Here is a 112,817-nt window from a genome sequence, read left to right on the forward strand (position 1 = left end):
TGGCCGGGTCGCCGATCACGTATGGGAGTGCATGGGGTCAGGTATTCTCGGCGTTCGTCCTCAGGACGCGGACCGGACGTGCAGTCGGGTACCTGCCTGCAAAGCGGCGACAACGCCCGATTTAATGACCGAACGCCTCGTCGGCGCGGCGGAGTTGGACGCCAATGAGATCGAGATCGGGGAGTCGTTCCGCGGTGTTCGACGGGGTGGCGGGGGGCGCGGCACGGGTTGGGGCGACGTCCGGGTCAGGTGAGGTTCCGTTTGAGGATCTTGCCGGCGGCGTTGCGGGGGAAGGCGTCCACAAAGACAACCGAGCGCGGCACTTTGAAGTTCGCGAGATGCTCCTCGCAGTAGGCGATCACCGAGGCCTCGTCGAGGCTCGATCCGTTGTGCACGGTGAGATAGGCTCGCCCCACCTCGCCCAGTCGCTCGTCGGGCACCCCGATCACCGCCGATTCGGTGACGCCGTCCAGCCGGGCCAGGGTCTGCTCGATCTCCGCCGGATAGACGTTGAAGCCGCCGCAGATGTACATGTCCTTGAGGCGGTCGGTGATCTTGAGGTTGCCGCGCTCGTCGATGGTGCCGATGTCCCCGGTGTGCAGCCAGCCGTCGTCATCGATGGCCTCCTTGGTGGCCACCGGGTCGTCGAGGTACCCGCGCATCACCATCTTTCCGCGGGCGAGCACCTCGCCCTGCTCGGACAACGTGAATTCCATTCCCGCGAAGGCGCGGCCACAGGTGTTGGCGACCGTTTCGTCGTCATCGTCGGGGGTGCAGGTGGACACGAAGCCGCTGCACTCGGTGAGGCCGTATGCGGTGATCACGGTGTCGACGCCGAGGTCGCTCTGCAGGCGCTCGACGAGGACTACCGGCACGATCGCCGCCCCGGTCACCACGAGCCGCAGCGATGACAGATCCACGTCAGCGCGGGTCGGGTCGTCGAGGATGGTCTGGAAGATCGTCGGGGCGCCGGGGAACACCGTCGCACGTTGGGTTGCCACGAGTTTCATCGCCTCGGTCGGTGAGTAGACGGCGAGGGGAAGCATTGTGGTGCCGAAGAGCACGCAGGGCAGAATTCCGGCCTTGTAGCCGAAGGTGTGGAAGTACGGGTTGACCATCAGATAGCGGTCATCGGGGGTCAGTCGTCCGTTCGCGCCCCACGCGTAGGCGCCCGCCAGTGTCTGTTGATGCTCGGCGAGAACACCTTTGGACTTCCCGGTGGTCCCGGAGGTGAACAGGATGTCGGAGATGTCCTCGGGCGCGACACGATCCGCTCGACGTTCGGCCTCGGCGAGGGCCTCGTCGGTGCTGCGGTCGAGGAAGTCGTCCCACGCCACGGCTCCCTCGGGTAGCGGGGACGACGCGTCGAGCATTACGCCCACAACGAGGTCGGGCATCACGGCGCGGTGTCCGCGCATCAGTTCGGTCAGATGGTCGTTGCCGAGGAACTCGCCGGACGCAAATACCGCCCGGGCGTCGGATCGTTCGATGATATCCATCGCCTCGCCGCCCGTGTAGCGGGTGTTCAGCGGCACCAGCGTCGCGCCCGCATAGTGCACGCCGAGCGCGGCGACGGGCCAGTGGTAGCTATTGGGTGCCCAGACGGCGACGCGGTCGCCGGGACGGACGCCCGATGTGATGAGCGCGCCCGCGAAATTGCGGACGGCGTCGGCGAACTGCGACCACGTCAGTTCCACGTGCGGAGTGTCCGATGATGGCCATTGATCGTCGACGATGGCGGCGCGGTCTGGCCAGGTCTGTGCAGCTCGGCGCAGGGCAGCAGGGGTCGTCCGGATCGCCTCCATGTGCCCAACCTAGCACTTGCTTGGTGCGCTAAGCTAGCCGTCATGACCTCGATCAACCTGGCCGACCGGACGGTGGACCTCGGTGAATGGGCGCGGTCGGTTCCCGATGCCGCCGAACAGTTCGCGGTGGCCGTCCGCGACTGGCTCGAGAAGAATCTCGTCGGCGATTTCGTGCATGTGAAGGGACGTGGTGGCCCCGGTAGCGAGCACGAGTTCTTCGACGACCGGCTCGCGTGGGACCGGCACCTATCAGCGGCCGGGTGGACCTGCCTCGGCTGGCCGACGCGGTACGGCGGACGAGGTGCGACGTTCGAACAGCGCATCATCTTCCATCAGGAGTACGCCCGCGCGAACGCTCCGGCGCGGGTCAATCATCTCGGCGAGGAACTCCTCGGGCCGACCTTGATCGAATTCGGCACCGAGGAGCAGAAGCGGCGATTCCTGCCGGGCATCGTCGACGTCACCGAGTTGTGGGCGCAGGGCTACTCCGAACCCGGGGCCGGCTCCGACCTCGCGGCCGTGTCCACCAGTGCGCAGCTCGACGACAGCGGCAAACACTGGGCAATCAACGGCCAGAAGGTGTGGACCTCGCTGGCTCATGTCGCGCAATGGTGTTTCGTCATCGCCCGCACGGAGAGCGGATCGCAGAGGCACCAGGGGCTGAGTTTCCTGTTGGTACCGCTGGACCAACCCGGTATCACCGTCCGGCCGATCCAGCAGTTCACCGGGACGTCGGAGTTCAACGAGGTGTTCTTCGACGACGCGGTGACCGACGCCGACCTGATCGTCGGTGCACCCGGCGACGGGTGGAAGGTCGCGATGGGGCTCCTTCAATTCGAGCGGGGAGTGTCCACCCTCGGCCAGCAGGTGGGTTTCGAGCGGGAGTGGCAGGAGTTGGCGGAGCTCGCCCGGCGCAACGGTGCGGCCGACAATCCGGAGATCGCCTCGCGGCTGACCCGCGCATGGATCGGGCTCACGGTGATGCGCGCCAATGCGCAGCGCACCCTGGCCGGCGACATCGTCTCCGGAACGGGAGCCGCATCGGTGTCGAAACTATTGTGGGCCAACTGGCATCGTGACCTCGGCGAGCTCGCGATGGCGATCGTCGGGGCACCGTCGTTACTCGGCCCGACGCACACGGTGGAGGGCGCCGAGAACGACATCACCAACCCGAACCACGTCGAACTCGACGAGTGGCAACGACTGTTCCTCTTCACCCGCGCCGATACGATCTACGGCGGCTCGAACGAGGTGCAGCGCAACATCATTGCCGAGCGTGTGCTCGGCCTACCTCGGGAGGCACGATCGTGACAGAAACCGCCGTCGACGCAACCGTGGCCCGATCGCCGCTGGCCACGCCGCCGGCCGAGACGCCCGGCCATGGCCTGTTGCTCGGCCGCAAGGTCGTCGTCACGGCCGCCGCCGGAACCGGCATCGGTTTCGCCACCGCCCGCCGTGCGCTGATGGAGGGCGCCGACGTGGTGATAAGCGACTGGCACGAACGGCGCCTTGATGAGGCCCGCGACAAGCTCGCGGCGGAGTTCACCGGTCAGACGGTCGGCCGGAACGTGTGCAACGTGCAGCAGTCTGCCGAGGTCGACGCGCTGATCGACTCGGCGGCAGACGAACTCGGCCGGATCGACGTCCTGGTCAATAATGCGGGCCTGGGAGGTGAGACGCCGGTGGCCGACATGACCGACGAGGAATGGGGCCGTGTCGTCGACATCACCCTCAACGGCACCTTCCGTGCCACCCGGGCCGCGCTGCGCTACTTCCGTGGTGTCGAGCACGGGGGAGTGATCGTGAACAACGCGTCCGTGCTCGGCTGGCGGGCTCAACGCGGGCAGGCGCATTACGCGGCTGCCAAAGCCGGGGTGATGGCGCTGACGCGCTGTTCGGCTGTGGAGGCCGCGGATTTCGGAGTTCGCATCAACGCCGTTGCGCCGTCGATCGCCAAACATCCGTTCCTCGCAAAGGTCACCCGCGACGAGCTCCTCGATGAGCTCGCATCGCGGGAGGCCTACGGCCGAGCCGCCGAAGTCTGGGAGGTCGCGGCCACCATCGCGATGCTCGCCAGCGACTACACCACCTATCTCACCGGCGAGGTCGTCTCGATCTCCAGCCAGCGTGCCTGACAACAGAATCGGAGCCCACGTGATGTCCACACCTCAGGCCTACATCATCGACGCCATCCGCACCCCGGTCGGAAAGCGCAACGGATCGCTTGCCAAGACCCACCCTGCCGACCTCGGTGCCCACGTCCTCTCGGCGCTGGTCGCGCGCACCGGCATCGACCCGAATGTCGTCGACGACGTGGTGTTCGGCTGCGTCGACGCCATCGGCCCGCAGGCCGGCAACATCGCCCGTACCGCGTGGCTGGCTGCCGGACTGCCACTGGCCATCCCCGGCACCACCGTCGATCGCCAGTGCGGGTCCTCCCAGCAGGCCATCCACTTCGCCGCGCAGGGGGTGATGAGCGGGACGCAGGACGTCGTCGTCGCGGGGGGTGTGCAGAACATGAGCGCCATCCCGATCTCGCAGGCAATGATCGCGGGACAGGAGTTCGGGTTCACCACTCCCACTGCGGAATCCGCCGGGTGGCGAGAACGGTTCGGCGACACCCCGATCTCGCAGTTCAACGGCGCGGACATGATGGCCACCAAGTGGGATATCACGCGCGAGGACATGGAGCGCTGGGCGCTGCAATCGCACGAGAGGGCCCGGACCGCGATCGCGGCCGGACGCTTCGAGAACGAGAACGTTCCGCTGGGCGACTGCCTGGTCGACGAATGTCCGCGTGAGACTTCGATGGCTAAGATGGCCGGGCTGTCGCCGCTGGCCGAGGGCTCGCGGCTCACCGCAGCGGTGTCGTCGCAGATCTCCGACGGCGCGTCGGCCACGTTGGTCGTCTCGGAGAAGGCGCTCAAGGAGTACGGCCTCACCCCGCGCGCCCGCATCCACCACATGTCGGTACGCGGCGACGATCCGGTGATGATGCTCTCCGCGCCGATCCCCGCGACGGCGTACGCGCTGGAGAAGGCAGGTCTGTCGATCGACGACATCGACGTTGTGGAGATCAACGAGGCGTTCGCGTCTGTCGTGCTGGCATGGCTGAAGGAGACCGGCGCGGACCCCGCGAAGGTCAACCGGAACGGCGGTGCGATCGCGTTGGGCCACCCGCTCGGCGCCACCGGGGCCAAGCTCTTCGCGACCCTACTCAACGAACTCGAACGCACCGGAGGCCGCTATGGCCTGCAGACCATGTGCGAGGGCGGCGGCACCTCCAACGTCACCATCATCGAAAGGCTCAGGTAAGGGCCGACCACCGGCAGCCAACATCGCCAACGCGCCCAGCACGAGGGCCGGGAGAAGCCAAAATCCTGCGCACTGACCTTCAAAGCCCGGCACGAATCCGGGCCGGCGATCAGGTATCTGACCACGGGTGTGGCCAGAACTACGTGATCTGACGCATACTGGGCTGTGAAGCGTGGGGGGTGTCGCTTGATGTCTCTCACAAACAGGCACTACGCGGAGGGACTCCATGACCAAGCCGGCAGAGATGAAGACATCGGCGGCGGCCGAGAACGTGTCGTCGGAAGAACACACGATGACCGAACTGCTGGAGATCCAGCGCGCGGCGTATCTGCGTGACGGAATCCCGGACGCGAGGACGCGGATCGACCGGATCACCCGGCTCTCGGCGCTCCTGCTCGACAACGCGGAGGAGATCTCGGAGGCGCACGAGGCCGACTTCGGGCACCGTCCGCGCGAGCTGACCATCGCCGCCGACGTCGTGGGCTGCATGCTCGACCTCACCCACCAGCGTCGCCACGTGAAGGAGTGGATGAAGGAGGAGAACGTCGCCCGACTGCAGGGGATCGGCGGCTTCAAGCAGCGTCTGCGCCACGACCCACTCGGCGTCGTGGGCATCATGGGTCCCTGGAACTTCCCGCTCCAGTTGACCTTCGTCCCGGCCGGTTCTGCTTTCGCTGCAGGCAACCGCGTGCTGCTCCGCCCGTCGTCGATTACCGCGCAGACCGCCGCCGTGATCGCCAAGCATGCGCCGAGCTACTTCTCGATCGAGGAATTCGCGGTCATCACCAGCGCGCACGGCTCTGGGTCGGACTTCGCGAAGCTGAAGGTCGACCACATGTTCTTCACCGGTTCGCCTGAGGTGGGTGCGTCGGTGGCGACCGAGGCCGCCAAGAACCTCATCCCGGTCACCTTGGAACTCGGCGGGAAGAACCCCGCGGTCGTCGATGTGGACGCCGACATCGACAAGGCTGCGAAGTTCCTCGCGGACGCGCGCATGGTCAACGGCGGTCAGGTCTGCCTGTGCCCCGACTACGTGTTCGTACCGGAGGCGAAGGTCGGCGAGTTCACCGAGAAGGTGATCGCCCGGTGGAAGGACAAGTTCCCGACGATCCGCTCCAACCGTGAGTACACCTCGACGATCAACGAGAAGAACTTCAACCGCATCGTCGGACTGATCGAGGACGCCGAGCAGCTCGGTGCGACCAAGCATCAGGTCATCCCCGTCGGTGAGTCGCTGCCGGATGCCGAGCTCCGCAAGATCCCGCCGACAGTACTCACCGGGGTCAAGGCCGGGATGAAGATCGAGGAGGACGAGGTCTTCGGTCCGGTGCTCACCGTGTACCCGTACCGGGAGCTCTCCGAGGTGATCAGCCACATCAGTAGCCATCCGCACCCGCTGACGATGTATTGGTCCGGCGATGACAACAAGCGCCTCGCCGAACTCGCCGACCGCACCAACAGCGGGTCCATCAACGCGAACGACTTCGCCACCAACCTGTTCAGCGGCGGGCTGCCGTTCGGTGGTGTCGGCAAGAGCGGTATGGGCAGCTATCACGGCAAGTTCGGTTTCGAGACTTTCAGTCACGCCCGCGCGGTGACGGTGTCGAAACTGCCGCTGTCGGTCGCCGAGATGATGTCCCCGCCGTTCACCGATCAGGATCGGAAGATGACCAACGGTCAGCTGAAGATGTGGAGCTGGCTGAATCGGCGGGCGGCCAAGAAGGTGAAGAAGTAAAGCCCACGAGTCACTGAGACCACCCGCCTGGCCGGGCTTGCTCACCAGCAGGCCCGGCCAAGCGCTTGCTAGGGTGGTTCAATGGCACCACGCGGCACCGTTTCTGGCTCCACCAGGCGTGACGAGCTCCTTGCGACCGCGGGCAAGATGTTCGCCGAACAGGGGCTGCGCTCGACGACGGTCCGTGACATCGCCGACGCCGCCGGCATCCTCTCCGGGAGTTTGTACCACCATTTCGACTCCAAGGAGTCGATGGTCGACGAGATCCTGCGCGGATTCCTTGACGGCCTGTTCGACCGGTACCGTGCCATCGCCGCGTCGGGTCTCTCGGCGACCGACACATTACGGCAACTCGTGGTCGCGTCCTTCGAGTCGATCGATGCCCAGCGCAACGCCGTCGCGATCTATCAGGACGAGGCCAAACGCCTTGCCGCACAAGATCGCTTTTCCTACATCGGCGAGCTCAACACGGAGTTCCGCGAGCTGTGGCGCGCCGTGCTCCAGCGCGGCGTCGACGACGGTGAGTTCCGTATCGACCTCGACGTCGAGCTCGCCTACCGTTTCCTGCGTGACACCGTGTGGGTGGCGGTCCGGTGGTATCGCCCGGGTGGGGCGCTGTCGGCCGATGACATCGCCGACCAATACCTGTCGATCGTGCTCAACGGCATCCTGCCGCGCTAGCCGTCGATCGTGCGCACCCCAACGTCCATCGCGCACGCCTCAACGTCGATCGTGCGCGCCCCAGCGTCGATCGTGCGCGCCTCAACGTCGATCGTGCGCGCCCCAGCGTCGATCGTGCGCGCCTCAACGTCGATCGTGCGCGCCCCAGCGTCGATCGTGCGCGCCTCAACGTCGATCGTGCGCGCCCCAGCGTCGATCGTGCGCACCTCGGCGCGGCCGTGCACGGTCGACGGAATTTCGTGCACGGTCGACGGGGTTGTCGCGTGTCGACCGTGCGGCCTCGGAGCTTCGGTCGTCCGCACCCGCCGGTTGATAGTGTGACCTGGGTTACGAGCATCGGAGGTTAGGTCATGGCGGAGGGTTTCACCCCGGAGACAACCGCGGCGGTCGCGACGGCGCGCCAACAGACGCTCGGCGATCTGCTGCGCCGCACCGCACTGCGTGTCCCGGGCAAGGCGGCGGTCATCAACGGTGACACGACGTTGACCTTCTCCGAGTTCGACACGGCGGTGAACCAGTGCGCGAACGCCCTCACGGCGCGTGGCCTGGTCAAGGGAGATCGTCTCGCCCTGGTCAGCCACAACTGCTGGCAGTTCGCGACCGTGCACTATGCGACCGCGCGTCTCGGTGTCGTCCTGGTTCCGGTGAACTTCGGGCTGGGAGCCGAGGAGATCGCATTTATCCTCGACCATTCCGGCTCGCGGATGGTGGTGGCCGAGGATGCACTGGTCCCGACGGTGGCCAAGGCCATGGAATTGTCCGGGCTCGCCGACGCGACCCGCGGCTACATCGCGATGGGCGCAACCGCGCCGGCCGAGGGCTGGGAGAACGTCGACGACTGGATCTCCGGGGATGCCACCGCGCCTGCGGTCGCGGTAGCCGACGACGACCCGCTGCGGCTGATGTACACCTCGGGTACCGAGTCGAGGCCGAAGGGTGTCCTATTGTCTTCGAAATCGTTGATCAGCCAATATGTTTCATGCGTCATCGACGGTGGGATGGCTGGTGACGACGTCGAGATCCATTCGCTGCCGCTCTACCATTGCGCACAGCTGGACTGCTTCCTGTCGGTGGACGTCTACCTCGGTGCAACCAGTATTATCCTGCCGGCCCCGGATCCGGCGTCGATCCTCGAGACCATCGAGTCGCGAAAGGTGACCAAGCTGTTCTGCCCACCGACCGTGTGGATCTCGCTGCTGCGGCATCCCGATTTCGATCACCGCGACCTGTCGTCATTGCGCAAGGGCTACTACGGCGCATCGGCGATGCCGGTCGAGGTACTGCGCGAACTGTCGCAAAGACTTCCCGACGTGAGTCTGTGGAACTTCTACGGACAGACCGAGATGTCCCCGTTGGCAACGATTCTGCTTCCTCATGAACAGCTCGAGCGCGCCGGGTCGGCCGGCCGGGCGGCACTCAACGTCGAAACGAGGGTCGTCGACGACGAGGACAACCCGGTCCCGACCGGTGAAGTCGGCGAGATCGTCCATCGCAGCCCGCATGCCTGCCTCGGCTACTACAACGACGAGGAGAAAACCGCCGCGGCCTTCCGCAACGGGTGGTTCCACTCCGGTGACCTCGGCATCATCGACGCCGACGGCTACCTCTCGGTCGTGGACCGGAAGAAGGACATGATCAAGACCGGCGGCGAGAACGTCGCATCCCGCGAGGTCGAGGAAGCCATCTATCTGCTCGACGGGGTGGCCGAGGTCGCGGTCTTCGGTGTGCCGCACCCGAAGTGGATCGAAGCGGTCACCGCGGTCATCGTGCCGAAGGAAGGTGTGACACTCACCGAGGAGCAGGTCGACGAGCACCTGGCGGGTGTCCTCGCCGGCTACAAGCGGCCGAAGTATGTCGTGTTCGCCGACGCGCTGCCGAAGAACCCGAGCGGCAAGATCCTGAAGAAGGACCTGCGGGTTCGTCACGCTGATATCGCCGGTTGAGTGGCTGGTCCTGGCTGTGGTCGCGGTGTGAGAGGCGTTCGGCGACGATAGTTGTCGCCGGGCATCGCTGGCACCGCGGCTGTAGCAGGTCGGGTGTGCGGCTGAGACCAGCGGGGGTGGGGTGGTTACTCGACCAGCGAGGGTGGCGGGGCGGGGCAGGTCATCCGAGTGAGCTGAGAACTTTCAGCCGCATATGCGCTTGCATCATGATCGACTGGATCAGCTCGTCGCAACTCGGTAGATCGTCGATCACGCCCACAACCTGACCCGACGCCAACACACCGGCCGCGGTGTTGCCCTCGACGAGTCCGGCGCGTAGCAGCATCGGTGTGTTGCCGGCCATGATGACCTGCTCCCAGGTCCGCTCGCCCGAGCGGCGCATGGTGCGGCCGTCGCGCAGCATCGTCGTCCACTTCATGCCCGTCAGCTGCTTGAACTCGTTGGCGTTCCGCGCCGCGGCGTAGAGCGACTTGATCCGGCTCCCGCTCTCCAGCGCTTCCACGAGCGGGGTGCGTAGTACCCGGTGCGGCACGCCGTCGACCTTGCGCGACACCACGGTGTCGCCAAGCCCGCGCGCGAGGTACTCCTGCTTGACCGCGTCCGGCACCGCACTGTCCGACGTCAAGAGGAACCGCGTGCCCATCGCGATACCCTCCGCGCCGTAGGCCAACGCGGCCACCAGCCCGCGGCCGTCGAAGAATCCGCCGGCTGCGACGACCGGCATCTCGACCCCCTTTTGTGCCAACGCGTCCAGTACCGACGGCAACAGCAGCGTCGTCGCAACCGGCCCGGTGTGGCCGCCGCCCTCACCACCCTGCACGATCACCGCGTCGGCACCCCACGACGCCACCTTGACCGCATGCTTGGCGGCACCGATCGACGGAATCACGACCACGCCGTGGTCCTTCAGCTTGGCGATCAGATCCTGCTTGGGTGCGAGCGCGAACGACGCGATCTTGACGTGTTCTCGGATGATGAGATCGATCCGCTCGGCGGCGTCGGTGGCGTCGGCGCGGATGTTCACCCCGAAGGGTTTGTCGGTCAATGATTTCGTCTTCGCGATCGCCGCCTCGAGCTCGCCGAAGGTCATCGTCGCCGACGCCAGGATGCCCAGACCGCCCGCATTCGACGTGGCCGAGGTCAGCGACGGCCCGGACACCCAGCCCATCCCGGTCTGCACGATCGGGTACTCGACGCCGACGAGTTCGGTGAACCGGGTGGTCATCCCGGCGGCGCGCGCGGTTGAGGTCATTTCACTTCTCGATTCCGGACACCCTTGGGATCGAGGAGATCTCGGATGAGCGTGAGTTCCTCGGCGGTCGGCATGCGGGTCGACGGGGCAGTGCTTAGTTCGGCGATCTCGAATCCGGTGTTGTCGGCGACCTCCTCGGCGCTGACGCCCGGATGCAGCGACCGCGCCCGCATCGTGTGGTCCGGGCCGTCGAAATCGAAGACGCCGAGATTGGTGACGACACGGTGGATGTGGTGATACCGGAACGCCGGATTGTCCGGGTCGACCCGGTCGTAACCCACCCCGCACACGATGTCGACCTCGTCGGTGAACACCCGCGGCGAGTGGCGGGCGACCCAGTAGCTTGTCGGGTGATTGAGGGTGTTGCCCGGCGCGCCACGTGAACCGAACATCTGACGCGTCGGCTGCTGCAGTGGCCCGAACGCCGACAGGTTCTGATTGCCGAACCGGTCGATCTGGTTGGCGCCCATGACCACATGGCGTCGGCCGGACGCCACCACGTCGAACACCTTCCGGAACGGCATCCATCCTTCGATCGGGCCCGACTTCCCGATGGCGGGGGTATCGGCCAAGATCAGTGCCTCGCCGTCGGTGATGAGCAGATCGGGTTCGGTGGTGAGTCGGGCAAGACGGGCGCCCAACAAGGGTATGGGCGCCATCGGCGAGGCCATGATCTCGCCTGCACCGGAGAAGATCTCGGCGCAGGCGACGACGCAGATCTCGGCGCGGGTGGTTTCTACAGGCTCAACCATCGGGGAAGAAGGCTCAACCATCGGGGAAGGTGACATCCCGGCTGTGGTGTTCACTGCTGATCCTCCTGTGCGCCTTGCCATTCGGTCACCGCGCGTTGATAGTCGGCCTCGTCGACCTCGAGGAACCGCTTCGAGAACGCCGCCCATTGCTCAGGGGTCTTGGCGGACTCGACGTAGAACCGCTGGAATCTCTCATCCCTGCCGTACTCGCCCGCAAACGTGAAGTGTGCTCCGTTCGGCGTGTGCACGACCCGCTCCACGTTCATGCGGTTCAGCAGCAGTCGTTGCGTCGGAACGCTTTTCACCAGTACCTCGGTGGAGACCAGTTGATCGGTCTCGAGGTAGCGACGATCGGCGGCGGCGCAGTACAGGTCGTCCATGTACGGGTCGACACCGGTGTAGGCGGCGTTGCCGCGCGAGTCGGCGAGATCGAGGTGGACGAAGGCGGCGTCGAGTCGCAACGCGGGCATGGCGATCAGTGTCTCTGCGCGACCGTCGAAGTCCGGATAAGGGGAGGTGACCGTCTTCAGCTCACCCTCCCAGAAGGTCGGCACGTCGGAGCCGAGGCCCGCGCGGATCGGGAGGAACGGGAGCCGTGCGGCGGCGGCCTCGAGTCCGCACTTCACCATGCCCTCGTCCATCTCGCGGGCCTCGATGGAACCGGAGGTACGCGCCGCCGCGAACCACGGGTCATAGAACGGCGCGGAGTCCAAGGACACGAAACCGTAGTAGGCGCGGCGCACCTTGCCTGCGGCGCACAGTAATCCGATGTCGGGCCCGCCGTAGGTGACGACGGTCAGATCGGTGACGTCGGAGCGGGCCAGGGCGCGCACGAGCGCCATCGGTTTGCGGCGTGAACCCCAGCCGCCGATGCCGATCGTCATTCCGTCGCGCAACTCACCGATGACGTCGTCGAGGGTGCTGGTCTTGTCGGTGGGTGCCGGTGTCATCAGGCATGGCCTCCATTGGCGTTCAACGCCTGACCCGTGGTTGATTGGGCCCGCTCGCTGCGCTCCCGGCGCCCGGCGGCGACGAAGGCGTCCCGATGCTCATCGGCGACTCCGGCAAGATTCAGCTCGAACGTGTAGCCCTGCTCGAGGCGGTAACTGCTCTTCACGTCGACCGGGTCGATGTGGTTGATGGCCTCCTTCGCCGCCCGGATGACCCGGGTGTCCTTGGCCGCGATCTTCTCGGCGACCTCCATCGCCGCGTCGAGGAGTTGCTCGCGCGGCACCACGCGGTACACCGACCCGAAGTGTTCGAGTTGCTGGGCGGTGACATTCTGCGCCGTGTAGTAGAGGGTGCGCATCAGGTGCTGCGGCACGAGCCGGGCCAGATGGGTGGCCGCGCCCAGAGCGCCACGGTCGACCTCGGGGAGACCGAACACCGCGTCATCGGAGGCGACGATGACGTCCGCATTGCCGACCAGCCCGATGCCGCCGCCGACGCAGAAGCCGTTGACCGCCACGATGACCGGTACCGCGCAGTCGTAGACCGCTGCGAACGCCGCCGCGCATCCGTGATTGGCGCCGATCAGGGCGTCGAAACCGTCGGTCGACTGCATCTCCTTGATGTCGACGCCCGCATTGAATCCGCGGCCCTCGGCTCGGAGGATCACCACATGTGTGGCCGGGTCGTCGCCGGCCGCGGTGATCGCATCGGCCAACTCGAACCATGCCGCCGACGGCAGGGCGTTGACCGGGGGATAGTCCACCGTCACCGTCACGATGCCGGTCGCGGCACCGCTGTCGGTGCGTGTCGTGGTGATCGGCACACCCGCTCCTTTCGAAGGATTGCAGACCGACCAAGCAAGTGCTTGGTTGTTTGGTAGGGTAGCACTCATGAACGCGCAGTCACAGGCGGCGGAGCGCCCCATGGGTTCACCCGCGGACGCCGAGCGCTCCATCGACCTGGGCCTCGAGAAGGCGGTCGTTCTGGTGACAGGCGGCACGAAGGGCGTCGGGGCCGGCATCGCGCGCGTGTTGGCCGAACTCGGTGCGGTACCGGTTGTCTGTGGCCGCAACCGGGTAGCGGACCTGGATTGCGAGTTCGTGTCGTGCGACGTTCGCGACGCCGATGCGGTCGACGCGATGGTCGCAGGCGTCGTCGAGACGCACGGACGTCTCGACGGCGTGGTCAACAACGCGGGTGGATCACCGTTCGCACTCGCCGCCGACGCCTCACCGCGCTTCGCGTCGAAGATCGTTGAGCTGAACCTGCTGGCGCCGCTCACGGTCGCCCGCGCCGCGCACGCGGTGATGCGCCATCAGGACGGTGGTGGCGCGATCGTCAACGTGTCCAGTGTGAGTGGGCATCGGCCCTCGCCCGGCACGTCGGCCTACGGCGCCGCCAAAGCGGGGCTTGACAACGCGATCACGTCGCTGGCCATCGAATGGGCGCCCCGGGTGCGGATCAACTCCGTGGTGTGCGGGTCGGTCCTCACCGAACGGGCGCACCTGCATTTCGGCGACGATGCGGGCGTGGCCGCGGTGGGAGCGACGATCCCCATGGGTCGGCTCGCGATGCCGGAGGATGTCGGTAACGCCGTCGCCTTCCTGCTCAGTCCACTCGCCGGATACATCACCGGCTCGACGCTGACCGTGCACGGCGGGGGCGAGAAGCCTGCCTTCCTGGCCGCGGCCACCGCGGGCAACCCGATGTGAGCGCCGACCGTACGAAACGCTTCGATGAAGGGAAAGGTCTTGACGGACAAGCTGAATGAGGGTCGGGTGGCGATCGTGACCGGTGCAGGACGGGGCATCGGACGCGCTCACGCGCTGGCCTTCGCCGCAGACGGCGCGCGGGTCGTGGTCAACGACTTCGACGCCGACTCCGCTCACGCGGTCGTGGCGGAGATCGTCGCCGCCGGCGGTGAGGCCGTCGCCGCGGTGGGAGACGTCGCCGACTGGGCGGGCGGGGCCGCACTGGTCGACGACGCCATCGCGCGATTCGGTCGCCTCGACATCCTGGTCAACAACGCCGGTTTCGTCCGGGACCGGATGCTGGTCGCGATGTCCGAGGACGAATGGGACGCCGTGGTGCGGGTGCATCTCAAGGGACATTTCGTGACGCTGCACCATGCCGCCGCCCACTGGCGCGCCGAGTCGAAGGCCGGTCGAACGCCGAGTGCCCGGATCATCAACACGACGTCGGGCGCCGGGCTGTTCGGATCCGTCGGGCAGGGGAATTACGTCGCCGCCAAGGCGGGTATCGCGGCATTGACCATCCAGGCCGCCGCCGAACTCGGCGGTTACGGGGTGAGGGTGAACGCGATCGCGCCGTCGGCGCGTACCCAGATGACGATGGGTGCGGGAGAGGCGATGGCCGCGCAGATGGCCGCGCCGACGGACGGGTCGTTCGACGTGATGGACCCGGCCAACATCTCACCGCTCGTGGTCTGGCTCGGTTCGCCGGAGTCGTCGGCGGTGACCGGGCGGGTCTTCGAGGTCGAGGGCGGGCGCATCACCGTCGTCGACGGGTGGCAGCGCAGCGCCGAGCACGACATCGGATCACGTTGGACGCCCGGCGAATTGGGCCCCGTCGTCGAGGAGATGCTGGCCAAGGCGCCGCACCCGGTACCGGTCTACGGCGCGCGGGCGCAGTGAACCCGAACGTTGATCCCCAGCGCGCCGCCGAGCGGGTCGCGGCCGCGAAGGCCTACGTCGATGCGCTGGTCAGCCACGACCCGTCCGGTGTTGCGCTGCACCCGGATTGCACGCGGGTCGAGCTGGGCGTCAAGACCGGCCGCAACGGCGCGCATGTCGCCCGCACTCTGGCCCGCGGGCCGCAGTTCCGGCTGATCCATCGGATCAGCGACTTCACCGCAGACGTCGACGGCCACATGGTCTCGACCCGTTACTGGGTCCACGTGCGCCCGAAACGGCTGGGCCTCGCGGCGCACGTCGTCGAGTCCTTCGTGGTCGATGAGGACAACCGGATCCGCGCGATCGTCGCGCGATTCGGGCTGCCCCGTCGCAGGGCCTGAGCGGGTCGCGGACGGCCGCCGCGAACCGGACAAGACGGGCGCGTTGCCTACGTCACATTTGGACTATGTGCACTATTTGGTCGTGTACGATCAATTCTCATGACGGGTTATACTGCGGCGATGACATCGCCCGACGGACAGGTAGTGGACTCCGGGGAATCACGTCCCCACGGGTGGCAGTACGTGAAGTACGCCTACGGCGCGAAGCTTCCTGCGTCCATGAACGCATGGGTGGAGAACGATCTCGCCGGCCCCGGCGCGGCGACCCGGATGGTGGCGCGCTGGGCGGTGCCCTGCATGGTCCTGCTCGTCCCGATGCTGTTCGTACCGGCGGACTGGTTCGTGCGGTTCAATATGACGCTGCCGATCCTCATTCAGTACGTCTTCTTCTCGGTGGTGCTCAACCGCGTCTACCGGCGCCATCGCCTCAGCCAGCACGGCCTCGATCCCGAGCTGGCCAACCGCCTGCAGAAGGAGAAGGACGCCGACCTGCACGAGGAGTACCTGCGCAAGTACCGGGGCCGCCCGCACGCATGACGTGCTCCGTGTTCCCGGGCGAGCGGAAATCCGTCGCGCCGCCCGAGGGCAACCCATGACAAATGCCCGCGCGAACCTCGGTTCGCGCGGGCATCGTCTGTTTCAGGGCCCGGGTTGGGTCGGCGCGACCCTCCGATCAGGAGCTGGGTGCCCGGACCACCATCGGGACGCCGGGGAACAAGGCCGCCATCTCCGAGCGCGACTTCCGCAGGCAGGCCGTGCCGTATCCCTTCTTGCGATGCTCCGGGTGAATCCAGATTCGAACGTCCACCTCACCGTTGGTGAGTTCGCCGAAGACCAGTCCGACCTTCTCATCGCCCTCGACACCGACCAGCCACACCGCATCCTCGTTCTCGACGCGTTCGGTGCCCTTGGCGATCTCCTCGCTCACCTCACCCGCCGGCGTGCCCGACCCGTCGCCGGCCACCTTGAGCTCCTCGGTGCGCACCGTGAAGATATCCGCGTCCTCGGTGGGGGAGAAGACCCGCAGTTCGAGGGTGTCGCCGCTGCTGGCGGGGCGTTCGGCGAGCGTGAACGTGAGCGCGTTGTTCAGGTCCTCGAGCTCGGCCAGGTTCTTGCGCCGCTCGTCCTTGGTCAGCTGATAGAAGGACATGCCCAGGATCGCCTCGGCGCCCAGGGTCGACTTGTCGAGCAGTGTGGCGATCGCCGAGACCGCCTCCTCGCGGTTCTCGGCGTCGACGATGGCGTCGAGCACCTCGTGGCGACGTTCGAAGGCGGTCAGGAGGGCGTCGGTGATGTCGCGGCGGGTGGTCGCAAGATCCAGATCGGTCATGATGTGGATCCTAGTTCAGTGTCGCCGCGTATGCCGTGGCGGACGCAACCCGGAATTCCATCAAATAGAACATGTTCGTCTGCCAAGTTCGCCCTGATGATTCAGGGTAAGTGCATGTCAAGACTATTTTGTGATGGATCGTCTACCGCAAATCTGTAACACGTCCTAGTGTGGTGTGCATGACTGACGGACGTGACGCGACCTCGGAGTTCGACCATCTGCGCGGCGGCACCCATCTCGGTGACCTTCTGGTGGCGGCGTTGCGCAGGCACGCCGCACGTAGAGTGCTCGTCCTCGGCGACACCGAGCTCACCGGGCGCGAGATGGCCGACGCGATCAGCCGCTATCAGCAGGCGTTCGAGGCGCTCGGCGCCGGTACCGGCTCGACCGTCGGGTTGCTGGCGCTCAACCGGCCCGAGGTCTTGCTGGTCATCGGTGCCGGACAGACCCAGGGCTGGCGCCGGACGGCGCTGCATCCGCTCGGTTCGCTCGACGACCACGCCTACGTCCTCGCCGACGCGGGTGTCACCACCCTCGTGATCGATCCGATCCCGATGTTCGTCGAGCGTGCCGTCGCCCTCGTCGAACGCGTGGACAGCCTCAAACAGGTGCTGACCCTCGGCCCTGTCCCCCAGGCGCTCGCCGCGGTCGGCCGCGACGTCATCGCCGAGGCGCAGAACTTCCCGCCGAAGCCGCTCGTCGCCGCCGAACTCCCACCCGACCACATCGTCTCGATCACCTACACCGGCGGCACCACCGGCAAGCCGAAGGGCGTCATCGGCACCGCGCGGGCGATGTCGACGATGACCCAGATCCAGCTATCGGAGTGGGAATGGCCGGACAATCCCCGTTTCCTGATGTGCACGCCGCTCTCCCACGCCGGTGCGGCCTTCTTCGTGCCGACCCTGATCAAGGGTGGGTCGATGGTCGTGCTGGCGAGGTTCGATCCCGCGGAGGTGCTGCGGACCATCGAACAACAGCGGATCACCGCGACGATGCTGGTGCCGTCGATGCTGTATGCGCTACTCGACCACCCGGACTCACAGACCCGCGACCTGTCGTCGTTGGAGACGGTGTATTACGGTGCGTCCCCGATCAATCCGGTCCGGCTTGCCGAGGCCGTCGAGCGGTTCGGGCCGATCTTCGCACAGTATTACGGCCAGTCCGAGGCGCCGATGGTGATCAGCTATCTCGGCAAGAACGATCATCCGAAACCGGGCGAGGATCCCCGTCGGCTCAGCAGTTGCGGTCGGCCGTCGGCCTTTCTGCGGACCGCATTGCTCGGGCCCGACGACAAGCCGGTGGCCCCAGGTGAACCGGGCGAGATCTGTGTCGCGGGACCGCTTCTGGCGGGCGGCTATTGGGGGTTACCCGAGCAGACCGCGGAGACCTTCCGCGATGGCTGGCTGCGCACCGGCGACGTCGCCCGCGAGGACGCCGACGGTTTCTGGTACATCGTCGACCGCACCAAGGACATGATCGTCACCGGCGGCTTCAACGTCTTCCCCCGCGAGGTGGAAGACGTTGTCGCCGAACATCCCTCGGTGGGTCAGGTAGGCGTGATCGGGGTGCCCGACGACAAATGGGGGGAGGCGGTCACCGCCGTCGTCGTGCTGCGCGCCGACGCCGACGGCAGCGACGCGAGCCGCGAGCGCATCACCGGCGAGATCCAGCAGGCGGTCAAGGACCGCAAGGGAGCGGTGCAGGCGCCCAAGCGGGTGATCTTCGCCGGAGCGCTGCCGCTCACCGCACTGGGCAAGCCTGACAAGAAGGCGCTGCGCGCGCAGTTCTGGGAGACCGCCGGGCGTGGCGTCGGCTGATCATCTGGCTGATCATCCCGAATAGGACACCCGTAACTCCTTGACGCCGTGCAGCCACCCCGACCGGACCCGACGTGGTTCGGCCAGCTTCGCCATGTCGGGGACGAGGTCGGCCAGCGTGTTGAACATCAGGTTCACCTCGAGCCGCGCGAGATTGGCGCCGATGCAGAAGTGAGCGCCGTTGCCGCCGAAGCTCAGATGCGGGTTCGGGTCGCGGGTGATGTCGAAGGTGAACGGGTCGTCGAAGACCGTCTCGTCGTAATTGGCCGAGCTGTAGAACAATCCGACCCGCTGCCCGGTGGTGATCGCCACCCCGCCGACCTCGGTGTCGGTCATCGCGGTGCGCTGGAAGCAGTGCACCGGTGTTGCCCAGCGGATGATCTCGTCGACGGCCGTCACCGGCCGGTCCCGCCGGAAGAGCTCCCACTGTGCGGGATGGTCGAGAAAAGCGTTGACGCCGTGCGTGATCGCGTTGCGGGTCGTCTCGTTGCCGGCGATGACGAGCAGCATGACGAAGAAGCCGAACTCGATGTCGCTCAGCGCGTGCCCGTCGATGTCGGCCTGCACCAGCGTGGTGACGAGGTCGTCGCGGGGATGGGCGCGTCGGTCGTCGGCCATGTCGAACGCGTAGGCGAGTAACTCGACATTCGCGGTGAAAGGGTCGTATTTGATGTCGGGGTCCTCGCCGTTGGTCATGGCGTCGGCGAGGTCGCACAGGTAACCGCGGTCGGCCGCCGGGACGCCGAGGAGATCGAGGATCGCGCGCAGCGGCAGATGGATCGCGACGTCCTCGACGAAGTTGCCGGCGCCCTTCTCGGCCGCCGCGGCCACGATCTCGCGGGCCTCGGCTGCCAGCCGCTCCTCGAGTGAGGACACGGCCCGCGGGGTGAACATGCGCGAGACGATCTTGCGCATCCGGGTGTGTTCCGGCGGATCCATGTTCAGCAGGAACGCCCGCGACCCCTCGATCTGCTCCCGGGACGCGTACTCCGGGAACCGCATCAGCGCGCCCTTCTCGCGGTTGGACCACGTGGTGGTGTCCTTGGAGATCGCCCGGATGTCGGCGTGCCGGCTGATCACCCAGAACCCCTCGTCATCGAAGAATGCCGGGCCGATGGACTGCGGATTCCACCAGACCGGTGCCGTCGCGCGTCGTTCCGCGAACTCCGCCAGTGGCAGCCCGCGTTCGAGCAGATCCGGGTCGGTGAAGTCGATGTCGTCGGTGCGCCGGGTGGTCGAAGTGGTCATGGCGTCCTCGCGATCCCGTGTGTGGTTGCTCACACGACCATACACCTGTCGATGATATGTATCGTCTACGTCGCGTTCTCGGCTTGCCACCGCCATCGGTGGTCATCAATATAGATGTATGTCAATTCAGACCGATGTCGATATTTCCGGGACCGCGGCCGGGCTGAAGGCCCTCGGTGACCCCGTGCGTCTGCGGTTGCTGCAGGAGCTTGCAGGTCGCCCGGGCGGCGAGTCGTGCGTGTGCGACCTGCTGGAACTGTTCGATCTCTCCCAACCGACGATCTCCCATCACCTGAAGGTGCTGCGGGGGGCCGGGCTCGTGGTCTCCGAGCGTCGCGGCACCTGGATGTACTACCGGGTGGTCACCGATGCCGTGCGGCAACTCTCCGATGCCCTTCGTGCCATGGCGGTGGTGTCGGGTTCTGTGGAGGAATGCCGATGAGCCAGACACATGAAGTGGTCGTCGGCCGCCTCTCCACCCTTGATCGATTCTTGCCGCTGTGGATCGGCGCGGCGATGGCCGTGGGGCTGCTGTGGGGTCGGCTTGTCCCGGGCACCGGGGAGGCGTTGAGCGCGGTCGAGGTGGACGGGATCTCGTTGCCGATCGCGGTCGGCCTGCTGGTGATGATGTACCCGGTGCTGGCCAAGGTCCGCTACGACCGGCTCGACACCGTCGTCGGCGACCGTCGACTCCTGGTGGGTTCGCTCGTCCTGAACTGGCTGATCGGCCCGGCGCTGATGTTCACGCTGGCCTGGCTCATGCTGCCGGACCTGCCGGAATACCGCACCGGGCTCATCGTCGTCGGCCTGGCCCGCTGTATCGCGATGGTCATCATCTGGAACGACCTGGCCTGCGGTGACCGGGAGGCCGCCGCGGTGCTGGTGGCGATCAACTCGATCTTCCAGGTCGTGATGTTCGCGGTGATGGGCTGGTTCTACCTCTCGGTGCTGCCGGGCTGGCTCGGTCTGGAGACGACGGGCATCGAGTCCTCGCCCTGGGAGATCGCCAAGTCGGTGCTGATCTTCCTCGGTATCCCGCTCGCCGCCGGGTTCTTGACCCGCCGGTTCGGCGAACGGTTCAAGGGCCGCACCTGGTACGAGGAGAAACTGCTGCCGAAGCTGGGGCCCTGGGCGCTCTACGGGTTGCTCTTCACCATCGTGGTCCTCTTCGCGCTGCAGGGTGACCAGATCACCTCGCACCCCTGGGACGTCGTGCGGATCGCGGCGCCGCTGCTGGTCTATTTCGCGGTGATGTGGGGTGCCGGCTACCTCTACGGTGCGGTGGCGCGCCTCGGCTATGCGCGCACGACCACCATGGCGTTCACCGCCGCCGGCAACAACTTCGAGCTGGCGATCGCCGTCGCCATCGGCACCTGGGGTGTCACCTCGGGGCAGGCGCTGGCCGGGGTCGTCGGCCCCCTGATCGAGGTCCCTGTCCTGGTCGGGTTGGTGTATGTGTCGCTCGCCCTGCGCGGGCGCGGGCCGTTCAGAGACGACGAGCGGCCGTTGGAGGACGAACAGGTGAGGGCGTCGTCGTGACCGATCGTCCGTCGGTGGTGTTCGTCTGCGTGTCCAACCGGGGCAAGTCGGTGATGGCCGAAGGCCTGATGAGAAGGGTCGCGGGCGACCGGTTTGACGTGTCCTCGGCGGGCACCGAGGCGAAGGTCGGCGGCAGTGTGAACGAGCTGTCGGCCGAGGTGCTCGCCGAGCTCGGTGTCGACATCACCGGCCACGCCCCGCGTCAACTGACCGGCGAGATCGCGGCGGCGGCCGATCTGGTCGTCGTCGTCGGGACCGCGGCGCGGGTTGATCCGCCGCCCGGTGTGGCGGTCGAGGTCTGGGACACCGACGAACCGTCGCTACGCGGGATCGACGGGATCGAACGGATGCGGATCATCCGCGACGACATCGCCGAGCGCGTCGGCGAGTTGGCCGAACGGCTGAGCGTCCGGTCCTGAGTCCGGGCCGACGTACCGCACGGCGTTCCGCGGAACGCCGTGCGGTACTCACGGGCCAGGATCACCCGCTCGCCGACTCAGCAGCACGCCTCGGCGGTGGGCGTGCCGGCATTGGCGGCGGCCGTGCCGCCACAGCACACCGAACCGTTCGTCGGCTCATCGTCGACGAGAAGCGAAGGGCTGGTACCGAACTCCTCGGTATCGGCGAGCACGGTGTAGACCTCCCAGCGTTCGGAGTTCGGGCCGGTCACCCACACCTTGTCCTGCGTGGCGAAGCAACACGTGGTGTTGATCTCCTCCTGAGTGAGCAGACCGCGCTCGGTGAGTCGACCGATCTCGCCGTGGACCTGCTCGCTGGATTCCACCTCCACCCCGAGGTGATTGATGGACCCGCCCTTGCCGGGATTCTCGATCAGCACGAGCTTCAACGGGGGCTCGGCGACCGCGAAGTTCGCATACCCCGGCTTCCGCTTCGCGGGTTCGGCATTGAACAACGCCGAATAGAACTCGACCGCCGCATCCAGATCATCGACGTTCAATGCCAGCTGCACACGTGACATGCCGACCACCTCCACTTGTGAGACATATATCGAATTAGGGACAAGGCAAGAATGCCACCTTTTCGACATATGTCAAGACTCTGGCGTACTCTGTGTACATGCCGAAAGCGTTGCCCGTCCTCGATGTGAGTGCCCCGATCTGCTGCTCGCCGGTGTCGGCGGCGCCGATGACCGATGATGAGGCGCTCGAAGTGGCGTTGCGGCTCAAGGCCTTGGCTGATCCGGTTCGGATCCGGTTGCTGTCGATCCTGATGACCAGCGGTGACGGCGCGTTGTGCACCGGTGACCTCGCGCCGGCGGTGGGGCTGTCGGAGGCCACGGTGTCCCATCACCTCACCCAGCTCCGCAAGGCGGGGATGGTGGAGTCGGTTCGGCAAGGGATGAACGTGCACCACAGCGTGCGCACCGAGTCGCTCGAGGCGCTGCGTCGCGTGCTCGCCGTCGACTGCTGCTGACAACGCACCACGCCGACGCCACCTGCGCACGATGTGGGAAATGATCAGCGGGACCAGCTCTCGGCCGGGATGCGGCGCTTGACGCCGATTGAAATGCGCATCGACAATCTGATATGGCGTTTTACGGCAGTCAGTACGATCCCGCGGCTCCGCGCAGCGTGTACCAGTCGATCGCCGACGATACCACCGAGATCTATCTGACGGAGCAAACCGTCGTCTTCCTGACCACGGGCTTCGACCGGATGGCCGAACGGGAGTTCTGCGTGGCATGCCCTGCCGAGCTGTTGTGCGCTGCGGCCGAGGGCGAGTTGAACAGGTTGGCCCCGAACACCTGCCGCGACGTGGCGCCGTCGCGTCGACGGCTCGCAGTGCAAACGCTGAATGGCATGAGCATCTCGACCGTCGATCGCCCGGAAGGCGAGGACATCTGCTTCGGCAGGGTGGTAAACGCCATCGAACGCGAGTATCTCTTCGAAGCTGCGAGTACGCCGAACGTCACCGACCCGCTCGATCCAGCGACCCGTCGGCTATTCTGGCTGGCCGACCGGGTTCGCGCGTTCACCCGGGACGTCGCCGGTCGGCTGGCAAGCGGACAGCATCTCTAGACGGGATCGGGTGAATATGCTGGGCGGCAAGCGGTTTCAGCCGACCGGACACCCGGAGTACCGCACCGGGAGATCCTTCACCCCGTTGAGCCAGCCGGACCGCACGCGGCGCATCTCGCCGACGCGGCCGATGTCGGGCAGGTTGTCGGCGATCGCGTTGAAGACGAGGTTCAGCTCGAGGCGGGCCAGGTTGGCGCCGATGCAGAAGTGGGCGCCGTTGCCGCCGAACGCGAGGTGTGGGTTGGGGTCACGGGCGATGTCGAACGCGAAGGGGTCGTTGAACACGTCCTCGTCGTAGTTCGCCGAGCTGTAGAACAGGCCGACGCGTTGCCCCGCGGCGACGTCGAACCCGCCGACCCGGGTATCGGCGAGCGCGGTTCGCTGGAATGCGTGCACCGGCGTGGCCCAGCGCAGGACCTCGTCGACGGCCGTGGCGGGCCGTTCCCGACGATAGAGCTCCCATTGCTGCGGGTGATCGAAGAAGGCGTTCATGCCGTGACTCGTCGCGTTGCGGGTGGTCTCGTTGCCGGCCGTGATGAGCAGGATCACGAAGAACCCGAATTCCGCCTCGTCGAGGGCATCGCCGTCGAGGTCGGCCTGCACGAGGGTGGTCACGATGTCGTCGGTGGGAGTGCGGCGGCGTTCCTCGGCCATCGCGTAGGCGTAGCCGAGCAGTTCGGCATTGGCGGTCGTCGGATCGATCGTCTGATCGGGATCGTCGCTGTTGATGATCGCGTCGACGAGTTCGTGAATCCGGGGTCGGTCGGGGTTCGGAACGCCGATCAGATCCATGATCGCCTGCAGCGGAAGGTGAATCGCGATGTCGTCGACGAAGTTGCCGTCGTCCTTCTCGGCGGCGGCCAGCACGATCTCCCGGGCCGATGAGGCAAGGCGTTCCTCCATGGAGGCCACCGCCCGCGGGGTGAACAGGCGCGAGACGATCTTGCGCAGGCGGGTGTGGGTGGGTGGATCGTGGTTGATCAGCAGCGCCTTGGTGAACTCGATCTGGTCGGGCGTGACGTAGTCGGGGAGGCGGATGATCGCCCCGTTCGCATTGGTCGACCACAGCTGGTGGTTCTTGGAGATCTCCCGGACGTGCGCGTGCTTCGAGATGACCCAGAACCCGCCGTCGGTGAAGCCCGACGTGCCCTCCGGCTGCGCGTTCCACCACACCGGTGCGGTCCGCCGGAGCTGCGCGAACTCCTCGATCGGCATCCCGCGCTCGATGAGGTCGGGGTCGGTGAAGTCGAGTCCGGGTCGCAGCGGGCAGGCACTCGTGGTCGTGGTCATGGGGTCCTCGCAGTCACGCCGTTGTGCTTCAGGTCACCACACCATACATGAATTGATCAGGTGTATGGTCTTTACACGCCCTGGGAATGTCACTCATCGTCCTGGTCACGATTGGCCCCTCGATCTCGGGTGGATCGGACATCGGCACTAGGCTCAACAGGTATGCGGACCCATGGTTGGGGCGGCAATGTGCCGGTCGACGACGAGGAGGCAGTACGCCGAATCCTCGATGCGACGCGCGAGGCCATCGACCGGCAGGGTCCGAGCGTGAGTCTGGCCGATGTGGCGCGCGCCCTCGGAGTCACCCGGCAGACGATCTACCGATACTTCCGCGGGACCGACGAATTGCTCTCGGCGACCGCCCACGATGCGACGGACGACTTCCTCGACCGGGTCATGCAACGACTGCGCGGCATCTCCGAACCCGATCGCGCCACCGTCGAAGCGGTGTTGGCGGTCCTCGACGAACTCGGCAACGACCGCTACGTCGGCCTGTTGCTCGCCGAGGAACGTCTGAGTCTTCCCGCGGTCGGCGACGTGACGTCGGAGATGGCCCACCGACTGGCGGGGACGATGGTGGAACGACTCGACGTCGATTGGGCGGGGCGGGGATTCAGTGAGGCCGACCTCGACGACGTGATCGACATCGTGCTGCGGACCGTGCAGTCCCTCGTGCTCGATCCGGGTACACCGCGACGGTCCGAGGAAGAACTCCGACGGTTCGTCGACCGGTGGATGGGTGCCGCCGTGCGTTCGATGTCGAGCGGGTCGGTCAGCGCGGCTCGCAGATGACCACCGGGATCGTCCGATCCGTCCAGGCCGCGTAGGTGTCGAAGTCGGCGTAGATGTCGACGAGTTGCGGCCACAGCTCGACGCGTTCGGCGGCCGACGCCGTGCGCGCGATCAGCTCGTGCACATCGCGTCCGACCTCGACGATGACCTCCGGGTTGGCAACGAGGTTCAGATACCAGGCCGGGTTCGTCGGCAACCCGCCCTGGGAGGCGACCAGTACGAAGGCGTCGTCCGTGCGCAGGTAGATCAACGGGGCCGTGCGGGCCTCACCGCTTCTGCGGCCGATGGTGGTCAGCAGACAGACCGGCGCCGGGTTTCGGAAGCCGGCTCCGACCCGCCAGCGGTTGCCGAGCCGGCCGCCGGTAGCCCGGTAGAGCCGGGTGTTCAGGCGCGATCCGACCTTGATCAGCGACGCCACCACCGCCGAGTCGAGTCCCTTCGGTCGCGTGTCGGGGTCCAGCAGCGGCATCAGATGCGCTCGATGATCGTGCCGGTGGACAGTGCGCCACCGGCGCACATGGTGATCAGTGCGGTCTGGGCGTCGGAGCGTTCGAGTTCGTGCAACGCGGTGGTGATCAGGCGGGAGCCGGTGCTGCCGACCGGGTGGCCGAGTGCGATCGCGCCGCCGTTGACGTTCACGATCTCCATGTCGGCGTCGTGCACCTGCGCCCAGCTCAACACCACCGACGCGAAGGCCTCGTTGATCTCGACGAGATCGATGTCCGACATCGTCATCCCGGACCGGGACAGGACACGCTCGGTCGCCTGCACCGGGCCGTCGAGGTGATAGTACGGTTCGGCGCCGACGAGTGCCTGCGCTCGGATCCGCGCGCGGGGCGTCAATCCCAGTGCGCGTGCCTTGGTCTCGTCCATGATGAGTACGGCCGCCGCGCCGTCGGAGATCTGCGAAGACGTCCCCGCCGTGTGGATGCCGCCATCGAGGACCGGCTTCAGGCCGGCCAGTGACTCGCGGGTGGTGTCACGCAACCCCTGATCGCGGGTGACGTCGATGATGTTGCCGGTGAGTTCACCGTCGCGCGTGCGTTCCGGGGCCTTGAGTGTCAGGATCTCGCGGTCGAAGCGACTTTCCGCCCAGGCCTGCTTGGCCAGCCGCTGACTGCGTTCCCCGAGCCAGTCGGTGTCGTCGCGACTGATCCCGCGTCGTCGGGCGATGCGTTCGGCGGCCTCGAACTGGTTCGGCATGTCGATCTGCCAAGAATCTGCGTGATACGGCCCGGCCTCGGTGCCGACGTTGGCGCCGAGCGGCACTGTCGACATCATCTCCACGCCGCATGCGACTCCGATGTCGATCGTGTCGGTCGCGATCAGTCCGGCGATGAGGTGATTGGCCTGCTGCGCCGAGCCGCATTGGCAGTCGATGGTGGTGGCGCCGGTCTGGTCAGGAAGCCCGGCCAACAGCCAGGACCTGCGGGTGATGTTGCCCGCCTGGGCGCCGGCCTGGGTGACGCAACCGCCGATCGCCTGTTCGACGAGCGCCGGATCGATGCCCGCCGTCTCGACGAGTCCGCGCTGGGTGATGCCGAGCAGCTCCTCGGGATGCAGTCCCGACAGCCAGCCGCCCCGCTTGCCGATCGGCGTTCGCACTGCCTCGACGATCACCGGCACACCCATACCCAGCTCCTTGCTCGACCCGTTCACCCGTCACCATCAAACTAGAACAAGTTCGCATGTGCGTCCACGTGGGGGTCGCCCGGTCTCTGCATGTCGGGGCGGGTATCCCGGAGTTCGACTAGAACAAGTTCTCATTCTGATCGGTCATCCGGGTAGCAGTGTGCTCTAATGAGACTGGAACAGGTTCTAATCTCACAGCGAGGTGGTGTGACGTGGCCCAGACCAAGGGTGCGACAACCAATGCAGCGGGGGGCGCTGCGGCCAGATGTCCGTTCATGGACCAGGAAGGGTGGGACTTCACCAGTCCGGACCTGCTCGAGCGGGGTATCCCGGTCAACGAGTTCGCCCAGCTCCGCAAGACCGCGCCGGTCTGGTGGAATGCGCAGCTTCCCGGGAAGGGGGGTGGCTTCCACGACGGGGGGTACTGGGTCATCTCCAAGCATGCCCACATCCGGGAGGTCTCGAAGAACAACGACGACTGGGCGACCGCTCCCAACGGGGTCATCATGCGGTTCGACGACGACATGTCACCCGAACAGCTCGACGTCACCAAGGCACTGCTGATCAACCACGATCCGCCGGACCACACGCGTCTGCGCAAGCTGGTGTCCAAGGCATTCACTCCGCGAGCGGTGCACTCGCTGGAGGAAAAACTCGACAATGCGGCCCGCACCATCGTCGGCAAGGCCGCGGAGAAGGGGACCGGCGACTTCGTGCACGACGTCGCCGTCGATCTTCCGCTGCTGGCGATCGCCGATCTGCTGGGCGTTCCCGAGGTCGACCGGGAGAAGCTGTTCAACTGGTCGAATTCGATGATGAACTACGACGATCCGGAGTTCACCGCCGATCCGGAGATGGCCTCCGCGGAGATCCTCGGCTACGGCTACAACATGGCCGAGGATCGTCGGAAGTGTCCCGTCGACGACATCGTCTCGACCCTGGTGAACGCGGACATCGAGGGGCAGGCGCTCGACGAGACCGAGTTCGGGTTCTTCTTCATCCTGCTGACGGTCGCCGGCAACGAGACGACACGCAACGCGATCAGCCACGGCATGAACGCGTTCCTCGAGAACCCCGACCAATGGGAACTCTTCAAGGCCGAGCGGCCCGCGACCGCCGTCGACGAGATCGTCCGGTGGGCCACGCCGGTCAATTGTTTTCAGCGCACCGCCAAACGTGACACCCAGGTCGGCGGGGTCGACATCGCCGAGGGCCAGCGTGTCGGGCTGTTCTACGGGTCGGCGAACTACGACGAGGACGTCTTCGACGACCCGTTCCGGTTCAACATCATGCGAGATCCCAACCCGCACGTCGGATTCGGTGGTAACGGCGCACACTTCTGCGTCGGTGCGAACCTCGCCCGCATGGAGATCAACCTGATGTTCAACGCGCTGGCCGACATCGTGCCCGACATCGCGCGTCTGGAGACCCCGCGTCGTCTCCGGCATGGCTGGATCAACGGCGTCAAAGAACTCCGGGTCGACTACGGGACGAAATGACCACGCAGGGAACGAGCCTGGATGACTCCACGCCGGCGTACCTGAACATCGACCGGGAGAATCATCCCGCGGTGGTCGCCGGACGGCGATCGCGCGAGTTCGTGGCATCCCGCGACAAGCAGGCGTGGGTCGACAACTTCGCCGTCGAGGGGTCGGTGGAGGACCCGGTCGGTCCGTCCATGTTCGATCCCGAGGGCAGGGGATTCCACGGGCACGCGCAGATCGCCGACTTCTGGGACAAGTCCATCGCGACGACCGAGCGGATCGAGTTCGTCTTCGACGACGAGATCATCTGCGGCAACGAGGTCGCCTACGTCGGCACCATCGTCACCCACATCGCGGGATACATCTCCGAGGCGCACGGTGTGTTCACCTACCGCGCCGACGCCGACGGGAAACTCGTTGCACTGCGAGCATTCTGGGAGGTCGAGAAGACGATCAACTCGGCCCGCCCCGCCTGAGCTCTCGGTTCGCGCCGACGGCACCCGGTTTTCCGCCGACGGCACCCGGTTCTTCGCCGACGGCACCCAGCTTTTCGCCGACGGCACCCGGTTCTTCGTCGACGGCACCCAGCTTTTCGCCGACGGCACCGGCGTTTCCGCCGACAGCACCACCCGGTCGTCGGTCCTCACGCCGTGGGGATGCGCGGCAGGTTGCTGAGATTGTTCGCGGTGGAGTCGTCGCCGACCGTGCGCAGATATCGGCGGCCGCGGCTGCTGTGCGCGACCACGATGGGGACTTCCTTCCCGGTCGTGGTCACCGAGGGATCGAGTTCCAGCGTGATCCGGTCCTTCAGGATCAGGTGTGCGGCATCGGCGATGGTCAGTTTCCACAGCCGGCCGTCGTCGGTGAAACCGCCAACCTGTTGGGACACGTAATCCGGGTCGCCGGCGGGCCGACGGCGGTCGGGCTCGAAGAACGAGACCTTGAGCCGCCTGGCGAGAGGCGCCAGGAATACGCGCAGGAAGCCGTCCTGCAGCAGCACTGTGGTGGGTGAATAGCCCTCGAGTGGCAGGGCGTCGCCACCCGGTTTCGACTTGTCGTCCACGAACTTGTCGAGCCCGTCGCTCACCTTCGCATCGATGACGAAGTCGTCCAGCGCCGCCAGTGCGAGGACGCTCACCGGGTAGCCGATCAAGAACGCCGAGATCAGCGCTCCCTCCAAGGTGAACGCAATGCTGGCCGATGCGGCCGCGGCGATGGCGAACCCGACGACGCCGAGAGCAATCCCGATCGCGATGCCCAGCAGCACCCCGAGTGGTGTGATGTGGCTATCCGATCGTTTGAACGGTTCGCCGAAAAGCTGTGGTTTCACCCCGATCTCGGTCGGCAGCGCATTCTTCTCCTCGGCGATCTCCTTCTGTTCCTCCTCGATCGCGTCGGTGTCGCCGCCGGCGCATTTCTCTGCACTCAGCTCGCGCAATCGCGCGTTCATCTCGGCGAGCGTGCGCGGCGGTTGCAGGTCCGGGGGCAGTTCGCCGTCCAGTGGGTCGCGGGGGACCTCGCCGCGATCGAGGTCGAATACCAGACCGAATTCGATGAACCATCCGTAGAGCGTTCCGTCCCCTTCGGCGTGTCCGTGGATGTTCAGCACTTCATGATCGAGGTCGGCATTGAACTCGATGACGGCGCTGAACTGGTCGAGGGTGCCGTCCTCACCGTTTACGTCGATGGTCACCGGGTGCGCCAGTAGACATCCGGCGTCGGGGTCGAAATCGGATTCGTCCAGACACAGCGAGGAGATCTGCGACGCGCGGATCGAACGCAGGAGGGCGAACCCGGCGCGCATGAACCCGACCGTCTCGTCGGTGCTCAGTGCCAGCACGGACGGTGGAAGGGGTTCGGGCAGTACGGGAATGGTCTGGATCTGTACCTGCATCGATTCCTCGGCGGTCGAGGAGGCCTGACGCGTGAACAGCCGGACCGCCCCGTCGATCTGCATCGGGTCACCCGACGATCCGGTGGGATCGACCGGGGTCGGTGTGGGGAGCAACGATGCCGCAGAGGTTCCGTTGTCGCCGAGCGTTGCCAGTTTTGCCACGACACCTTTGGCGAGTTCGCCGGCGACCGTGTCGATCGGATCGATGCCGGCGGTTCGCAGCAACGTTCCGACGACGGAATTGTTGATGCAGTTCTGTTCGGACCGGGTCAGCTCCCAGACGACGTGCGGCTCCATCCCGGTCAGCTCCACACGGCCACCGGGCTGTTGCGCCACGTCGGGACCAAACATCTCAGACGCGCCGGGACCCGCCGGATCGGCATCGAGCGTCGGACCCGATTGCTGGGCGAAGTCGATGACCACGTTCTGATGCGGGCGGTTGTCGATGGTCGTATCGACGCGCTCGATGGAGTCATGAATGACCAGACGACCGAAGAGCGGGATCTCGTTGAAACGGATTTGCCTTCCGTTGCAGGCGGTCGGTGCTCCCGACGGCACCGGCAGTCCCAGCACCTTCGTGACCACCAGTACCGAATCCGGCAGACCGAGCTCGGCAGGGTGGTCACCGAGCCGCAGATCGAACGCGAGATGCCGCTCGAGATCCGTGGTGGTGCTGCCGTCGCGGGCTCGCCACCGTCGCCCGCTGTCGTCGATGTGGAACCACACCCGTGACACCGCGACGTGCAGGCGTGCCTCTCCTTCGATCACCGCCAGCGCTTCGAAGGGCTGCGGTGGGATCGACTGCGGTGGCAGTCGACCGATGAACATCTCCTCGACGACCGTGCGGTGGAGTTCGATCACAGTATCCGGGTTCTCCATCAGTGCTCCAACCTGCCTTGGTCGGGTCGATGTCGGGGACCCGTCGTCGGGGTGGGACGGAACTCGACGTTCGCCGACGTGATGTCCGCGAACTGCCCTCCCTCAGCGCCGATGTCGGGCAGTCGCGCGCGTACGTGTTGCAGAGCGTCGACGAGCTCGTCGATCGGCCCGGACAGGAGACCCGCCTGCCGCATCTCGGCGATCGCTCCGACGGGATCTGCGACCATCCGCGCGGCGTTCTCGGGTTTCTCGGGGAGCCAACGTTCCGCCGCGGCGGCGGCGTCGATCAGTTGACTGATCGCCGCGTCCGACCACTCCGTGTCGAGGCCGAGACGCGTCATCACATGTCTGACGTCGGTCGCACGGGGGATCCGTCCGGGCGGCGCGATCAGAAGACGCGCTGCCGGGCTGTGAGGGTCATACTCGTTGCTCATCGCGACAGCTTCCGCACATGCCTACGTATTCAAAGTGTAGGCGCTCGACGCAGGTGAAAGAACCGTCGAATCGGTGCCGACGCGGGCTGGGCCGGGGCTCGGCCTTGGGCTGTGGGCGGGGAAGCGGATGCCGTCGGTGGAGTTCTGGGTGCTGTCGGCGGGGAAACGGGTGCTGTCGGCGGGGGACGGGTGGTTAGTGGGCGGGTTTGCCCGCGCCGACGAGCCACATCGAGAAGTATTGCGATCCACCGCCGTAGGCGTGGCCGAGGGCTTTGCGTGCGCCGTCGACCTGATGGTCACCGGCCTTGCCCATCACCTGGATGGCGGCCTCGGCGAAGCGGATCATCCCGGATGCGCCGATCGGGTTCGACGACAACACCCCGCCCGACGGGTTCACCGGCAGGCGTCCCCCGATCTCCGTCTCGCCGGCCTCGGTCAGCTTCCAGCCGTCGCCCTCGCCGACGAAGCCCAGGTTCTCCAGCCACATCGGCTCGAACCAGGAGAACGGCACGTAGATCTCCGCGACGTCGATCTCGTCGAGCGGGTTGCTGATGCCGCCTGCCTTCCAGAGCGCGACTGCCGCATCACGCCCCGCCTGCGGGCTGACCACGTTGCGGTGGGCGAAGGCGAGCGGTTCGGTGCGCATCGCGGTCGCGTGAATCCAGGCGACCGGGTCGCCGGCCGCGACGGCATCGTCGGCGGCCCGTTCGTCGCCGATCACCACCGCGCACGCACCGTCCGACGACGGGCACGTCTCGTCGTAACGGATGGGGTCCCACAGCATCTGGGAACTCATCACCTTCTCGACGGTCTGCTCCGGCTGATGCAGATGAGCCAGGGGATTCATCGCGCCGTTGCGGCGATCCTTGGCCGCCACCATCGCACCGATGTGGTCGGGAGCGTCCGACTTACGGATGTAGGAACGCACGTGCGGGGCGAAGAATCCACCCGCCCCCGCGCCCACCGGCTTGGTGAACGGCACCGGAATCGACAACGCCCACATGGCATTCGACTCGGACTGCTTCTCCCAGGCGACGGCGAGCACGCGGCGGTGGACACCGGCGAACACCAGCGACGCCGCGACGTTGGCGGTCGATCCGCCGACCGACCCGGCGGTGTGCACCCGGATGAGGCGTTTGCCGACCGCGCCGATGGCCTCGGCCATCGCCAGCTCCGGCATCATCGAACCCTCGAACAGGTCGGGGGCCTTGCCGATGACGATCGCGTCGATGTCGTCGATGCCAACCTTCCCGTCGGTGAGTGCGCGGTCCATCGCCTCACGGCACAGGCCCGCCATCGTCACGTCGTGGCGTTTGGCGACGTAATGCGTTTGTCCGGTGCCCAGCACCGCCGCTCGGTGGTTGTGTGCCATCAGTTCTGGTCTCCCTGCGCGTTCTCGTCGGCGCTCAGCGTGACCACCATGTTCTGCTGTAGGAGTGGTCCACTTGTCGCATGTGCCACGGCGGTGGTCGCTCTGCCCGTGAGGATCTCGTGCGCCGCATAGCCGATTCGCTGTAGTCCGGCGGAGAACAGCGAGTTCCCGGCCAGCGTTCCACCGGACGGGTTGATGCGCACCGACGCGGGCAGCCGGAGAGCGTTGCGCACGATCAGTTCCTGGTGGGTGAACGGCGCGCCGAGCTCGGCGACGTCGACGACGCGGCTGCGGTCTCCGAAGGCGGTGTCGGCGGCCAGCGCGGTCGATGGCGACACGGTGAGGTCGCGGGCACCGAAGTTCGGGCTGTCGATGCGGTGGTCCCAGCCGGTCACGAACGCCGGGTTGGCGACCAGCTCGCGTGCGCGCCGTTCGCCGGCGATGACGACGGCCGCAGCGGCGTCGGTGTAGGGCGCGATATCGTGGGCGCGAAGCGGATCCGCGACATAATCGGCGGCCAGCAGGTCATCGACCGACGCTCCGGTGGTCCGTGCCGCGACCGCGGCCATGTCCGCCTCGGTCCACGTTCCGGCGTCGAGGCCGGCGCGGGCCTGCAGGGCGGCCAGCGAGCGGGCGTGCGGCCATAGCGGTGCGACGGTGTAGGGATCGGTCTGCATCGCCAGGGTGAGGTCGATGTCGCCGGCAGTCGGCTTGCCGAACCCATAGGCCAGTGCGAGATCGACTTCGCCGGTGGCGATCTTCACCCACGCCTCATACAGTGCCCACGCCCCGTCCATCTCGACGTGCGATTCGTTGATGGGTGGCATCGCGCCGATCGAGTCGATCGCCGAGATGAACGAGAATGCGCGTCCGGCAAGGTAGTCCGACGATCCGCTGCACCAGAATTCGATATCGGTGCGGGAGATGCCGAGGTCGGCGTAGAGCTTGTCGAAACACGGGATCAACATCTCGACACCGTTGGTGGTGCCGTGGGTCCCGACGACATTCGGGCTGTGCGCGAACCCGACGATCGCGATCCGGGGGAGGGTCACGGGTACTCCTTGGGTGAAGGGGACGGAGGTCAGAGATGATCTCGATAGGCCTCGTAGTCGGCGTCGGGTTCGCCGGTCGGGGCGAAGTGGCTGATGTTGCCTATCGAGTGATCCCACTTTTCCTCGGGGAGCCAGACGGCCTTGACCCGCATACCCATTCGGACCTCGTCGGCTGCGCAGTCGAGGATGAGGTGCAGGAATCCGATGTCGGATCCGTCGAGCAGCACGTAGGCGGCCACATAGGGCGGCTCGATCTGCTGGCCGCGGAACGGCACGTTGACGATGCAGAACGTGGTCACGATCCCGGTGTCGGGCAGCTCCACCCGTTCGACGGCCGGTGCCCCGTCGGCCGGGCTGACCTTGCGCGGCGGGAAGTAGACGCGGCCGGCGTCGACGCCGGTTCGCATGCGTGAACCGTAGAGTTTCCCCACCTTGAGGCCTTCGAGGTACCAGGACTCCTCTTCGGTGGCGGCATGGGTGATCTTGGTGGTGATCGGTGTGGTGATCACGACGAGCTCGTCGTCGGGGTTCTCGGCCTCGTTGGCGGGTACCGCCTCGGGGACCTCGCCCGGCGAGAAGTAGGCGATGTCGTCGATGCGGCCGGTGCGGGCGGGCCGCCAGACCGCATGCACGCGCAGGCCGGTCGCGATGTCGGCGGGCGAATCCACCCGCACCACATGCAGCATCGCGGTGTCGGCCCCGTCGAGTCGGATCAACGCCCACGCGAACGGGACGTCGAGTGGTTGCGGCGCAGCCGGTTCCGGTTGCCAGGACCAGGTGACCACGGTCCCGGTCGCGGCGACATCGACGATGTCGGTGGTCGGTGCGCCGCCGACCGGGTCGAACTCCACGGGAGGTACCGACACGGTGCCGTCACCGCCCTTCGACCCGACGATGCGCCCGTCACGCAGGGCGAGCGCGAACTGGCTGCCGACCGGGCCCACCGACCGCGTGTAGTCGAACGAGTTCCGCAGCGGCGCGGACAGGATTGGGGACTCCGGGTCGGGGACGGCGGCGACGGGACTGGCGGCGGCCGGCCGGGGCGCAGTTGTGCTCGTGCTCACGACTTCGAGTAGAACACGTTCTAGTATTGGGGCACAAGGTGCCTGTCACGGACCCCGCGACCGGCGCGCGGGCGTCGATCGCGGAGGGGTGTTCGTGAAGTTCGGTTTGCAGCTCGGCTACTGGGGTGCGGGCCCCATCGAGAATGCGGCGGAGCTCGTCGCGGCCGCTGAGGAGGCCGGATTCGACGCGGTGTTCACCGCCGAATCGTGGGGCTCGGACGTCTATACGCCATTGGCGTGGTGGGGCGCGGCCACCCGGCGGATCACGTTGGGCACCGCGGTGGCGCAACTGTCGGCCCGTCCGCCGACGGCGCTGGCGATGGCCGCGCTGACCCTCGACCACCTGTCGGCGGGACGGCACATCATCGGCCTCGGGGTGTCGGGCCCGCAGGTCGTCGAGGGCTGGTACGGGCAACCGTTCGCCCAGCCCCTGGCGCGCACCCGCGAGTACGTCCGGCTGGTGCGGGATGTCCTCGCCCGCGAGTCGCCGGTGACCAGCCCCGGCCCGCATTACCCGCTGCCGTATCCGGCCGGGGCTCCCGGCTCTACCGGATTGGGTCGCCCGCTCAAGCCGATCACCCACCCGCTCCGCGCCGACATCCCGATCTGGCTCGGTGCCGAGGGCCCGAAAAACGTTGCGCAGACCGCGGAGATCGCCGACGGCTGGCTGGCCATCTTCTACAGCCTGCGGCTGGCCGACCGGTACGAGGAGTGGCTCGCCGAGGGATTCGCCCGCCCCGCTGCGCGCCGCAGCCGCGACGACTTCGAGGTGGCAGCCACCGTCCAGGTGGTGATCACCGGTGACATCGCCACCGCTGTGGACCGCTACCGGCCGTCGACGGCGCTGTACGTGGGCGCAATGGGTGCCGAGGAGAAGAACTTTCACGCCGATCTGTACCGCCGTATGGGTTACGCCGAGGCGGTCGACGAGATCGGTGCGTTGTTCCGGGAAGGTCGCAAGGCCGAGGCGATCGCGGCCGTGCCCGACGAGATGGTCCGCGAGACCATGATTGCCGGTCCGCCCGATGAGGTGCGTGCGCAGATCAAACAATGGGAGGCGGCCGGGGTCACGATGCTGATGGTGACCGCGCGCGATGTCGCGACTATCCGCCGACTCGCGACGCTGGTGTGACCTCGCTGTGGTGGCGGCGCGTCAGAGCGAGTTCGAATCCCCTGGGCACCATGGTGAGTCGCTCGTCGACGCTCAGATCGTAGTCGGGGTCGGCGGTCAGATCATAGCGGTGCAGGAGCGCGGCGAGCACCAGCACGGCCTCGTGGAGGGCGAATTGCCGTCCGATGCAGGCTCGGGCACCGGTGCCGAACGGCTTGTAGCTGTGCGCCGGACGCTTCCTCACATTGGCGGGCAGGAAGCGGTCCGGGTCGTAGACCTCGGGGTTGTCCCACACCGCCGGATCGCGGTGGACGAGACCCAGCATGATCACCGCCCAGTCCTGCGGCCGCATCCGGTAGCGGCCACCGAGCGTGGTGTCGGCCCGCGGGCCGCGCGCGAACGCCGGCACCGTCGGCCAGATGCGCAGCGCCTCGTCGAGGGCGCGCCGGATGTACCGGAACTTCGCCACCTGCTCGAAGGTCGGCATCGCCGCCGGGTCCGTGCCGAGGATCTCGTCGGCCTCGCGGCGGGCCCGCGCCAGGCACTCCGGATTTCGGGACAGGTAGTAGAGCGTGAACGACAAGGCGCCCGAGGTGGTTTCGTGGCCGGCGACGAGGAAGGTGAGGATCTGCCGGCGGATGTTCTCCGGGGACAGGCGTTGCCCGGTCTCCGGGTGTGCCACACCGAGCATGATGCCGAGCAGGTCGCTGCGGTCGTCGGTCCCGGCGCGTTCGGCGATCAGCTCGTCGAGCACGCCGTCGACGTAGGCCTGTGCGGATGCGTTGCGGCGGTCGAGGAATCGACCCACGAGCCGACCGCCCGGCGCCGTCAACAACGCGCCCTTGCGTCGGCTGGTCTGCAACGCCCGGATCATCGCGCCGACGAACGGATGCGTTTGGGCGGTGCGGAAGGACCCGAAGTCGTGGCTGAACGCGGTGCGACTGAGCGTCTCCATGGTCAGCTTCGTCATATCCCGGGACACGTCGACGGGTCCGCCGCGGCGATCCCAGTAGTCGAAGAGTTCGCCGGCCGTGCCGAGCATCGTCGGGTGATACGAACGCATCGCCGGCTTCGTGAATGCCGGTGCCAGGAGTTCATGTGCCAGTTGCCAGTTCGGCTCGTCGTTGTACGCGGTGAACAGGCCGTCGCCGGCATAGTGGCGCAGCGCGACGATGGCCGGCGGCAGGGCCTTGCAGAACCGGCTCTCGTCACACAGCTCGGCGGTGAGTTCGGCCGATGCGACGAAGACGAACTTCTGCCGAAAGATCTGCGACTCGAAGATCGGCCCGAGCGCGGCACCCCAGCCGAGCACGCTGAGAATCGGGCTGCGCGGATCCACGGCCCGCAGATCGCCGATGAACCGCCTGCGTCCCTCGTGGTGGGGAAAGGACTGACCCGACCAATCGTTCCTCAGTGGTCTGCGCACACCTGCGACCTTGCGCCGCCCGTCCGCGGCTGTCAAACGCCGGGGTCCGCGGTCAGTTCGCCGACGAGCGCGGCCAGCGTGTCGTCGGCCATCGGGAACGCCTGGTACAGACCGACCTCGTCGGCCACCCCGGCGGTCCGCGCGCGGATCTTCTGCGCCACCTCGGTGGGGGTACCGCGGGCGACGAAGGTGTCGAGTACGTCGTCGTCGATCAGCGTGCCCATCTCCGCCCAGCGTCCAAGTTTGGACAACCGGTTCAGCTCGGTCTGCAGATCGCCCCACCCGTGCAGCTCGAGCACCGGCCGATACGCGGGCGTGGAGCCGTAGAAGGAGAGCAGCCGGCGGGCCGCGTCGTCGGCGATCGTGCGTTCGGGGTCGTCGAGCCCGGTGGCCACGATCACCTCCGGGATGACGGCGAAGTCCTCCCGCGCGCGACCCGCATCGGCGAGACCGGCGTCCACCCGGGGCAGCATCGCCTCCCGCACAAACCGGTCGGTGGTGAACGGCATGACCAGCAGGCCGTCCGCCGACGACGCGACCGCCCGGGTCAGGCGCGGGCCGAGCGCGCCGACGAGGATCGGTGGCGGCCCGAACGGATTCGGTCCCGGCGAGAAGGTCGGGGTCATCAGGCGGTGGGTGAAGAACTCGCCCCGGAAATCCAGGCGGGTACCGTTCTGCCAGCAGTCGAAGATCGCGTGCAGCGCGGCCACGTACTCGGTCATCCGGCGGACCGGATGGTCGAACTCGGCGCCGAACCGCTTCTCGATCTGCGTGCGGATCTGGGTGCCCAACCCGAGCCGGAAACGGCCACCGCTGAGCAGTTGCAGGTCATGGGCCTGATGCGCCACGTGAATCGGATTGCGCGGGAAGGCGATAGCGACGTTGGTCATCAGGTCGAGTCCGTCGACCGCCGACGCCAAGGTGAGCGGGGTGAAGACATCGTGCGGGCCCTCGAAGGTGAACACCCCGCCGACGCCCCGCTCGTACAGGCTGCGGGCGCGGACTGCGGCGTCCTGCGGCCCGAACAGTGCCGTCCAGACCTTCATCGTCCCCCTTCGTGACGGGATGTCGATGTCACTGACCGGTGAACCTCGGGGTCTGCTTCTCCGCGAACGCCTTCGGGCCCACCTTGGCATCTTTGCTCTTGAACACCGCGATGCCGAGTTTCGACTCCACCTCGAAGGCGTCGAGTTCGTGCATACCCTCGGTGTCGCGCATCGTCTTCAGGATCGCCTGCACCGCGAGCGGCCCGTTGGCGGCGATGGTGTCGGCGATCTCGAGGGCCTTGTCGAGGGCCGAACCATCGGGCACCACGTAACCGATCAGTCCGTACTCCTTCGCCTCGGCAGCGGTGATGTGCCGCCCGGTCAGCAGCAGGTCGGCCGCGACGGTGTACGGGATCTGCCGCGGCAGCCGAACGGCGCTGCCGCCCAACGGGAACAGGCCCCAGCGGGCCTCGGCCACCCCGAACTTGGCGCTCTCGGAGGCGACGCGGATGTCGGTGCCCTGCAGGATCTCGGTGCCGCCCGCGATCGCCGGGCCCTCGACCGCGGCGATCAGCGGCTTGGTCAGGCGGCGGCCCTTGAGCAGGGCCGGAAGGCTCGCCGGATTCCACGTCCCCTGATCGACCGTGTCGCCCGGGGAGTTCTTGTTCATCGCCTTGAGGTCCATCCCCGCGCAGAAGGCGCCGCCGGCGCCGGTGAGCACGGCCACGCGGATGTCGGGATCGTCGTCGACCCGGTCCCAGGCCTCGACCATGATGGCCATCATCTCCGCCGACAGCGCGTTACGTGCCTCGGGGCGGTTCATGGTGATGATGAGGACGTGGCCGCGTTGCTCGACGAGGCAATCCGGGGACCGGTCGGTGTCAGGGCCGGAACCGGCAATTGTGGTCATCGTCGTCCCTCGCGAAATCGTGCGTGATTGCTCCTTGCCCAAAACGATAACACGTTCTAATTTTGATGCCATGGCCTATACGATTGCCGACCTGATCGAGCATGCCGTCGATCTCGTGCCCGACCGCGTCGCCCTCGAATCCGAGGGGGTGTCGCGGACCTACGCCGAACTCGAGGCGCGGTCCAACGCGCTTGCTCACACGTTGCGTGAACTCGGTGTGCGGCCGGGGGATCGGGTGGGGTTGTACAGCCGGAACACCGTCGAGGCCGTCGAGGCGATGGTTGCGATCTTCAAGGCGCGGGCGGTGATGGTCAACGTCAACTACCGGTATGTGGAGCACGAGCTCGAACACATCTTTGCCGACTCGGAGATGTCGGTGCTGATCCACGAACGGCGGTACACCGATCGGGTGTGCCACACGTTGCCGAAGGCGCCGTCGATCAGGCATCGGATTGTCATCGAGGATGGGTCGGACGCGGACCCCGACTGCGGGGATCAAGCCGGTGCCATTCGCTTCGAGGACGCGATCGCCCGGTCGTCGACCGAGCGGGATTTCGAGGCGCGCACCGACGACGACCTCTACATGCTCTACACCGGCGGCACCACCGGACGGCCGAAAGGCGTGGTGTGGCGGCAGGTCGATGTCTGGCGGGTGCTGGGCGGCGGAATCGACTGGTACACGAGCACGCCGGTGGCCGACGAATGGCAGCTCGCGCGCGAGGGTGCGGCCGGTGGTCAACTCGTCCGGTTCCCGATCCCGCCGTTCATCCACGGTGGCTCGCAGTGGGCGGTGTTCCAGGCGCTGTTCGGCGGGGGCAAGGCCGTGGTCTATCCCGAGTTCAGCGGACACCTGGTGTGGGAGATCGTCGAGCGGCACGGGGTGAACGTCATCTTCATCACCGGAGATGCCATGGGACGTCCCATGATCGACGCGTTGGCGGAGAACGACAACTACGACCTGTCGAGCGTCCTGTCGATCGCGTCGTCGGCGGCGCTGTTCTCGCCGAGCGTCAAGGAACAGTTCGTCGACCGCTTTCCCAACGCCGTCGTCATCGACGCGATCGGGTCGTCGGAGACCGGGTTCGGCGGGCTGGGTGTGGTCGCGAAGGGCACCCCGCACACCGGCGGGCCGCGGGTGAAGGCCGACAGCGAGGCCCACGTACTGCGCGACGACGGCACCCCCGTCGAGCCGGGCAGCGGTGAGGTCGGGATGCTCGCCCGCAGCGGGCACATCCCGCTGCGCTATCACAACGACCCGGACAAGTCGGCGAAGACGTTCAAACAGTGGGGTGGCGTTCGGTATTCGCTGCCGGGCGATTTTGCCCGGGTGGAGGCCGACGGCACCATCACGATGCTCGGTCGGGGTTCGGTGTCGATCAACACCGGCGGCGAGAAGGTGTTCCCCGAGGAGGTTGAGGGTGCGCTCAAGGCACATCCGGACGTCTTCGACACCGTCGTCGTCGGGGTCCCCGACGACCGGTTCGGACAGCGTGTGGCCGCGGTCGTCGCCACCCGTGACGGTGTGCGTCCCTCGCTCGCCGAGCTGAACGACGTCGTCCGCAAGGAACTCGCCGGTTACAAATGTCCGCGCAGCGTCTGGTTCGTCGACGAGATCAAGCGGTCCCCGGCGGGCAAACCCGACTACCGGTGGGGTGCCGGCATCACCCAGGAGCGTCCCGCCGACGAGGCGCTCATCACTCCGGAGGGGAACTGACATGCATACCGAACTCGCCGATCGATTCGGCATCAACTACCCGATCTTCGGGTTCACCCCGAGCCAGGACGTGGCCGCGGCGATCAGCCGCGCCGGCGGGTTCGGGGTGCTCGGCTGTGTCCGATTCAACGACACCGACGAGCTCGACGACGCTCTCGAATGGATGCACGAGAACACCGACGGGCGCCCGTTCGGCGTCGACGTGGTGATGCCTGCGAAGATCCCGACCGAGGGCAGCAAGACCGACCTCGCGTCGATGATCCCGCCCGAGCACAAGGCTTTCGTGGAACGTGTCCTCGACGATCTCGGGGTGCCGCCGCTGCCGAACGGCGAGCGGGTGGACGCCGGTGTGCTGGGCTGGCTGCATTCGGTGGCGCGGTCGCACGTGGACGTCGCGATGGAACACGCGCGAAAGTACGGGCAGATCAAGCTGATCGCCAACGCCCTCGGATCGCCGCCGGCGGATGTCATCCAGCTCGCGCACGACAACGGCGTACTGGTGGCCGCACTGGCCGGCGCGAAAGAGCATGCGCGCCACCATGTCGACGCCGGCGTCGACATCGTCATCGCCCAGGGCTACGAGGGTGGCGGGCACACCGGCGAGGTGACGTCGATGATCCTGTGGCCCGAACTCGTCGACGCCGTCGGCGACGAGGCCCCGGTGCTCGCGGCGGGTGGCGTCGGCAGCGGGCGGCAGATGGCGGCAGCGATAGCCCTCGGCGCGCAGGGGGTCTGGATGGGAACGTACTGGCTGACGGCGGCCGAGTACCGGCTCGGGATGGAGCCGGATGCGCAAGGGCCGTCGACAGTGCAGAAGGCTCTGCTCAAGGCGACGTCGCGGGATACCGTGCGCCGCAGCATCTACTCGGGCAAACCCGCCCGGCTGCTCAAGACGAGGTGGACCGACGCGTGGGATGCGCCCGGCGCGCCGGAAGCGCTGCCGATGCCGTTGCAGAACCTGCTCGTCGCCGAGGCGCACACCCGGATCTCGCGTGCCGACGATCCCGACGTGGTCGCCATGCCCGCGGGTCAGATCGTCGGCCGCTGCAACGAGATCACTCCCGTCGCGGACCTCATCGCCGACCTCGTCGACGAATACGAGCGCGCGGTGGCACGGATGAACGCCACCCTGACGACGTCGGTGTAGCTCTCGGAGGAGATCCCGCCCTCGTCGACCGTGCGCGCCGCGCCGTCGATCGTGCGCACCCATCCGTCGGTCGTGCACACCACCTCGTCGGTCGTGCGCGCCACGCGGTCGACGGTTTCACGAGCGAGATGTGCACGCCACGAGGTGAACTCGCCCTCGAACCAGAGCCCTCGATCGTCGATCTCGCTCAGCGACGGCAGCAGCGACGCAACCGTGTCCCCAGCGGTGTCGGCCGGCATGGGGAACATCAGGCGGGTGTGGCGGCGAGTCCGGCGCCGATGGTCTGCAGCATCGCGGGCGCGGACCCGAACGCGAACTCGTTCTCCTTGGCGCGCAGGAAGTATCGGTGCACCGGGTGGCTGGTGTCGAGTCCGACACCGCCGTGGACGTGCACCGTCGTGTGTGCGATGCGATGTCCGGCCTCGGCCGCCCAGAACTTCGCCGTCGCGATCGCGGTGTGCAACTCGGTGTCGGCGGCCGCGGTGTCGTCGTCGGGCCGCGACAGCAGCCACGCGGCCTGCGTCGTCGTCAACGACAGCCCCTGGACGTCGATGTAGCCGTCGGCCAGTCGTTGCGCCACCGCCTGGAAGGACCCGATCGCACGGCCGAACTGTTCGCGTTCACGCGCGTACTCGGCGGTGAGTTCCAGCGCCCGTGACACGATTCCGACCTGCTCTGCGCAGACGGCGAGCATCGCCCGGTCGGCGATGTCGGTGACCGCGGCCGTGCCGCCGGCGAGGATCTCGGCCGGAACATCGGTGAGATCGACCTGTGCGGACGGGATCTTGCCGGTCACCGGAGTGGGCGTGATGCGCACACCCGGATCGTCGGCCCGGACGACGACGGCGACCGGGCCGTCGGGGCCGATCGCATTGACCAGCATCGCCGCAGCCGCGGAGGCGTAGGGCACGCCGACCTTGGTCCCGGACACCTCGAGCCGGCCGGCCGTCGACGACAGCAGCGTCGACGGCACGAGTGGGTCGCTACTCAGGTCCTCGGTGAACGCGATGGTGATCACCAGATTTCCGACTGCCGCGGCGCCCAGCGTCCGGTCCCGAAGCGTGTCGCTGCCCCGCGCGGCGATGACGGGCAGCGCAACCATCGAATGCATGCCGAACGGCACCCGAGCCAGGTAACGGCCCAATTCGTCGGCGACGACGGTGTTCTCGATGGCGGTCAGGTCACCGCCCCGGTTGTCGGCGAGCGATGACGGCACCTCGAGACCGAGGAGTCCGGCGGCCCCGAGTGCATGCCACAGTGTCTCGTCGATCGGGGCGTCGGCGGCCTCGAGTTCGGCGACGCGCTCGGGGGTGCTGATCTTCGTGGCGATGTCGTGGGCGAGACCGCGCACGTCGTCGCCGGATTCGGGGAGGGTGAAGTCCATGGTCGGTGGCTCCTTTTCGTTGTGGGTGGCGGTGGACGCCGATCATCGGCGCGCCGCGGGTAGGTGCAGGGCGAGCATGGCGATGATGTCGCGCTGGATCTCGTTGGTGCCGCCACCGAAGGTGAGGATCAGCGAGGTCCGCTGGAAACGTTCGAGCCGGCCGTTGAGATGCGCGCCCGTCGATCCCTGCCGCAGCGTGGCGGCGGGTCCGACGACCTCCATCAGCAGCCGGTATGCCTCGGTGGCGAACTCGGTGCCGAACACCTTGGTGGCCGACGCGTCGGCCGGGCTGGGTGCCTCACCCGAGCCGGCCGCGGAAGCGATCTTCCAGTTGATCAGCTTCAGGAACTCGACCTTGGCGTGCACGCGCGCCAGGTTGGTCTGCACCCACGGCGCGTCGATGACCCGTTGCCCGTCCCCGGTCTTGGTGTGCTGGGCCCAGTCGATGGTCTCGCGCAGCGCGGTCTGGATCGGCGCCGCGCTGCACAGCGCGACGCGTTCGTTGTTGAGCTGATTGGTCACCAGGGGCCAGCCGCCGCCCTCCTCGCCGACCAGGGCCGAGGTGGGCACGCGTACGTCGGAGTAGTACGTGGCGCTGGTGTCGATACCCGCCATCGTGTGGACCGGTGTGAAGCTGAAACCCTCCGCGTCGGTCGGCACGATGAGCATCGAGATGCCCTTGTGCTTCTTGCCGCCCGGCTCGAGGGTGGACGGGTCGGTGCGGCAGGCGAGCCAGATGTAGTCGGCGTAGGCGACCAGGCTGGTCCACATCTTCTGCCCGTTGACGATGTAGGAGTCGCCGTCGCGGACCGCGGTGGTGCGCAGCCCGGCCAGGTCGGTGCCGGCACCCGGCTCCGAGTAGCCGATGGAGAAGTGCAGCTGTCCGGCCGCGATCTGGGGCAGGAAGAACGCCTTCTGCTCCTCGGTGCCGTAGTGCATGATCGTCGGCGCCACCGAGTTGATGGTGAGGAACGGGACCGGGGCCCCGGCGATCGCCGCCTCGTCGGTGAAGATCAGCTGGTCCATCATCGAGCGGTTCTGCCCGCCGTACTCGGTCGGCCATCCCAGGGCGAGCCAGCCGTCGGCGCCCATCTGCGCGACCACGTCGCGGTAGGCGTCGCCCTCGCCGAGTTCGCCGTCACCACCACGCAGCGCCGCACGACGGTCGTCGGTCATCAGCGCCGCGAAGTAGTGCCGCAGCTCGTGGCGGAGGGCGGATTGTTGATCGGTGTATGCGATGTGCATCGGGTCTCCGTGTCCTGGGCGTGTACGGATCGGTGGGAATGGGAGTATGGGGAAGGACGGGGGTTTCATCGCTGCGGGCAGCCATGCCACGGCGGACGGGCGCTCGCCAACTTCTGAAACACGTTCTAACCTGTTGAACACGGCCCGTCAACCAGACCGACCGACGGGAGAAGGAGTATCGGTATGCGGATCAAGGCAGATTTCGACCTGTGCGAGTCCAACGCGGTGTGTGTCGGCATGGCCCCGGACGTATTCGACCTCGACGATGACGACTACCTGGTGATTCTCAAGGAAGAAGTGCCGGTCGAACGCGAGGAGGAGTTGCGTCAGGTGGTGGCGTCCTGCCCCAAGTCGGCGCTGTCGCTCGAGTGAGGTCCGCCGTGCCGATCTGAGCAACGTCTTTGGGTCCACGCGCGTTTCATGCTAGAACAGGTTCTAGTTTTCAATCTCGGGAGAGGACGCGACGTGGGTCGGTCGTTGGACGGGCGGATTGCGGTCGTCACCGGAGCCGGTGCGGGCCTGGGGCGGGCCGAGGCGATCGGGCTGGCCGCCGAAGGCGCGACCGTGATCGTGAACGATCTCGCCGCATCGCTGGACGCGAGCGACGTCATCGACGTCATCGCGGCCGACGGTGGGCGGGCCGTCCCGGTTCAAGGTGACATCTCGGACGCGGCCACCGCGACGCAGATCATGAGGACCGCCACCGAGGACCTCGGCGGACTCGACATCGTGATGAGCAACGCGGGTATCACGCGCGACAAGATGCTGTTCAACATGACCGACGACGAGTGGGATCTGGTCGTCCGGGTCCATTTGCGCGGGCATTTCCTGCTCAACCGCAACGCCGCGAGTCACTGGCGTGGAGCGTCCAAACAGGCGGGTGGTCCCGTCTACGGCCGGCTGATCAACACGTCGTCGGAGGCGGGTCTGCTCGGTCCGGAGGGGCAGGCCAACTATGGGGCGGCCAAGGCGGGTATCACCGCGCTGACCCTGTCGGCGGCGCGCGCGCTGCGACGCTATGGGGTGCGGGCGAACGCGATCTGTCCGCGCGCACGAACCCAGATGACGGCCGGGGTGTTCGGGGAGCCGCCGGCCGACGGGGTCGACCCGCTCTCGCCGGAACACGTGGTCCGGCTGGTCTGTTTCCTGGCGTCACCGGACGCCGATGGCATCACGGGGCAGCTGTTCGTGGTCTATGGTCCCAAGGTGATGCTGATGGCTGCGCCGACCATCGAGGAGACCTTCACCGCCGTCGGGGACGGATGGGATGCCAACGACCTGGCGAAGACCCTGACCAGCTACTTCGCCGATCGGGACGCCACCCGATCATTCTCCGCCACGGGGCTGGTCAACTGACCGGAGACAGACAGGCTGCGTGATAGGTTCGCGGTGTGCTTCGGGGGGAGCGCAGCGACGTGAGGTCGGGCGGCGGTAGCGACGGGATGCGTCCCCGGGGGGTGAGGAGTGCTGTTGTTAGACAAGCTCGCAACGCCGATGGCGGGCGTTGGGGACTTCGTCTCGCTGGGGGTCGAGTCGACCAGAGAGCTGTTCCGCCGGCCGTTTCAGTGGCGTGAGACGGTCGAACAGTCCTGGGCGATCGCCCGTGTGTCGATGGTGCCCACCCTGCTGGTCGCGATCCCGTTCACCGTCCTGGTCAGTTTCACCCTGAACATCCTGCTGCGCGAGATCGGTGCACAGGACCTCTCGGGCGCGGGGGCCGCGCTGGGCACGATCACCCAGATCGGCCCCATCGTCACGGTGCTCATCGTCGCGGGTGCCGGTGCCACCGCCATCTGCGCCGACCTCGGCGCACGCACCATCCGCGAAGAGATCGACGCCATGAAGGTGCTCGGCATCAACCCGATCCACCGGCTCGTGGTGCCCCGGATCATCGCGTCGACCGGGGTGGCGGTGCTGCTGAACAGCCTCGTCTGCACCATCGGCATCGGCGGCGGCTTCATGTTCTCGGTCTTCCTGCAGGACGTGAACCCGGGCGCGTTCATCGCCAACCTCACCCTCCTCACCGGTTTCGGCGAACTGATGATCTCGATGGTCAAGGCGGCGCTGTTCGGTCTGTTCGCCGGCATGGTGGGCTGCTATCAGGGACTCAACGTCCGGGGCGGCGCCAAGGGCGTCGGTGACGCCGTCAACGAGACCGTCGTGTACTCGTTCATGGCGCTGTTCGTCGTGAATGTGGTGGTCACCGCCGTCGGGCTCAAGGTGACGGCGGGCTGATCGATGGTTCTTCCGTTCACCACCCGGTTCCTCAACGCCCGTGTCGCCATGAAGCGTGCGGGGGAGGACTGGGACCAGATCGGTGATCAGGCCCTCTTCTACTGGGACTCCATCATCGCGATCCCGCGGGCCGTGCGGCAGTACAAGAAGGAGACGCTACGACTCATCGCGGAGATCTCCATGGGCACCGGCGCGCTGGCGCTCATCGGCGGCACCGTCGTCGTCGTCGGCTTCCTCACCCTGTTCACCGGCGGCACGATCGCCGTGCAGGGCTACAGCTCGCTGGCCAACATCGGTGTCGAGGCACTGACCGGCTTCTTCTCCGCCTTCATCAACGTCCGTATCGCGGTGCCCGTCATCTCGGGCATCGCGCTGGCCGCCACGATCGGCGCGGGCGCGACGGCGCAACTCGGCGCCATGCGGGTCAGCGAGGAGATCGACGCGCTGGAGACGATGGCGATCGCGTCGATCCCGTTCCTGGTCAGCACCCGCATCGTCGCGGGCCTGATCTCGATCATCCCGCTCTACGCGCTGGCGTCGCTGGCGTCGTTCCTCGCGAGCCGGTTCGCGACGGTGTACCTCTACGGGCAGTCTCCGGGCGTCTACGACCACTACTTCAACACCTTCCTGATCCCCTCGGACATCCTGTGGTCGTTCGTGCAGGCCATCGCCATGGCCGTCGCGGTGATGCTGATCCACACCTATTACGGCTACAACGCGTCCGGCGGCCCGGTCGGCGTCGGCGTCGCGGTCGGCAACGCGGTGCGGGCGTCGCTGGTGGTCGTCGTCGTCATCACCCTGCTCACGTCGCTGGCCATCTACGGCGCCGACGGCAAGTTCAACCTGGCGGGGTAGCGCGATGGCCAGAGGACAGGAACGCAGCAAGACGGTCCGCAGATCTGCAGCGGTGATCATGGTCACCGCGCTGGTCGCCGTGATCGCTGCGGCGGCGGGACAGTTCCTCGGCTGGTTCGCCTCGACCGAGCAGGTCACGCTGGTCGCCCCGCGCGCCGGACTGGTGATGACCACCGACGCGAAGGTGCGCCTGCGCGGGGTCGAGGTCGGACGAGTCGGATCGATCACCGAGCAGGATGGGCAGGCCGTCCTGACTTTGGACATCGCGTCGGACCAGATCTCGCAGATTCCCGGCAACGTGGGTGCCGACATCAAGTCCAACACCATCTTCGGGGCGAAGACGGTGAACTTCGTCGTCCCCACGTCGGGGCCGGAGGGCACGCTGCAGCCGGGCCAGACCATCGACGCCGACCATGTGGAGGTCGAGCTCAACACCGTCTTCCAGCAACTGGTGAACGTGCTCGCCGAACTGCAACCGGAGAAGCTCAACGCGACGGTCGGTGCCATCGATACCGCCCTCGAGGGCAACGGCGCCGAGATCGGGGCCTCCCTCGCGCAGCTCGACACGCTGCTGGGCACGACGAACAAGTACCTGCCGGCGCTGAACCGTTTGCTGCGCGAGGCGGCCACCACCACCGACATCTATGCCGATGCCATGCCGGACCTGATGCGCACCGTCGACAACTTCACCTACCTCGGCGATTCGCTCGTCGACAACGCGGCCAACCTCGACGCCCTGCTCATCGATGCCACCGGCATGGCGAACACCATCAACGGCATCCTCGAGCCGTCGAAGGCCACGTTGATCTCGACGCTGACCAACTTCGACCCGGTGTCGCAGCTGCTCGGCTATCAGGCACCCGGCATCAAATGCTTCCTGGACACGGCCGCGGTCGGGGCCCAGCTCGCGAAGCCGTACTTCGGGGGCCGCAACGGCATGCTCTTGCTGTACGCGGGTCTGCTGCCCGGCAAAGAGCCCTACCACTACCCACAGAGCCTGCCGCGGGTCGGCGCCGCGGGTCCCCCCACCTGCGCGGGCGGCCTGAGCGATCCGACGACGACGGAACATTCGAACTTCTACGTCACCGACAACGCGCCCGTGCCCTACCAGCCGCGGACGACGCCGAAGGTGAATCGGGAGAAGTTGTTCCAGTTGCTGTTCACGGAGCCGCCCCGTGGATAACCGTGCACGCGCCTTCCGCGCGACCGTCATCAAGCTCGGCGCCTTCGTGGTCGTGATGGTGCTGGTCTTCGTCGGTCTGGTCGTCGTGTTCAGCAACTACCGCCCCGGCCGGTCGGACGGCTACAGCGCCCTGTTCACCAGCGCGTCGGCGATGAAGTCGGGGAGCAAGGTGAAGATCGCCGGAGTCGAGGTGGGGCAGGTCGGTGCGGTCTCGCTGACCCGCGACAACGAGGCGAAGGTGGAGTTCTCCGTCGACCGCGCCTACCGGCTGCCGACGACGGTGCGCGCGTTGATCCGCTACGAGAACCTGACCGGCGACCGGTACCTGGAGTTGCAGCAGGGCGCCGGCGCCACCGACGAGTTCCTGCCCGCCGGCGCGCAGATCCCGATCGACCAGACCGAACCGGCGCTCGACCTCGACAAACTGCTCGGCGGGTTCAAGCCGTTGTTCCGCACGCTGAACCCCGACGAGGTGAACGAACTGTCGGCTTCGTTGGTGGCGGTGTTCCAGGGCCAGGGGCCGGCTCTGTCGAAGCTGCTCGCCGACACCGCGTCGTTCACCGGCGCGCTCGCCGACCGCGACCAGCTGATCGGTGAGGTCATCGACAACCTGAACACCACACTGGGCACCCTCGACGGTGACCGCACCGGCCTGGCCACCAGCATCGGTCAGCTGCAGCGGCTGGTCAGTGGCCTGTCCGCGCAACGCGGCACCATCGGCAACGCGCTCACCCAGACCGCGCAGGTCACCACCGGTCTGGCCGATCTGCTGCAGACGACACGACCCGACCTGCAGCAGATGATTGCCAACACGGGGCAGACCTCGGATTCGCTGCTGGCCGCCGAACCCTATCTGCGGTCCCTGCTGCCGCGGCTGCCCACCGACTACAAGATGCTGGCCGACCTCGGCAGCTACGGGGCGTGGCTGCAGATCTACTTCTGCCGCATCCGGCTGCTGGTGACCGGGCCGGGCGGCAAACAGTACTACTTCACCTCCAACGACGTCATGGGGGACACCACCAAGGCGGGCGGGAGGTGCGCCCCGCAATGACCCGATCCTTCCCGTTCAGCGGCCTGTTCTTCAGCCGGCGCAGCGAATCCGACGAGGCCGACGTCGCCCGCGAAACCAAGCGCGGCGGACGCAGCCGCGCCCAGCTCGGCGTCATCGGCGTCGTGGTGACGTCGATGGTCGTGGTCGTGGCGCTGCAGATGGACAAGCTGCCCTACCTGTCGCCGATCAGCAGCTACACCGCCTACTTCGACGACGCGGGCGGCCTGGTCAGCGGTGACATCGTCATGGTCGCCGGGATCGACGTCGGCACCGTGACGGGCATCGCGCTCGCGTCCACCGACCGCGGTACCAAGGCGGCGGTCACCTTCCGGATGCGCGACGACATCGTGATGGGCATCGACACTCGGGCGGCGATCAAGACCGAGACCGTGCTCGGCCGGCGCAACCTCACCGTCATCCCGGAGGGCATCGGCCGGATCCGGCCCGGGCAGTCGATCCCCAACGAGAACACCGTCGCGCCGTATTCGCTCACCGACGCCCTCGACGACGCGACCGGCACGCTGTCGAAGACCGACACCGCCGCGCTCAGCACCGCGCTCGACACGTTGTCGGTGACATTCTCCGAAACCCCGGACGAGGTCAGCGGAGCCGTCGACGGTGTCGCGCGGTTGTCGAAGGCGGTCGCCGACCGCGACAATGCATTGCGGGAACTCCTCGCCAAGGCCAACGGCGTCACCAAGATCCTCGGCGATCGCAACGAGCAGATCAACCGACTGCTTCTCGACGCCAACTCGCTGATGGGGGAACTGCAGTTCCGGCGTGCCGCGATCGCGGAACTGATCACCGGGACCCGGGACGTGTCCGCGCAGATCTCCGGGTTCATCGCCGACAACAACGCCCAGCTGACCCCGGTGCTGACCAAGCTCGACGGCGTGCTGAAGATCCTCACCGACAACGAACAGAGCCTGAAGGAGACCCTCAACCGGCTCGGCCCGTACGCCAACGCACTCGGCGAGGCGGTCTCCAACGGCCCGAACTTCGACTCGCTGGTGGGCGTCAGCACCTTCGGCGACTACACCGCCACCTTCTTGAAGGTGCTCCAGCGCAAGTATCCGGAGGCGTGGCGGGCCTTCCAGTACAGCGGGTTCCCGCTGCTGCCGAACGCGTGGAGCGAGGGACCACCGGCGGGCTCCAGGCCGGCGCAGCCGTCGCCGAGTCCACCGACCAATCCGACACCGCCACCGACCACGACACCGCGGGCGGGGGGCTGAGATGAGACCGAGCAGGCGATTCTGGCAGGTCACGGCTGGTGTCGTGCTGGTTGCGCTGGCCGTCGCCGCGATCTGGTTCGGCGTGCAGCGGGCCACCACCAAATCGATCACCGCCTACTTTCCGTCGACGACGGGTCTCTACCACGGCGACCCGGTGCGGGTGCTCGGCGTCGACGTCGGTCACATCGCATCGATCACGCCGCGGGAGGCCGACGTCAAGGTCGTGCTCGACGTCGACCGCTCCACGCCGATCCCCGCCGACGCGCGCGCCGTCATCGTCGCCCAGAGTCTCGTCTCCGGACGATTCATCCAGCTCACGCCTGTCTATGCCGGTGGGCCGCAGCTCGGCGACGGAGGCACCATCCCGATGGAACGCACGGCCGTGCCGATGGAATGGGACGACGTCAAAAAACAGCTCGCCGACCTCACCAAGGCGATCGGCCCTCAGGGCGCCGAACCCGGATCGGCGGCGCGCGCCATCGACGTCGCCGACGAGAACCTGGCCGGCAACGGCGCGGCCATCAACGAGTCGATCACCGAACTCTCCGACGTGATGGGCACCCTGTCGGCGGGGCGGGGTGACCTGTTCGCGACGATCCGCAACCTGCAGAAGCTCACGGACGCGCTGTCGACCAGTCACGAGCAGCTCGTCCAGTTCAACGGGCGCCTCGCGTCGGTCGGCGACGTTCTCGCCGACAACACCGACGCCCTCGACGGCGCGCTGCACAACCTGGACTCGGCGATGAGCGACATCCAGACGTTCATCGACCAGAATCAGAACGCGCTGACGACATCGGTGCGCAGCCTCGCCGACACCACGGCGATCCTCGCCGAGAAGGACGCACAGGTGCGGGGTCTGCTGCACTCGGCGCCCAACCAGCTCGCGAACTTCTACAACATCTACAACCCGCTCACCGGGTCGCTGTCGGGGGTGTTCGGCCTCGGCATGGGCAACAATCTGATCACCCTGCTCTGCGGGACGATGGACGCCAACAACCGGCCGGGGCAGAGCCAGGCCGACGTGGAGCACTGCGTCGACGTACTGGCACCGATGCTGTCGACGATCGCTGTCGCGTACCCGCCGTTCATGTCCAACCCGGTCAACGGCATCAACGCCACACCCGACCAGATCACCTACCAGAATGCGAGCGTGGAAGCGCGGGCGAAGGCCGGCATCCGTGCGCAGGACGCGCAGACCCGCCGCGACAACGGCGGCGGCGCGCTCGGCGACCTGCTGGTGCCGTGGGGAGGTGAGGGCTGATGCGTCATCTCCGGATCCTGCTGACGATGCTCGTCGTCGTGGCCGCCGCCGCGGCCTGCAGCCTGCCGGGTATCAACAGCCTGCCGGTGCCGGGCGCGGAGGGCACCGACACAGGGTCGTATCAGATCAGCGCGGTGATCCCGTCCGCGGCCGGGCTCGTCCCGAACGCGCCGGTGATGATGAACGACGTGACCGTCGGCAGCGTCGGGCGGATCAGTGTGCAGGACTGGAATGCGGAGGTGCCGATCCGGCTGAACGCGGGCACCAAGGTCCCCAAGGGTTCCCACGTGATGGTGGGGATGACCAGCGTGCTCGGTTCGTCGCACCTGGCGATCATCGAACCGGCGACCTCCGACGGCTACCTGGCGCCCGGTGATCAGATCCCGCTGCCGGACTGCCCCGAGTCGCCGAATCTGCCGGCACCGACGATGGGTCCGGCGATCGCCGACATCACGTCGGCCCAGCAGGTTCCCGCGTGTGCCTACCCGACCACCGAACAGGTGCTCAGCGCGTTGTCGGTGGTCCTCAACGGCGGCGGGCTGTCGCAGTTCGGGGACATCGTGCACGAGATGAGCGCGATCTTCGACGGGCACCAGCAATCCCTGCGGGATCTGATCGAGAAGCTCAACGTCCTCGTCGCCGACCTCGACGGCCAGACGGCGAACATCATCGCGGCGATGGACGGGCTCGACCGGCTGACCACGACGATCAACGAACAGACCCCCACCGTCGAGAAGGCGCTCGCCGATGCACCGAAGATCCTCGGGCTGCTCAACGATCAGCGCCAACAGTTCGTCACCGCGCTGAACTCGCTGGCCAGGTTGTCGGAGACCACCAACGACGTCCTCGACGTCAACAGCCGCGACATCGAGACGATCGTGGCGAACCTGAATCCGGTGCTCGCCCAACTCGCGGAGGCGGGACCCGCGCTGCCGGCGTCGTTGAAGATCCTGTTGACCTTCCCGTTCCTCGAGGAGTCGATCCCCACCATCGTCAAGGGTGACTACGTCAACTCCGATCTGCTGTTGGACCTGACCTTCGAGAAACTCAACGACAGCATCTTCCGCTCGGTCGGCGTGGTCGGCCCGGAGGGAGTGACGGGCAGCCCGGCGGGTGCGGCCAAGCAGGGCATGAACCCGTTCACCGCGCCGCTGCAGCCCGGTGGTGAGCGCCGTCCCGACAGCATCGACCCGGTCCCGGCCACCGAGGTGCTGCCCGGCGGCGTCCAGGAGGGCGGCCGATGAAGATCACCCGCTTCGTCCGCATCCAGCTGATCATCTTCTCGATCGTCACCGTCATCGCGATGGTCGCGATGGGTGTCTTCTACATCAAGATCCCGGCGATGTTCGGGATCGGCCGCTACCAGGTGCACCTCGACCTGCCGAGCACCGGCGGGCTCTACCAGAACGCGAACGTCAGCTACCGGGGCGTCAACGTCGGCAAGGTGACGTCGGTCTACCTCACCTCCGACGGTGTGCGCGCCGAACTGTCGATCGAGGACTCCGCGAAGATCCCCGCGTCGTCGGACGCGGCGGTACGCAGCGTATCCGCGGTCGGTGAACAGTACGTCGAGTTCACGCCGCGGCCCGACGGCCCGAGCGGCTACCTGCACGACGGTTCGACAGTGACCAGCGACGACGTGCCGGTGGAGATCGCCTCGATGCTCGACCAGGCCGACCAACTGCTCGCCAAGGTCGGCGACACCAAGCTGCGCGCGGTGATCGACGAGGCGTTCATCGCGTTCAACGGCACCGGCGAGGATCTGCGTCGCCTGATCGACTCGATGATCCTGCTCGTCGACGACGCCGACAAGAACTCCGCGGTGACCATCGACCTCGTCCGCCAAGCCGGTCCGCTGCTGGCGACGCAGTCGGCCACCGCCGACGAGATCCGCGCCTGGACCGCCGACGTGACGAAGGTGACCGACCAACTGCGCGCCGACAATCCGGAGATCACCGACATCCTGCAGAAGGGGCCGTCGACCGCCACCCAATCCGAGCAGCTGTTCGCGTCGATGAACGACACGCTGCCGATGCTCATCTCCAATCTGGGTGTGTCGTCGAAGACGCTCGCGGTCTACCTGCCGAATCTGCAGCAGGTGCTCGTCATCTATCCGCGGCTGATCGACGCGTTGTTGACGGCCCTGAACGCGGGGGATCCACGCTATGGGCCCAGCGTCGAGTTCTCGCTGGGCTTCCAGGATCCGCCGCCGTGCACCGTCGGGTTCCTGCCGCGGTCGGACTGGCGGTTCCCGTCGGCCCAGACGCCGCGCGATCTGCCGCCGGGGTTGCTGTGCCGGGTCCCGCAGAACGCACAGGTCGCGGTGCGCGGTGCCCGCAACTATCCGTGCGTGGAGTACCCGGGTCGTCGGGCTCCGACCCCGGAGGAGTGCCGCACCGGTTACCAGCCGCTGCCCGAGACCAACGATGCGTTCCCCAACGGGCTTCCGGGCGTGAAGCTGCCCAACGAGCCCGCCGGATACGTAACCCCGGGCACCCCGTCCGACCACGAGCCCGGGCCCGCCGTCTACGCGACCACGTACGATCCGAGGTCGGGAGACTTCATCGGACCGGATGGCAAGACGTACAACGCCGGTACCGGGCAGGATTCGCAAGGACACGACAGCACATGGCAGAGCTTGATAACCCGGACCGTGGACGGATGAGCGGGCCGCCGATTCGCTCGGCTCCGTTGCGCCGTTCGTCGCGGCGCGCGGCGAAGGGCGACGACGACGTGCCGACCGTCGACGTCGAGCAGGCACCAGCCGACGCCTCGGCCGAGGCTGTTCACGTCGGCGAGGAGATCGCGGGGGAATCGTCGGCTGCGGATGCGGATGCGGCGGAGACCGCCGAGGGGGCGGAGACGGCCGAGGGGGCAGAGACGGCCGAGACGGCCCACGAGCCGTCTGGGGGTACGTCCACCGTGGTGCCTGAACCCGAGGACGTCGAACGCGATCTGGGTTACCGGGAGCGCAGGCGTCGTCGGGGGGTGGTGGAATCAGCCGGCGACGAGGCGGGCGGTCGCGTCCGCTATCGCGGGTCGCGTCCCGGTTCGGCCAAAATGATTGTGGGCGTGGGTGTCTTGTCGATCGTCATCGTCGCGTGTCTCGTCGCGTCGGTCTTGTTCGCTCTCGGGATCGGCCGGCTCGACGACAAGCGGGATCTGCGTGCGGAGTACTCCACGTTCGCGCGGCAGATGGTGGTGGACCTGACCAGCCTCAGCCCCGACAACGTCGACGAGGCGATGAAGACGATGGAGGACAAGACAAGTGGTCGCGCCCACCAGCAGATGCAGGCCTCTATGCAGCAGGCCATCAGCCTGGTGCGTGACCAGAACATCGAGACGAAGTCCACCGTCATCTCCGACGCCGTGACAGAGGCGACGCCGGACGAGGGCACCGTCATCCTGGTCTATGGATGGCAGATGCAACCGGAGAAACCCGGCGAGCAGACGATCGTGCAGACCTTCCGGTGGCGCGTCCAGATCACCCGGATCAACGGGGATCTGAAGATGACGAACTTCGAGTGGGTGACGTGATGGCGTTGAGCGGGCGGCGGCTGGTGGTCGTGGTGCTCGTCGTCGTCGCGTTCGCGTCGGCGTGCGCGGCCGGGTTTCTCGGCTATCGCTACGTCGAGGCGCGCGGCATCGAGGACGCCCGCGACTCGTCGCTGGCGGCCGCCCGGGAATATGCCACCACCATGTTCGGCTACAACCCGTCCAACGTGGAAGAGCATGTGGCGCAGTCGAAACAGGTGTTGACCGGTGATGCCAAGCCGACCTACGAGGACCTCGTCACCAAGAACAACCTGGTCGCCGAGGTTCGCAAACAGCAGGTCGTGTCGGATGTGACGATCCAGGACGCCGGGGTGGTCACCAACACCGAGGACACCTCGACGGTGCTGATCTTCATGAATCAGTCGGTCACGCGCGGCGGCAAGGATCTGGTGCGTGTCGACCCCAGTCGGCTCACCTTCGCGATGGTGCAACGTGACGGCCGGTGGCTCATCGAGGGAATCGACGTGATCACCGACGACTCCTTCCGCAGCCGGGTCGAGCAGACGGAGAGTGCACCGCCCGGCGCGGTGCCCCTGCCGGCGCAGCCGTCTGCGTCGCCGGTGCCGTCGGCGTCGTCGGAGCCGAGTGCGCCCGCTTCGTCGACGCCCGGCGATTCCGGCCCCTGATCCGACGAATTCAGCGGCGAATTGCCGAGGGGCCCAGAAGAAATCCGGTCTCCGAGCGGGAGTCTTCGGACGGTGTTCTCTGTCCGCCGTGCCGACGAAACGGTCCCGGGTGTGCCCGCTGGATCCCGCTCCGGCGGGCACACCGGGTTTCACACTATGGAGTTTTCAAGGTACATGCGTCCCGGGAGTTCCGGGGTGGTCTGGTCGGGTCAACTGGTCGGGTCAGGTCGTGCTGCTGGTCGGTTCTTCTCGGTGTGCTCGGGGTCAGGCTTTGGGGCAGGCCTGCGGGTCCGGCCTGCGGGTCAGGCGGCGACGTCGTCGAGTTTCATGGTGCGCCTGTTGTAGGCCGGTATCGGGGTGCGGTTCGGGTCCTGTTCCACCGGTGGCAGCAGCCAGGGGTGCCGGTCGGCGCCCATCACGATGTCCCAGCCGGAGGCGTGGACCTGGGCGTGACACGACGTGCAGAGTAGGCAGCCGTTGTTCAGGTCAGTGGGCCCCCCGTCAGCCCAATGGGTGATGTGGTGGCACTGTGTATATCCTGCTGCCGCACCGCATTTGACGCAGCAGTGGTCGCGGATGATCAACGCTCTGCGCTGATGGTGGGTGAACAGGCGTTGCGGGTGTCCCATGTCCAACGGCACCTTTTCCCCGTCGACGATGACCGCGCTCACGGTGCCATCACAGGACAGGGTTTTCGCCAGGGTCTGCGAGATCGGCCCCAGCCACTGCAGGGACGCGGCATCGGGGGTGTCGACGGGCACCGTCAGGTTCAGATGGGTTTTCGGGACGGCCACCAGGTCCGCGACCCCCGAACTGTTGGCGTGGCCGGCGGCATCCAGGATCATCTCCAACGCGTCGGCCCGGCGCTGCCCGGCGCTGCGGGCGTCTTCGGATCCGTCGGGTTCGGGTCGTTTACCGGCGAGGGATTCGATGGCCGACACCAGTTTCTCCCCGATCACGATGTCCAGGTTCGCGTGTACCTCCAACCGGCCGTCGTCGGTGGGTTTGGAAGTCCACTCGTTGATGGTGCGGTCTTCACCGGCCGGTACACCGCCCTGCTCGTCGGCGATCTGATTGCCGAGCTTGCGGGCGGTGTCGAGCACCTCGCGCGGGGTGGCCCCAGAGAATGCTTGGGCAAGCAACGCCAACTGGTGTTCGATCCGTGACACCTCGCTCAACGGTTCGGGCGATCTCTTCTCGATGTGCCCCATCCCGCGGACAAGGGCGTCGATGTGTTCTCCGGAGAAGACCCCGTCCCCGCTGTAGGCGGCGATCCGTTCCAGGGTGGTCAGGGCGGCGGCGATGCGCAGCCACCGGTCCGCCACTGTGGGTGCGGCACCCATCTCGATCAGCAACGCTCGGGTCTTGCCGCCGGTCTGACGCGCCACTCCCAACCGGTCCAGCGCACCGGCGTGGACGGCGAGTTGGTGGTCGACCACGTTGCGCAGACCCATCAGGATCTTGGTCGTGTCGTAGACCTCGCGGCCGGTGGCGTCCGAGGTGATGGTGAGGTCTCGCAGGGCGGGGAGCAGGGTGTCGAGTGGCATGCCCCAAGAGTAGTCGAACAGGTGTTCGAACACAACCCTTTTTGGGGGTATATTTCTGTGCTGCAAGGGTTTTCGCCATTCGGACGGTGATCCAATCGGTCATCATATCGTGGCCGTCCGACAGGTTCGTCGATGTGAATTGTGGAGTGTCGCATGGACTGCCGGCGTCCCTTCGTGACGCTCGCAAGCTTGCTCCTCAGGGGGCGGATGGCGCTCGCTCTTGAGGGCGGGTGACGTTCGCACGCTCGCTCCGGTGTCCATCCGGCAGAAGGACCCCGATTCTGTCGTTGGCCGATTCCCTCCCCGGACGCGCCAGAGCCGGTCACCTGCGTGAGGTGACCGGCTCCGGCGGTTTCCTGTGAGAGATCAGGCTTCGGTGGTTTGGTAACCCATGGGCATGAGGATCGACTTGTGTTCGAGGTAGGACTCGAGCCCTTCGCGGCCGTTCTCGCGGCCGATGCCGGAGTTCTTGTACCCGCCGAAGGGGGACGCGGGATCGATGGCGTACCAATTGATCCCGAGTGTGCCGGTGCGGATCTGCTTGGCGATCTCGACGCCGCGCTCGACGTCGGAGGTCCAGATCGACCCGGCCAGACCGTAGTCGGAGTCGTTGGCGATGGCGACCGCGTCATCGACGGTGTCGTAGGCGATCACGCTGATGACCGGCCCGAAGATCTCCTCGCGGGCGATGGTCATGTCGTTGGTGACGTCGGTGAAGATCGTCGGGGTGACGTAGAACCCGTCGTCGAGGCCCGCAGGTCGGGTGCCTTCGAGCACGGGGGTGGCGCCCTCCTCTTTGCCCTTGGCGACGTAGCCTTCGACCTTCTGCCGCTGCTTGTCGGTGATCAGCGGGCCGAGCATGGTGCCCTCGGCGGTCGGGAGCCCCGGGGTGAACGTCTTGGCGGTCTCGATCATCGCGTTGACGATCTCGTCGTGACGGGAGCGGGGGACCAACACGCGGGTCTGCGCGACGCAGGCCTGTCCGGCGTTGATCAGCCCGGCGGAGAACACCAGCATGAAGATGTTCGCCTCGAGGTCTACATCGTCGAGGACGATGGCCGCGGACTTGCCGCCGAGTTCGAGCGAACACCGTTTGAGGGTCTCGCCGCAGCGGGCCGCGATCCTGCGGCCCGCCGCCGTCGAGCCGGTGAAGGTGATCTTGTCGACGTCGGGATGGTCGACGAGTGCCTGCCCGGTTGCCACGCCACCCGGCACGACTGAGATCACCCCCTCGGGGACGCCGGCGTCGACGAAGATCTGGGCGAGCAGGTTCGCGTTGAGCGGCGTCTCCGGCGCCGGCTTGAGGACGATCGAGCAACCGGCCGCCAGCGCGGGACCGAGCTTGTTGCACAACAGGAACAGCGGGACGTTCCACGCGATGATCGCGCCGACGACGCCGACAGGCTCGCGCGTCACCAGCGTCTCCCCGAACAGTCCGGTGCGGCGCTCCTCCCACGGGAAGTCGGTCGCGGCGGCGGCGTAGCCCTGCAGCACGCCGGTCGCCGGCAGCTGTTGCAGGGTCGCCACATCGGTTGGGGTGGCGCCCATCTCGGCCGAGACGAGGTTGGTGATGTCTGCGGTGCGTTCGTTGATCAGGTCCGCGGCCCGGTTCAGGACCGCCGCACGGTCGGCGGGTGGTGTGTTGCGCCAGATCCCGGATTCGAATGCGGCGCGGGCGGTTTGGACGGCGGTGTCCACGTCGGTCTCGTCGCCGAGCGGCACCGAACCGACTCGCTCGCCGGTGGCCGGTGAGAACACCTCGAGTGTCTCGGTCGAATGCGGGTCGACCCATCGTCCGCCGATGAACAGTTGTGGTTGGTCGCCGGCGCCCACGAGCGCGGTGCCGGGATGAGACTCGACGGTCATGGATGTAGCTCCTGGGTCGGGGAAAACGCCTCCACCCGCGATACTAGAACACGTTCTAACTTTTCTGCCAGGGGATGCCCCCATCGCGCACCCCATCATCGACCGTGCACGGTCGACGAAGCGTCTCAGCGGCTGAAGCGGAGCATGGCGACGAGACCTTCAACGACGTCCTCGAGCACCGCGACCTGCTCGGCGACGGTGGTGCACTCCAGCAGGCGCTGGCGGTCGGCGGCACCGACGGGCAGGCGAACTGCCCATGCGAACAGGCCGTACTCGCCGAGGTCGTCGACGTCGAACTCCGGGAGTCCGACGGGCATCGCCTCGGGTTGGGTCGCGGCGACCTCGGCGACGAACTCGCGCAGCGCGCGACCGAGTTTCGCAACCAAAGGCGCGTCGTCGGGCCCCATCACAGGAAGTGGAAGGATCTCGGTGACCGCCTGCGGGTAAGGGTCGTCGGGCAGCCATTCGGTCACGCGGAACCGCTCGGTGCCGGTGCACGTCAGCGAGGCTTGGCCGTCCGCCTGCTGCAGCAGGTTCTCGATCCGGGCGAAGGTGCCGACGTCATGCCGCACGTCGCCGCCACCGACCTCATGCCCCCGCGCGATGAGAACCACGCCGAACCGTCCGGACTCTCGAGACGTGCCCAGACAATCGACGAGCATCTGCCGGTAGCGCGGCTCGAAGATGCGCAGCGGCAGCGGCTCGCCCGGCAACAGCGCGGTGCCCAACGGGAACATCGGGGTCACGGGTGAGCCCGACATCGGCGGCGTGAGTCAGGCCTGCGGTCTGGCGTCGAGTACGACCTCGAACTCGAGCAGGTCCGCGCCGCTGGCGACCGGCTTGGCGCGCTCGCCCGAATGGGCCTCACGTGCGGGGCCCGATACCCATGCCTGGAAGTCCTCCTCGGACTCCCACTGGGTCACCACGAAGTACCGGTCGTCGCCCTTCACCGGGCGCAACAACTGGAATCCGAGGAAGCCCTTGGACCCGTCCACCGAGTGGGCGCGATGCGCGAAGCGCTTCTCGAGTTCCGGCCCGGCGCCCTCGGGCACCGAGATTGCGTTTATCTTCACCACTGCCATGTCGTCCACCCTACTGGTGCGTCGTGAGTACCTTGGCGAGAAGTCGTGAGTACCTTGGCGAGAAGGAGACGATCCGGCATGGAGGTGCACACATGACCCGTCGGCGACGCGAACCGGGAGCCGATCACCCGATCACCATCGAGCCGACCGCGGGTCGAGTCGTGGTGCGTGTCGGCGACATCGTGGTCGCCGACACCGTCTCCGCGCTGACGCTGCGGGAGGCGTCCTACCCGCCGGTGCAGTACATACCGCTCGCCGACGTGGACCGTTCCGTCCTGCGCGACAGCGCCACCACCACCTACTGCCCGTACAAGGGTGACTGCAACTACCACGATCTCGTCCTGGACGACGACGAGGTCACCGACGCGGTGTGGACCTATCGCGACCCGTACCCCGCGGTTTCCGACATCGCCGGACATGTTGCGTTCTACCCGCATCGGGTCGACGTGGCGTCGGCCTGAATCGGGCACGCTGCCATACGCTTGAGCCCGTGATCGCCCATCCCTCAGCCCCCGCCGACACCGGTCTCCTCGATCATGGTGGCCCGGTGGATGCCGACGGGACGCCGGTACGCGGCGTCGGCCCCATCGTGCTGTTGCACGGGCTCATGGGCCGAGGCCGGACCTGGCGGCGTCAGATCCCCTGGCTGCGACGACACGGACGCGTCTTCACCTTCGACGCGGCATTCCACACCGGCGCCGACGACACGCCCCCCGACGATCCGTCCGACCTCAGCACCGACCGATTCGTCGCCGATCTCGCCGAGATCCTGGTGTGGATCGACCAGGGTCCGGCGGTTCTCGTCGGCCACTCGATGGGCGCCCTGCACGCCTGGTGTACCGCGGCGAGATATCCGGAGATGGTGTCCGCATTGGTGATCGAGGACATGGCACCCGACTTCCGCGGGCAGACGACCCGCACGTGGACGCCGTGGTTCGACAGCTGGCCGCAGCGTTTCGGGTCGCTCGCCGCAGCGGAGCGGATGTTCGGCGGGGTCGCGGGCCGCTACTTCTACGAGGCGTTCGACGATGGGCGCCTGCACGGGAGCCTGCAGATCTGGGCCGACATCGCCGAGGAGTGGGGTGGCCGCGACTTCTGGGCCGAGTGGTCGTCGGTGCGCGTCCCGTCGCTCGTGATCGAGGCCGAGCACACCGTGACCCCGCCCGGGCAGATGCGGAAGATGTGTTCGGTCAACGACTTCGCGCAGTACCTGCGGGTCGTCGGCGCCGGTCACCTCGTCCACGACGACGCGCCCGACGAGTATCGTGGCGCGGTCGAGGCATTCCTGTCGATGCTGCCGTCCTGACCCGGCTGTCCGCGACCGTCAGTCGGCCTCACCCGCAAGGCAATAGCGGCCGTCGGCGGTGAGTTCGACGAGGCCGTCGACGAGCAGGGAGTCCAGTGCGCGGTCGCGCTGTGCGGTGTCGGTGGTCCACGCGATGTCGAGGCGGTCGCGCGTCACCGGATGGTCGGTGTCGCGCAGGACGTCGAGCAGTAGGCCCCGCACCTGACGGTCGGTGCCGGCGAACTTCTGCACCTTGCGCGGCGGTCCGGTGTGGGCGGGTCGGCCCAGGCGCACCCAGGTGCAGTCGGTGAGCGGGCAATCGTCGCAGCGCGGGGTGCGCGCGGTGCACACGAGTGCGCCGAGCTCCATGAGTGCCGCCGAGAACCGGGGTGCCGTCGTCGCGAACGTGTCGTCCGGGTCGCGGGGGAGCAGCGCCGACGCGTCGTCGAGGTCGGTGCGCGACGGATTGCCGGGCTGTTCGCGACCGTGCACCGCCCGGGCGATGACGCGGCGCACGTTGGTGTCCACGACCGGCACCGGCTGCCCGTAGGCGAAGCAGGCGACCGCGCGGGCGGTGTAGTCGCCGATGCCGGGCAGGGTCAGCATCGTCGCGACTTCGTCGGGGACCCGATCGCCGTGCTGCTCGGCGAGCACCCCGGCGCACTCGTGCAGCCGCAGAGCCCGCCGCGGATACCCGAGCTTGCCCCAGGCACGAAGCACCTCACCGGCAGACGCCGCGGCCATCGCCGACGGCACCGGCCAGCGCCGCACCCACTCATGCCACGGTCCGATCACCCGGGAGACCGGCGTCTGCTGGAGCATGATCTCGCTGATCAGGATCTGCCACCCGGACAAGCCGGGTTCGCGCCACGGCAGGTCCCGCTCGTGACGATCGAACCAACCGAGGAGCACACCGGATGGCACACTAGTGGTCATGAACAAAGTGACCCCGGCCGCCGCGTGGAAGATCCTGCGTGAGGGCAATGACCGTTTCGTTGCAGGTGAGTCTCAACATCCCAGTCAGGGTATCGAGGACCGTGCGCGACTGGCGGCCGGGCAGAGCCCCAAATCGGTGCTGTTCGGCTGTGCGGACTCCCGCCTGGCCGCCGAGATCATCTTCGATCAGGGGCTCGGCGACATGTTCGTCATCCGCACCGCGGGTCATGTGCTCGACTCGGCGGTGCTCGGCTCGCTGGAGTACGCGGCGGAGGTGCTCGAGGTGCCGCTGATCGTCATCCTCGGCCACGACAGCTGCGGTGCGGTGAAGGCGACGCTCGATGCCCTCGACGACCTGCGGATTCCCGGTGGTTACATCCGTGACCTCGTCGAGCGGGTCACGCCCAGCATCCTCGCCGGCCGCAGCGAGGGGCTCACGCGCGTCGACGAGTTCGAGGCGCGCCACGTGGTGGAGACCGGCCGCCTGATCATGCAGCGCAGCCGGATCATCGCCGACCGGGTCGCGACGGGCAAGCTCGCCATCGCCGGCCTCACCTACAAGCTGAGTGACGGCCGGGTACACCTGCGCGGTTCCTACGGCGAACTCGGGGACGCCGTGAGCGTCGTTCCCGACGTCACCGCCGAAGCCGTCTGAGCCAACCCGGGCCTGAACCCCAACTTTAGACTTTCCGCCGGTCAGGGCGTGTTTGCCGCTGTTTGCGCGACACGCCGAGCCGGGTCGGACGGTGGTTTCTCCCCGGCCGTTACCTTGGTGCCGTGATCGAACCGCAGGGCCCACTCCCACCCGAGATCTATTGGCGACGACGCGTCGTCGCGATCGGTGGTGTGGCCCTGGTCATCGCCTTGGTCGTCGTGCTGATCGTGTGGGCGACCGGCGGGGACAGCAATCCGGACAACACTGCTGCGCAGTCGTCGGCCACGTCGTCGACCACCGCATCCGCCTATCCGTCGGAGTCGGGCGCCAGCGAATCGGCCGACGCTTACGGAGGCTACGGCGGATCGGGTGGTTCCGGCGGTTCCGGCGGCGGGGGAGGAACCGCTGGTGGCACCGCGGCGTCGGCCTCGGCGGGCGCACCGGTGCCGAGTGGGGTCGCGGACACGCCGGTCCCCGTACCGGCCTCGGGTCTGTGCCCGGACTCGAACATCTCGGTCGTGCTCTACACCGACAAGCCGACCTACACGACCGGCGACCAGCCGGTGTTCACCATCGTGACCACCAACGCCGGACTCACCGAATGCACCCGCGACGTCGGCAAGGCGGCGCAGGACGTCATCGTCCGCACCCTCGACGGCACACGCACGCTGTGGTCGGCGCGGGACTGCTCGCCGCTGCAGACGGTCAACAACGTGACCCTCAAGCCGTCTCAGCAGGTGCGCGACACCATCACCTGGTCGGGCACCACCAGCACCCCCGGCTGTGACACCCCGCGCGTCCCGGTCCCGGTCGGGTCGTATCAGGCCATCGGCAAGATCGGGGAGAAGGAATCAGCGCCGATCACCTTCAACGTGGTGGCGCCGGCCCAGCCGTAGCGTTCCCAACCGCTGGACGAGTAGCGACCGCCCCGCCGCTCGATACGCCACTCACTCCGTTCGCGGCTCGATCGGCGGAAATGTTGCGGCTCGATCGGCGGAAAGCTGCCTACGTCGTCGCGCGTGCGATGAGTTCGACCGGCAACCGGGTGGTCTCCGGCTCGCGGCCTTCGACGAGGTCGAGCAGGCGCCGCGCCGCGGTCTCGCCGATCTGCCGTGCCGGCGAGCGCACCGTGGTCAACGGAACCGGGAGTTGCGCGACGATGGGGATGTCGTTGTAGCCGACCAGAGCCAGGTCGTCGGGGATCGTCAGACCCAGATCCCGGGCCACTCCCATGACACCGATGGCGATCGTGTCGGAGACGGTGAAGATCGCATGCGGGCGGTCGGGTCGGTCGAGTAGTCGTCGTCCGGCCTCGATCCCGCCGTCGACCTCGAATGTCGACGCCATGACGCGCTCGGGTCGCAGCGGCACCGATGCCGATTCGAGCGCCGCCCGGAATCCCGCGACACGGTCGCTCGCGGTCGTCGCGTGGGTGGGGCCCGCGATGACCGCGAGGTCGGTGTGTCCGCGATCGAGTAGATGCCGCGCGGCGAGGTAGCCGCCGTGGCGGTCGTCGCCGCCGACGAAGGGCAGTCCGGCGTCGGCGTGCCGGGTGACCGCCAGCAACGGCACGTTGCCGATCGACAGTGAGTCGATGAACGGTCGTCCCGGGGTGTGCAGGCTGCTCATGATCAGCCCGTCCACCTGCCGGCCGACGAGGAGTTCGATGGCCCGACGTTGCGCGTCGAGATTGTCGGGTGGGCTCGACAGGAGCACCGAGTAGCCCGCGCGCGTGGCTGCTTCCTCGATGCCCTGATAGGTGGTCGCGACGACGCCGTCGGTCAACCGGGTCATGACCACACCGAGCGTCGTCGTCTTCCGCGTGCGCAGGCTGGCCGCCCACAGGTTGGGCTGGTAACCGAGCTCTGCGGCGACCTGGCGCACCCGCAACGCCGATGCGGACCAGCCGTCGGCGGGTTCCGGTTGCCGCAACACCCGCGATGCGGTCGACACGTGGACACCGGCACGTTCCGCGATCTCCTTGAGGGTCGGTGCCCGGTGTTCACTGCGCACGCTCGCCGTCACTCCCCTCGATCGCGCGTTGACCGTCCTGTCCAGACCACCTACATTAGTCGATGCAAACGTTCTTGCAATCGTTCTTACCTGGAGGCACCGATGGCTCGGCCCGAGACCCTGACCCAACTCTTCGCGCTCGACTCGCTCCTGACGCCGGAGGAGATCGCGATCCGCAACACGGTCCGGGAATTCGGCAACGAGCGTCTTCGCCCCTACGTCGCCGACTGGTTCGAGAACGCGCAATTGCCGGTCCGCGAAGTCGCCAAGGAACTCGGTTCGCTCGGTGCGCTGGGCATGCATCTCGAGGGCTACGGCTGCCCGGGAACGAGTGCGACCGCCTACGGCCTGGCCTGCCTGGAACTCGAGGCGGTCGATTCGGGCCTGCGCAGCCTGGTGTCGGTGCAGGGTTCGCTGGCGATGTTCTCGATCCATCACTGGGGTAGCGAGGAGCAGAAGCAGGAGTGGCTGCCGCGCATGGCCGCCGGTGACGCCCTCGGCTGCTTCGGCCTGACCGAACCCGACTTCGGCTCGAACCCCGCCGGCATGCGGACCAACGCCAAGCGCGACGGCGACGACTGGGTGCTCGACGGCACCAAGATGTGGATCACCAACGGGTCGGTGGCCGACGTCGCCGTCGTCTGGGCACAGACCGACCTCGACGACAGCCCGCGCGGCATCCGCGGCTTCGTCGTCCCGACCGACACCCCGGGATTCTCCGCACCCGAGATCAAGAAGAAGATGTCGCTGCGCGCGTCGATCACCTCCGAGCTCGTGCTCGACGGTGTGCGGCTGCCGTCGTCGGCGATGCTGCCGAAGGCAGCAGGTCTGCGCGGCCCGCTCACCGCGCTCGGCGAGGCCCGGTTCGGCATCGTGTTCGGCGCGATCGGTGCCGCACGCGACTGCCTCGAAGCGGCGATCGACTACGCCGAGTCGCGTGAGGTGTTCGACAAGCCGCTGGCCGCATACCAGCTCACCCAGGCCAAGATCGCCGACATGGCCCTCGAGGTCGGCAAAGGGCATCTATTGGCCTACCACCTGGGCCGGCTCAAGGACCGCGGGGAGATCCGGCCCGAGCAGGTCAGCACCGGCAAGCTCAACAACGTCCGCGAGGCCATCGCGATCGCGCGTGAATGCCGAACCATCCTGGGCGCCAACGGCATCACCCTCGAATACCCGGTGATCCGGCATGCGAACAACCTCGAGTCGGTGCTCACCTACGAGGGCACCGCCGAGGTTCATCAGCTCACTATCGGCAAGGCGCTGACCGGTCAGGACGCGTTCCGGTGACGAGTGCACTGAACGGGCTGGTCATCGCCGACTTCGGCCGGGTGCTCGCCGGGCCGTATGCGACGATGCTGCTCGCCGACCTCGGCGCGGAGGTCGTCAAGGTGGAACGTCCGGGCTCGGGCGACGACACGCGAAGCTGGGGGCCGCCGTGGGTCGGCGATGAATCCTCGTACTTCCTGTCGGTCAACCGCAACAAGGAGTCGGTGGCGCTCGACCTTGCCGATCCCGACGGGTTCGAGGCGGCCCGACGTCTCGTCGACCGTGCCGACGTCGTGGTGGAGAACTTCCTTCCTGGCACTATGGACCGGCTCGGCCTCGGGTATGAGGCTGTTGCGCAACGTAATCCGGATATCGTCTATTGCTCGGTGACCGGATTCGGCGGCAACAACCAACTGCCCGGCTACGACCTGCTCATCCAGGCGGTCGGCGGGCTGATGAGTATCACCGGCCCAGATCCCTACACCCCGACCAAGGTGGGTGTCGCGATGGTCGACGTGATCACCGGACTGCATGCGGCGGTGGGGATTCTGGCGGCTCTACGGCATCGGGACCGCACCGGCGAGGGTCAGCGGGTGGAGGTGAACCTGCTGTCGTCGTTGCTGTCGGCATTGGTCAATCAGACCTCGGGCTATGTCGCCGCCGGGGTGGTGCCCCATGCCATGGGTAACCGGCATCCGAGCATCGCGCCATACGAGGTATTCCAGGCAAGTGACCGTCCGCTGGTACTCGCCGTCGGGAACGATCGGCAGTTCGCAGCGCTCGTCGACGTGCTCGGACGGCCGGAACTGGCTGCAGACCAAAGGTTCTCGACGAACGAGGCGCGGGTGGCGAACCGGGAGGAACTCGGCGGGATCCTCAACGTCGTGCTCGCCGCCGACACCGCCGACGCCTGGTTCGCCGCACTCACCGCCCGGCGGGTGCCCTGCGGGCCGCTCAACGACATCGCCGATGCCATCGCGCTGGCCGGCCGGTTGGGTCTGGACCCGGTCATCACGATCGACGACGAGCACCGTGACGCGCCGATCCGACAGGTGGCCAACCCAATCCGATTGAGTGCCACACCGCCGACGTATCGCTCCGCGCCGCCGCGCCTGGGCGAACACAACTCCATGGCGCCGCAGGCGTAGGCCCGGGTCGCCTCGGAAACCTGCGCGCCGGCTACTCGTACCGCTCGATGCTGCTCTCGGCCAGCCGTGAGAGTCCCTCGCGGATGTGTCGGGCCCAGATGCTACCGATACCCTCGACCGCCTGCAGGTCCGTGGCGCTCGTCGCGAGCAGCGCCTGCAGGGTGCCGAAGCTGCGCACGAGCCGGTCGATGTGGGCGAACTGCAGGCGCGAGATGCGGGCCAGCAGCCGGTATCCCCGCGGACTCATCGTGGTGTCCTGCGCCTCGATCGTCGTCGGATATCCGAAGGCCCCGGCGATCAGCGTGAGGTCGAGCAGGTCCACGTCGGAGAGGCGCTCGATGGTTTCCAGCGACTGCCGGACCTCTTCGGTGCTCGCAGGCTCCGGGCTGGCGTAGTAGTCGCGGACCAGCAGTTCGCGCATGGTGTCGTTGTCGCTGATCAGCTCCTCGAGCTGCAGGCTCACCTGGCGGCCGTTCACGCCGAGTTCGAGGACATACTCGTCGATCTCGACCGACACCCGTCGCACCATCTCCATCCGCTGTGCGGTGGACATGGCGTCACGCAGCAGCACGTAATCCTCGATCTCGGCGCGCGACAGTCCGGCGATCACCTCGTCGAGACGGCTCTTGTAGCGCTCGAGGGTGGCCAGCGCGACATTCGCGCGCGACAGGATCGGGTCGGGACTCTCGACGACCCGCCGCGCGCCGTCCACGTAGATGCTGACGATCGACATCGACGCGCTCACCGAGATCACCGGGTGGCCGGTCTGGATCGCGGTGCGTTCGGCCGCCCGATGACGGGTGCCCGACTCCTCGGTCGGGATCGTCGGGTCGGGGACCAGCTGCACGTTGGCCCGCACGATCCGCTTGCCGTCGGTGGACAGCACGACGGCGCCGTCCATCTTGGCCAGTTCGCGGAGCCGCGTCGGGGCGAACTCGACGTCGAGGTGGAACCCGCCGTCGCAGATCTTCTCCACGTCCGAGTCGTGGCCGAGCACGATGAGCGCCCCGGTACCGCCACGGAGGATGCGTTCGAGTCCGTCGCGCAGACCGGTGCCGGGGGCGACGCGCGCCAACGTCTCGCGGGTCAGCTCGGACCTCGCGCCCTCGATCATCGCGGTCCTTCCGGGTCGGGCATCTGACGTGCATGAATGTTGATGCGACTAGGGTATCGGGACGTGAAGTCTGCCTTTGTCGTGCCCACCGACCTCGACCCGATCGAACGTCATCCCAAGGCCGCCAAACCGGGCGAGCCGATGAGGATGCACAACCGCACGTGCTACGGCTGCGGCGAGGACTCGCCGCAGGGGCTGCACCTGGATATGTACGCCGGCGAGGACTTCACGATCACCGCATCGATGCAGGTGGAGGCTCGTTTCGAGGGTGGCCCGGGCGTGATCCACGGCGGCGTGCTGTCCACCGCCTTCGACGACGTGATGGGTATGGCGCCGCTGCTGATCGGGCCGTCGGCGGTCACGGTGCACCTCGAGGTCGACTATCTGCGGCCGATCCCGATCGGCTCGACCCTGCATTTCCGAGCGGCCCTGCTGGGTCGGCAGCGCCGCAAGCTCTACACGGAGGGCGTGGCGCATATCGGTGATCCCGACGCCCCGGTGGCCATGGGACACGCGATCTTCGTGATGATCAATCCGCGGGAGCATTTCGCCGAGCATGTGAAGAACAGTCAGCTCGCTGATGAGTACACACAGCGGATGTCGAGGCCCTGAAACTGTCCCGACGGGGTTGCTCAGAACGACACCTCGACGACACCGACCAACCCTGCCCGCACCGCCTCGTGGAGGTCGCCGACGCGGGTGATCTTGATACCCGACGGCAGGTTCTCGTCGGTGCCGGCCGGGATGATGGCGTGGCGGAATCCAAGCCGTTTGGCCTCCGCCACACGGCGGGCCACCGCGGACACACGCCGCACCTCACCGGCCAGCCCGACCTCCCCGATCGCGACGGTCGTGTGCGGCATCGGGGTGTTGTTGAGCACCGACGACACGGCCAGCGCGATCGCGAGATCGGCCGCCGGCTCGGTGACCCGCATGCCACCGACGGTGGCCGCGTAGATCTCCTTGTCCTGCAACTTCGCATCGAGCCGACTCTGAAGCACCGCCAGCACCATCGACACCCGCGCGGAATCCAGACCGGACACGGCACGGCGTGGCATCGTCATCGACGTCGGGTTGGCCAGCGCCTGGATCTCGCCGACGAGGGCACGTTTGCCGTCCATGGTGACCATCGCGGTCGAGCCGGTGACGTCGAGGTCGCGCTGATGCAGGAAGATCCCCGACGGATCGGGCACCTGATGGATGCCGTCGTCGCGCTGCTCGAAACAGCCCACCTCGTCGGCGGCGCCGAAGCGGTTCTTGATGCCGCGCACCATCCGCAGGCTTGAATGCCGGTCACCCTCGAACGACAGCACCACGTCGACGAGGTGCTCCAGCGACCGCGGACCGGCCACCGCACCGTCCTTGGTGACGTGGCCGACCAGGACCACCGCGATCCCGCGGTTCTTGGCCATCGACACCAGCGCCGTCGTCACCGCACGGATCTGGGTGACACCGCCGGTGACGCCGTCAGTGCCGGTGGCGACGACGGTCTGTACCGAGTCGACGATGACCAGTGACGGGTTCACCTCGTCGACGTGGCCGAGGATCGTCGCGAGGTCGGTCTCGGCGGCCAGATAGACGTTCTCGTGGACGGCGCCGGTGCGTTCGGCGCGCATTCGGACCTGTCCGGCCGACTCCTCGCCGGTCAGGTAGAGCGCCTTGCGGCCGCCCTGCGCCCAGTGTTTGACGGTCTCGAGAAGCAACGTCGACTTGCCGACGCCGGGCTCACCGGCGAGCAGGATCACCGACCCGGGCACCACGCCGCGGCCGAGGACACGGTCGAGCTCACCGATGCCGGTGGCGACGGCGGTCGAGGAGTTCGCGTCCACCTCGGTGATCGGTCGCGCCGGGCTGGTCGGGGCAACACCGCCGACACCGTTCGGCCGCACTGCCGCCGTGGCGACCTCGTCGATCGTTCCCCACTCGCCACACTCGGGGCAGCGGCCCACCCATTTGGCCACGGTGTGCCCGCAGGCGGTGCACCGGAACGATGACTTCGGTTTTGCCACGCCGCTCACCCTAATGGCCCCCGCCGACACCCATCGTCGCCGCGCCGCCACAGCGGCCCAGACGCTTCGCCCCCCGAACGATGCTTCCCCCGAACGGTTCGTCCCCGAACGGTTCGTCCCCGAACGGTTCGTCCCCGAACGGTTCGTCCCCGAACGGTTCGTCCCCCAAAATGCGATCGTCCCCCGTCGGGCAGACGGGGGACGATCAAACAGTCGGGGGATGAGCGCCGGTCGATGTCCGGTGTGATCCGGTACCGGTGCGGCGCGTCAGTGTTCGGCGGCGCCTTCGGCTTCGACTCCGCGGATCTCATCCTGGCGAGTCAGGTAGGTGCCCACGTCGACCGGGGTGTTGACGGTGACGGTGCCGGACTTCTCGAAGCGGAACTCCAGCGGGGTGGTCAGACCCGTGGCGACGGAGTCACCCGCGCCGTTGAGCCGGACGGTGATCCGCTTCTGCTCGTCGGTGGCCTGCACCACTTCCGGCTCGAGCAGACCGATCGGCTTGCCGGCATACAGAGCCTGCCCGGCCGGGATGGTCGTGTCGCCGACGATGGTGACAGAACCGCCGTTGGGGGCCGCGATGGCGAGCAGCCTGTCGTCGTTCACCGGATCGATGTTGCTGATCACGAACGAGACCTCGAACGGCCCACCGGAGCCGAAGACCTCGTCGGCCTTGTCGGAGGGGTAGAGGATCTGCACGTTGCGCAGCTGCATCGCGCCGACATTCGCCAGGTTCCCGTTGACGGCGGGCTCCATGTTGGCGGTCTGCGAGATCTGACCGGCGCCGCAAGCGGTGGTCCCGAGCGCGAGCGCGACGCCGACGGCGGCGACCGCAACGGCCTTCACCGAAAGCCGAACCGAACGCCCAGCGGTTTTCCGAAGCACAGACACCCGTTCCTCCCAGGTAATCGAAGGCCGACACGCAAGGTCGACATGGGATGTCGCAGACCCTGCACTACGCAGCGTAGTGGGCCGCGCGGAGAAAAGTCCGACGGGGTGCCAGATTGGTGTCGTAGGGGCCCGGATCCAGTGTCCGCGACACCCCGCCGACGGTGGGTCCGAACGGACGACAGCGGCGCGATATTCGCTGGTCTACCAAGACGTCGGGCCGTCACCGACCCGTCGGTACAGCGCGTTGACCTGCACCGTTGTCTGTGCCCTCTCGGACGCCCGTGCTAGACTGGGAACACTCGAAAGGGGCATAGAACATTGAACTTCAAAGTTGGCGACACCGTTGTCTACCCCCATCACGGTGCTGCTCGAGTCGAAGACATCGTGACTCGGACCATCAAGGGTGAGCAGATCGAATACCTCGTTCTCAAAGTTGCCGATGGTGACATGACCGTTCAGATCCCCTCGACCAAGCTGGAATACGTCGGCGTGCGCGACGTGGTCGGTGAGGAGGGACTCGATCAGGTCTTCCAGGTGCTACGCGCCCCGCACACCGAGGAACCGACCAACTGGGCCCGTCGGTTCAAGGCCAACCAGGAGAAGCTCATCTCCGGCGACATCATCAAAGTCGCCGAGATCGTCCGTGACCTGTGGCGTCGGGAGCAGGACCGCGGTCTGTCCGCCGGCGAGAAGCGCATGCTGACCCGGGCGCGACGTGTGCTCGTCGACGAACTGTCGCTGGCCCAGAACACCGACGACGAGAAGGCCACCAGCATTCTCGACGAGGTCCTGGCCGCCGCGTCGTAGAACCTCCACGTGACTGGCATCCCGGCGGCGCCGGTATGACGGTGAGCGTGATCGTGCCGGCCGCCGGGTCGGGAACCCGCTTGGGACAGTCAAAGCCCAAGGCGTTCGTCGACCTCGGCGGCCGCACCATTCTCGAGGCCTGCGTTGCGGGCATCGTCGAAGCTGCCGTCGCCGACACCGTCGTCGTGGTGGTTCCCGCCGATCTCGTCGACGACGCCCGACGTCTCGTCCCCGCCACCACCGTCGTGGCCGGTGGGGCGCATCGTTCGGAGTCCGTGCGGGCGGGTATTGACGCCGCCGGCCCGGATTCCGACATCCTCCTCGTTCACGATGCGGCGCGCCCGCTGACACCGCCCGCGGTGTTCACGCGCGTCGTCGACGCGGTGCGCGCAGGGCATCCGGCCGTCGTCCCTGGGCTCCCCGTCGCCGACACGCTCAAGCAGGTCGATCCGTCGACGGGGCCCGAACGGGTCGTCGCGACCGTCGACCGGGATCTGCTGCGCGCGATCCAGACCCCGCAGGGATTCGCCCGCGACGCGCTGCTGCGAGCACACGCCGACGACACCGGCCTGGCCACCGACGACGCCGGCCTCGCGGAACGCTGCGGCATCGAAGTACATGTGGTGCCCGGTGATCCGCTGGCCATGAAGATCACCACGCCGTGGGATCTCCGGATCGCCCGCGACATCGTCGCCGAGGGGAGCCCCTCCGCTGGTCCGGTACCTTCCGCTGGTCGGGTAGTCGACGAGCGCTCCTCTCCTGCTGGTCGAGTAGCGAGCGAGCGCAGCGAGCCCGCGTATCGAGACCACTCCTCCGCAGATCGAGACCGAGACCACCCCCTCGAGCATCGGAGACACCCATGAGGGTCGGCATCGGAACCGACGCGCACCGCATCGACCCCGACACGCCGTGCTGGATGGTCGGCCTGTTCTTCCCCGACGCGCCCGGATGCTCCGGACACTCCGACGGCGACGTCGGGGCGCACGCGCTGTGCGACGCGCTGCTGTCGGCCGCAGGACTCGGCGATGTCGGCTCGGTCTTCGGCACCGGACGCCCCGAATGGGCGGGGGTCTCGGGCACGACGATGCTCGAACACGTCCGCGATCTCGTCGTCGGCGCCGGATACACGATCGCCAATGCCTCGGTGCAGGTGATCGGCAACCAACCCAAGATCGGCCCACGGCGTGACGAGGCGCAGCGGGTGCTCGGGGCCGCGCTCGGCGCGCCGGTGTCGGTGTCGGCGACGACGACCGACGGGCTCGGCATGACCGGCCGCGGTGAGGGAGTTGCGGCGGTCGCCACCGCGCTGTTGCTGGCCGGGTAAGATCGCACGTCGTGACCTTGCGCCTTTTTGACACCGCCACCCGAGAGGTGCGCGACTTCGTGCCGCTGCGCCCCGGCCAAGCGACGGTGTACCTGTGCGGCGCCACCGTCCAGGGCATCCCCCACATCGGCCACGTGCGCAGCGGCATCGCCTTCGACGTGCTTCGCCGCTGGCTCACATACCAGGGCCTCGACGTCCTGTTCGTCCGCAACGTCACCGACATCGACGACAAGATCCTCAACAAGGCCGCCGACGCGGGCCGTCCGTGGTGGGAGTGGGCCGCAACCCACGAACGCGCCTTCGACTCGGCCTACGACGCACTCGGTGTGCTGGCGCCGTCGGGTGAGCCCCGGGCGACCGGGTTTGTCACCCAGATGGTCGAGTACATGCAGCGCCTCATCGACCGCGGGCACGCCTACGCCGCCGACGGCAACGTCTACTTCGACGTGCTGAGCCTGCCCTCCTACGGCGCGCTGTCCGGGCACAAGCTCGACGACGTGCATCAGGGCGAGAGCTGGGGTACCGGCAAGCGTGATCCGCGCGACTTCACCCTCTGGAAGGCGGAGAAACCCGGCGAACCGTCGTGGCCGACGCCCTGGGGCCGCGGCCGGCCGGGCTGGCACCTGGAATGCTCGGCGATGGCGACATCGTTGCTCGGTGCTGAGTTCGACATCCACTGCGGTGGAATGGATCTGGTCTTTCCGCACCACGAGAACGAGATCGCGGAGGCGCGTGGGGCGGGAGATCCGTTCGCGCGGTACTGGTTACACAATGGCTGGGTGACCATGGGCGGCGAGAAGATGAGCAAGTCGCTGGGTAACGTGGTCTCCATCCCGGCGATGCTCGAGCGGGTACGCGCCGTCGAACTGCGCTATTACCTCGGCAGCGCGCACTATCGGTCGATGCTGGAGTATTCCGACGGTGCGCTCACCGAGGCCGCCGCCGGTTACCGTCGGATCGAGTCATTCCTGACCCGAGTGTCCTCGCGCGTCGGTGACGTGGGCGTCGGGGAGATCCCGGGCGAGTTCGCCGAGGCCCTCGACGACGACCTCGGCGTCCCGGCGGGTCTTGCGGTCATCCACAACGTGGTCCGCCACGGTAACACCGCACTCGAATCCGGCGACGGCGCAGGCGCTTTGGTGGCCGCGTCGTCGGTGCGCGCGATGATGGGCATTCTCGGTGTGGACCCGCTCGACGAACACTGGCTCGAAGAGAGCGCCGACGAGTCGTCGGCCACCACCGCGCTCGACGTGCTCGTCCGCGCCGAACTGCAGCGCCGGGCCCAGGCCCGCGCCGACAAGGACTGGGCCACCGCGGATGCGGTCCGCGACCGGCTCGCCGAGGCGGGCATCGAGGTCACCGATACGCCCGACGGGGCGCAGTGGTCGCTGAAGGGAACCTCCTGACATGGCCGGCAATTCGAAACGTAAAGGCGCGGTGCGCAAGTCGGGCAGCAAGAAGGGCCAGACCGTCGGGTCGGGGGGCCAGCGTCGTCGGGGCCTCGAGGGACGCGGTGCCACTCCCAAGGCGGTCGACCGGCCCTACCATCCCGCTCACAAGCGGGCCAAGGCCGCGTCGAAGACGCCCGCCGGCCGCGGGCCGCGCACCCGAAAGGACGAAGGGCCCGAGCACGTACTGGGCCGCAACCCGGTGCTCGAATGCCTGCGCGCCGGGGTACCGGCGACGGCGCTCTACATCGCCACCAACTCCGAACCGGACGAACGTGTCGCCGAGGCGGTCAAGATCGCCGGCGACAAGGGCGTCGCGGTCCTCGAGGTCGGCAAACCGGAGCTCGATCGCCTGTCCGCCAACGGACTGCACCAGGGCATCGCCCTGCAGGTGCCGGAGTTCAGTTACGCCCACCCCGACGATCTGATGCGTGACGCGCTCGCCAGCGGCGCACCGCCATTGCTCGTGGCCCTCGACAACATCACCGACCCGCGCAACCTCGGCGCGGTGATTCGCTCGGTGGCGGCCTTCGGCGGTCATGGTGTGCTCATCCCGCAGCGCCGCAGCGCCAGCGTCACCGCGGTCGCGTGGCGCACCAGCGCCGGCGCGGCGGCCCGCCTGCCGGTGGCGCAGGCTCCGAATCTTACACGGACACTCAAGGATTGGGCGTCGTCGGGAGCTCAGCTGGTCGGCCTCGACACCGAGGGTGACGTGACCCTCGACGAGTACGACGGGACCGGACCGACCGTCATCGTCGTCGGGTCGGAGGGCAAGGGACTGTCGCGCCTGGTACGCGAGACCTGCGACTCGATCCTGTCGATCCCGATGGCCGGCGACGTTGAGAGCCTCAACGCCTCGGTCGCCGCCGGCGTCGTGCTGGCCGAGTTCGCCCGCCAGCGTCGCCAGGCCTGACCGCCGTCGCCGACGGCACCCGGTTCCTCGCCGACGGCACCCGGTTTCTGCCCGACGGCACCCGAAATCCCGCCGACGGCATCCGGTTTCTGCCCGACGGCACCCGAAATCCCGCCGACGGCATCCGGTTTCTGCCCGACGGCACCCGAAATCCCGCCGACGGCATCCGGTTTCTGCCCGACGGCACCCGGTTCTTCGCCAACGGCACCTGCTGACATCGGTGCGCAGCAGTCCGTGGCGTGATCACTAGACTCGTGCTCGTGCATTCTTCCCGGTGTTCCGACGAACTCGTCGTCGACCTGAATGCCGACCTCGGCGAGGGGGTCGGCGACGACGAGGCGATGCTCACGATCGTTTCCAGCGCCAACGTCGCGTGTGGTTTTCACGCGGGTTCGCCCGCGGAGCTCCTCGCGACCTGCCGCGCCGCGGCCGCGGCCGGTGTCCGCGTCGGCGCGCAGGTTTCCTACCCCGACCGGGAAGGATTCGGTCGTCGCTTCATGGACGTGGGACCGGACAGATTGGCCGCCGACATCGTTTATCAGATCGGTGCGCTGGAGGCGATCGCGCGTTCCGCGGGTATCGAGGTTGCATATGTGAAACCGCATGGTGCGCTGTACAACTCGATTGTCTGGCACGAAGATCAGGCCAAGGCGGTCATCGAGGCGATTCGCGCGCACGGCAGAGCGCTGCCGTTGATGGGCTTACCCGGCTCGCTGGCTCTGCAGCTGGCCGGTGACGCCGGTATCCCGGTGATCGTCGAGGCCTTCGCCGACCGTTCCTACCATGCCGACGGCACGCTCGTCCCTCGGACCGAACCCTGCTCCGTCCTGACGGACGGCGAGGTGATCTCTCGACGGGTCGTCGACCTGGTCAAGGACGGCACCATCACGGCCATCGACGGGACGGTGTTAGAGGTCCGGGCGGAATCGGTGTGTCTCCACGGTGACACACCGGGCGCCGTCGAACACGCCCTTGCGATCCGCGATTCATTGAAGGGCGCAGGCATCGCCATCGCGGCGCGGTGACCGACTGTCCATCTGCTCCCGGTGCGCGCAGCGTCGGCGGACTCATGGCTGCAGCCGAGACAGACCGGATGCTGTCGCCAGGAATCCGGGTGCCGTGGGCGCACAATCGGGTCTGTCGGCGAGAATCCGGGTGCTGTCGGCGCGAGTGTGACGGGTGCCACGTTTCGTGCCCGGCGGGTCGTCTATGTTAGGTGACATGACATCGATCGATAGTATGGTGACAACCGCCGATGGCATCTTCGCGGGGGTTCGGGGCAAGCGCACCCGGCGGGGCACCATCAGCTGGAAGGGCATCCCGTATGCGGCGCCGCCGATGGCGGGGAACCGCTTCCGCGACCCGCAACCGGTACATCCGTGGCCGGGTATGCGCGACTGCTCGCGGTTCGGCAAGGCGGCGATCCAGGAGAAGCGGTTCACCGCGGTCGCGCCCGGCAGGTATCAGCCGATGGGCGAGGACTGCCTGACGCTCAACGTGTTCGCGCCCGACCGCGTCTCGCCGACACCGCGGCCGGTCATGGTCTTCATCCACGGCGGCGCCTACATCCTCGGCACCGCGGCGACCCCGCTGTACGACGGTTCGCTCCTCGCCCGCGCGCAGGACGTCATCGTGGTGACCGTCCAATACCGATTTGGGCCCTTCGGCTACCTCGACCTGAGCGCCTACTCCACCGAGGAGCGCCGGTTCGACTCCAATCTCGGACTGAAAGACCAGGTCGCGGCGCTGAGTTGGGTGCAGCGCAACATCGCGGCCTTCGGCGGCGACCCCGCCAACGTGACGGTGTTCGGTGAGAGCGCCGGCGGATCGTCGGTGATGTCGCTGCTGTGCACCCCGGCCGCGGAAGGATTGTTCGCGCGCGCGATCTCCGAGAGTCCGGCCCCGGATCTGACCATCCCCATCGATGCCGCGCGGGTCTACGCCGACGAGTTCCTGCGGCTGCTGGCCGATCCGCAGCGGCGTTCGACGCGGATCGACACCGACGCCGAACCCATCCCGCCGGAGCAGGTCCAGGCCCTCCTGTCGCGGTCCGCGGCTGCCGACATCCTGCGTGCCGGCCGGCGTCTGATGAAGTTCGCCCAGGCGGCCGACACCGGTCACGCCATCCCGTTCGGTCCGATCATCGACGGTGACTACGTGCCGCTGCCACCGCTGGAGACCGCGGCAGCGGGCAAGACCCTTCCGGTGCCGCTGGTCATCGGCAGCAACCGCGACGAGGGTCAGCTCTTCAGCAAGCTGTGGAATGTGCTGCCGGAGACCGAGAAGGCGCTGATCCAGGTGGACGACGAACAGACCCGAGCCGAGATCGCCGCGCTCTACAACGGCGGGCACCGCGACCGCATTCAACTGGCCGCCGACGCCGTCTTCTGGGCGCCGATGCTGGCGTTCGCCGAGGGGCACGGCGCGGTCGCGCCCACGTATGTCTACCGCTACGACTTCTCGACCCGGGTGCTCGAGGTGGCCGGTATGGGCGCCACGCATGCCACCGAGATGTTCGCCGTCTTCGGCGCCTACCGGACGGCGATCGGCGCTGGTCTGGCGCTGGGGGACTGGCGGTCGACGGGCCGCGTCATCCGTAGTGTGCAAGACCGCTGGGGTGCATTCGCGACGGCCGGGGTACCGGGCTCGGGGTGGCCGACCTACGACCCCGATGCTCGCCGAGTGCTCATCATCGACGATCCCGACCGCGTGGAACATGATCCCGACGGCGCACGCCGAGCCGCCTGGAAGAAAGTTCACTCAGCGGTCTGATGGTCCTCGGCATCGGCGAGGACCATCGGCTCACTGATCCGGTAGCCAGTGGCTTGATGGGTCGGCGGCCAGAAACGCGATCACCAGCGGGTTGAAGAGTTCCGGCGATTCGACCGGGAGAATGTGGGTACCGGGCAGCACGGCCAGCCGGCCGTGCGGAAGGGTCTCCGTCAGTTCGATGGCGTGCTCGATGCGTGCGATACCGCGGTCGGGTACGACGACGAGTGTCGGGGCCGCGACATCCGCGAATTCCGCCAGGTCGTAGTCGGGCTCACGGTCGAGCATCTCGAGGGTCTTGACGAATACCGTCGCGAAGTGCTCGGGGCCGTCCGGTGACACCCGGGAATAGCCGTCCTCGAGGAACTTCATCGCCGCAGGCTTGCGAGCGCGAATCGGGGTGAAGAAGTCGTTGTCGGCGCATTCCCCGGACCGGTTCACGTAGGTCGACACCACGACCATGCGATTGACCAGGTCGGGTCGACGTTTGGCGATCAGCAACGCGATCACACCGCCGTCGCTCCAGCCGACGAGATTGGCCCGCGCGCCCACCTCCTGCTCGAGGTATGCCACGGTCTCGGCGTACATGTCTTCGCAGGTGAACGGACCCGGGTGGTCGGGGGAATGCCCATGGCCGCTGCGCTCGGGAACGAACAGCGACAGGCCCGCGCGGCTGAGATCGGCGATCTGGGCGCCCCAGGTGGACGCCAACCCGAACACGCCATGCACCAGGACGGTGGGCGGGCCCGCCGGCTCACCGCCGCGATAATGCCAAACCCGACGCCCGCCGACATCGATGTAGACGCCGCCGTCGACCTGCTCACCGGTGATCACGCTGGCCATCCCGCAATCGTCGCAGACGATGCGGGTTGTAGGGGAACAGTTGCGACTCGAATCCACAACGACCCGGGCGGTGACCCCTGCCGGAGGTCGTGGCACCGCGACACGGCGCTCGGCGAAGATCATGTCGCGCAACGACTTCTGCGTACGCCACCCGTCGACGTACACGAGCGGGCCACTCGCGACCAGTAGGGTCGAAGGATATGGGCCATCTCTGTCGGGGTTCCCGGGGTGCTGGGCGACCATCGCTTCTGCTCGTGTCGGGCCTCACCGTGACCGTAGCCATGGCCGTCGGCGGATGTTCGACGACGGGCGACTCGGCACCGTCGGCATCCCCGGAGCCGACGACGACCGCCGCATCGGTGACGCCGTCATCGTCGACGCCCCTCACCCCGATGACCCTCACCCCGACGACCCCGACCCTCCCGCCGCCCTACGTCGACCACGTCGACTGGGTGCAGACCAGCCTCGGTCCGAGCCTGCAGATCCACCCGACACCGTCGGGTCGTCGCACGGAGAACCCGCAGGGCGCACAGATCGCGTGGACGGAGGTGCTGCGGCTCGCGCCGGACGCCGACACCCCCGGCATGCGTGCCCAGTTCGACTGCCACTGGGACTTCGCCCGTGCCGTCGAACCCGACAAGCCGAGCTGGAACATCGAGCCGTGGCGGCCGGTGGTCACCGACGACGTCATGATCGCGACGCGCTGCAACCCGGGCGGCCCGGAGGAGTGACGGTTGCGGGACCGCCGGGTCAGCGTGTCGCGTAGGTGCGATGCTGACCCACCCACCGGCACACCAGGTAGATCACGAACGAGATGGTGGTCACGAACACCGACACCGGCAGGCCAGGCGCCAGCGAGAGCACCAGCCCGCCGACGGCGGCCACCTCCGCGAACAGGATCGAGAACCCGACCACATGCACCGGGTTCGACGTGAGTCGCGCGGCCGCGGCGCCCGGCGTGATCATCAGCGACATCACCAGCAGGGCCCCGATGATCTGTACGCCCTGCGCGCAGGCCAGCGCCATCAGCACCGCGAAGATCACCGACAGCCAATGCATCGGTACGCCGGCGGCCTCGGCGCCGCGCGGGTCGGTCGACGCGAAGAGCAGCGGTCGGTAGATCACCGCGATCCCGGCGAGGACCACAACCGTGGTGATCGCGACGGCCATCAGGCCGCCGGTGCCCACACTCACCACTTGGCCGGTGAGCATGGCGAAACCCGTTCGGGCACTGCCGTACAGGGACAGGAACAACACGGCGAGGCCCAGGCCGAAGGCCATCACCACGCCGATCACCGAATCCCGTTCCCGCGCACGGTTGCCCATGAAACCGAAGACCGCGGCCGCGATCACCGCGCCGATCACGCCGCCGACGTTGATGCTGATCCCGGCCAACAGTGCGGCCGCGGCACCGGTCACCGACAGCTCGCTGACCCCGTGCACCGCGAACGACATCTGCCGGGCCACGATGAGCGGGCCCAGGATGCCGCCGAGCAGCCCAAGCAGCGCGATGGCGATCAGCGACTGCTGCACGAAGTCACGTTCGAGCAGCCGCGCGGTCTCCGCAAAATCCCAGAAGGTGCTGAGTTGGATCTGTGTGGCGGCGAGAACGAACCGTTCGGTCATGCGTGCCCGGCCTCGACGCCGGGGTGGGTGGCCAACGGATCGGTCTCGTCGACGCAGTGGTGGGCGTCCTCGCACCCGATAACCACCAGGCGACCATTGACCCGGACGACCTCGATCTCGCTGCCGTAGAGCTCCGAGAGTGTCGCGGTGGTCATCACCTCGTCGGGTGTGCCGATCCGGAACTGGCCGCCGACGAGGTAGAGGACCTTGTCGACGAACGGCAACACCGGATTGATTTCGTGGGTGACGAAGACGACCGCGGTGTTCGCGCGGCGGCGCCGCTCATCGATGAGTTCGACGACGAGTCGCTGATTCGTGAGATCGAGACTCGCGAGGGGTTCGTCGCACAGCAGCAGCGAGGGGTCGGTGGTCAGCGCCTGCGCGACCCGCAGCCGCTGCTGCTCGCCGCCTGACAACAGTCCCAGTGGGGCGTCCGCATAGGCGGTCGCACCCACCTCGGCGAGCGCGGCGTCGACGAGTCGCTTGCGCCGCGAGCGCCCGCGCAGCCCGATACCCCACCTCGAACCGTCGACCCCGAATCCGACGAGGTCGCGCCCGCGCAGCGCCATCGGGTCGGCATCCTCGGCGTGTTGCTGCGGGATGTAGCCGATGGCGTGGGTGACGTCCAGGTGGCCGGCATCGAGGTGGTACTGACCGAGCAGGCAGCGCAGGAACGACGTCTTGCCCGAACCGTTGGGACCCAGCACCGCGATGAACTCGCCCGGCGAGATCGTCAGGTCGAGGTCGTCCCAGAGCACGCGGCTGCCGAACGCCAGACGCGCGTGGGAGAAGGTGGCCACCGGGCGGCCGGCGTCTCCGGCCGACGGTGCTCCAGCGGAATGCGGCATGTGGTCAGTGTGCGCCATTGTTGTTCAATGCCGCACTCAAGGCCTCGATCTGAGCCCGCTGCCACTCGATGTAGTCGTTCGTGCCTTCCGGGAGAGTCTCGGTGAAGTCCACCACCGCGACGCCGGAGTCGTTCGCGGTGGCCAGCAGGGCCTCGGTGGTCGAGTCGACGGCCTGTGTGTTGTAGATCAGAGCGTGCACGGTGCCGGAGGTGAGCAGATCCTCCATCTGCGCACGGTCGGAGGCCGACGGTGACTGCCCCTCCTCGACGGCCCCGGTGAAACCGGTGGGGGCCACGTCGACGAGGCCCGCGTCGGACAGCAGATACCCGGCGAGCGGCTCGGTCTGCGCGACCTTGGTGCCGTCGTGGGCCTGTTTGATCGACGCGACCTGCGCACGCAGGCCATCGATCTCGGTGTTGAACGCCGCGGCGTTGGCCTTGAACGTCTCCGCGTTCGTCGGGTCCTTCTCGGCCAGTGCGTCGCCGATCTGTGTGGCGACCTTCCCGACGACGGCGAGGTCGTAGAAGACGTGCTCGTTGGCGGTCGCGTGGTCGTCGCCGGTCATGATGGCGAACGCGTCGATGATGGTCGCGTCCGACCCCTTGGCGGCGCTTTCCATGTAGGCGTCGTAATGCCCGCCGTTGAGCACGACCACGTCGGCGTCGGCGACCTCGGCGGTGTCGGAGGCGGACGGCTCGAACTCGTGCGGGTCGCCCTCGGCGTTGGTGTAGAGAGCGGTCACCGACGCATCCTCACCGGCGACGGCCGAGGCGACGGCGGCCCACACGTTGGTGGAGGTGACCACCGTCGGCGTGCCCGATGCCGTGCCGCCACCCTCGTTGCCGCCCGAGCAGCCGGCCAGCACCAGCACGCCGATACCGATCATCGCCACGGTCGCGGCCAGTGTCCGCCGCATCGTCGTCTTCCGCATCGCCCTCTTCCGTTCACGCAAATGACAATCGTTTCCGAAAACAGTGTAGGGGACCGCGACGATGGGTTGAAATCGGCCGCACGTCCGCCCGAATCTCAGGGACCACCGAGGACGACGGGCACCACGAAGCGCTCGAGCATCTCGCGCTCCTCGGCCTCCGACGCGCCGGGGCTGGTCAGCATCGACACGATCACCCTTACCAGCCACCGCGCCCGCGCGCGCAGATCGGCGGGGTCGGCGGACGGGGACAGGTCACGGACGAGTTCGACGGTGATTTTCTCGATCGCCGGGGAGAGCAGGGCCAGGCGCGCGGACTGACCGGCGGTGTCGGAGACGAACCATGCCGACAGCGCCGGATTCGACCGGACTCCGGCCACCGCAGTGGTGACCGCCGCGATCAGCCGTTGGGGTGACCGGGGTTCGTGGCGGGTGGCCGCGGCGATGACGGTGCCGAGCTCGGTCGCCGACCGATCGACATATGCCGCGAGCACCTCGGCCTTGCCCGGGAAGTACCGGTAGAGCGTGGCGCGCGAACAGCCCACGGCGTCGGCGAGGCCGCGCATGGTGACCGCGGCGACCCCGTGTTCGACGAACAGTCGCTCGGCGACGTCGAGGATGCGTCCGGCGGCCAGTTCGGCGCGGTCGGCCGCCAGCCAGTCCGTCGACGGCGCGGACTCCGATGTCGGCGTGGCCGCCGTCTCAGATGCAGAACGGGACATAGGTGGGTCGTCGGACGTAGTTGCCGTCGGCCCACTCGATGCCCCCGACGTCGACAGTGAACTCGGGATGCCGGGCGAGCAGTTCGGTCAGCGCGACGCGTGCCTGCATCCGTGCGGCCGCCGAGCCGAGGCAGTGGTGATGGCCGTGGCCGAACGTCATGATGTTGCGCGGTCTGCGGGTGACGACGAGGTCGTCGGCGTCGGGGCCGAAGACGGCGCGATCGCGATTCGCCGAGGCATAGCAGAGCAGGACCTTGCGGCCGGCCGGGATGATGACCGGGCCGCCGGGAACGTCGGTGTAGACGACATCGCGGGTGGTGGTGCGGGCGAGGCCCTGAACCGGCGAGGTGAGGCGTAACAACTCGTCGACGGCCCCGGCGATCAATCCCGGGTCATCGACGAGGCGGCGACGTTGATCGGGAAATCGATGCAGCAGGGCAACGCCACCGCCGAGCATGCCGGTGGTCGTGTCGTTGCCGCCGGCCACCATGGTGAAGGTGAACGCGAGGATCGACAACAGCCCGCGGGTGTCGGAGGGGTCGTCGGCCAGGCCGGCCGCGACGAGCCGCGACACCGTGTCCTGTGCCGGATGCTCCTTGCGGAACGCGATCAGCTCGGTGAAGTAGCCGAGCATCTCCATCGTCGCCGCACCGGCCGACTCCGCCGCACCGGCCGGTCCGCGCGGCCCCGACGCGGCGCCGACGATGGCCTGCGTCCACCCGTCGAATCGCGCCCGATCCTGCTCGGGCACACCGAGATAGTGGGCGACGACCATACTCGGCAGGGGTTTGAACAATTCGCCGACGATGTCGAACGGGCCGTCGACGGTCAGCCGATCGAGACGCTCGCGCACGAACGCACGCACCGTCGGCTCGATCTCGACGACCTGACGCGGGGTGAAGCCACGCGCCACCAGCTTGCGGAACTCCGTGTGCGCCGGCGGGTCCTGCATCACCATCGGCGGATTGTCGGCCATACCGATCGCCTCGAGCTCGCCGGAGGTCACCGTGAGGCCATCCGCGGACGAGTACGTCCGCGCGTCATCGGCGGCCGCGAGCACGTCGGCGTGCCGGGTGAGCACCCAGTAATCACCGGCCGGATCGTCCACGTGGTGAACCGGAGAGCGCTCCCGCAACGCGGCATACATCGGATACGGATCGGCCCAGGTGGGTCCCGACGGCAGTTCGAACTGCGCGTCCGAGGACACATTGGCTCTCATGTATTGATGCTGAGACACTATTGGACAAGTGTCAACCCCCTTCGTGGCGCTCGTGGGGTGTCGCCGAGGTGCGGTCGACGCTGGTGACGAAGGGTGCGGCGAGCGCAGACGGTTAGCTTCTCTAAGGTGGAGGGATGATCAGTCCACCGATGCCGCGGCGCGTCGCACTCATCTCCGTGCACACGTCACCGTTGGCTCAGCCGGGCACCGGGGACGCCGGGGGCATGAACGTGTACGTGTGGCAGACCGCGACGCGGCTGGCACGACGCGGGGTGGAGGTGGAGATCTTCACGCGCGCGACATCGTCGGCGGATGCCCCGGTCGTGCCCGCGGCGCCCGGAGTGACGGTCCGCAACGTCGTCGCCGGCCCGTTCGAGGGACTCGACAAGCGCGACCTCCCGGCCCAGTTGTGTGCCTTCACCTCGGGTGTTCTGCGCGTCGAGGCGATGCACAAACCGGGCTACTACGACCTGATCCACTCCCATTACTGGCTGTCGGGACAGGTCGGTTGGCTCGCGCGGGACCGCTGGGGTGTGCCGCTCGTACACACCGCCCACACGCTCGCCGCGGTGAAGAACGCATTCCTGGCCAAGGGTGACACCGCCGAACCGATGCTGCGGGTGATCGGGGAGCAGCAGGTCGTCGACGAATCCGACCGCATGGTGGTGAACACCGAGACCGAGGCCTACGAGCTGGTCTCGATGTACAACGCGGATCGCTCGCTGATCGACGTGGTCAACCCAGGGGCCGACCTCGAGATCTACTCGCCGGGGTCGCGCAGCCTCGCGCGGGCCGAACTCGGACTCGCCGACGACGAGATCGTGCTCACCTTCGTCGGCCGTATCCAGCCGCTCAAGGCCCCCGACGTCTTGTTGAGCGCAGCGGCCCCCATCATCGAACGGTCCCGGACGCAGGGCCGTAAGGTGCGCGTCCTCGTCGTCGGCGGGCCGTCGGGAACGGGCCTGGCGCAGCCGACCGCGCTGATCGACCTCACCGCCGAACTCGGGATCTCCGACGCGGTGACCTTCCTCCCGCCGCAGCCGTCGGACCGCCTCGCCCAGGTCTACCGGGCCTCGGATGTGGTGGCGGTGCCCAGCTACTCCGAGAGCTTCGGCCTGGTCGCCATCGAGGCCCAGGCGTGCGGGACTCCGGTGGTGGCGGCCGATGTGGGCGGGCTGAGCGTCGCCGTGGCCGACGGCCACTCCGGTGTGCTCGTGGATGGGCACGACGTCGAGGACTGGACCGCGGCCCTCGACGGTCTGCTCGCGACGCCGGGCCGACTGGCCGCGCTCGCCGGCAACGCCCGCAACCATGCCGAACAGTTCTCCTGGGAGCACTCCGCGAGCCGGTTGCTGGCGTGCTACTCGGACGCCATGACCTCGTTCGCGGCTCGCAACCCGGGTTCCATCGCCGCCGCGTCGGTGCGCCGGAGCGCGCGCCCGTGGCGCCGGCACCGGACCAGGGTCCCCGCCGGACAAGGATGAGCACGTGAACCAGGCCCAGATCGTCGACCTTCTCGAGACCTCCCTGACCGAACGGGAGATTCCTTTCGGCCGCAAGGACTCCGGGGGCGCCCAAGCCGATCACCTCGTGCTCGAACTGCCCGGCGAGCGCAAACTCAAGACCACCGTGCTGCTCACCGCCGGCCCGCACGGGGTGCGCCTCGAGGCGTTCGTGTGCCGACGTCCCGACGAGAATGTCGAGGGCGTTTACCGTTTTCTGCTCAAACGCAACCGCCGGCTCTACGGCGTCGCCTACACCATCGACAACATCGGCGACATCTACCTGGTGGGCCGCATCTCCGGGGACGCGCTGAGCGCCGACGAACTCGACCGGGTGCTCGGCCAGGTCCTCGAGGCCGCCGACGGTGACTTCAACACCCTCCTCGAGATCGGGTTCGCGACCTCGATCCGGCGGGAGTGGGCGTGGCGGGTCTCGCGCGGGGAATCCCTACGAAACCTGCTCGCCTTCGAACACCTCATCGACAAGGACTCGCTGCCCGAGCCGGGTGAACCGCTGCCGGGAGAGAAGCGTGGATCGCTGCAGTCCCTCGGCGAGCGGGCCGACGACGCATCCGGTCCGATCGATCCGGAATGAGTCGGAACGACGAGGCGATCAACCCAGGTCCTCGAGGTGACTCTCGCCGACGTGTCGTCGGCGATACCAGTAGGTGACTGCCCACAGGACCACGCCGAGCACCAGCAGCCCGCCCGCGATCACGTATTGTTCGGCGTCGCGTCCGGTCACCGGCAGGGTCAGGTAACCGCAGGTGACCGCACCCAGCAAGGCGACCGGTATAGACGTGCGAAAGTGATTGTGTTCCACAGGTTTCCGGCGTAACACCAGGACCGAGATGTTCACCACGGTGAACACCGCGACCAGGAGTAGTGCCGTCGTACCGCCGAGCAGGCCGACGATCGAGCTCTCCGGGTCCTCGCTGACGTAGACGAGCAGGCCCAGCGCGATTGCGGTGGTGACACCGATCGCCACCACCGGGGTGCGGCGATCCGGATGCACGTACGCCAGAAACGGAGGCAGCACACCCTGTTTCGCCATGCCGTACAGCAGCCGACTGGCCATCATCATGTTGATCAGCGCCGTGTTGGCGACCGCGAACATCGAGATCCACGGCAGCAGATCGGCCATCGGGAAATCGGGGGCGGCAGTCTGTACGACGTCGACGAGGGGCGTCTCGCTCTCGGCGAGAACCCCGACGGGCACGATCGCCACCGCGGCGATCGAGATCAGCACGTAGATCACCGCGGTGATCCCCAGTCCGCCCAGCATCACCCTCGGGAAGATCCGCACCGGATCTTTGCACTCCTCGGCCATGTTGACCGAGTCCTCGAATCCGACGAGCGCGAAGAAGGCCAGCGCCGTCGCCGCCGTGACCGCGACGAAGGCGTTCTTCTCGCCGGGGGTCTCGAAGGCGATCACCGCGTCCCAATGGGTCGCGTTCCCGCCGGCGATGAACCAGTAGCCGATGAAGATCACCATCAACAGGCCGGACAGTTCGACGAGGGTGAGCACCACGTTCGTGCCGACCCCCTCGGCGACGCCGCGGAAGTTGATGGCCATCACGACGAGTAGGAACGCGACGGCACCCAGCAGCAGGGCCGGATCGGTGGCGTCGGGGCTCTCGCCTCCGCCGAACGCGGTGAGCATGTTCACCGCGAACGCCCGCGACGCCGTCGTCGCCGACGTGATGCCCGAACTCATCACCGCGAACAACACGATGAAGGTGACGAAGTGCATGCCGAACGCCTTGTGCACGTACAGCGCGGCTCCGGCCGCCTGCGGGTATTTGGTGACCAGTTCCAGGTAGGAGAACGCGGTGAGGGTCGCGACGGCGAACGCGATCAGGAACGGCAGCCACGCGGCGCCGCCGCTTTCGCCGGCCACCTGGCCGGTGAGCGCGTAGATGCCGGTGCCCAGGATGTCGCCGACGACGAAGAGCAGCAGCAGCTTCGGCCCGAGAACGCGTTTGAGTTCGGGTTCCCGGGCGCCGTTGTCGGCCTCGACGGTCATGGTGCGAAGGTAAACCCGTCGCGAGGATCGCCGCATTCTGGTCGGCCTCTCGCGGGTTCCGGCAGACGCGGATCGACTGTGACAAACTGACACCCATGAGCAACGGCACCCTCATTCTGATGCGTCACGGCGAGAGCGAATGGAATGCGTCCAACCAGTTCACCGGCTGGGTCGATGTGGCGCTCACCGAGAAGGGCGAGGCCGAGGCCGTGCGTGCGGGGGAACTCCTCGTCGAGCACGACCTGCTCCCCGACATCCTCTACACCTCGGTGCTGCGTCGCGCGATCCAGACCGCGCAGATCGCCCTGGACAAGGCCGACCGGCATTGGATCCCCGTCAAGCGCGACTGGCGTCTCAACGAACGCCACTACGGGGCGCTGCAGGGGCTGAACAAGGCAGACACGCTCGAGAAGTACGGCCAGGAGCAGTTCATGCTGTGGCGCCGCAGCTACGACACGCCGCCCCCACCCATCGAGCCCGACGCCGAATACAGCCAGACCAACGATCCGCGCTATGCCGATCTGGATCAGGTGCCGCTGACCGAATGCCTCAAGGACGTGGTCGCGCGGATGATCCCCTACTTCACCGAGACCATCGCCGCCGACATCAAAGCCGGCAAGACGGTCCTCATCGCCGCGCACGGCAACTCGCTGCGCGCGCTGGTGAAATACCTCGACGACATCTCCGACGCCGACATCGCCGCGCTCAACATCCCCACGGGTAACCCGTTGCGCTACGACCTCGACGATGACCTCAAGCCGCTGAATCCGGGTGGTACCTACCTCGATCCGGAGGCGGCGGCCGCCGGCGCGGCAGCGGTCGCGGCCCAGGGGCAGAAGTGAATCCGCACCTGTAATCAAAACATCATGGTCGTCTGGTGTGACCCGCGCTACATTGGATGCCATGGTGAACGTCGGGCCTCTGCGGATCGATCATTCCCCTGCGCAGGAGCGGTACGAGGCGATTTTGAATTCTGATACATCCAGCGATTGGCCGGCCGATGACCGGGTCGTCGGGTATCTGGACTACGTCGCGGAGCCCTATCAGGTGGTACTGACCCACACTGTTGTCCACGAGCAATACAGTGGTCACGGCTATGCGGCGCAACTCGTGCGCGCCGTGCTCGACGACATCCGGCCATCCGGCAAGCAGGTCGTCCCGGTCTGCTCGTACGTGCAGTCGTTCATCGCGCAGCACCCGGAATACGCCGACATGGCGGTCCCCGTACCCCAGTGACGCCGGCCTCGTGACGCCCGCCCAGTGACGTCGGCCCCGTGATGTGAGCGCGGTGGACGCGGGCCCATGGCGGTCGGTGGTAGCACGTGCGCGGGTGGGTTGGGTCCGCCGGGACGAACAACGTGTGAACGGCTGTGTAACTTTCGCAACGAAAGTGCGAGAGGTGTTTGGCGCGCCGTAAGCTTGGCCCCGTGACCGTTGCATTGGTAGTCGCGGCGATCGCGCTTGCAGCGGTCTGTGGGGCACTCCTGGGACTCGGCTGGCATGACCGGGAGAGAATCCTCCGGCGTGTGAGTTCCCCGGCGGCACTTCCGGTTCCCGAGACCGGTCCGTTCTCCACGGACATCGTGATGGCGCCGACGTCAGGCGCATCGACATCCCTTCCCGTCCCTGAGCATGACGCCGCGGCGGGTCCGGCGCGCAAACCGCGGGCCGTGGCCACGACCGCCGAGCTGCGTGCCGGCGACGTCGCGGTGACGACCGACGACGGGCGAATGACCAAGGCCGGCCTGCTCAGCCTCATCATCCGCAACAGCGAGACCGGCGTCGCCGTCGTCGACCGGTTCCGCGACGTCGTGCTCTACAACGAGCGGGCCACCGAACTGGGCATGGTGCGCGATCATCTCCTGGCCGACGCCGTGTGGGATGCGGCCAAGGAGGTCCTCGACACCGAAGCCGAGACCCGCTTCGAGTTCAGTCCGGAACCGACCGCGCTCGGGTTCATGTCCACCGGTCGTGCCGCGGCGCCGAGCGTCGAATCGGTGCGCTGCCTCGTCCGGCTCGTCGCCCACGACGACGAGCGCTACGCGGTCGTCTACGGCTCCGACGACACCGAGCACAGCCGGGTGGAGGCCACTCGCCGCGACTTCGTGGCCAACGTGTCGCACGAACTCAAGACGCCCGTCGGGGCCATCGGGCTGCTGACCGAGGCGCTCCTGGAATCCTCCGACGACCAGCAGTCGGTCGAGTACTTCGGTCACCGCGTGCTGACCGAGGCCGACCGCATGGGCAAGATGGTCAACGAGCTCATCGCGCTGTCGCGGCTGCAGGGCGGCGAGACGGCGGTGTTCGAGACCGTCGAGATCGACGAACTCATCTCCGGCGCCATCGACACCGCGACGGTCAGTGCCGAGGCGGCCGGGATCACCTTGCAGATGGACACGCCGTCCGGTCTCGTGGTGCGCGGCGACCGCGTGCTGCTGATGACCGCACTGTCCAATCTGGTGGTCAACGCGATCGCCTACTCGCCGGCCAAGACGACGGTTTCGATCAGCCGCCGGGTCACGGTCGCCGACGACGGGCGCCACATGGTGGCCATGGCCGTCACCGACCGCGGCATCGGCATCGCGGCCGACGACCAGGAACGCGTCTTCGAACGGTTCTTCCGGGTCGACAAGGCCCGCTCGCGGCTGACCGGGGGCACCGGCCTCGGACTGGCCATCGTCAAACACGTCGCCGCCAACCACGGCGGTTCGATCGGCCTGTGGAGCAAGCCCGGTACCGGCTCGACGTTCACCCTGTGCATCCCGCGGGATCTGACCCCCGAGATCGAGCCGGCCGACAGTGACAGCGATCCGTTGACCGCACCGGCATCGGATCGTCCGAATCAACCAAAGGAATCTATTCGGTGACGCACGTACTCATCGTCGAGGACGAGGAATCCCTGGCCGACCCCTTGGCCTTCCTGCTCCGCAAGGAGGGTTTCGAGGCCAGTGTGGTCAACGACGGCGCCCAGGCCCTGCCGACCTTCGACCGGGTCAGCCCCGACATCGTCCTACTCGATTTGATGCTGCCCGGCATGTCGGGGACCGAGATCTGCAAGGCGCTGCGCGCACGGTCGAGCGTCCCGGTGATCATGGTGACCGCACGCGACAGTGAGATCGACAAGGTCGTCGGGCTCGAACTCGGCGCCGACGACTACGTGACCAAGCCCTACTCCGCCCGCGAACTGATCGCGCGCATTCGTGCCGTTCTGCGCCGCGGCGGCGAGGTCGGCGACGAGGAACTGTCCATCGGTGTCCTCGAGGAGGGCCCGGTCCGGATGGACGTCGAGCGTCACACCGTCGCGGTGAACGGGGATGCGATCACCTTGCCGCTCAAGGAGTTCGACCTCCTCGAGTATCTGCTCCGCAACGCCGGCCGGGTGCTCACCCGCGGACAGCTGATCGATCGTGTCTGGGGCGCCGACTATGTCGGGGATACCAAGACCCTCGACGTGCACGTCAAACGGCTGCGGTCCAAGGTCGAACCCGACCCGGGTAACCCGAAGCATCTGGTGACGGTGCGCGGTCTGGGCTACAAGTTCGAGCCCTGACTGCAGCGCCCCGTCCCTCAGGCCTCGTCGTCCTCGATCAGTTCGTACTTGATGTCGGTTTCCCGACGATTCGTGGCGGCTGTGGTCGCGGGGTGAACGGCGATGAGCCCCAACCCGTTTCGGCGTCGGCAGGCCGCCGCGAGTTCGTTGTAGGCGGCCTGTCCGAGCAGTTCGATCAGTTCGGGCTCATAGGACTGCCACACCTGTGTGGCGCCGACATGGGCATCCGGCGACCCCGAGCAGTACCACTTGAGGTCGTGTCCGCCCTCGCCCCAACCGCGGCGGTCGTACTCGGTGATGGTGGTCCGGAGCACCTCGGTGCCGTCGGGACGGGTCACCCATTCCTGTTCGCGCCGGATCGGGAGTTGCCAGCACACGTCGGGTTTGACGGTCAGCGGCTCGATGCCGCGGCGCAACGCCATCGAGTGCAGGGCGCACCCGACACCCCCGGCGAAACCCGGTCGATTCAGGAAGATGCACGCGCCCTTGTGCTTTCGGGTCTTGAGTGCGGGCTCGTTGTCGAGGTCGCTCTCCTCGAGGTACCCGCGCGGCCCCAAGGGATCCTTGCCGGTTCCCTTCTTGTGGAACTCCCAGTCGTCCTCGGTGAGCATGGCCATCGCCTTGGCCAGCCGCTTGCGGTCGTCCTTGTCGGACAGGTAGGCGCCGTGGCTGCAGCAGCCGTCGTCCTCACGGCCCTCGATGATCCCCTGACACGCCGGCGTCCCGAAGACGCACGTCCAATGGGAGAGCAGCCAGGTCAGGTCCGCGGCGATGACGTGTTCGGGGTTGTCGGGGTCGACGAACTCGAACCATTCGCGGGGGAAATCCAGATCGACCTCGGGCGCTGGCTTCATGCGCTTCGATGCTTTGGTGCGGGCCACATGCCAACGGTAGCGGCATGACCGGTTGCCGCGACGACGAGCCGACGCACTATTGTTGGAGACCGTGCGTCTAGGAGTGCTCGACGTGGGCAGCAACACGGTCCACCTGCTGGTGGTCGACGCCCATCGAGGCGGCCACCCATCCCCCATGAGTTCCACCAAATCGGTCCTGCGGCTCGCCGAGCAGATCGACGACGACGGCCGGCTCTCGGATCGGGCCGCCCGCAAGCTCGTCGAGTCCATCGACGAGTTCACCCACATCGCGTCGTCGTCGGGGTGTGAGCAGGTGATGGCGTTCGCCACCTCGGCGGTCCGCGACGCCGTCAACAGCGACGAGGTCCTCGCCGACGTCGCGCACAAGACGGGTGTGGCGGTGGAGGTGCTGTCGGGTCCCGACGAGGCGCGGCTCACCTCGCTGGCGGTACGCCGGTGGTACGGCTGGAGCGCCGGGCGCATCCTGGCCCTCGATATCGGCGGTGGGTCGCTGGAGATGTCCAACGGTGTCGACGAGGAGCCCGACGTCGCGCTGTCGCTGCCGCTGGGTGCGGGCCGGCTGACCCGCGAGTGGTTGCCCGGCGACCCGCCGGACCGTCGTCGGGTGTCCGTGCTGCGGGACTGGCTCGACGCCGAGCTCCGCCCGTCGGCCAAGGAGCTCACCGACCCGGGTAAACCGGATCTGGCGGTGGGCACGTCCAAGACCTTCCGTAGCCTGGCCCGCCTGACCGGTGCCGCCCCGTCGAATGCCGGTCCGCGCGTGCAGCGGCGGCTCACCGCGAGCGGGCTGCGTCAGCTGATCTCGTTCATCTCCCGGATGACCCGTGACGACCGGGCCGAACTCGAGGGGGTCAGCGCCGACCGTGCCGGACAGCTGGTGGCCGGCGCACTTGTGGCCGAGGCGGCGATGCGGGCGCTGTCGGTCGATACACTTGAGATCTGTCCATGGGCACTGCGTGAAGGGGTCATCCTGCGTCGACTCGACGCGGAGCCCCCGCAGACCGCGGAGAACGGTGTCGGAACGGGGGGCGCCGGCCACGTCGTTGGATGACCGAATGGTTTGGATGACCAGGTCGATCGACGGCCGTGCAGGACACCCCGGACGCACAAACGAGGATGCCCCGAGAGGGGCGGATTGACCGCGAGGACGGAGAGCGCACTGTATGGCTAGCGAATCGGACCAGGACGCCCCGCAGTCCCGACCGATCTCGGTGTCGGAGCTGTTGGCGCGCAGTCGTGGGGAGGGCGAGGCCGCCCCGGAGGCGCGGCGCTCACGCGAGGGCCGTGGCCGCAGACGCGTCGGGCGCGAGGGTTCGGTGTCGGTGTCGGAACTGACCGGCGAGATCCCGCGCATCGACACCGGGTCGTTCCCGCTGTCCGAGCGCCCGGTCGCGCGCCGGTATGCCGACGACGTGCCCGCCGCACAACCCGACCCGACGACGCCGCGGCCGCGTGCCGAAACCCCGGCTGTCGAGACCGAGGCTGTCGAAACCCCGGCTGTCGAGACCGAGGCTGTCGAGACCGAGGCTGTCGAGACCGAGGCTGTCGAGACCGAGGCTGTCGAAACCCCGGCTGTCGAGACCCCGGCCGTCGAGACGGGCTCCGTCGAAGCCCGGGCCGTGGAGGCCGAGTCCGGGTCCACCGAAATCGCAGCCGACGAGGCCCCCGTCGCCGAGACCACCGAGGTCGAGCAGGGTGCGACCGAGCCGGCGACCGAGCGCCCCGAACCGTCCGGCCGTGTGACCGCGAGCGGGATGCCGTGGTTCTCGGCTCCGTCCACCCGGGACTTCCGTGCCCCCGTTACCCGGACTCGCGCGGACGAGGCGACCGCGGATGAGATCGAGACCGCCGACACCGCCGACGAAACCGCTGCCGACGTGGCCAACGCCTCTGCGGTGACCGGCACCATCCCCGTCGTCGAGGGACACGAGGACCTCGTCGTGGTGGAACCCGACGACGTCGTGGGTGTGGATCTCACGCCGCCCACCGACGACCGGCCCGAACTGAGTTTCCGCGCCGACGGGTCCACCGAGGAGGTGCAGGACTTCGCGGCCTACCGCGCGTTCACCGACGTCGAGGAGGAGACCGAGCCGGCGCCTCGTCGTGGGTTGTTCGGGTGGCGCAAGAAGAAGTCTGCCGATCGCTCAGCCCGACCGGAGGCCGCGCGCCGGCGCGAACGCGAACGACAAGAGGCCGCGCTGCGTGCCGACCAGGATCAGGGGCCCGGCGCGGGTGTCGCCGCGGCAACCGGCGCCGCGATCGCCGCATCGGCCGCGGCCGCAGCACGTACCACCGCACACGACGAGTCGGCCGAGCCCGGCACGACGGAGATCGCCGCGACCCCGAGCGAATCCGCCACTACCGATGCCTCGACCTCCGTCACTTCCGTCGCCGACACTTCTCTCGCCGACACAGCCGTCGAGTCCGCCGTCAAGTCCAGGTCGGCCGAGACCGAGGCGCCGGAATCCGAAGCCGCGGAGACCGAGGCCGAACCAACGGTGGAGACGGTGACCACCGAGGTGGAGGCCGCGGAAACCGAAGGTGCGGCACCCGAGACCGAGGCCGCCGAGGCCGAGGCTGCGCAGGCCCGGCCCGAGGCCGTCGGCGCCGACGTGGCCGACACCGAGACCGTGGAAGCCCAGACCGCCGAGACCGCCGAGACCCGACCGGCGGAGTCGAAGGTTGCAGAGGGCCCAGAGGTCGAGGCGAGTGCCGAACCCGCCCCCGACACCGACGAGGGCGCGGTGACGGAGGCGGTCACCGCAGCCGTGGACACCGCGGCCGTGGACACCGCAGCGCCGAGCGCGGAAGCCGAAAGCGCGGAAGCCGAAAGCACGCCAGCCGAAAGCACCCCAGCCGAAAGCGCCGCAGCCGGGCGTTCCGAAGCCGAGGCCACGGAGGCCGAGGGCGCACACGACCACGAGATGTCGCCGCTCCTCGCGTGGCTGATGATCATCGGGCAGTCGCTGGCCGGACTCGCCGTCGGCGTCGGATTGTTCTGGGGCTTCACCGAGCTGTGGAAGTGGAACGTCTACTTCGCCCTGGTGCTGGCCGTGCTGGTCATCTTCGGCATCGTCACGTTCACCCATCTTGTTCGGCGCACCACAGACCTCACCACGACGCTCCTCGCGCTCGGGGTCGGTCTGATCGTGACCATCGGTCCGCTGGTCCTGTTGGCGACCTGAGGTGCGCGACATCCCGATCGGTTTGTCCACGGCATCGGTCTATCCGCAGAACACCGAGGCCGCCTTCGCCTACGCCGCCGAACTCGGTTACGACGGCGTCGAGCTCATGGTGTGGGGCGAACCGGTCAGCCAGGACATCGGACACGTCGAATACCTCTCGGAGCGGTACCAGGTTCCGGTGCTGTCCGTTCACGCGCCGTGTCTGCTGATCTCCCAGCGTGTCTGGGGCCGCGATCCCGTGGTCAAGCTGGCGCGGGCGGTGCGCGCGGCGGAGGACCTCGGCGCGGCGACGGTGGTCGTCCATCCGCCGTTCCGCTGGCAGCGCTACTACGTGGCGGCCTTCGACGACATCGTCGGTGAACTCGAGGACGACAGCGGTGTGGCGATCGCGGTGGAGAACATGTTCCCGATGCGCGCCGACCGGCTCTTCGGTGCGGGGGACCGGTCGGCCCAGCGGCTGCGTGACCGTGGTGGTCCGGGCCCGGGGATGTCGGCCTTCGGCAAGTCGATCGACCCGACCGACGACGGGTACGCGAACTACACCCTCGACCTCTCGCACACCGCGACGGCCGGTGTCGACGCGTTGGCCATGTTCGAGCGGATGGCCGGCGGTCTGACCCACCTGCACCTCGCCGACGGCGACGGTGCCGCCACCGACGAACATCTACTGCCCGGCGACGGGGGTCAGCCGTGTGCCGAGGTCTGCCGGCGACTCGCGGCCAGCGACTTCGACGGGGCGGTTGTGCTCGAGGTCACCACCAGCTCGGCACGCACCAAGCCCGAGCGCGGCGCACTGCTGGCCCGTTCGCTAGATTTTGCCCGGCAGCACCTCAAGCGAGAGCTGCGGCCCGAGCACGCCGGTCACATCCCGTCCTGACGACGATGGCGGGTGCCGCCGGGCCCCGACGACGAGAGCAGGATGATGAGTCAGAAGCTGGCCGAGGTCTTGACCCTGACCGTGGCGCAACGGCCCGGGCCGGATCGGATCACCTACCGGGGCACCATCGACCCCGTGTTCACCATCGGCCCGAAGGTGCACGGCGGAAGCCTGCAGATGGTGGTTGCGCATGCGGCGCGCCTCGCGCTGCGTGACCTCGTCGAGCCGGCCACCGACGGCGGTAACCCCGGGATCGTCGACGGGCAGATCCCGGTCGCCATCTCCAGTGACTTCCTCGCCGCACCCGACGCCGCCGAGGTCGACTTCGAGGTGACGCTGCGCAAACGCGGCCGCACCGTCACGGTCCTGACCGTCGACGCCGTCCAGAACGGCCGTACGACGGTGTCGTCGTCGGTCACCTGCGCGCGACCCGACACCGGCGCCCCGCATCATTCGGCGCCGAGCGTGCTGTGGAACACCGACCCGGAGCCGCCGCCGACCGGCCTGGCCCTCGACGACTCGCCCATCGCGGCGTTCAACCACCTCGGGCCCGCACTCGATCTCGTGCTCGACGCCGACACCCTCCCGGCGGTCCGCGGTGAGATTGGCGATCCGGTCGTGCGCGGCTGGGCGCGGCCGAAGGGCGCCGTACCCGACATCGACTTCGCGGTCCTGGTCTGCGACATCTCCCCGCCGGTGGTGATGAACCTGGCCCTGTACGGGTGGGCGCCGACCGTGCAGCTGACCACGTACGTGCGCCGCCACCCGGCGCCCGGCTGGCTGCGTTTCGCCGCGACCAGCATCGAGGTCGGACCCGGCATGTTCGAGGAGGACCACCTCGTGGTGGACTCGACGGGGACGGTCGTCGCCCAGTCGCGACAACTCGCCCTGATACCGCAGCGCACCCCTGCCGCAACACCCAGTGCCGCAACACCCAGTGAGGAAGGCAACCACTCGTGACCGAACGCATCGCCATCGTCGGTGGCGGAAAGATCGGTGAAGCACTGCTGGCCGGGCTGATCCAGTCCGGCAAGCCCACCAAGGACCTCGTCGTCGCCGAGAAGATGGAGAACCGGGCCACCGAGATCGCCGAGGACTACGGAATCCTGGTCACCGACGTGGTGTCGGCGGCCGAGGGCGCCCAGTACGTGTTCCTCGCCATCAAGCCCGAGGACGTCGACGGTGTGCTGCGCGAGATCGCGCGGGCCGAAGACAATGCCGAGTCGGAACGCGTCATCGTGACCCTGGTGGCCGGCCTTCCCATCCAGCGCTACGAGAACGCCTTACAGGCGGGTTCGCCGGTCATCCGGGTCATGCCCAACACGCCGATGCTCGTCAACGAGGCCATGTCGGCGGTCGCCACCGGACGCTACGTCGGCGACGACCAGCTCGCCGCGGTGGTGCGGCTGCTCGAATCGGTCGGCAAGGTGGCCGTCGTCCCGGAGAAGCAGATGGACGCGGTGACCGCGCTGTCAGGGTCCGGGCCCGCCTACGTCTTCCTGCTCGCCGAGTCGATGATCGACGCCGGGGTCGCGCTCGGCCTGACCCGGGTGCAGGCCAGCGAGTTGGTGGTGCAGACGATCAAGGGTGCGGGGCTGTTGCTCAGCGAGTCGGGACTCTCGCCGGTCGACCTGCGAGCCGCTGTCACCTCGCCCGGTGGCACCACCGCCGCCGCGATCCGGGAGTTCGAGGCCAACGGCTTCCGGCACGGTGTCTACCAGGCCACTCGGGCCTGCGCAGCCGCCAGCGCCAAGGCTGGGCATCGACCCGACCTTGAGGGTTTAGGTGCCGCTACGGGCGGCCGCAGCGACCTCGAGACCCCATGATTTTGGGGTGCCCGCCCGAAAAACCCCTGTATGTTGGGGTTCGGGTCGAAAAAGGGCCAAAATCCACACAACTCACGTCGCTTTTTTCACATCTGCCACGTTAAGCTCCTTTAAGCACGTGCGTGTCTGATGTCCGCCGGAGGGGAAGCCGGCGGCCGCGACGCGTGCTCCGGAGGTATGAGTAATTCATGGCACCTGAAAAGCCTGGTGACAGGACTCCGGCGGTGGGAAATGCGGCCTCGGGTTCGCAGTTCCTCACGGTCGCGGAGGTCGCATCGATGATGCGTGTATCGAAGATGACGGTGTACCGACTCGTGCACAGCGGAGAACTGCCGGCCGTGCGCGTGGGCCGTTCATTCCGGGTGCATTCCAAGGCGGTCCACGACTACCTGGAAACCTCGTACTTCGACGTGGGCTGACATCGTTCGCTCGCGCCGATGATTCAGCTCCCCCGGGTGGCGCACTCCACGGAGTGCACCCGCCCGGGGGAGGTGCGTATCTATGACCTGATTTTCGTCTGCGCGACACCGGGCGGTACTGTTGATGATCGCGTGCCGATGTTCCGTGCCACTCCGTGCGGAGAACAGCGGCTGTCAGCGACAACTGTCGGACAACCGTCGGCAACCGGCCGGCAACCAGAGTCAAGTGTGAGGAAGCGCCCCGATGGGTTCAGTGATCAAGAAGCGCCGCAAGCGCATGTCGAAGAAGAAGCACCGCAAGCTGCTGCGGCGGACCCGGGTGCAGCGCCGCAAACTCGGTAAATAGTCTCCCGCGCCGTTCCCGGCCCGACGGGACACATAGCATCGAAGAACCCGCCTTGTGCGGGTTCTTCGTGTTTGACGCCGGCTGTGGCCAGATGAAGTGGGACACCTGACCCGGCGAACCCGTGATCACCCGGCTAGCCTGGTGGTCATGTCAGACGAGATCCAGACGCCGCGTTCCGTGTTGGTCACGGGTGCGTCGACCTTCCTCGGCGGCTACCTCGTCGCGCGCCTGGCGGCCAATCCGGCGATCGAACGCGTAATCGCCGTCGACTCCCGGCTGCCGCGTAAGGATCTGATGCGCCGGATGGGGCGGGCGGAGTTCCTGCGGATCGACATCCGCCGCCCGGCCATAGCAAAGGCCATCGCGAGCTACGAGGTCGACACGGTCGTGCACGCCGCCACCTCGATCATGGAGACGGCACCGCATTCCGCGGCGATCAAGGAGTTCAACGTCGTCGGAGCGATGCAGGTGTGCGCGGCCTGCCAGCGCAGTCCGTCGGTCAAACGACTGATCCTCCGGTCGACGGCCATGGTCTACGGCGCGAGTTCGCACGACCCGTCGCACTTCTCCGAGGAGACGCCGGCCCGTCGCGAACCCAAACGCGGCTACGGACGCGACCTGCTCGACATCGAGGGCTATGTCCGTGGGCTCGCACGCCGACGCCAGGACATCGACGTCACCATCGTCCGCCCGCAGGCCATCCTCGGCCCGCGGATCAACACCCGGATGGGCTCCTACCTCTCGCTGCCTCTCGTCCCGACCGTCATCGGCTATCAGCCGCGGCTGCAGTTTCTCCACGAGGAGGACGCCCTGGCGGCCATGGAGCACGTCACGCTGGGCGGAAAGCCGGGGACCTTCAACATCTCCGGCGACGGGGTGATCACCCTGACTCAGGCGATCCGACGAATCGGGCATATCGAATTGCCGGTGCCCTCGGGGCTGCTGGCGCCGATCACCGGTGTCTTCCAGGACCTGCGGTCGGCGAAGTTGCGGTCGAGTCAGACCGACTACCTCACCTACGGCAGGGTGCTCGACACCACTCGGATGCGCTCGGAACTCGGCTTCGCGCCACGGTTTTCGACGACCGAGACCGTCGACGACTTCATCGCGCGCGGACGTTCGGGCCCGGTCATCGAACCGGATTCTTGGCGATCGCTCGAGCGTCGTGTCGTCTCGGCGGCCCATCAACTGCAGTGAAATCCGCATCGAAATCCGCAATGAAATTCAGGGTCGTGAACGGTGCGAACATCTCGATGAGAGACTTGACGCACTGGAGTGCGCAACGCTGTTGCAACCTTTAGACTTGGTCGGGGACCCACTCCCGATCCGCGAGTAGCATGATGGTCGAGCGCCAACGTGGCCGTGGTGGAGTCGACCAGAACCAATTTTCTTCAGACGCAGGGGTGAGAAGTTTGGCAGGTGGCGGCGCAACCGACGCGCGAACCGCGAAGGTGATCCAGCTGTATGCGAGCCCTTCGGGAAGTGTCGAGGCACCCGGAAACCGGCGCGCGACACGCGACCAGGGCAGGGGCCGTCATCCCAGTCAGCAACCAGCAGCCACCGGTGGTGCTGCTAAAAGTGTTGGTGGACAAGGAAAGTCGGGTACCAGTGGGCAGCTCGGCCACCCCAACACCGACGGTTTCGGCCGTCCGCCTGCGCCGGTGACGCCGATCAGCGACGACATCCGTCTGTCGGAGTCGCTCGGTGTGGAACACCTCGGCCCGAACCGGTCGAGCCCGCTGTTCTCGCTCTCGGGGATCCGGGGCGCGGTCGCCGATTCGCTGACCGCGACGGCGGGCTTCATCCGCGAGCGGATGACCGGTGAGTACGAGGTCGACGAGTTCGGCTTCGACCCGCACTTCACCGAGTCCGTGTTTTTCCCGGCCGTGCGTCAGATCTACGACAAGTGGTTCCGGGTCGAGGTCACCGGGATCGAGAACCTCCCGCTCGAGGGCGGGGCGTTGCTGGTCGCCAATCACGCCGGGACGATCCCGGTGGACGCGATGATCACGTCACTGGCCGTGCGCGACAATCATCCGACCAAGCGCTATCTACGGTTGCTGGCCGCCGACATGGCCTTCGACACCCCCGGTGTCGGAGAGGTGGCCCGCCGGGTCGGCGCCACCCTCGCCTGCACAAATGATGCGGACCGGCTGCTGCGCGCGGGTGAACTGACCGCGGTGTGGCCGGAGGGCTACAAGGGTGTCGGCAAGCTGTACAAGGACCGCTACAAACTACAGCGCTTCGGCCGCGGCGGATTCGTCACCACCGCGCTGCGCAACGCCGCACCCATCATCCCGGTGTCCATCGTCGGCTCCGAAGAGATCTATCCGATGCTTGCCGATCTCAAACCACTCGCGAAAATCCTTGGACTGCCGTACTTTCCGATCACTCCGCTGTTCCCGTGGTTCGGCCCGCTCGGCTTGCTCCCGCTGCCGTCGAAATGGCACATCCACTTCGGCCGGCCCATCGAGACCGGTTCCTACGACGAGGCGTCCGCCGATGACCCGATGGTCGTGTTCGACCTCACCGATCACGTCCGTGAGGAGATCCAGCAGACGCTGTTCCGGATGCTGAGCCGTCGCGGTAGCGTCTACCTCGGCTGACGGTTCCGCGGCCGGGCCCTCCGGTTGCCGTGGGCGTGCGAAGGGGGAATGGGTGTGAAGGCTGTCGCCTGCCATGGGGGTGAACTCGAGGTCGTCGACCTCCCGGCCCCGGTTCCGGGCCGGGGACAGGTCCTCATCCGCGTCATCCGTGCAGGCATCTGCGGGTCCGACCTCCACGCGCGCTTCCACGGCGACGAAGCCGCCGCCGTGTCCGCCGAGGTCGGCTACGACGCGTTCATGCGGTCGTCCGAGTCGGTGATCATGGGCCACGAGTTCACCGGCGACGTCGTCTCCTACGGACCCGGCTGCCGCCGGCGCTGGACAGCGGGCACCTCGGTGGTGTCGCTGCCGATGATCAAACACGGCGACGACGCGCACCTCACCGGTCTCTCCGTCCATGCGCCCGGGGCGTTCGCGGATCTCATGCTGGTCGCCGAGGATCTCACGATGCCGGTGCCCGACGGGGTTCCGGCCGCCCACGCGGCGCTGACCGAACCGCTGGCCGTGGCACACCACGCCGTGCGTCGGGGCGAGGTCGGCAAACGGGACGTCGCAGTCGTGATCGGGTGCGGACCGATCGGCCTCGCCGTGATCCTGATGCTCAAGGCCACCGGAGTGCGGTCGGTGGTGGCCAGTGACCCCTCGGCCGGCCGACGTGAACTGGCGTGGCGTTGCGGCGCCGACGTCGTCGTCGATCCCGCGACGGAGTCGCCGTGGGATGCGTGCGTGGAACGGCGGAAATACATCACGCAGGCCGGTGATCTCCTCGGGGCCGCGTTAGGTGCGATGCACGACCTGCGGCGTATCCCCGGGGTGCCGTGGTGGACGGTGTTGCGGGCGGCCGAGCGTCTGGGTGCCGCGCCCACCGGTCCGGTGGTCTTCGAGTGTGTCGGCGTCCCGGGCATCATCGAGGACATCGTCTCGCACGCGCCGTTCCGGTCGCGTGTCGTCGTGGTGGGCGTCTGCATGCAGCCGGACACCTTCCGGCCTGCCATGGCGCTCAACAAGGAGATCGAGCTGCGGTTCGTGTTTGCTTATGACCCAGGCGAATTCCGGGACACTCTGCACATGATCGCCGATGGCAAGGTGGACCCTGGTCCGATGATCACCGGGACCGTCGGGCTCGACGGGGTGCGGCACGCGTTCGACGCGCTGGCCTCCGCCGAGCGCCATGCCAAGGTGCTCATCGACCCGACCTCCGACATCGCCACGCTCTGACCGCGCCGGACCCAGAGGACCCGGCCTCCCCTGAAGACCTCACCTCACCGGGCCGTCATCGACACAGTGGTCTCGGCGACGACCTGACGCGTAGTTTTGCGGACCCGCTCGGTGGCCCGTTTCAGCCCCGATGGTTGCGGATCAGGCGCGTCGCCGTCGCGGCGCCGGCTCCGGCCGCCCCGAGCGCCAGTGCGGTACCTGCCCCGTACTTCGCCGCCTTGCGGGCGGTCCGGAAGTCGTACATCTCCCAACCGCGCACCTTGGCCACGTCCCGCAGATCCGCGTCGGGGTTGATCGCCACGGCGGTGCCGACCAGCGAGAGCATCGGCACGTCGTTGTGGGAGTCCGAATACGCCGTGCACCGCTTCAGATTCAGGCCCTCACGGATGGCCAGGGCCCGCACCGCGTGCGCCTTGCCGGGGCCATGCAGGATGTCGCCGACGAGGCGGCCGGTGAACACCCCGTCCACGCTCTCCGCGACGGTACCGAGCGCGCCGGTCAGGCCGAGGCGGTTGGCAATGGTCTGCGCGAGTTCCACCGGGGTCGCCGTGACCAGCCACACCTGCTGCCCGGCGTCGAGATGGCGCTGCGCCAGAGCCCTTGTGCCCGGCCAGATCTTCTCGGCGATGTACTCGTCGTAGATCTCCTCACCGAGTTCGATCAACTCCGAGGTCCGGCGTCCCGCGATGAACGAGAGCGCCTTCTCGCGGCCCTCCGCGACATCCTCGGCGTTCTCTTTGCCGGTGATCCGGAACTTCGCCTGGGTCCACGCGAAGTCGAGGATGTCGCCGTAGGAGAAGTACTTGTGCGCGGCCAGACCGCGTGCGAAATGGATGATCGACGCGCCCTGCACCAGGGTGTTGTCGACGTCGAAGAAGGCGGCGGCGGTCAGGTCGCGCGGGGCCTGGTCGGGGATCTCGTCGATGGGCGGGCGGGCACGCAGCGTGTCGACCGCGACCCGCGCACTGGCCTCGCCGGCCAGCGACTGCCGCAGTTCCTGGGCGGTCTGGCGGAACCGGCCGCTGGTGGCGCGGGCGCGTTCGGAGATCCACATCGCGACCCGCGAGGCGTCCTCGTCCTCGTCCTCATGTGACTCGTGCTCGTCGAGATCGTCGGCACCGGCACCGCCCGGGTCGACGGTGTCGGCATGCCGCTCCCAGTCCTCGGCGTTCACCTCACCGACGGCGTTCGCGTCACCGGTGGTGTCCGCGGCACCGGTGGTGTCCGCGGTAGCCGCGTCGGCTGGGCCACCCGCGTCGTCCGCAGGGCCGCGCGCCGATTCGGTGTGGTCCGCGTCGCCCGACGCTTCGTCCACCGGTCACCTCCCAGAGGTTTCGATCCGTACCGGATTCATCCGTGCCGGATGCCAAGCCTAACCACGCACCAGCGTAGTCGGAGCACAGTGCGAGCAGTGACACACTGAGGCGGTGACGCGACCGCCGCGGTGGCGTCGACGACCGGAGGTGACATGCTGACGTTGCTCACGCGCGAGGGGTGCTCTCTGTGCGCCACCGCCCACGACGAACTGGCCGCGATCTGCGCGGATTTCGGGCTCGAGTTCGACGAGGTCGACGTGGATCGTGCCGCCTCGGAAGGCGAACCGGACCTGCGAGTCGAGTACGGCGACCGGCTGCCGGTCGTGCTGCTCGACGGCGAGGAGCACAGCTACTGGGAGGTCGACGGTACGCGCCTGCGCGCCGATCTCGCGGCCCGGCAAGGGTGAGTCCCATGCATGGGTAGGGGTGGTGTGAACAAGTTCACACCGGGTATACGCTGGGGCCCCAAGGGTGCGGAGGAGATGCGGTCGCGGAGGGTTCCGCGCCGGTGGTGGAAGAAGGTGACGCGAGGGTGAGTGGCAGTGCGACGGACATCCCCGAACCCGCTGTCACCCGGTTGGCCATGTACCTGCACATCCTGCACTCGTTCACCGACCGCGGCATTCTGGTCGCCTCCAGCGGACAGCTCGCGACGGCCGCCGGGGTCAACCCGGCGATCCTGCGCAAGGACCTCTCGCACGTGGGTGCGCAGGGTGTCCGCGGCGTCGGCTACGACGTGGGACGGCTGACGGCCCGGCTGGCGATGGTCCTGCACACCGACAGCGTCCACACCGTCGCGCTGGCCGGTGCCGGGCACCTCGGACGGGCGCTGCTCGCACACACTGGACACGGGCGGGGTTTCCGGGTCGCCGCGATGTTCGACGCCGACCCCGACCTGATCGACACCACCATCGAACCGGGCGGACCGGCGATCGCGCCGCTGTCCGCCATCGCCGACGTCTGTGCTGGTCACGGTGCCGGGGCCATCGACGTCGGGGTGATCGCGACCGACGATTCCGACGCCCAGACCGCCTGCGACGCCTTCGTCGAGGCCGGGGTCCGGCAGCTGCTGAACATCACGCCCCGAACACTGAACACGGAGTCCGATGTCGTCGTGCGACAGGTTGATCTAGCCTTGGAACTACAGGTGTTGGCGTTCAACGCCTCGCGTCCGCGTGTCACGACGGCCTCGGCCGGGCAGTCGGCGGGCGCGTGAGCGTGGAACTTGAGAACCCGCGAGGGGAGCCGACGACGGTCGGCGACGGGTGAGGAAATGGTGACGGCGTGAGTGTTTTGTTGTTCGGGGTCTCGCACCGAAGTGCACCGGTCGAGGTGCTCGAACGGTTGACGGTATCCGACCACGATCGGCCCAAGCTCATCGACAAACTGCTGTCGTCGCGGGCGATCTCCGAGGCGATGCTCGTCTCGACCTGCAATCGAGTGGAGATCTACGCCGTCGTCGACGCCTTCCACCCCGCCCTCGAGGCCGTGGGTGACGTGCTCGGCGAACACTCCGAGATGACCATCAACGAGATCACCCGCCACGCCTACGTGCGTTACTCCGAGGCCGCCGTCGAGCATCTGTTCACCGTGGCCGCCGGACTCGACTCGCTCGTCGTCGGCGAGCAGCAGATCCTCGGCCAGATCCGCAACGCCTACCTCAACGCCGACAGCAACCGTTCCGCCGGCCGCGTGCTGCACGAACTCGCGCAGCAGGCGCTGCGCGTCGGCAAGCGAGTGCACACCGAGACCGGGATCGACCGTGCCGGCGCGTCGGTCGTGTCCGTGGCGCTGCATCGCGCCCAGTCGCTGCTGTCGTCGGCACACACAGACGCGTCGATGACGTCGGCGGTCGTCGTCGGCGCCGGTGCGATGGGCGGCCTCGCGACCGCGCAACTCGCCCGCGAAGGTGTCCGCGAACTCGTCGTCGTCAACCGGACCGTCGCCAACGCCGAGCACCTCGCCGGGAACGTCGCGGCCACCCACGGCATCTCGGTGCGCGGCGCGGGTTTCGACGAGCTACCCGAGGTGATGGCCGCCGCCGACGTCGTCGTCACGTGCACCGGGTCGGTCGGCGTCGTCGTCGGGGTGGGCGAGGTCCACTCCGCGCTGGCCGCCCGTGAAACGGCCAAACCACTGGTCATCTGCGATCTCGGCCTGCCCCGCAACGTCGACCCCGCCGCGGGTCGGCTGCCGAAGGTGCACGTCGTCGACATCGAGGGACTGCGCGGGGACTCCGAGACCCAGGCCGCCGAGAACGACGCCAACGCCGCACGGTCCATCGTCGCGGCCGAGCTCGCCGACTACCTCACCCATCAGCGCCAGGCCGAGGTCACCCCGACCGTCGCCGCCCTGCGGCAGCGCGCCGCCGACGTCGTCGAGGCGGAGATCCTGCGTCTCGAGACCCGGCTGCCCGACCTCGACGACCCGCAGCGCGAGGAGGTCGCCAAGACCGTCCGCCGCGTCGTCGACAAGCTGCTGCACGCCCCGACGGTCCGGGTCAAACAGCTCGCGTCGACCCCCAACGGCGACCACTACGCCGAGGCGCTGCGTGAGCTGTTCGAGCTCAAGCCCGGCGCCGCCGAGTCGGTGTCGGCGCCCGAGACCAGCGGACTCGACACCGGGTCGAATCGTTCCGAGCCGACCCGCGCCGAGCAGTGACGGGCACCGGGAACGACATGATCCGGATCGGTACCCGCGGGTCGCTTCTGGCGACCACGCAGGCGCAGACCATCGCCGACGCGCTGACCAAGGCCGGCCATCCCGCCGAACTCGTCATCATCCGCACCGAGGGCGACGCCTCGGCCAAACCGGTCGCCGAGATCGGTGTCGGGGTGTTCACCACCGCCATCCGTACGGCGCTGCACAACCGCGAGGTCGACGTCGCGGTGCACTCCTACAAGGATCTGCCGACCGCACCCGAGTCGGGGCTGGTCATCGCGGCCGTTCCGCCCCGCGAAGATCCCAGAGATGCCCTGGTCAGCAGGGGTAACATGGTCCTCGGTGAGCTTCCGCCGGGGTCGACGGTCGGGACGTCGGCCCCGCGACGGGCGGCACAGCTTAGAGCATTGGGTCTCGGTTTGGAAATCCGCCCCCTACGAGGCAACCTTGATTCTCGGTTGGGCAAAGTCGCCAGCGGTGAACTCGACGCAGTCGTGGTCGCCAGGGCCGGTCTGGTACGCATCGGCAGGACCGATGCCGTCACCGAGGCATTCGATCCGGTGGTGCTGTTACCGGCGCCGGCTCAGGGGGCCTTGGCCGTGGAGTGCCGCTCCGACGATGCCGAACTGGTGAGAATACTCGCCGAGTTGGACGATGAGTCCACACGTGCGTCAATCGACGCCGAGCGCTCGGTGCTCGCGGCCCTGGAGGCCGGGTGCACCGCACCGGTCGGCGCGATCGCCGAGGTGGTCGAGTCGATCGACGACGACGGGCGGATCTTCGCCGAGCTGTCACTGCGTGCGGTGGCGGCGGCCGAGGACGGTTCGGACACGATCCGAGCCTCGGTGGTGGGACCGGTCGAACGTGCGGAGCAACTCGGCAAGGATCTCGCCGCCGAACTGCTGGAGCTGGGAGCGGGCGCGCTCGTCGGTCGCGGTTCGCAAGCCTAGCGGCGCCACGAGCGCCGTCGGTGAGCGGGCCCCGACATCGGGCCGACTCACCTCGCAACTCCAGCAGCAGTAAGAACTGCAGCCCCCGAGGCGGGGCAGGAGAGTGCGAACTCATGAGCCGTACGAACAAGGTCACTCCGGGCCGGAGCACGCCGGGGGCGAAACGAGCGGGCAGGATCTTATTCGTCGGGTCGGGTCCAGGGGACCCCGACCTGTTGACCGTGCGCGCACAAAATGTCATCGAGAAGGCCGAGATGGCCTACATCGATCCCGATGTACCCGCGACCGTGGTCGCGATGATCGGCGCGGCCCACATGGAGCCCGCCAAGCCGGTGAAGCCGGCCCGCGGTTCGGCCGCGAAGGACGCCGCAGCCAAAGACGCGGCCACCGACGCCGAAGCGCCGGCCGACACCGACGCCGACGCCGAGGAACCCTCGATCGTCCATCCGGCGCTCGGGGATCCGGCCGAGGTCGCCAAGACCCTGATCGCCGCGGCCAGGGACGGTGTCGACGTCGTCCGGGTCGTCTCCGGCGATCCGCTGACCACCGACTCGGTGCTCGCCGAGGTCAACACCGTGGCGCGCACGACGATCCAGTTCGAGGTGCTGCCCGGTCTGCCGGCCGCGTCGGTGGTGCCGAGCTACGCCGGTATGCCGCTGGGGGCGACGCACACCGAGGCCGATGTCCGCGCCGAGGGTGTGGACTGGGCCGCGTTGGCTGCGGCCCCGGGACCGCTGGTTCTGCACGCCACGTCCGGTCACCTCGCCGAGACCGCGAGTGCGTTGACCGAACACGGCATGGCCGCCCAGACTCCGGTCGCGATCACCATCAACGGCACCACCTGCGCCCAGCGCACCATCGAGGCCACGCTGGCCACCATGAACGACTTGGGCAACGCGCTCGTCGGTCCGCTGATCCTCACCATCGGCAAGGTCGTCGGCAACCGCAGCAAGCTCTCCTGGTGGGAGTCGCGCGCTCTCTACGGCTGGACCGTGCTGGTGCCGCGCACCAAGGACCAGGCCGGCGACATGAGCGATCGCCTGCGGTCGCACGGCGCCATCCCCAAGGAGGTGCCGACGATCGCCGTCGAGCCACCGCGCAGCCCGGCCCAGATGGAAAGGGCCGTCAAGGGTTTGGTGGACGGACGCTACCAGTGGGTGGTGTTCACCTCGACAAACGCGGTGCGTGCGGTGTGGGAGAAGTTCGCCGAGTTCGGGCTGGACGCCCGCGCGTTCTCCGGGGTGAAGATCGCCTGCGTCGGCGAGGCCACCGCGGAGAAGGTGCGTACCTTCGGTATTCAGCCCGAGCTCATCCCCTCGGGGGAACAGAGCTCGCTCGGACTGCTCGACGACTTCCCGCCGTACGACGATGTGTTCGACCCGGTCAACCGAATCCTGTTGCCGCGCGCGGATATTGCAACCGAGACCCTCTCCGAGGGGTTGCGTGAGCGCGGTTGGGAGATCGATGACGTCACCGCCTACCGCACCGTTCGGGCGGCCCCGCCACCGGCGGAGACCCGCGAGATGATCAAGACCGGCGGCTTCGACGCGGTCTGCTTCACGTCTTCTTCGACCGTACGTAACCTCGTCGGCATCGCCGGAAAGCCGCACGCGCGCACCATCGTCGCGTGCATCGGGCCCAAGACGGCCGAGACCGCAACGGAATTCGGTCTGCGAGTGGACGTGCAGCCGGAGACGGCGTCGGTGCCGGAGCTGATCGACGCGCTCGCGGAGCACGCCGCCAGACTCCGCGCCGAGGGCGCACTGCCCCCGCCACGTAAGAAGTCGCGTCGGTCGCGGTCCTGACTGCCATGACTCCGGTGATCCGTCCCCGTCGACTCCGGTCGACCCCGGCGCTGCGGCGTCTGGTGGCCGAGACCGTCGTCGCGCCGTCCGATCTGGTGCTGCCGATGTTCGTCGCCGACGGCATCGACGCCCCGCGCGACATCTCGTCGATGCCCGGCGTCGTGCAGCACACCTTCGATTCGCTGCGTAAGGCGGCCGACGAGGCGGTACGCGCCGGCGTCGGCGGCCTGATGCTGTTCGGGGTGCCCGCACCCGAGGACAAGGACGCCGACGGCACCGGGGCCGACTCCGACGACGGGGTGCTGAACCGGGCGCTGCGGGTGCTCGCCGACGATCTCGGCGACTCGACGGTGCTGATGGCCGACACCTGCCTCGACGAGTTCACCGACCACGGCCACTGCGGCGTCGTCGACGACTGCGGCCGCGTCGACAACGACGCGACGCTGGAGCGCTACGTCTCGATGGCTCTCGCGCAAGCCCGCGCAGGAGCACATCTGCTCGGGCCCAGCGGCATGATGGACGGGCAGGTCGCCGCCATCCGTGCCGGACTCGACGCCGAGGGCTTCACCGACACCGGCATCCTCGCCTACGCCGCCAAGTACGCGTCGGCGTTCTACGGGCCGTTCCGCGAGGCGGTCGGGTCGTCGTTGCAGGGGGACCGTCGCACCTACCAGCAGGACGCGTCGAACCGCGTCGAGGCGCTGCGCGAGATCCGCCTCGACCTCGAGGAGGGCGCCGACCTGGTGATGGTCAAGCCGGCGATGAGTTATCTCGACATCGTCCGCGACGCCGCCGAGATCGCCGACGTGCCGGTCGCCGCGTATCAGATCAGCGGTGAGTACGCGATGATCACTGCGGCCGCCGAGCGCGGCTGGATCGACCGGGACGCCGCCATCCTCGAGTCGCTCACGTCGATCAAACGTGCCGGTGCGAGCGTCATCCTCACGTACTTCGCCACCGAGGTGGCGGGCCGGTTGGCATAGGCCTGGCGCGTTGGGGTGGTTTGCCACCGAGGTGGCGGGCCGGTTGGCATAAGCCTGGCGCGTTGGGGTGGTGGGCCACCGAGGTGGCGGGCCGGTTGGCATAGGCCTGGCGCGTTGGGGTGGTTTGCCACCGAGGTGGCGGGCCGGTTGGC

The 112,817-nt window shown here is 67.7% G+C and carries 111 protein-coding genes and 1 pseudogene; 71 read left to right on the forward strand and 41 right to left on the reverse strand.

Features of this window, described 5'->3' with window-relative positions:
- Positions 1-245: 245 nt before the first annotated feature.
- Complete coding sequence (locus tag GORHZ_RS25490) at positions 246-1,805, reverse strand: FadD3 family acyl-CoA ligase (RefSeq protein WP_040533488.1); 1,560 nt, start codon at positions 1,803-1,805, stop codon at positions 246-248.
- A gap of 42 nt (positions 1,806-1,847) precedes the next feature.
- Between GORHZ_RS25490 and GORHZ_RS25495 the strand changes: the two genes are divergently transcribed.
- The 5 genes from GORHZ_RS25495 (at position 1,848) to GORHZ_RS25515 (ending at position 7,536) form a co-directional block, all read left to right on the forward strand.
- On the forward strand, positions 1,848-3,116 hold the full coding sequence (locus tag GORHZ_RS25495; protein WP_006338220.1) for an acyl-CoA dehydrogenase family protein: 1,269 nt from the start codon (positions 1,848-1,850) through the stop codon (positions 3,114-3,116).
- Complete coding sequence (locus GORHZ_RS25500; RefSeq protein ID WP_006338222.1) at positions 3,113-3,940, forward strand: SDR family oxidoreductase; 828 nt, start codon at positions 3,113-3,115, stop codon at positions 3,938-3,940. The genes GORHZ_RS25495 and GORHZ_RS25500 overlap by 4 nt, the downstream gene beginning before the upstream one ends.
- A 22-nt stretch (positions 3,941-3,962) precedes the next feature.
- The gene (locus tag GORHZ_RS25505; RefSeq protein ID WP_006338223.1) at positions 3,963-5,120 is read left to right on the forward strand and encodes an acetyl-CoA C-acetyltransferase; all 1,158 of its coding nucleotides are present in this window, start codon (positions 3,963-3,965) and stop codon (positions 5,118-5,120) included.
- Positions 5,121-5,346: 226 nt separating this feature from the next.
- Positions 5,347-6,855: an aldehyde dehydrogenase family protein gene (locus GORHZ_RS25510; RefSeq protein ID WP_006338224.1), complete on the forward strand. Its 1,509-nt coding sequence runs from the start codon at positions 5,347-5,349 to the stop codon at positions 6,853-6,855.
- An 81-nt stretch (positions 6,856-6,936) separates the two neighbouring features.
- Complete coding sequence (locus GORHZ_RS25515; protein WP_006338225.1) at positions 6,937-7,536, forward strand: TetR/AcrR family transcriptional regulator; 600 nt, start codon at positions 6,937-6,939, stop codon at positions 7,534-7,536.
- Here the strand turns inward: GORHZ_RS25515 and GORHZ_RS25520 are convergent.
- Positions 7,533-7,781, reverse strand: coding sequence for a hypothetical protein (locus GORHZ_RS25520; protein ID WP_040533491.1), 249 nt, complete (start codon positions 7,779-7,781; stop codon positions 7,533-7,535). The two genes, GORHZ_RS25515 and GORHZ_RS25520, sit on opposite strands and share 4 nt — an antisense overlap.
- Before the next feature lie 105 nt (positions 7,782-7,886).
- Between GORHZ_RS25520 and GORHZ_RS25525 the strand changes: the two genes are divergently transcribed.
- Positions 7,887-9,479 carry an acyl-CoA synthetase gene (locus GORHZ_RS25525; protein ID WP_006338227.1) on the forward strand — a complete coding sequence of 531 codons (1,593 nt, stop codon included), beginning with the start codon at positions 7,887-7,889 and terminating at the stop codon, positions 9,477-9,479.
- A gap of 160 nt (positions 9,480-9,639) precedes the next feature.
- Here the strand turns inward: GORHZ_RS25525 and GORHZ_RS25530 are convergent, their stop codons facing one another.
- From GORHZ_RS25530 to echA20, 4 genes are read right to left on the reverse strand one after another with little or no spacing between them, the layout of a single operon-like run.
- Positions 9,640-10,731 (reverse strand): NAD(P)H-dependent flavin oxidoreductase, encoded by a 1,092-nt coding sequence (locus GORHZ_RS25530; RefSeq protein WP_006338228.1) that lies wholly within the window; start codon positions 10,729-10,731, stop codon positions 9,640-9,642.
- Positions 10,728-11,483, reverse strand: coding sequence for a CoA-transferase subunit beta (locus GORHZ_RS25535; protein WP_006338229.1), 756 nt, complete (start codon positions 11,481-11,483; stop codon positions 10,728-10,730). The genes GORHZ_RS25530 and GORHZ_RS25535 overlap by 4 nt, the downstream gene beginning before the upstream one ends.
- 50 nt (positions 11,484-11,533) lie before the next feature.
- Positions 11,534-12,433, reverse strand: a complete 900-nt coding sequence (locus GORHZ_RS25540; RefSeq protein WP_006338230.1) for a CoA transferase subunit A — start codon at positions 12,431-12,433, stop codon at positions 11,534-11,536.
- Positions 12,433-13,257, reverse strand: a complete 825-nt coding sequence (gene echA20 / locus GORHZ_RS25545) for a (7aS)-7a-methyl-1,5-dioxo-2,3,5,6,7,7a-hexahydro-1H-indene-carboxyl-CoA hydrolase (protein ID WP_006338231.1) — start codon at positions 13,255-13,257, stop codon at positions 12,433-12,435. The genes GORHZ_RS25540 and echA20 overlap by 1 nt, the downstream gene beginning before the upstream one ends.
- Positions 13,258-13,357: 100 nt before the next feature.
- On the opposite strand from echA20, the gene GORHZ_RS25550 reads away from it, so the two are divergent.
- The 4 genes from GORHZ_RS25550 to GORHZ_RS25565 all read left to right on the forward strand — a co-directional run bounded on the left by GORHZ_RS25550 (position 13,358) and on the right by GORHZ_RS25565 (position 16,005).
- A complete protein-coding gene (locus tag GORHZ_RS25550) occupies positions 13,358-14,146 on the forward strand; it encodes an SDR family oxidoreductase (protein WP_040533530.1) in 789 nt (262 codons plus the stop codon).
- Between the two features lie 39 nt (positions 14,147-14,185).
- Complete coding sequence (locus GORHZ_RS25555) at positions 14,186-15,088, forward strand: SDR family oxidoreductase (protein ID WP_040533532.1); 903 nt, start codon at positions 14,186-14,188, stop codon at positions 15,086-15,088.
- Positions 15,085-15,468 (forward strand): DUF8021 domain-containing protein, encoded by a 384-nt coding sequence (locus GORHZ_RS25560; protein WP_006338234.1) that lies wholly within the window; start codon positions 15,085-15,087, stop codon positions 15,466-15,468. Before GORHZ_RS25555 ends, GORHZ_RS25560 begins: the two co-directional genes overlap by 4 nt.
- Before the next feature lie 120 nt (positions 15,469-15,588).
- On the forward strand, positions 15,589-16,005 hold the full coding sequence (locus GORHZ_RS25565; RefSeq protein ID WP_051999077.1) for a DUF5313 domain-containing protein: 417 nt from the start codon (positions 15,589-15,591) through the stop codon (positions 16,003-16,005).
- Between the two features lie 136 nt (positions 16,006-16,141).
- On the opposite strand, the gene GORHZ_RS25570 is transcribed toward GORHZ_RS25565, so the two are convergent.
- On the reverse strand, positions 16,142-16,798 hold the full coding sequence (locus GORHZ_RS25570; RefSeq protein ID WP_006338236.1) for a GNAT family N-acetyltransferase: 657 nt from the start codon (positions 16,796-16,798) through the stop codon (positions 16,142-16,144).
- Positions 16,799-16,977: 179 nt separating this feature from the next.
- On the opposite strand from GORHZ_RS25570, the gene fadD8 reads away from it, so the two are divergent.
- Positions 16,978-18,618: a fatty-acid--CoA ligase FadD8 gene (gene fadD8, locus GORHZ_RS25575; RefSeq protein WP_006338237.1), complete on the forward strand. Its 1,641-nt coding sequence runs from the start codon at positions 16,978-16,980 to the stop codon at positions 18,616-18,618.
- Positions 18,619-18,630: 12 nt separating this feature from the next.
- On the opposite strand, the gene GORHZ_RS25580 is transcribed toward fadD8, so the two are convergent.
- Positions 18,631-19,866, reverse strand: a complete 1,236-nt coding sequence (locus GORHZ_RS25580) for a cytochrome P450 (protein WP_006338238.1) — start codon at positions 19,864-19,866, stop codon at positions 18,631-18,633.
- A 118-nt stretch (positions 19,867-19,984) separates the two neighbouring features.
- Between GORHZ_RS25580 and GORHZ_RS25585 the strand changes: the two genes are divergently transcribed.
- From GORHZ_RS25585 to GORHZ_RS25595, 3 genes are read left to right on the forward strand one after another with little or no spacing between them, the layout of a single operon-like run.
- Positions 19,985-20,308 (forward strand): ArsR/SmtB family transcription factor, encoded by a 324-nt coding sequence (locus GORHZ_RS25585; protein ID WP_006338239.1) that lies wholly within the window; start codon positions 19,985-19,987, stop codon positions 20,306-20,308.
- Positions 20,305-21,405 (forward strand): ACR3 family arsenite efflux transporter, encoded by a 1,101-nt coding sequence (gene arsB, locus GORHZ_RS25590; protein WP_006338240.1) that lies wholly within the window; start codon positions 20,305-20,307, stop codon positions 21,403-21,405. Before GORHZ_RS25585 ends, arsB begins: the two co-directional genes overlap by 4 nt.
- Positions 21,402-21,824, forward strand: a complete 423-nt coding sequence (locus GORHZ_RS25595; protein WP_006338241.1) for an arsenate-mycothiol transferase ArsC — start codon at positions 21,402-21,404, stop codon at positions 21,822-21,824. Before arsB ends, GORHZ_RS25595 begins: the two co-directional genes overlap by 4 nt.
- Before the next feature lie 77 nt (positions 21,825-21,901).
- Here GORHZ_RS25595 and GORHZ_RS25600 read toward each other — a convergent pair whose 3' ends face one another.
- A complete protein-coding gene (locus GORHZ_RS25600; RefSeq protein ID WP_040533538.1) occupies positions 21,902-22,384 on the reverse strand; it encodes an ArsI/CadI family heavy metal resistance metalloenzyme in 483 nt (160 codons plus the stop codon).
- 98 nt (positions 22,385-22,482) lie between these two features.
- Between GORHZ_RS25600 and GORHZ_RS25605 the strand changes: the two genes are divergently transcribed.
- Both GORHZ_RS25605 and GORHZ_RS25610 read left to right on the forward strand, forming a co-directional pair.
- Positions 22,483-22,839 carry an Rv2640c family ArsR-like transcriptional regulator gene (locus GORHZ_RS25605; RefSeq protein WP_040533493.1) on the forward strand — a complete coding sequence of 119 codons (357 nt, stop codon included), beginning with the start codon at positions 22,483-22,485 and terminating at the stop codon, positions 22,837-22,839.
- A gap of 158 nt (positions 22,840-22,997) precedes the next feature.
- The gene (locus GORHZ_RS25610) at positions 22,998-23,444 is read left to right on the forward strand and encodes a hypothetical protein (RefSeq protein WP_245551511.1); all 447 of its coding nucleotides are present in this window, start codon (positions 22,998-23,000) and stop codon (positions 23,442-23,444) included.
- Positions 23,445-23,480: 36 nt separating this feature from the next.
- Here GORHZ_RS25610 and GORHZ_RS25615 read toward each other — a convergent pair whose 3' ends face one another.
- Positions 23,481-24,734: a cytochrome P450 gene (locus GORHZ_RS25615; protein ID WP_006338247.1), complete on the reverse strand. Its 1,254-nt coding sequence runs from the start codon at positions 24,732-24,734 to the stop codon at positions 23,481-23,483.
- 162 nt (positions 24,735-24,896) lie between these two features.
- Here GORHZ_RS25615 and GORHZ_RS25620 point away from each other — a divergent pair, with 162 nt between their 5' ends.
- A complete protein-coding gene (locus tag GORHZ_RS25620; protein WP_006338248.1) occupies positions 24,897-25,526 on the forward strand; it encodes a TetR/AcrR family transcriptional regulator in 630 nt (209 codons plus the stop codon).
- Here GORHZ_RS25620 and GORHZ_RS25625 read toward each other — a convergent pair.
- Complete coding sequence (locus GORHZ_RS25625; RefSeq protein WP_006338249.1) at positions 25,507-25,995, reverse strand: nitroreductase family deazaflavin-dependent oxidoreductase; 489 nt, start codon at positions 25,993-25,995, stop codon at positions 25,507-25,509. The two genes, GORHZ_RS25620 and GORHZ_RS25625, sit on opposite strands and share 20 nt — an antisense overlap.
- Positions 25,995-27,158 (reverse strand): steroid 3-ketoacyl-CoA thiolase, encoded by a 1,164-nt coding sequence (locus tag GORHZ_RS25630; protein WP_006338254.1) that lies wholly within the window; start codon positions 27,156-27,158, stop codon positions 25,995-25,997. The genes GORHZ_RS25625 and GORHZ_RS25630 overlap by 1 nt, the downstream gene beginning before the upstream one ends.
- A 212-nt stretch (positions 27,159-27,370) precedes the next feature.
- Here GORHZ_RS25630 and GORHZ_RS25635 point away from each other — a divergent pair, with 212 nt between their 5' ends.
- Both GORHZ_RS25635 and GORHZ_RS25640 read left to right on the forward strand, forming a co-directional pair.
- Entirely contained in the window at positions 27,371-28,657 is a 1,287-nt protein-coding gene (locus tag GORHZ_RS25635; RefSeq protein WP_006338255.1) for a cytochrome P450, read from the forward strand.
- Entirely contained in the window at positions 28,654-29,118 is a 465-nt protein-coding gene (locus tag GORHZ_RS25640) for a nuclear transport factor 2 family protein (RefSeq protein ID WP_006338257.1), read from the forward strand. Before GORHZ_RS25635 ends, GORHZ_RS25640 begins: the two co-directional genes overlap by 4 nt.
- Positions 29,119-29,285: 167 nt before the next feature.
- Here GORHZ_RS25640 and GORHZ_RS25645 read toward each other — a convergent pair whose 3' ends face one another.
- From GORHZ_RS25645 to GORHZ_RS25665, 5 genes are all read right to left on the reverse strand, one after another.
- Complete coding sequence (locus GORHZ_RS25645) at positions 29,286-31,415, reverse strand: DUF3892 domain-containing protein (protein WP_006338259.1); 2,130 nt, start codon at positions 31,413-31,415, stop codon at positions 29,286-29,288.
- Entirely contained in the window at positions 31,415-31,849 is a 435-nt protein-coding gene (locus tag GORHZ_RS25650; protein WP_006338263.1) for a hypothetical protein, read from the reverse strand. Before GORHZ_RS25650 ends, GORHZ_RS25645 begins: the two co-directional genes overlap by 1 nt.
- Before the next feature lie 193 nt (positions 31,850-32,042).
- Entirely contained in the window at positions 32,043-33,221 is a 1,179-nt protein-coding gene (locus GORHZ_RS25655; RefSeq protein WP_006338264.1) for a thiolase family protein, read from the reverse strand.
- Positions 33,221-34,273 carry a thiolase family protein gene (locus tag GORHZ_RS25660; protein ID WP_006338265.1) on the reverse strand — a complete coding sequence of 351 codons (1,053 nt, stop codon included), beginning with the start codon at positions 34,271-34,273 and terminating at the stop codon, positions 33,221-33,223. The genes GORHZ_RS25655 and GORHZ_RS25660 overlap by 1 nt, the downstream gene beginning before the upstream one ends.
- A 29-nt stretch (positions 34,274-34,302) precedes the next feature.
- The gene (locus tag GORHZ_RS25665) at positions 34,303-35,337 is read right to left on the reverse strand and encodes a Zn-ribbon domain-containing OB-fold protein (protein ID WP_006338266.1); all 1,035 of its coding nucleotides are present in this window, start codon (positions 35,335-35,337) and stop codon (positions 34,303-34,305) included.
- 94 nt (positions 35,338-35,431) lie between these two features.
- Between GORHZ_RS25665 and GORHZ_RS25670 the strand changes: the two genes are divergently transcribed.
- Entirely contained in the window at positions 35,432-36,469 is a 1,038-nt protein-coding gene (locus tag GORHZ_RS25670) for an LLM class F420-dependent oxidoreductase (RefSeq protein ID WP_006338272.1), read from the forward strand.
- Here GORHZ_RS25670 and GORHZ_RS25675 read toward each other — a convergent pair.
- The 3 genes from GORHZ_RS25675 to GORHZ_RS25685 are packed head-to-tail and all read right to left on the reverse strand — an operon-like array spanning position 36,441 to position 39,770.
- Positions 36,441-37,874 carry a cytochrome P450 gene (locus GORHZ_RS25675; protein WP_040533497.1) on the reverse strand — a complete coding sequence of 478 codons (1,434 nt, stop codon included), beginning with the start codon at positions 37,872-37,874 and terminating at the stop codon, positions 36,441-36,443. The two genes, GORHZ_RS25670 and GORHZ_RS25675, sit on opposite strands and share 29 nt — an antisense overlap.
- 32 nt (positions 37,875-37,906) lie before the next feature.
- Entirely contained in the window at positions 37,907-38,920 is a 1,014-nt protein-coding gene (locus GORHZ_RS25680) for a TIGR03617 family F420-dependent LLM class oxidoreductase (RefSeq protein WP_006338282.1), read from the reverse strand.
- A 28-nt stretch (positions 38,921-38,948) separates the two neighbouring features.
- Positions 38,949-39,770, reverse strand: a complete 822-nt coding sequence (locus tag GORHZ_RS25685) for a crotonase/enoyl-CoA hydratase family protein (RefSeq protein ID WP_006338283.1) — start codon at positions 39,768-39,770, stop codon at positions 38,949-38,951.
- Positions 39,771-39,840: 70 nt separating this feature from the next.
- Between GORHZ_RS25685 and GORHZ_RS25690 the strand changes: the two genes are divergently transcribed.
- Together GORHZ_RS25690 and GORHZ_RS25695 are read left to right on the forward strand one after the other, a co-directional pair.
- Entirely contained in the window at positions 39,841-41,484 is a 1,644-nt protein-coding gene (locus tag GORHZ_RS25690) for an acyl-CoA synthetase (protein WP_040533499.1), read from the forward strand.
- 1 nt (position 41,485) lies between these two features.
- Positions 41,486-42,631: an NAD(P)H-dependent flavin oxidoreductase gene (locus tag GORHZ_RS25695; protein ID WP_006338285.1), complete on the forward strand. Its 1,146-nt coding sequence runs from the start codon at positions 41,486-41,488 to the stop codon at positions 42,629-42,631.
- Here the strand turns inward: GORHZ_RS25695 and GORHZ_RS31135 are convergent.
- From GORHZ_RS31135 to GORHZ_RS25705, 3 genes are read right to left on the reverse strand one after another with little or no spacing between them, the layout of a single operon-like run.
- The gene (locus GORHZ_RS31135; RefSeq protein ID WP_157205363.1) at positions 42,514-42,879 is read right to left on the reverse strand and encodes a hypothetical protein; all 366 of its coding nucleotides are present in this window, start codon (positions 42,877-42,879) and stop codon (positions 42,514-42,516) included. The two genes, GORHZ_RS25695 and GORHZ_RS31135, sit on opposite strands and share 118 nt — an antisense overlap.
- Positions 42,879-44,015 carry an acyl-CoA dehydrogenase family protein gene (locus GORHZ_RS25700; protein WP_006338292.1) on the reverse strand — a complete coding sequence of 379 codons (1,137 nt, stop codon included), beginning with the start codon at positions 44,013-44,015 and terminating at the stop codon, positions 42,879-42,881. The genes GORHZ_RS31135 and GORHZ_RS25700 overlap by 1 nt, the downstream gene beginning before the upstream one ends.
- 42 nt (positions 44,016-44,057) lie before the next feature.
- A complete protein-coding gene (locus GORHZ_RS25705; RefSeq protein WP_006338293.1) occupies positions 44,058-45,260 on the reverse strand; it encodes an acyl-CoA dehydrogenase family protein in 1,203 nt (400 codons plus the stop codon).
- Between the two features lie 183 nt (positions 45,261-45,443).
- Between GORHZ_RS25705 and GORHZ_RS25710 the strand changes: the two genes are divergently transcribed.
- The 12 genes from GORHZ_RS25710 (at position 45,444) to GORHZ_RS25765 (ending at position 57,258) form a co-directional block, all read left to right on the forward strand.
- Positions 45,444-45,632, forward strand: a complete 189-nt coding sequence (locus GORHZ_RS25710) for a ferredoxin (RefSeq protein WP_006338294.1) — start codon at positions 45,444-45,446, stop codon at positions 45,630-45,632.
- A 93-nt stretch (positions 45,633-45,725) separates the two neighbouring features.
- Positions 45,726-46,616, forward strand: a complete 891-nt coding sequence (locus tag GORHZ_RS25715; RefSeq protein WP_006338299.1) for a 3-oxoacyl-ACP reductase — start codon at positions 45,726-45,728, stop codon at positions 46,614-46,616.
- A gap of 114 nt (positions 46,617-46,730) precedes the next feature.
- Positions 46,731-47,495, forward strand: coding sequence for an MlaE family ABC transporter permease (locus GORHZ_RS25720; protein WP_040533540.1), 765 nt, complete (start codon positions 46,731-46,733; stop codon positions 47,493-47,495).
- Between the two features lie 3 nt (positions 47,496-47,498).
- The gene (locus GORHZ_RS25725; protein ID WP_006338305.1) at positions 47,499-48,350 is read left to right on the forward strand and encodes an MlaE family ABC transporter permease; all 852 of its coding nucleotides are present in this window, start codon (positions 47,499-47,501) and stop codon (positions 48,348-48,350) included.
- A gap of 4 nt (positions 48,351-48,354) precedes the next feature.
- Positions 48,355-49,533 carry an MCE family protein gene (locus GORHZ_RS25730; protein ID WP_006338306.1) on the forward strand — a complete coding sequence of 393 codons (1,179 nt, stop codon included), beginning with the start codon at positions 48,355-48,357 and terminating at the stop codon, positions 49,531-49,533.
- Positions 49,526-50,584 (forward strand): MCE family protein, encoded by a 1,059-nt coding sequence (locus GORHZ_RS25735; RefSeq protein WP_006338307.1) that lies wholly within the window; start codon positions 49,526-49,528, stop codon positions 50,582-50,584. The genes GORHZ_RS25730 and GORHZ_RS25735 overlap by 8 nt, the downstream gene beginning before the upstream one ends.
- Positions 50,581-51,816: an MCE family protein gene (locus GORHZ_RS25740; RefSeq protein ID WP_006338308.1), complete on the forward strand. Its 1,236-nt coding sequence runs from the start codon at positions 50,581-50,583 to the stop codon at positions 51,814-51,816. Before GORHZ_RS25735 ends, GORHZ_RS25740 begins: the two co-directional genes overlap by 4 nt.
- A 1-nt stretch (position 51,817) precedes the next feature.
- On the forward strand, positions 51,818-53,077 hold the full coding sequence (locus tag GORHZ_RS25745; RefSeq protein ID WP_040533502.1) for an MCE family protein: 1,260 nt from the start codon (positions 51,818-51,820) through the stop codon (positions 53,075-53,077).
- On the forward strand, positions 53,077-54,321 hold the full coding sequence (locus GORHZ_RS25750) for an MlaD family protein (RefSeq protein WP_006338313.1): 1,245 nt from the start codon (positions 53,077-53,079) through the stop codon (positions 54,319-54,321). The genes GORHZ_RS25745 and GORHZ_RS25750 overlap by 1 nt, the downstream gene beginning before the upstream one ends.
- Positions 54,318-55,742: an MCE family protein gene (locus GORHZ_RS25755; RefSeq protein ID WP_006338315.1), complete on the forward strand. Its 1,425-nt coding sequence runs from the start codon at positions 54,318-54,320 to the stop codon at positions 55,740-55,742. Before GORHZ_RS25750 ends, GORHZ_RS25755 begins: the two co-directional genes overlap by 4 nt.
- Positions 55,706-56,614: an Rv1363c family protein gene (locus GORHZ_RS25760; protein ID WP_006338317.1), complete on the forward strand. Its 909-nt coding sequence runs from the start codon at positions 55,706-55,708 to the stop codon at positions 56,612-56,614. Before GORHZ_RS25755 ends, GORHZ_RS25760 begins: the two co-directional genes overlap by 37 nt.
- On the forward strand, positions 56,602-57,258 hold the full coding sequence (locus tag GORHZ_RS25765; protein WP_006338318.1) for a hypothetical protein: 657 nt from the start codon (positions 56,602-56,604) through the stop codon (positions 57,256-57,258). Before GORHZ_RS25760 ends, GORHZ_RS25765 begins: the two co-directional genes overlap by 13 nt.
- A 302-nt stretch (positions 57,259-57,560) precedes the next feature.
- Here GORHZ_RS25765 and GORHZ_RS25770 read toward each other — a convergent pair whose 3' ends face one another.
- The 4 genes from GORHZ_RS25770 to GORHZ_RS25785 all read right to left on the reverse strand — a co-directional run bounded on the left by GORHZ_RS25770 (position 57,561) and on the right by GORHZ_RS25785 (position 61,753).
- Positions 57,561-58,805: an HNH endonuclease signature motif containing protein gene (locus tag GORHZ_RS25770; RefSeq protein ID WP_051999079.1), complete on the reverse strand. Its 1,245-nt coding sequence runs from the start codon at positions 58,803-58,805 to the stop codon at positions 57,561-57,563.
- A gap of 366 nt (positions 58,806-59,171) precedes the next feature.
- A complete protein-coding gene (locus tag GORHZ_RS25775; RefSeq protein ID WP_006338322.1) occupies positions 59,172-60,671 on the reverse strand; it encodes an aldehyde dehydrogenase in 1,500 nt (499 codons plus the stop codon).
- Between the two features lie 125 nt (positions 60,672-60,796).
- Positions 60,797-61,432: an LON peptidase substrate-binding domain-containing protein gene (locus GORHZ_RS25780; RefSeq protein ID WP_006338323.1), complete on the reverse strand. Its 636-nt coding sequence runs from the start codon at positions 61,430-61,432 to the stop codon at positions 60,797-60,799.
- A 12-nt stretch (positions 61,433-61,444) separates the two neighbouring features.
- On the reverse strand, positions 61,445-61,753 hold the full coding sequence (locus tag GORHZ_RS25785) for an antibiotic biosynthesis monooxygenase family protein (protein WP_006338324.1): 309 nt from the start codon (positions 61,751-61,753) through the stop codon (positions 61,445-61,447).
- 92 nt (positions 61,754-61,845) lie between these two features.
- On the opposite strand from GORHZ_RS25785, the gene GORHZ_RS25790 reads away from it, so the two are divergent.
- A complete protein-coding gene (locus tag GORHZ_RS25790; RefSeq protein ID WP_006338326.1) occupies positions 61,846-62,214 on the forward strand; it encodes a DUF427 domain-containing protein in 369 nt (122 codons plus the stop codon).
- Between the two features lie 32 nt (positions 62,215-62,246).
- A complete protein-coding gene (locus tag GORHZ_RS25795) occupies positions 62,247-63,059 on the forward strand; it encodes an alpha/beta fold hydrolase (protein ID WP_040533550.1) in 813 nt (270 codons plus the stop codon).
- A gap of 18 nt (positions 63,060-63,077) precedes the next feature.
- On the opposite strand, the gene GORHZ_RS25800 is transcribed toward GORHZ_RS25795, so the two are convergent.
- Entirely contained in the window at positions 63,078-63,974 is an 897-nt protein-coding gene (locus tag GORHZ_RS25800; RefSeq protein ID WP_040533506.1) for an iron-sulfur binding domain-containing protein, read from the reverse strand.
- On the opposite strand from GORHZ_RS25800, the gene GORHZ_RS25805 reads away from it, so the two are divergent.
- Together GORHZ_RS25805 and GORHZ_RS25810 are read left to right on the forward strand one after the other, a co-directional pair.
- Positions 63,973-64,629, forward strand: coding sequence for a carbonic anhydrase (locus GORHZ_RS25805; protein WP_040533508.1), 657 nt, complete (start codon positions 63,973-63,975; stop codon positions 64,627-64,629). The two genes, GORHZ_RS25800 and GORHZ_RS25805, sit on opposite strands and share 2 nt — an antisense overlap.
- Positions 64,630-64,751: 122 nt before the next feature.
- Positions 64,752-65,525 (forward strand): hypothetical protein, encoded by a 774-nt coding sequence (locus tag GORHZ_RS25810; protein WP_006338330.1) that lies wholly within the window; start codon positions 64,752-64,754, stop codon positions 65,523-65,525.
- Positions 65,526-65,634: 109 nt separating this feature from the next.
- Here GORHZ_RS25810 and GORHZ_RS25815 read toward each other — a convergent pair whose 3' ends face one another.
- Positions 65,635-66,642 (reverse strand): LacI family DNA-binding transcriptional regulator, encoded by a 1,008-nt coding sequence (locus GORHZ_RS25815; RefSeq protein WP_006338331.1) that lies wholly within the window; start codon positions 66,640-66,642, stop codon positions 65,635-65,637.
- A 102-nt stretch (positions 66,643-66,744) separates the two neighbouring features.
- Here GORHZ_RS25815 and GORHZ_RS25820 point away from each other — a divergent pair, with 102 nt between their 5' ends.
- Both GORHZ_RS25820 and GORHZ_RS25825 read left to right on the forward strand, forming a co-directional pair.
- Entirely contained in the window at positions 66,745-67,932 is a 1,188-nt protein-coding gene (locus GORHZ_RS25820; protein ID WP_006338333.1) for an acyl-CoA dehydrogenase family protein, read from the forward strand.
- Positions 67,929-69,059 (forward strand): CaiB/BaiF CoA transferase family protein, encoded by a 1,131-nt coding sequence (locus GORHZ_RS25825; protein WP_006338334.1) that lies wholly within the window; start codon positions 67,929-67,931, stop codon positions 69,057-69,059. The genes GORHZ_RS25820 and GORHZ_RS25825 overlap by 4 nt, the downstream gene beginning before the upstream one ends.
- Before the next feature lie 31 nt (positions 69,060-69,090).
- Here GORHZ_RS25825 and disA read toward each other — a convergent pair whose 3' ends face one another.
- Entirely contained in the window at positions 69,091-70,173 is a 1,083-nt protein-coding gene (gene disA, locus GORHZ_RS25830; protein WP_006338336.1) for a DNA integrity scanning diadenylate cyclase DisA, read from the reverse strand.
- A gap of 36 nt (positions 70,174-70,209) precedes the next feature.
- On the opposite strand from disA, the gene GORHZ_RS25835 reads away from it, so the two are divergent.
- Positions 70,210-70,785, forward strand: a complete 576-nt coding sequence (locus GORHZ_RS25835; protein WP_006338338.1) for a PaaI family thioesterase — start codon at positions 70,210-70,212, stop codon at positions 70,783-70,785.
- 20 nt (positions 70,786-70,805) lie between these two features.
- Here the strand turns inward: GORHZ_RS25835 and radA are convergent, their stop codons facing one another.
- Positions 70,806-72,182, reverse strand: a complete 1,377-nt coding sequence (gene radA, locus GORHZ_RS25840; protein ID WP_040533552.1) for a DNA repair protein RadA — start codon at positions 72,180-72,182, stop codon at positions 70,806-70,808.
- 267 nt (positions 72,183-72,449) lie between these two features.
- A complete protein-coding gene (locus tag GORHZ_RS25845; protein ID WP_040533514.1) occupies positions 72,450-73,028 on the reverse strand; it encodes a copper chaperone PCu(A)C domain-containing protein in 579 nt (192 codons plus the stop codon).
- A 363-nt stretch (positions 73,029-73,391) separates the two neighbouring features.
- Between GORHZ_RS25845 and GORHZ_RS25850 the strand changes: the two genes are divergently transcribed.
- The 7 genes and pseudogenes from GORHZ_RS25850 to GORHZ_RS25880 all read left to right on the forward strand — a co-directional run bounded on the left by GORHZ_RS25850 (position 73,392) and on the right by GORHZ_RS25880 (position 80,337).
- A complete protein-coding gene (locus GORHZ_RS25850) occupies positions 73,392-73,880 on the forward strand; it encodes a CarD family transcriptional regulator (protein WP_005169342.1) in 489 nt (162 codons plus the stop codon).
- Positions 73,881-73,915: 35 nt separating this feature from the next.
- Positions 73,916-74,593 (forward strand): annotated as a pseudogene (gene ispD / locus GORHZ_RS25855) (2-C-methyl-D-erythritol 4-phosphate cytidylyltransferase); the annotation flags it as partial.
- A gap of 146 nt (positions 74,594-74,739) precedes the next feature.
- The gene (gene ispF / locus GORHZ_RS25860) at positions 74,740-75,204 is read left to right on the forward strand and encodes a 2-C-methyl-D-erythritol 2,4-cyclodiphosphate synthase (protein ID WP_006338355.1); all 465 of its coding nucleotides are present in this window, start codon (positions 74,740-74,742) and stop codon (positions 75,202-75,204) included.
- 11 nt (positions 75,205-75,215) lie between these two features.
- Positions 75,216-76,610, forward strand: coding sequence for a cysteine--tRNA ligase (gene cysS / locus GORHZ_RS25865; protein ID WP_006338356.1), 1,395 nt, complete (start codon positions 75,216-75,218; stop codon positions 76,608-76,610).
- A gap of 1 nt (position 76,611) precedes the next feature.
- Positions 76,612-77,565: a 23S rRNA (guanosine(2251)-2'-O)-methyltransferase RlmB gene (gene rlmB, locus GORHZ_RS25870; protein ID WP_006338358.1), complete on the forward strand. Its 954-nt coding sequence runs from the start codon at positions 76,612-76,614 to the stop codon at positions 77,563-77,565.
- Between the two features lie 260 nt (positions 77,566-77,825).
- Positions 77,826-78,590 carry a LamB/YcsF family protein gene (locus tag GORHZ_RS25875; protein ID WP_040533557.1) on the forward strand — a complete coding sequence of 255 codons (765 nt, stop codon included), beginning with the start codon at positions 77,826-77,828 and terminating at the stop codon, positions 78,588-78,590.
- 196 nt (positions 78,591-78,786) lie between these two features.
- Positions 78,787-80,337 carry a carboxylesterase/lipase family protein gene (locus GORHZ_RS25880; RefSeq protein WP_040533517.1) on the forward strand — a complete coding sequence of 517 codons (1,551 nt, stop codon included), beginning with the start codon at positions 78,787-78,789 and terminating at the stop codon, positions 80,335-80,337.
- Between the two features lie 30 nt (positions 80,338-80,367).
- On the opposite strand, the gene GORHZ_RS25885 is transcribed toward GORHZ_RS25880, so the two are convergent.
- Positions 80,368-81,177, reverse strand: a complete 810-nt coding sequence (locus GORHZ_RS25885) for an alpha/beta fold hydrolase (protein ID WP_040533559.1) — start codon at positions 81,175-81,177, stop codon at positions 80,368-80,370.
- A 269-nt stretch (positions 81,178-81,446) separates the two neighbouring features.
- Here GORHZ_RS25885 and GORHZ_RS31140 point away from each other — a divergent pair, with 269 nt between their 5' ends.
- The gene (locus GORHZ_RS31140) at positions 81,447-81,908 is read left to right on the forward strand and encodes a DUF2599 domain-containing protein (protein WP_245551513.1); all 462 of its coding nucleotides are present in this window, start codon (positions 81,447-81,449) and stop codon (positions 81,906-81,908) included.
- Positions 81,909-81,927: 19 nt separating this feature from the next.
- On the opposite strand, the gene GORHZ_RS25895 is transcribed toward GORHZ_RS31140, so the two are convergent.
- The 5 genes from GORHZ_RS25895 to GORHZ_RS25915 form a co-directional block, all read right to left on the reverse strand.
- Positions 81,928-82,803, reverse strand: coding sequence for a metal ABC transporter permease (locus GORHZ_RS25895; protein ID WP_006338370.1), 876 nt, complete (start codon positions 82,801-82,803; stop codon positions 81,928-81,930).
- Positions 82,800-83,651 carry a metal ABC transporter ATP-binding protein gene (locus GORHZ_RS25900; protein ID WP_051999085.1) on the reverse strand — a complete coding sequence of 284 codons (852 nt, stop codon included), beginning with the start codon at positions 83,649-83,651 and terminating at the stop codon, positions 82,800-82,802. The genes GORHZ_RS25895 and GORHZ_RS25900 overlap by 4 nt, the downstream gene beginning before the upstream one ends.
- Positions 83,652-83,655: 4 nt before the next feature.
- Positions 83,656-84,567, reverse strand: coding sequence for a metal ABC transporter solute-binding protein, Zn/Mn family (locus GORHZ_RS25905; protein ID WP_040533564.1), 912 nt, complete (start codon positions 84,565-84,567; stop codon positions 83,656-83,658).
- Positions 84,568-84,677: 110 nt separating this feature from the next.
- Positions 84,678-85,301 (reverse strand): TetR/AcrR family transcriptional regulator, encoded by a 624-nt coding sequence (locus tag GORHZ_RS25910; protein WP_006338373.1) that lies wholly within the window; start codon positions 85,299-85,301, stop codon positions 84,678-84,680.
- The gene (locus GORHZ_RS25915) at positions 85,282-86,520 is read right to left on the reverse strand and encodes a cytochrome P450 (RefSeq protein WP_040533520.1); all 1,239 of its coding nucleotides are present in this window, start codon (positions 86,518-86,520) and stop codon (positions 85,282-85,284) included. The genes GORHZ_RS25910 and GORHZ_RS25915 overlap by 20 nt, the downstream gene beginning before the upstream one ends.
- Before the next feature lie 134 nt (positions 86,521-86,654).
- On the opposite strand from GORHZ_RS25915, the gene mshA reads away from it, so the two are divergent.
- Entirely contained in the window at positions 86,655-88,004 is a 1,350-nt protein-coding gene (gene mshA / locus GORHZ_RS25920; protein WP_006338375.1) for a D-inositol-3-phosphate glycosyltransferase, read from the forward strand.
- Positions 88,005-88,008: 4 nt separating this feature from the next.
- Positions 88,009-88,617, forward strand: a complete 609-nt coding sequence (locus GORHZ_RS25925) for a type III secretion system chaperone family protein (RefSeq protein ID WP_006338376.1) — start codon at positions 88,009-88,011, stop codon at positions 88,615-88,617.
- Positions 88,618-88,635: 18 nt separating this feature from the next.
- Here GORHZ_RS25925 and GORHZ_RS25930 read toward each other — a convergent pair whose 3' ends face one another.
- A complete protein-coding gene (locus GORHZ_RS25930) occupies positions 88,636-90,048 on the reverse strand; it encodes an APC family permease (protein ID WP_006338377.1) in 1,413 nt (470 codons plus the stop codon).
- A 95-nt stretch (positions 90,049-90,143) separates the two neighbouring features.
- On the opposite strand from GORHZ_RS25930, the gene GORHZ_RS25935 reads away from it, so the two are divergent.
- From GORHZ_RS25935 to GORHZ_RS25950, 4 genes are all read left to right on the forward strand, one after another.
- Entirely contained in the window at positions 90,144-90,890 is a 747-nt protein-coding gene (locus GORHZ_RS25935; RefSeq protein ID WP_006338378.1) for a phosphoglyceromutase, read from the forward strand.
- A gap of 61 nt (positions 90,891-90,951) precedes the next feature.
- The gene (locus tag GORHZ_RS25940) at positions 90,952-91,284 is read left to right on the forward strand and encodes a GNAT family N-acetyltransferase (RefSeq protein WP_006338379.1); all 333 of its coding nucleotides are present in this window, start codon (positions 90,952-90,954) and stop codon (positions 91,282-91,284) included.
- Positions 91,285-91,475: 191 nt separating this feature from the next.
- Complete coding sequence (locus tag GORHZ_RS25945; protein WP_040533522.1) at positions 91,476-92,915, forward strand: sensor histidine kinase; 1,440 nt, start codon at positions 91,476-91,478, stop codon at positions 92,913-92,915.
- Entirely contained in the window at positions 92,912-93,598 is a 687-nt protein-coding gene (locus GORHZ_RS25950) for a response regulator (protein ID WP_006338381.1), read from the forward strand. Before GORHZ_RS25945 ends, GORHZ_RS25950 begins: the two co-directional genes overlap by 4 nt.
- Positions 93,599-93,615: 17 nt before the next feature.
- Here the strand turns inward: GORHZ_RS25950 and GORHZ_RS25955 are convergent, their stop codons facing one another.
- Positions 93,616-94,452 carry a DUF3109 family protein gene (locus GORHZ_RS25955; RefSeq protein WP_006338382.1) on the reverse strand — a complete coding sequence of 279 codons (837 nt, stop codon included), beginning with the start codon at positions 94,450-94,452 and terminating at the stop codon, positions 93,616-93,618.
- A 91-nt stretch (positions 94,453-94,543) separates the two neighbouring features.
- Between GORHZ_RS25955 and GORHZ_RS25960 the strand changes: the two genes are divergently transcribed.
- The 10 genes from GORHZ_RS25960 (at position 94,544) to GORHZ_RS26000 (ending at position 104,950) form a co-directional block, all read left to right on the forward strand.
- Positions 94,544-95,524, forward strand: coding sequence for a Ppx/GppA family phosphatase (locus tag GORHZ_RS25960; protein ID WP_174347267.1), 981 nt, complete (start codon positions 94,544-94,546; stop codon positions 95,522-95,524).
- Positions 95,525-95,636: 112 nt separating this feature from the next.
- Positions 95,637-97,658, forward strand: coding sequence for an Rv0497 family membrane protein (locus tag GORHZ_RS29755; protein ID WP_006338384.1), 2,022 nt, complete (start codon positions 95,637-95,639; stop codon positions 97,656-97,658).
- A gap of 1 nt (position 97,659) precedes the next feature.
- Complete coding sequence (locus GORHZ_RS25970) at positions 97,660-98,535, forward strand: sugar phosphate isomerase/epimerase family protein (protein ID WP_006338385.1); 876 nt, start codon at positions 97,660-97,662, stop codon at positions 98,533-98,535.
- 45 nt (positions 98,536-98,580) lie between these two features.
- Positions 98,581-99,495, forward strand: coding sequence for a thioesterase family protein (locus tag GORHZ_RS25975; protein ID WP_051999086.1), 915 nt, complete (start codon positions 98,581-98,583; stop codon positions 99,493-99,495).
- A complete protein-coding gene (gene proC / locus GORHZ_RS25980; RefSeq protein WP_006338387.1) occupies positions 99,492-100,361 on the forward strand; it encodes a pyrroline-5-carboxylate reductase in 870 nt (289 codons plus the stop codon). Before GORHZ_RS25975 ends, proC begins: the two co-directional genes overlap by 4 nt.
- Before the next feature lie 188 nt (positions 100,362-100,549).
- Positions 100,550-100,780, forward strand: a complete 231-nt coding sequence (locus tag GORHZ_RS25985; protein ID WP_040533524.1) for a helix-turn-helix domain-containing protein — start codon at positions 100,550-100,552, stop codon at positions 100,778-100,780.
- 244 nt (positions 100,781-101,024) lie between these two features.
- The gene (locus GORHZ_RS30400; RefSeq protein ID WP_003402602.1) at positions 101,025-101,126 is read left to right on the forward strand and encodes a 30S ribosomal protein bS22; all 102 of its coding nucleotides are present in this window, start codon (positions 101,025-101,027) and stop codon (positions 101,124-101,126) included.
- Between the two features lie 147 nt (positions 101,127-101,273).
- Positions 101,274-102,323 (forward strand): NAD-dependent epimerase/dehydratase family protein, encoded by a 1,050-nt coding sequence (locus GORHZ_RS25990; protein ID WP_006338389.1) that lies wholly within the window; start codon positions 101,274-101,276, stop codon positions 102,321-102,323.
- A 206-nt stretch (positions 102,324-102,529) separates the two neighbouring features.
- A complete protein-coding gene (locus tag GORHZ_RS25995) occupies positions 102,530-103,732 on the forward strand; it encodes a lysophospholipid acyltransferase family protein (RefSeq protein ID WP_245551514.1) in 1,203 nt (400 codons plus the stop codon).
- A gap of 54 nt (positions 103,733-103,786) precedes the next feature.
- Entirely contained in the window at positions 103,787-104,950 is a 1,164-nt protein-coding gene (locus tag GORHZ_RS26000) for a zinc-binding dehydrogenase (RefSeq protein ID WP_040533574.1), read from the forward strand.
- A 121-nt stretch (positions 104,951-105,071) separates the two neighbouring features.
- Here GORHZ_RS26000 and GORHZ_RS26005 read toward each other — a convergent pair whose 3' ends face one another.
- Positions 105,072-106,124, reverse strand: coding sequence for an HAD family hydrolase (locus tag GORHZ_RS26005; RefSeq protein ID WP_051999087.1), 1,053 nt, complete (start codon positions 106,122-106,124; stop codon positions 105,072-105,074).
- 294 nt (positions 106,125-106,418) lie between these two features.
- Between GORHZ_RS26005 and GORHZ_RS26010 the strand changes: the two genes are divergently transcribed.
- From GORHZ_RS26010 to hemB, 6 genes are all read left to right on the forward strand, one after another.
- Entirely contained in the window at positions 106,419-106,673 is a 255-nt protein-coding gene (locus tag GORHZ_RS26010) for a glutaredoxin family protein (protein WP_006338394.1), read from the forward strand.
- A gap of 176 nt (positions 106,674-106,849) precedes the next feature.
- Positions 106,850-107,482 carry a redox-sensing transcriptional repressor Rex gene (locus GORHZ_RS26015; RefSeq protein WP_051999081.1) on the forward strand — a complete coding sequence of 211 codons (633 nt, stop codon included), beginning with the start codon at positions 106,850-106,852 and terminating at the stop codon, positions 107,480-107,482.
- A gap of 68 nt (positions 107,483-107,550) precedes the next feature.
- Positions 107,551-108,927 (forward strand): glutamyl-tRNA reductase, encoded by a 1,377-nt coding sequence (locus GORHZ_RS26020; RefSeq protein ID WP_006338396.1) that lies wholly within the window; start codon positions 107,551-107,553, stop codon positions 108,925-108,927.
- Between the two features lie 17 nt (positions 108,928-108,944).
- Complete coding sequence (hemC, locus tag GORHZ_RS26025) at positions 108,945-109,877, forward strand: hydroxymethylbilane synthase (RefSeq protein ID WP_040533576.1); 933 nt, start codon at positions 108,945-108,947, stop codon at positions 109,875-109,877.
- Between the two features lie 113 nt (positions 109,878-109,990).
- Positions 109,991-111,682, forward strand: a complete 1,692-nt coding sequence (locus GORHZ_RS26030; protein WP_040533526.1) for a bifunctional uroporphyrinogen-III C-methyltransferase/uroporphyrinogen-III synthase — start codon at positions 109,991-109,993, stop codon at positions 111,680-111,682.
- Between the two features lie 5 nt (positions 111,683-111,687).
- On the forward strand, positions 111,688-112,665 hold the full coding sequence (gene hemB, locus GORHZ_RS26035) for a porphobilinogen synthase (RefSeq protein ID WP_006338399.1): 978 nt from the start codon (positions 111,688-111,690) through the stop codon (positions 112,663-112,665).
- The last annotated feature ends 152 nt before the right edge of the window (positions 112,666-112,817 follow it).

The sequence above is a fragment of the Gordonia rhizosphera NBRC 16068 genome (assembly GCF_000298195.1).
GTDB classification, from domain to species: Bacteria; Actinomycetota; Actinomycetes; order Mycobacteriales; family Mycobacteriaceae; genus Gordonia; species Gordonia rhizosphera.

Coding starts and splice junctions, on each gene's coding strand:
- GORHZ_RS25490 (WP_040533488.1), bottom strand. CDS start 1,805: ATGGAGGCGATCCGGACGACCCCTGCTGCCCTGCGCCGAGCTGCACAG.
- GORHZ_RS25495 (WP_006338220.1), top strand. CDS start 1,848: ATGACCTCGATCAACCTGGCCGACCGGACGGTGGACCTCGGTGAATGG.
- GORHZ_RS25505 (WP_006338223.1), top strand. CDS start 3,963: ATGTCCACACCTCAGGCCTACATCATCGACGCCATCCGCACCCCGGTC.
- GORHZ_RS25510 (WP_006338224.1), top strand. CDS start 5,347: ATGACCAAGCCGGCAGAGATGAAGACATCGGCGGCGGCCGAGAACGTG.
- GORHZ_RS25515 (WP_006338225.1), top strand. CDS start 6,937: ATGGCACCACGCGGCACCGTTTCTGGCTCCACCAGGCGTGACGAGCTC.
- GORHZ_RS25525 (WP_006338227.1), top strand. CDS start 7,887: ATGGCGGAGGGTTTCACCCCGGAGACAACCGCGGCGGTCGCGACGGCG.
- GORHZ_RS25530 (WP_006338228.1), bottom strand. CDS start 10,731: ATGACCTCAACCGCGCGCGCCGCCGGGATGACCACCCGGTTCACCGAA.
- GORHZ_RS25535 (WP_006338229.1), bottom strand. CDS start 11,483: ATGGTTGAGCCTGTAGAAACCACCCGCGCCGAGATCTGCGTCGTCGCC.
- GORHZ_RS25540 (WP_006338230.1), bottom strand. CDS start 12,433: ATGACACCGGCACCCACCGACAAGACCAGCACCCTCGACGACGTCATC.
- GORHZ_RS25550 (WP_040533530.1), top strand. CDS start 13,358: ATGGGTTCACCCGCGGACGCCGAGCGCTCCATCGACCTGGGCCTCGAG.
- GORHZ_RS25565 (WP_051999077.1), top strand. CDS start 15,589: ATGACATCGCCCGACGGACAGGTAGTGGACTCCGGGGAATCACGTCCC.
- GORHZ_RS25570 (WP_006338236.1), bottom strand. CDS start 16,798: ATGACCGATCTGGATCTTGCGACCACCCGCCGCGACATCACCGACGCC.
- fadD8 (WP_006338237.1), top strand. CDS start 16,978: ATGACTGACGGACGTGACGCGACCTCGGAGTTCGACCATCTGCGCGGC.
- GORHZ_RS25580 (WP_006338238.1), bottom strand. CDS start 19,866: ATGACCACTTCGACCACCCGGCGCACCGACGACATCGACTTCACCGAC.
- GORHZ_RS25585 (WP_006338239.1), top strand. CDS start 19,985: ATGTCAATTCAGACCGATGTCGATATTTCCGGGACCGCGGCCGGGCTG.
- arsB (WP_006338240.1), top strand. CDS start 20,305: ATGAGCCAGACACATGAAGTGGTCGTCGGCCGCCTCTCCACCCTTGAT.
- GORHZ_RS25600 (WP_040533538.1), bottom strand. CDS start 22,384: ATGTCACGTGTGCAGCTGGCATTGAACGTCGATGATCTGGATGCGGCG.
- GORHZ_RS25605 (WP_040533493.1), top strand. CDS start 22,483: ATGCCGAAAGCGTTGCCCGTCCTCGATGTGAGTGCCCCGATCTGCTGC.
- GORHZ_RS25615 (WP_006338247.1), bottom strand. CDS start 24,734: ATGACCACGACCACGAGTGCCTGCCCGCTGCGACCCGGACTCGACTTC.
- GORHZ_RS25620 (WP_006338248.1), top strand. CDS start 24,897: ATGCGGACCCATGGTTGGGGCGGCAATGTGCCGGTCGACGACGAGGAG.
- GORHZ_RS25625 (WP_006338249.1), bottom strand. CDS start 25,995: ATGCCGCTGCTGGACCCCGACACGCGACCGAAGGGACTCGACTCGGCG.
- GORHZ_RS25630 (WP_006338254.1), bottom strand. CDS start 27,158: ATGGGTGTGCCGGTGATCGTCGAGGCAGTGCGAACGCCGATCGGCAAG.
- GORHZ_RS25640 (WP_006338257.1), top strand. CDS start 28,654: ATGACCACGCAGGGAACGAGCCTGGATGACTCCACGCCGGCGTACCTG.
- GORHZ_RS25645 (WP_006338259.1), bottom strand. CDS start 31,415: ATGGAGAACCCGGATACTGTGATCGAACTCCACCGCACGGTCGTCGAG.
- GORHZ_RS25650 (WP_006338263.1), bottom strand. CDS start 31,849: ATGAGCAACGAGTATGACCCTCACAGCCCGGCAGCGCGTCTTCTGATC.
- GORHZ_RS25655 (WP_006338264.1), bottom strand. CDS start 33,221: ATGGCACACAACCACCGAGCGGCGGTGCTGGGCACCGGACAAACGCAT.
- GORHZ_RS25680 (WP_006338282.1), bottom strand. CDS start 38,920: ATGAAGGTCTGGACGGCACTGTTCGGGCCGCAGGACGCCGCAGTCCGC.
- GORHZ_RS25685 (WP_006338283.1), bottom strand. CDS start 39,770: ATGACCACAATTGCCGGTTCCGGCCCTGACACCGACCGGTCCCCGGAT.
- GORHZ_RS25690 (WP_040533499.1), top strand. CDS start 39,841: ATGGCCTATACGATTGCCGACCTGATCGAGCATGCCGTCGATCTCGTG.
- GORHZ_RS25695 (WP_006338285.1), top strand. CDS start 41,486: ATGCATACCGAACTCGCCGATCGATTCGGCATCAACTACCCGATCTTC.
- GORHZ_RS31135 (WP_157205363.1), bottom strand. CDS start 42,879: ATGTTCCCCATGCCGGCCGACACCGCTGGGGACACGGTTGCGTCGCTG.
- GORHZ_RS25700 (WP_006338292.1), bottom strand. CDS start 44,015: ATGGACTTCACCCTCCCCGAATCCGGCGACGACGTGCGCGGTCTCGCC.
- GORHZ_RS25705 (WP_006338293.1), bottom strand. CDS start 45,260: ATGCACATCGCATACACCGATCAACAATCCGCCCTCCGCCACGAGCTG.
- GORHZ_RS25710 (WP_006338294.1), top strand. CDS start 45,444: ATGCGGATCAAGGCAGATTTCGACCTGTGCGAGTCCAACGCGGTGTGT.
- GORHZ_RS25725 (WP_006338305.1), top strand. CDS start 47,499: ATGGTTCTTCCGTTCACCACCCGGTTCCTCAACGCCCGTGTCGCCATG.
- GORHZ_RS25730 (WP_006338306.1), top strand. CDS start 48,355: ATGGCCAGAGGACAGGAACGCAGCAAGACGGTCCGCAGATCTGCAGCG.
- GORHZ_RS25740 (WP_006338308.1), top strand. CDS start 50,581: ATGACCCGATCCTTCCCGTTCAGCGGCCTGTTCTTCAGCCGGCGCAGC.
- GORHZ_RS25745 (WP_040533502.1), top strand. CDS start 51,818: ATGAGACCGAGCAGGCGATTCTGGCAGGTCACGGCTGGTGTCGTGCTG.
- GORHZ_RS25750 (WP_006338313.1), top strand. CDS start 53,077: ATGCGTCATCTCCGGATCCTGCTGACGATGCTCGTCGTCGTGGCCGCC.
- GORHZ_RS25755 (WP_006338315.1), top strand. CDS start 54,318: ATGAAGATCACCCGCTTCGTCCGCATCCAGCTGATCATCTTCTCGATC.
- GORHZ_RS25760 (WP_006338317.1), top strand. CDS start 55,706: ATGGCAGAGCTTGATAACCCGGACCGTGGACGGATGAGCGGGCCGCCG.
- GORHZ_RS25770 (WP_051999079.1), bottom strand. CDS start 58,805: ATGCCACTCGACACCCTGCTCCCCGCCCTGCGAGACCTCACCATCACC.
- GORHZ_RS25775 (WP_006338322.1), bottom strand. CDS start 60,671: ATGACCGTCGAGTCTCATCCCGGCACCGCGCTCGTGGGCGCCGGCGAC.
- GORHZ_RS25780 (WP_006338323.1), bottom strand. CDS start 61,432: ATGTCGGGCTCACCCGTGACCCCGATGTTCCCGTTGGGCACCGCGCTG.
- GORHZ_RS25785 (WP_006338324.1), bottom strand. CDS start 61,753: ATGGCAGTGGTGAAGATAAACGCAATCTCGGTGCCCGAGGGCGCCGGG.
- GORHZ_RS25790 (WP_006338326.1), top strand. CDS start 61,846: ATGACCCGTCGGCGACGCGAACCGGGAGCCGATCACCCGATCACCATC.
- GORHZ_RS25805 (WP_040533508.1), top strand. CDS start 63,973: ATGAACAAAGTGACCCCGGCCGCCGCGTGGAAGATCCTGCGTGAGGGC.
- GORHZ_RS25800 (WP_040533506.1), bottom strand. CDS start 63,974: ATGACCACTAGTGTGCCATCCGGTGTGCTCCTCGGTTGGTTCGATCGT.
- GORHZ_RS25820 (WP_006338333.1), top strand. CDS start 66,745: ATGGCTCGGCCCGAGACCCTGACCCAACTCTTCGCGCTCGACTCGCTC.
- disA (WP_006338336.1), bottom strand. CDS start 70,173: ATGATCGAGGGCGCGAGGTCCGAGCTGACCCGCGAGACGTTGGCGCGC.
- GORHZ_RS25835 (WP_006338338.1), top strand. CDS start 70,210: ATGTTGATGCGACTAGGGTATCGGGACGTGAAGTCTGCCTTTGTCGTG.
- ispF (WP_006338355.1), top strand. CDS start 74,740: ATGAGGGTCGGCATCGGAACCGACGCGCACCGCATCGACCCCGACACG.
- rlmB (WP_006338358.1), top strand. CDS start 76,612: ATGGCCGGCAATTCGAAACGTAAAGGCGCGGTGCGCAAGTCGGGCAGC.
- GORHZ_RS25880 (WP_040533517.1), top strand. CDS start 78,787: ATGACATCGATCGATAGTATGGTGACAACCGCCGATGGCATCTTCGCG.
- GORHZ_RS25885 (WP_040533559.1), bottom strand. CDS start 81,177: ATGGCCAGCGTGATCACCGGTGAGCAGGTCGACGGCGGCGTCTACATC.
- GORHZ_RS25895 (WP_006338370.1), bottom strand. CDS start 82,803: ATGACCGAACGGTTCGTTCTCGCCGCCACACAGATCCAACTCAGCACC.
- GORHZ_RS25900 (WP_051999085.1), bottom strand. CDS start 83,651: ATGCCGCATTCCGCTGGAGCACCGTCGGCCGGAGACGCCGGCCGCCCG.
- GORHZ_RS25905 (WP_040533564.1), bottom strand. CDS start 84,567: ATGCGGCGGACACTGGCCGCGACCGTGGCGATGATCGGTATCGGCGTG.
- GORHZ_RS25910 (WP_006338373.1), bottom strand. CDS start 85,301: ATGTCCCGTTCTGCATCTGAGACGGCGGCCACGCCGACATCGGAGTCC.
- GORHZ_RS25915 (WP_040533520.1), bottom strand. CDS start 86,520: ATGAGAGCCAATGTGTCCTCGGACGCGCAGTTCGAACTGCCGTCGGGA.
- mshA (WP_006338375.1), top strand. CDS start 86,655: ATGATCAGTCCACCGATGCCGCGGCGCGTCGCACTCATCTCCGTGCAC.
- GORHZ_RS25930 (WP_006338377.1), bottom strand. CDS start 90,048: ATGACCGTCGAGGCCGACAACGGCGCCCGGGAACCCGAACTCAAACGC.
- GORHZ_RS25935 (WP_006338378.1), top strand. CDS start 90,144: ATGAGCAACGGCACCCTCATTCTGATGCGTCACGGCGAGAGCGAATGG.
- GORHZ_RS25940 (WP_006338379.1), top strand. CDS start 90,952: ATGGTGAACGTCGGGCCTCTGCGGATCGATCATTCCCCTGCGCAGGAG.
- GORHZ_RS25955 (WP_006338382.1), bottom strand. CDS start 94,452: ATGAAGCCAGCGCCCGAGGTCGATCTGGATTTCCCCCGCGAATGGTTC.
- GORHZ_RS29755 (WP_006338384.1), top strand. CDS start 95,637: ATGGCTAGCGAATCGGACCAGGACGCCCCGCAGTCCCGACCGATCTCG.
- GORHZ_RS25975 (WP_051999086.1), top strand. CDS start 98,581: ATGAGTCAGAAGCTGGCCGAGGTCTTGACCCTGACCGTGGCGCAACGG.
- GORHZ_RS25985 (WP_040533524.1), top strand. CDS start 100,550: ATGGCACCTGAAAAGCCTGGTGACAGGACTCCGGCGGTGGGAAATGCG.
- GORHZ_RS30400 (WP_003402602.1), top strand. CDS start 101,025: ATGGGTTCAGTGATCAAGAAGCGCCGCAAGCGCATGTCGAAGAAGAAG.
- GORHZ_RS25990 (WP_006338389.1), top strand. CDS start 101,274: ATGTCAGACGAGATCCAGACGCCGCGTTCCGTGTTGGTCACGGGTGCG.
- GORHZ_RS26010 (WP_006338394.1), top strand. CDS start 106,419: ATGCTGACGTTGCTCACGCGCGAGGGGTGCTCTCTGTGCGCCACCGCC.
- GORHZ_RS26015 (WP_051999081.1), top strand. CDS start 106,850: ATGTACCTGCACATCCTGCACTCGTTCACCGACCGCGGCATTCTGGTC.
- hemC (WP_040533576.1), top strand. CDS start 108,945: ATGATCCGGATCGGTACCCGCGGGTCGCTTCTGGCGACCACGCAGGCG.
- GORHZ_RS26030 (WP_040533526.1), top strand. CDS start 109,991: ATGAGCCGTACGAACAAGGTCACTCCGGGCCGGAGCACGCCGGGGGCG.
- hemB (WP_006338399.1), top strand. CDS start 111,688: ATGACTCCGGTGATCCGTCCCCGTCGACTCCGGTCGACCCCGGCGCTG.